The organism is Pseudomonas sp. LH1G9, assembly GCF_002949975.1.
In the GTDB taxonomy this organism is placed as follows: Bacteria; Pseudomonadota; Gammaproteobacteria; order Pseudomonadales; family Pseudomonadaceae; genus Aquipseudomonas; species Aquipseudomonas veronii.
In genome coordinates this window covers 3,257,354-3,369,668 of the sequence record NZ_CP026880.1, presented here as the reverse complement: position 1 = coordinate 3,369,668, position 112,315 = coordinate 3,257,354, and the positions used below count along the sequence as shown (strand labels likewise).

Sequence of the window (112,315 nt, the reverse complement as noted above, 5' to 3'; positions counted from 1 at the left end):
GTTTCGGACCAAAGGGGCCGAGTGTGCGGGTGAACCGTTTAAGCGTTTCAGCCAACAGGGCCGGGCACTTGAAAAATAGACCCTGGAGCCCATCTGCGCAAAGGCGGTGACGCAGTGCGGTTTATCGGTGCTTTGCGATAAAAAAAGCTCCCTTTTTCAGCTATTTCCGGTATAGTGCGCGCCGGCCTTTAACCGGGCCGCGTTTAGGTAGCGCAATTCCCCGAAGTCAGCTTCGGCTGCACGTCCGCACAGCGGACTCTTCCTTGACGAATCTTTTTCATTCATTCGTTTTCGCAAATCCCCGCCGACAAAGCAGCCAGGGCGACTCTTGAGTCTCAACACGGCATGCGCAGCTTTGGAGCATGGGTCTTTGCGGATGCACTTAGAGGCAGACCCATGACCCAGGAAACCGGCGGCTTCGCCGCTTTTAATCTTAACCCGAACATTCTTGCTGCCGTCATTGCGACTGGCTACGAAGAACCTTCGGCGATTCAGCAGCAATCGATCCCGATCATCATGGCCGGCCACGACATGATTGGCCAGGCGCAAACCGGTACCGGTAAAACCGCCGCGTTCGCCCTGCCTATCCTGCACTGCATCGATCCTGCCAAGCGCGAACCGCAAGCCCTGATCCTGGCGCCAACTCGTGAGTTGGCGCTGCAAGTAGCAACCGCTTTTGAAACCTACGCCAAGCAAATGCCAGGCGTAACCGTTGTGGCCGTCTACGGCGGCGCGCCGATGGGCCCGCAACTCAAGGCTATCCGTAATGGCGCACAGATCGTTGTCGCCACTCCGGGTCGTCTGTGCGACCACCTGCGTCGTGACGAGAAAGTCCTGTCGACCGTGAACCACCTGGTTCTGGACGAAGCTGACGAAATGTTGAAGCTGGGCTTCATGGATGACCTGGAAGTCATCTTCAAGGCACTGCCACCGACCCGTCAGACCGTGCTGTTCTCGGCCACCCTGCCGCAGTCGATCCGTGCCATTGCCGAACGCCACCTGCGCGATCCGCAACACGTGAAGATCCAGACCAAGACTCAGACCGTTACCGCGATCGAACAGGCTCACCTGTTGGTTCACGCTGACCAGAAGACCTCGGCTGTATTGAGCCTGCTGGAAGTCGAAGACTTCGACGCGCTGATCATGTTCGTGCGTACCAAGCAAGCGACCCTGGACCTGGCCAGTGCCCTCGAAGCCAAAGGCTACAAAGCCGCTGCGCTGAACGGTGACATCGCCCAGAACCAACGTGAGCGCGTGATCGACTCCCTCAAGGATGGCCGTCTGGACATCGTTGTAGCGACCGACGTAGCTGCTCGTGGCCTCGACGTTCCACGTATCACCCACGTGTTCAACGTTGACATGCCTTACGATCCAGAGTCCTACGTTCACCGTATCGGCCGTACCGGCCGTGCGGGTCGCGAAGGTCGCGCACTGCTGCTGGTGACGCCGCGTGAGCGCCGCATGCTGCAAGTGATCGAGCGTGTGACCGGTCAGAAGGTTGCCGAAGTCCGCCTGCCGGATGCCCAGGCCGTTCTCGATGCACGCATCAAGAAACTGACCAACAGCCTGTCGCCACTGGTGGCTGACGCTGAATCGACCCACGGTGACCTGCTGGACCGCCTGACCGCCGATATCGGTTGCACCCCGCGTGCCCTGGCTGCAGCCCTGCTGCGCAAAGCCACCAACGCTCAGGCCCTGACCCTGGCAGCCATCGAGAAAGAACGCCCACTGGTACCGAACAACGCGCCACGCGGTGATCGTCCAGAGCGTTCCGGCGACCGTCCTGAGCGTGGTGATCGTGAGCGTCGCGCTCCGGTGCCATTGGCTGAAGGTCGTGCTCGCTGCCGTACCGCGCTGGGCGCGCGTGATGGTATCGCGGCCAAGAACCTGCTGGGCGCTATCCTCAACGAGGGTGGCCTGGCACGTGAAGCCATCGGTCGCATCCAGGTCCGTGACAGCTTCTCCCTGGTGGAGCTGCCGGAAGACGGTCTGGAAAAACTGCTGACCAAGCTGAAAGACACACGCGTTGCCGGTAAGCAGCTCAAGCTGCGTCGCTACCGCGAAGATTGATCCGCCCCTGGGCTGATTGATCGCACCTAAAAAAATCCCCGACTGGTTCGGGGATTTTTTTTGCCCGGCAATTGGCGCGGATCGTCGTGGGGTGGTCGGCCATAACGGTCAGCTACTGATCTTATTGGGTTTAGGAAAAGTCTGAGTTTCTGAGCGGCCTTTCTGGCAGCCGGCTTTGCGTAAAGTTTTTACTATCAAGTGACGGGGGGCGGATAAACCTGAGTTGCATCGCTCAAGGGTAAAAAACGCTCTCAATCTGCTCTCGTCAGTTGTTCAAGTTGGAAAGGTTCGCTTGTAACCGTGTCGAGGGATAGGCGCCGGGCTTGACGGCTATTGATTGATTTTTCCAGAAAGGAGCTGTGGCTGTTATGCGTATTAGTAATTCACAGTTGTTTCCACAAACAATGCCTGAGCCTGCGACTTATCCTCCCAGCCAACCGCCTGTTAATCAGGCGCGAGAGCCAGCACGCGAGCACGGTTTGCCGTGGATCGAGCGCGCACTCGCTTCGGATGCTGCGGCTGCTCGTTCAAGAAGAAATACGCGATCCATGCCTGTAGCGTCTGCGACCACGACGTCAACGCTTAATAAAGTCAGCGATCCAAAACTGGAAATCAAGAAGGTAGCCACATCGCCCAATGGGCTGTATGGCCTGAGTTACTCGCTGTCCGCGCCTGGCGCTGGGTTGAGTAACATTACGTTTCCAATGAGTATCGACGAAGGCCTTCAACGAAAAGGAAGCAAGGACGCAGGGATTTATTATGCGATGCAGTTTGGCGTCAATGATGCGCAAGGTCGGCCTCTTGGCCGTGGCTATATTGGGATGCAGCCGCGCGGGGATGGCAAGGCGCTGATTGTGTTTTCTGGAAACGGTGAGCATTTCAAAGCGCCACAAGGCCGCCCCGAGTTTGATGGGGGAAAGGGCGCCAGTAACAGCACATTGGTAGATTTTAAATTTGGGAATAAATATAACCTCACGGTAGAACGAGATCCTGAGGATGCCCATAAGTTAAGGGGGTTTATTCAGGATGTTACCGATTCCGACATGCCGGGCCCCAAGCAGCATGTCAAAGATATTTATGTCGATCAGAAGTTTGCCTTGGCTGGCAGAGACAGAGGCTTCGTCGAACATTACGGCGCGAAAATAGACCGAAGTTCGCAGATCGCGCCTACTCGCGGTAGTTTCTCCGCCCCCTTTACTACAGACGATAAGGGCAATGTCAGGGTGGGTGAAATCAAGAGTGACGGGCTCTATGGCCGGTACAAGAACTCGATGGTGGGACTGCAGCGGGTGATCAGCGAAGCGGGTAAAGGTAAGGAAATACAATTCTCTTTTCAGGGCGCAGGTTATGAGAAGAAAGCCTGAAGGCGCTGATGATAGAGCCTGAGTAAGCGTTTCAACGCTACGCCTGTTGGAGTTGCGCCCCTTGAAAATGTTGGCGATGCAAAAACCCGGAAGGCCCACGCAGGTGAGGATTTCCGGGTTTTCTTCTTGGGCCGCGCTCGCTTTGTGGGCGGCCCTCAATCTGGGTTTGCCCGCGCATCGGGATGTGCGTCAGCCGAAGCGGTAGATGTCCATGCCCAGCGCGCCCATGGTGAAGCCTTGGTGCGCCACGCTGAAGTCGCCGCCGGCACCCCGCGCAAAGTAGAGCGGCAGTAAATGTTCATCGCTGGGATGGCTGCGCACGGCGTTGGGCGCCTGGCGGCGATAATCGTGCAGCGCGGCTTCGTCGTTGGCGGCAAGCTTGTCCACCATCCAGTCACGAAACGCCCGCGCCCACGGCTCGATGCTTTCGGACCCGGCGTGCCAATCCAGTTCGCCGAGGTTGTGGGTGATGCTGCCGGAGCCGATCAGCAACACGCCTTGTTCGCGCAGGCTGGCGAGGGCGTGTCCGACCCGGGTCTGCAGGGCAGGGCCCATACGGCTGGGCAAGGACACCTGCACCACCGGGATATCCGCGGCCGGGTACATCAGCGACAGCGGCACCCAGGCGCCGTGGTCGAAGGGACGGCGCTCATCGATGCGCGCATTCAAGCCATCGGCGTGCAGCAACTCGACAATGTCGCGCGCCAATTGCGGGTCGCCCGGCGCCGGGTATTGCACGGCAAACAACTCGGCCGGAAAGCCGCCGAAGTCATGCCAGGTTTCCGGTGCGGCGTTGCCGCTGACCAGCAATTCCTGACTTTCCCAATGCGCCGACACCACCACAATCGCCTTCGGCCGTGGCAGTTCAGCTGCCAGGCGCTGCAGAGCCGGGCCGCTGGCGCCGGGTTGCAGGGCGAGCATGGGCGAACCATGGGAGATAAACAGAGTGGGGAGCATTAGAAGGGCCCTCAGGGTTAACATGCCCCATCTTCAACCAGATCAATGATCTAAATCTAATATAAGTTTTAGCGCCTTTTGATCGAATTTTTAGGGTGATGTATGGATTCTCAGTTTTGGCGGGAGCGCTGGGCGCGTAATCAGATCGGTTTTCACTTGCGCGAGGTCAACCCGTATCTGCAACGGCACTGGCCGCAGTTGGCGGTCGCGCAGGGGGCAAAGGTGCTGGTGCCCTTGTGTGGCAAAAGCCTGGATCTGGTGTGGCTGGCCGGTCAAGGCTGTCGCGTGCTCGGGGTAGAACTGTCGGAGCAGGCGGTTGAGGCATTCTTCAGTGAGCAGGGGCTGACACCGCATATCAGCCAACGTGGCGTGTTCAAGGTGTACCAGGCGGATGTGATCGAGGTGTGGTGCGGTGATTTCTTCGCGCTGGACGCGCAGGCGCTGCTCGATTGCACGGCGCTTTATGATCGCGCGGCGTTGATCGCCTTGCCGCCGCTGATGCGGGCGCGCTACACCGAGCACCTCAATACGCTTCTGGGGCCGGGTTGCAAGGGGTTGCTGATTACCCTCGACTACGACCAGACGCAAAAGGCCGGCCCACCGTTTGCGGTGACCGATGATGAGGTGAAGGCGCTGCTGGGGGCGCACTGGGCCCTCGAAGTGCTTGAGGAGCAGGACGTTTTGGGTGAGAGCTGGAAGTTCGTTCAGGACGGCGTAACCCGGCTGGAAGAGCGAGTCTACCGACTCACGAAGCGCTGAGTCCTGGGCGGGCAAGGCGCCCACAAAAAAGGGGCGATCAGATCGCCCCTTTCCGTGTCGCCGCCAAGCGGTCAGCCGCGACGACGCAGTGCGTCAATCCGCTCTTCCAGCGGCGGGTGGCTCATGAACATGCGTGCCAGGCCCTGCTTGATGCCGCCGTTGATGCCAAACGCGGTCAGGCTGTCCGGCATATGCACCGGCAGGCCCTGTTCGGAGCGCAGGTGCTGCAAGGCTGCAATCATCGCCCCGGTGCCGGCCAGGCGGGCACCGGCTTCGTCCGCGCGAAATTCCCGTTTGCGCGAGAACCACATCACGATCGCGCTGGCCAGGAAGCCCAGCACCAGTTCAGCGAAGATGGTTGCCACGTAGTAGGCAATGCCGCGGCCTTCTTCGTTCTTGAAGATCACCTTGTCGACGAAGTTGCCGATGATCCGCGCGAAGAACATCACGAAGGTGTTCACCACGCCCTGGACCAGCGCCAGGGTGACCATGTCACCGTTCGCCACATGGCCGATCTCGTGGGCCAGCACCGCCTTGACTTCATCGTAGGAGAAGCGCTCCAGCATGCCCTGGCTCACCGCAACGAGCGCGTCGTTCTTGTTCCAGCCGGTGGCAAAGGCGTTGGCTTCATAGGCCGGGAAGATCCCGACCTCCGGCATCTTGATACCGGCCTCGCGGGACAACTGTTCGACGGTCTGCAGCAACCATTGCTCATGCCGGGTGCGTGGCTGAGTGATGACCTGGGTGCTGGTGCTCATCTTCGCCATCCACTTGGAGATGAACAGCGAGAACAGCGAGCCGGCAAAACCAAAGACCGCACAGAAGATCAGCAGCTGATTGAGGTTCAGATCAACCCCGTTGGCCGCCATGAACCCGTTGAAGCCGAAAAGGCTCAGGGTGATGCTGGCAATCAGCACGACCGCCAGGTTGGTGGCCAAGAACAGCAGGATGCGCATCATGGTTGTAGAGTTCTCCTCATGCTAAATATGTCGCGTACTGCGGGGTATATAAGGTGCGACATGGGGTGATTCAACCGAGCGACTATTTCAAACTGTGTCCTACAGCCTGAATGTAGAGTCTTGAAGGGAATTTCCCACCTGTATTGCCCCGCTTGATCAGCCTCCTGTTGCCTCGCGGCCCTTTGATTATAAGGGGCACGCGCTGGGAGAGGGGCAAACGCAGTGCGGAGCGGGGCAATGGGCAGAGAAGTGTTGCCAGATACTCGCTGTACGACCAGATCCCGGTCGTACAGCGTCATAGTCGTTACTGGCGATAGGACTTGAGGAAGTTGCCGATGCGACCGATGGCCATGTCCAGGTCATCCACACGCGGCAAGGTCACCACGCGGAAGTGATCCGGCCACGGCCAGTTGAACGCGGTGCCTTGCACCACCAGCAGCTTTTCCGACAGCAGCAGGTCGAGCACGAACTTCTCGTCGTTGAGGATCGGGCAGACTTTCGGGTCGATGCGTGGGAAGGCGTACAGCGCGCCCATCGGCTTCACGCAACTGACGCCGGGAATGTCGTTGAGCAATTCCCAGGTGCGGTTGCGTTGCTCCAGCAGGCGGCCCTGAGGCAGCAGCAGATCGTTGATGCTCTGGTAACCGCCCAGCGCAGTCTGGATCGCGTGCTGGCTCGGTACGTTGGCACACAGGCGCATATTGGCCAGCATGTCGATGCCTTCAATGTAGCTCTGGGCGTTGTGCTTGGGCCCGGAGATGGCGACCCAGCCGGAGCGGAAACCCGCCACGCGGTAGGACTTGGACAAGCCGTTGAAGGTCAGGCACAGCAGGTCCGGCGCGAGGGAGGCGGTGCAGATGTGGACGGCGTCGTCGTAGAGGATCTTGTCGTAGATCTCGTCGGAGAACACCACCAGGTTGTGCTGGCGCGCCAGCTCGAGCATGCCCAGCAGCACTTCCCGCGAGTACACTGCGCCGGTCGGGTTGTTCGGGTTGATGATGACCAGCGCCTTGGTGTTCGGGGTGATCTTGGCCTTGATGTCGGCCAGGTCCGGGAACCAGTCGGCGCCTTCGTCGCACAGGTAGTGTACCGGGCGGCCACCGGCCAGGGTCACCGCGGCGGTCCACAGCGGGTAGTCCGGCGCCGGCACCAGCACTTCGTCGCTATTGTTGAGCAAGGCCTGCATCGACATCACGATCAGTTCGGACACGCCGTTGCCCAGGTAGATGTCTTCGATGCCGACACCTTCGACCTGCTTCTGCTGGTAATACTGCATCACCGCCTTGCGCGCACTGAACAGGCCTTTGGAGTCGCTGTAGCCCTGGGCGGTGGGCAGGTTGCGGATCACGTCCTGGAGGATTTCGTCCGGCGCTTCGAAACCAAAGGGCGCCGGGTTGCCAATGTTCAGCTTGAGGATGCGATGGCCTTCCTCTTCCAGGCGCTTGGCGTGCTTGAGCACCGGGCCGCGAATGTCGTAGCAGACGTTGGCGAGCTTGTTCGATTTGCTGACCTGCATGGCGATGTGATCCTGAAAATGAACGATCCAGACGGTGCGAAGCCTACCGTGCTGAGAATCCTGCGTTGGTCGCACCCATAAATACGTTTGAATGCCGCTAACGCGGGTGCCAGACTGCCGGGTTGAAGAGGCGCAATCATACGTGCCGCCTGATCCCTGGAAAAGACACAGATCAGGGTTTTTCAGTTGCCGAGGTGTACTGATGGAAAAGCTGCAGAAAACCATTGAAGAATGGAAAGCGATGCTCGATCCGGAGCAATACAACGTGTGCCGCCTGAAGGGCACCGAACGGCCGTTTTCCGGCAAGTACAATGCCACCAAGACCGACGGCGTGTATCACTGCATCTGCTGCAATGAGCCACTGTTCGACTCTACCACCAAGTTCGATTCCGGCTGCGGCTGGCCCAGCTTCTACGCACCGATCGCCGACCGCGCGATGATCGAGATCCGCGATGTCAGCCACGGCATGATCCGCACCGAAGTCACCTGCGCCAAGTGCGACGCGCACCTGGGGCATGTGTTCCCGGATGGCCCGCCGCCGACCGGCCTGCGCTATTGCATCAACTCGGTGTGCCTGGACCTCGTGCCGCGCTGAGCCTGAGTCGCCCCTGCGTCTTGCGCGGGGGCGATGTATACCGGGCTATCAGTTTGATCAATTCAATTGCACGCAATTGAATTGCTCGCTATGTTTTGCCTTCTTTCTCCTGATCCGAGGCATTGCCATGAGCGACAACCTGCTGAGCATCCCTTGCACCACCATCAAGGGTGAGCAAAAGACCTTGGCCGATTTTGCCGGCAAGGCCATTCTCGTGGTCAACACTGCCAGCAAATGCGGCTTCACCCCGCAGTACAAGGGCCTGGAGCAACTCTGGCAGCAGTACAAGGACCAGGGCCTGGTGGTGCTGGGGTTTCCGTGCAACCAGTTCGGCAAACAGGAACCGGGCAACGAAGGCGCGATTGCCGAGTTCTGCGAGCTGAATTTCGGCGTCAGCTTCCCGTTGTTCAAGAAGATCGACGTCAATGGCGGCGCTGCCCACCCGCTGTTCGTGCAGTTGAAAAAGCGCGCGCCGGGCCTGCTGGGCTCCAAGGGCATCAAGTGGAATTTCACCAAGTTCCTCATCGGTCGCGACGGCCAGGTGGTCAAGCGCTTTGCGCCAACCACCAAGCCCCAGGAGTTGACCCAAGAGATCGAAGCCCTGCTCAAATGACCGACCTGCCCACCGTGTCCCTGGCGCTGGACAACCAGCTGTGTTTCAAGCTCTACGCCGCATCGCGCGCGGTGACCCGCGCCTATAAACCGATGCTTGACCAGTTGGGCCTGACCTACCCGCAATACGTGGTGATGCTGGTGTTGTGGGAATGGCACCACGCGACGCCGCCCCAGCCCACGGTCAAGGCCCTGGGCGAGCGCTTGATGCTCGATTCGGGCACGCTGACGCCGCTGCTCAAGCGCCTGGAGCAGCTTGGGTTGGTGAGGCGCCAGCGCAGCGCGCAGGATGAACGCGAAGTGCATTTGAGCCTGAGCCACGCCGGGGTGCAGTTGCGCGGCCAGGCCCATCAGTTGAAAACCCGCTTGCTGTGCGACAGCGGTGTCGACCTCAACCAGGCCGATGCCTTGCGCGAGGGGTTGGACCAATTGCTCGCGCAGATCAGAGACTTGTCGTCTTAGGCACCCACAGGTCCAGCAACGCATTGAGTTCTTCGCGGCGAAACGGCTTGGCCAGGTAGTCATTCATCCCCGCCGCCCGGCAACGCTCGCGTTCTTCCGACAGCGCGTTGGCGGTCAGGGCGACAATGGGCAGGTCCGGCCAGCGCCCGCTGCGACGAATCTGCCGACTGGCCTCGTAGCCATCCATCACCGGCATGTTGCAGTCCATCAACACCATGTCGAAGTGCTGTTCTTCGAGGAACTTGAGCGCTTCGCCACCATGGGCGGCGACGATCACTTCGCAGCCCAACTTGCTGAGCATGCCCTTGGCCACCAGTTGATTGACCGGGTTGTCCTCCACCAGCAGGATGCGTGCCCGGTGGACCAGGGGCGTGGCATCGAGTGCGATCGGGTCGAGGATCAAGTGCGCGTCGCTGCGCAGATTACGTTGCAGGATCTGGTACAGCGCGTTGCGGCTCAAAGGGCGCGCCTGTTGCTGCAACGGCGCCAGGGCCGCGACTTCCTCACTGGGCATGAAATTGCCATAGGCGGTCACCAGCAGGATCGGCGCCGTGATGGCCGGGCGCAGGCGAAACAGGCACTCCGGGCAGTCTGTGATCAGCAAGTCGGGTTTTTTCCCGCTCAAGTCCTCATCGATAGAATAGCAATGCACTGTCAGCCCCCAGTGAGGTAGCAGGGTGCTGAGCAGCTCCGCCAGGCCGCTGTCGGCACTGGTGATTGCAATGACTTCGCCCGTCAGCGGCGCGAGCCGGGGCGCAGGTAAATGGGCGGGCAGCGGCAGGTCGGCGCAGAACTGGCTGCCGAAGCCGACTTCCGAACTGATGCTCAGCCGACCGTGCATCGCCTCGCACAGGTTATGGGTCAGCGCCAGGCCCAGGCCGGTGCCGCCAAACTGGCGGGTGATGCCCGCGCCAGCCTGGGTGAACGGCTGGAAGATCTTCACCTGCGCGTCCTGGGCAATGCCGATCCCGGTGTCGCGCACTTCGATTTTTACTCGGCCATCCTGGGCGCTGAGGCGCACATCCACGCGGCCGAAGCGCGTGAACTTCAAGGCGTTGGACAGCAGGTTACTGACGATCTGCCGCACACGTGTCGGGTCGCCGAGCACCTGCGCCGGGAACTGCGGGTCGATCAGGCACGTCAGTTCGACACTCGGCGCGGCGTTCTGCGATAACAGGTTGGCGGTGTCTTCCACCAGCGCGCCGAGGTCGAACGGGATGCGCTCCAGCTCCAACTGGCCCGCGTCGAACTTGGACAGGTCGAGGATATCGTTGAGCAGTTCCACCAGCACCTTGCCGGAGTCATGGGCGATCGACAGTTGCTGGCGCTGCTCGGCGTTGAGCGGGCTGTCCAGCGACAGCGCGATCATGCCTAGCAACCCATTGAGCGGCGTGCGGATTTCGTGACTCATATTGGCCAGGAACGCCGCCCGCGCCTGAGCCATGCCCAGCGCGTTCATTCTTGCTGCTTCCAACTCATCGTTGGACTGGCTCAAGCGCTGGTTGCTGGCCTTGAGCTCCAGCGTGCGCGCCGAGACGATGTTTTCCAGTTGTCCCAGGTACTCGGTGAGGCGGTCCTCGGCGTGACGGCGCTGCTGTATCTCGGTTTCCAGGGTGTCGAATTGCTGGTTGGCCATGTTGACCAGCACGCCGATTTCATCGTGCTCGTGCCCCGGCGGGCAATCCAGGCGTGTCTGCCTGCGCGTGCTCAGCTCGCGAATGATGCGTACCAGCGGTTGGGTCAGCATCACATAGAACAGGCCCAGCAGGATCCCGGTCAGCAGCAGGCTGCGCACAAACCCGTTGATCAGGGTGACCTCGGCACGGTGCAGGAAGCGGCTACCAAAGGCGTAGGTGTCTACGTCGAGGCGCAGCACGCCAAGGGATTCATTGGGCATATGGCTGAGGAACAGCCGGTCTTCAAACTGGCGGTTGGCGCCGAACAGGAAATCGCTGACGGGCCGGTAGGGGCTTTCCTTGCGCGGCCGTCCGACGTCGGCCAGTACCACGCCGTTGTTGTCGGTCAACCGCGCCTGAATGATGGCGGGGGAGTGCAACAGGCCGAGGGTCAGCTCCTGGGCCAACTCGGCGTCGATGTTGTAGGCGATGCGCGACGCCGGGTTATGGCTGATTTCAATCAGCGAACGAATTTCACGGTTGATGGATGCGTCTTCGCTGGCATAATCAATGCCGATCTGGATCAGGCTGAGCAAGGTTCCCAAGACGAAACCGACCAGCACAGTCAATCTGGCTTGTTTATAAGACAAGCGGTGGGCGAACTTGATATCCATCGAGTGTTGAACCACTTCACGTTTCCCTTCGCCCGGCAAGCATAGCTGAACATCCACAGGTTCAGGCTTGCCCGGTACGAATCGTCAGTTTTAGAGGTGCAGCCCGGAGCGCTCGGCCGCAGGGTTGCCAATACGCCATCTTTTACAAGAACTTGCCAGAGGAATAGTCGTGGATTCTCGATTGAATGCCTTTCTTGAGCGTGCCGATGCCGTACTCGCGCGCCTGGAACCCCTGTTGCCAGCCCCGCGCCAAACCATCGACTGGAACCAATGCCTTGCGGCCCGTTGGCAGCGTGAGGGTCGCAGCGGCTTCCTGCTGCCGCTGGAGGTCAGCCTGGACATGCGTCTGTCCGACTTGATCGGTGTGGACAAGCAGCGTGAAACATTGGCGCGCAACACCCAACAGTTCCTCGACGGCCTGCCCGCCAACCATGCGCTGCTGTGGGGCTCGCGCGGCACGGGGAAATCGTCGATGGTGCGCGCCTTGCTCGCCCAGCACGCCAGCGCCGGTTTGCGCTTGATCGAAATCGAACGCGATCACCTCGCCGACCTGCCGCGTGTGGTCGAACAACTGCTCAAGCTGCCGCAGCGTTTCATTCTGTTCTGCGATGACCTGTCGTTCGAGGCCGGTGAAGGCGATTACCGCGTGCTCAAGAGCGTGCTGGACGGTTCCCTGGAACAGGCGCCGGAAAACGTGCTGCTGTATGCCACGTCCAACCGTCGTCACCTGGTGCCGGAAAACCAGAGCGACAACGATAACTGGAAACGCGTGGATGGCGAGCTGCACCCGAGTGAGGCGGTGGAAGACAAGATCGCCTTGTCCGATCGTTTTGGCCTGTGGCTGTCGTTCTACCCATTCACTCAGGAACATTTCCTGAACGTGGTGGAACACTGGATCGGCGAGCTGGCGCGCAAGGCCGGCCTGCAGTGGCAGCGTGATGAAGACCTCGATATCCTCGCCGTGCGCTGGGCCACCGGGCGTGGCAACCGCAACGGCCGTTGCGCGTATCAATTCGCCCGTTACTGGGTGGGCCTCAAATTGCTGGAGCGTCAACCATGATCGATTTGCAGCAGGCCGGCAGCGGTCTGGATGGCTATGCCATGTTGTGTGCGCAGTTGGAGTCGCTGCTGGCCGATGAGCGCGATTTCATCGCCAACAGCGCGCAGTTCTCTGCGTTTTTGTTCAATCAGTTGGATGATTTGAACTGGGCCGGTTTCTACCTCAACCGTCACGACGAGTTGGTGTTGGGGCCGTTCCAGGGGCAGATCGCGTGTGTACGCATTCCGTTCGGGCGTGGCGTGTGCGGTGCGGCGGCCGCGTCGCGCCAGACCCAGCGGGTGGAAGATGTGCATGCGTTCCCGGGGCATATCGCCTGTGACAGCGCATCGAACAGTGAACTGGTGGTGCCGCTGGTCAAGGATGGCCGACTGATTGGCGTCCTCGACCTCGACAGCCCGTCGCTGGCCCGGTTTACCGCGCAAGACCAGGTTGGTATCGAGCAGTTGGCGGCGATTTTCCTGCGCCTGACCGACTGCTGACCGACCGTTGCGGGGGCGGGCCGTGCGGCGCGCTCCTGCCTATCCTGGAGAGCCCAGGCCGTTGAGTTGCATGTGCAGCAGGCGCTCCAGTTCCAGCATGCACTTTTCCAGGGTCTTGATACCGGTTTCGATCACCGCCCGATCATCGCCGCGGGCGCAGGCCTGCTCCAGCGCTTCGCATTGCGCCGCCAGTACACTGGCCTGGACGATACGCGCAGCGCCCTTGATCTTGTGGGCCTGCTCGATGATGTCCTGCAGTGAAGCCTGCTGGGCCCACAACGTGACCAATATCTGGCGATCGTGACAACTGCTGCTCAGCAGTTCCTCAAGCAGCCGCCGAGTCAGTTGCGGATCGCCGCCCGTCAGCGCATCCAAGTGGCTGAGGTCGAGTCGCGGGCCGGACGGCTGCGGCGCGATCTGCGCCAGTTGCCGTTCCAGCGCCGTGAGGCTGATCGGTTTGAACAGGCAGTCGTTCATCCCGGCTTCGGCGCAGCGCAGCTTCTCTTCGGGCTGGGCGTTGGCGGTAAACCCCAGGACCACGCAGGGTGTCAGTTGCTCCCGCTGCTCATACTCACGGATCGAGCGGCTTAACTCATAGCCATTCATGATGGGCATGTTGCAGTCGGCGATTACCAGGTCGAAGTGCGCCTGGCGCCAGGCCTGGAACCCGGCGGCGCCATGTTGGGCTGCGGTGAACTGGTGGCCCAGGTAACCCAGTTGCTGGCACATCAGCAGGCGATTCGCCGGATGATCATCCACCACCAGCACGTTGAGCACCGGCGCCGGTGCGGGCGCAGCCGGCAGGGGTTCATCTGCGGCCTGGATGGGCTGCAGGCAGTTCATCTTCAGGCTGACATGCACCTGGGTGCCGACCATGGGCACGCTGCTCAGGCTCAGTTGCCCGCCCATCATCGCGCACAGGCTGCGGCAGATCACCAGCCCCAGGCCCGCGCCGCTGCGGGCCAATTGCCCGGAATTGTCGGCCTGGGCAAAGGGTTCGAACAGGCGCAACTGGTCGTCGCGGCTGATGCCGATCCCCGTGTCTTCGACCACCAGCTTCATTTCGACCTGCTGTGCCAATTCGGTGGCTTGCACCTGTACCTTGATCTTTACCTGCCCGCGCTCGGTGAACTTGATCGCATTGCTCACCAGGTTGGACAGCACCTGCTTGAAGCGCAGCGGGTCGATCAGCACGTCGGTGTCATCGAGCTCGGGCTTGAACTCCAGCAGCAAACTCAGGGTTTTCTGGCGTGCCAGGCCGTCGAACACCCGCACTACCGACTCGATCACTTCCCGCAGGTTCACACGCTCCGGTGCCAGGCTCAGGCGGCCGGATTCGATCCGCGCGATGTCCAGAATATCGCCGATCAGCTCCAGCAGGTCCTTGGCCGAGTGGTAGGCCACTTCGATCGCCGGGCGGTCGAGATGCCCCTGGTCGGCGCGCTTGAGGGTCAGTTCGAGCATGCCGATCACCGCGTTCATCGGGGTGCGGATTTCGTGGCTCATGGTTGCCAGAAAGGTGCTCTTGGCGCGGTTGGCTTCGTCGGCACGTTCCTTGGCGGCGCGCAGCTCATCGAACAGCTGGCGTCGTTCGCTGATGTCGATCCAGCCGCCGATGATGCCCTGGACTTCGCCGGTGGAGTCGCGGTACGGCAGTATCCAGTGGTAGATCGTCAGCTTTTTGCCATTGATGAGCAGGGTGCGATCAAGGATCAGCGGGTTGCCCTCGGCGACCACGCGCAGATAGTCGGCGTGATACTGAGCCGCTTCGGTTGCCTGGGCCGTGCTCATCTGCATCACACTTTTGCCGATGACCTCTTCGCGCTTGACGTCGAACACCTGCAGGTAGCTGTCGTTGCAGGTCTGCAACAGGCCGTTGCGGTCGCGGACATAGATCGGGTGTGGCGTTTCGTTGACCAGTGCGCGCATGAATTCGAACTGGTCGTTGAGGGCGCGTTCGGCCATCTTGCGATGCTTGATCTCCCGGCGCATGTAGGCGTTCCAGGTCAGGGAAATCAGCAGCAGCAGGCCGGTGACGAAGATGATCTGGGCAATCAGGTGGTGGTAGTTGCGCCAGTAGCTGTCGGAGGCGGCGGCGTAGCCTCGCCAACGGCTGTTGATCACCCCGAGCTCATCGGGGGCGATGCTCAGCAGCGCCTTGTCGAGGATCGCGCTCAACTCGGTGGCACCCCGTGACGTGGCCAGCGCAAAGACTGCGGGGAGGGTGCCGATGCTGCCGCTGATCTGCAGTTTGTCCTGAAACACTTGGGAGGACAGGAAATAGTTGGCGATCACCAACGAGTTCACCGCGCCTTCCACATGCCCCTGGGCCAGGAGTTCCGAGGCCTTGAAGGTGTCACTGGTTTCCACCAGGTGAATGTGCGGGAAATCCTTGCGCAGAAGGCTTTCCAGAGGGTTGCCTTGGGTAATCGCCAGGCGCTTGCCTGCCATCTGTTCAAGATTTGATGGGGCGTCGGGTTCCTTGCGCGTGAGCAATACGTAGGAGTTTTCCAGATAGGGACGACTGAAGTTCAGTTGAGCTTCGCGTTCCGTGCTGGGAATGATGGCGCCGATGAGGTCGGCTTTGCCGGTATCGACTTGCTCGATCATCGCGTTGACATCGCGTGCGCGCAGGATCTCGAAGCGCAACCCGGTGCGCAGGCGGATCAGCTCCAGGAGGTCGGCGGTGATGCCGCGGAAGTTGCCGTCGGCATCGAAAAAGGTCAATGGCGCGAAGGTTTCGTTGGCGATTACCCGGACCACCGGGTGCGCCTTCAGCCAGCGTTCCTCGCGTTGCGTCAGTTGCAGTTTTTGCGCGGTGAGCAGGATGTCGCTGCCCGCACTCCAGCGTTTGGCAATGCTCTCCTGCTCATTGGTCGGCACCGCCGCCAGCACCGCGTTGAGGATGCTCAAGAGGGTGTGCTGGTCCTGGCGCACGGCAAAGCTGAAACCATAGGCTTCGTGCTTGCCGAAGTTGGCCATGCGGATATTTTTCAGGTAGCCCTTGTTGATCATGTAATGGGTGGAAATGGTGTCGCCGAGAAACACATCCGCCTGGTCGAATGCCACCGCATTCAGGGCGTTCTGATAAGAGGGGTAGGTGTGGATGATCGCCTCGGGATACAGCTTCTCGACTTCGCCCAGCGGCAGGTAGTGATAGACCAGGCTCAGGCGCAGCCCGGCCAGGCCCTCACTGAGGCTGCGGGTTTCGCCCTCGCGTGTCACCAGCACTGGCTGGTCCACGGCATACGGTGCTGAAAGGGTGAGCAGCGGGTTGGTGGCCTCAAAGCCATTGGACGAGCCCAGCAGGTCGATTTCACCGGCTTCAAGCGCCTGAATGGAGGCTTCCCGGTTGGGGTAGCGCAGCACTCTGACGGGGAGCGCCAGCGCCTTGGCCAACAGCCCGGCGTAATCGGCCGTGAGCCCCTCATAGTCGCGTCCGCTGGCCGTGAGGTCGAAGGGCGGGTAGTCGGGAGCTGCCGCGCCGAGTACCAGTTCGCGTTTGTTCTGCAGCCACTGGCGTTGCGTCTTGTCCAGTTGAGTGTCCAGTTGAACGGCGCCTGCGCGGCTCAATAAGGTGAAGTGTTCCGGTTCCGTTTGAGCAGCGAGCACAGAGGTGCTCAAGCACACGCCTGCGCTCAATATGATCAGATAGTCCTTTATACGCCTGGGCATCCGCTTTCTCACACTAGCGCGTTTCGTTTTGCCAACTCGATAAGTTCTACCAAGGACTTGGCTTTGAGTTTTTGCATAAGCCTCTTTTTGTAGGTGCTGACGGTTTTGTTACTGAGAAACATACCTTTGGCAATTTCCTTGTTGGTGCGACCTTGTGCAAAAAGTTGCAAGACCATTAATTCGCGATCATTCACTGCCTTGAACAGTTCCAGTTCCTGGGAATTACTGTCCGGGCCGCAGGCGTTCAATGCCTGGCTGGGGAAGTAGTTGTAGCCGGATAATACAGCGCGGATGGCACTCAGCAGTTCACTCAGGTCGCCCTCTTTGCACACATAGCCATCGGCGCCCGAGCGCATGCAGCGGGTGGCGAACAGGGTTGGGCATTGGGCCGTCAGAATCAGGGTTTTCATCGAAGTATTCATTGCGTTAAATCGGCACAGCACTTCGAGGCCATCAAGTTTTGGAATACTGATATCCAGAATGATCAGATCTGGAAGGCATTCGCGAACCATTTGTATTGCATCACAACCGTTATCCGTTTCACCGACGACTTTATAGCCTTCGTGTTCCAACAACATACGAATCGCCAGCCTGATAACAGGATGGTCATCAATGATGAAAACTGTGTTCATAATCACATTCCATGCAAGTGCAAATAAAGCGGGCACATTAGCTCAGAAGGCGAGGCGGGAGCATGGAGGTGAGGGGGCGTAGATACAGAACAGGAATATTCCTACATTAAAAAAGGTATTGCCTTACGATCTATCAAGGCTTTGTGGACGTCTGTTTCAGAATTCGGTCGGCGATGCGGGTTCGGGCCTTGGCCCACCGGTTAAGCGGTTATTGTGGTAAGTTTTTCCTATATGGAGATGTTTAAATTCCTACATTTACAGCGGGCTTATCAGCGTCATTAGTTCGTCCCGGTTTAACGGTTTTGATAAATAACCAAGTAACGGCAAGTTACGTTGTAAGGCTTGAGTCTTCAGATTCGCCAGTTCGGGCAGGGGCAGGCCGCTCAGCAGGATCGCCCCTGCGATAAACCCCCGCCGACCGGCGATTTCGACTAACTCAAGCCCGGGCAGATCTGGCAGGCATTGGTCGCACAGCATGAGGTCGAAGGGCCGTTCGGACTGGGTCATCAAGCGGATCGCCTGTTCGGCGTTTTCCGCCAGGGTCAGGTGCTCGAAGCCGAAGCTGTTGAGCAGGCACTGGGTTGCCAGGAGCTGAAAGGGGTGATCCTCCACCAACAGGATGCGAAGGCAATTCTTGAACATAGGAAGGGCACACGGTGAGTCAAGCGGCGATTGGGCGGGGCGTAGGAAGGCGCCCTATGCCCTTTAAGAGCGTGCGTGATTATTCATCGGGTGTTTGTACTGATTCGATCAGGCCGCTCTGTTCCCTTCGTAGGTAGATTCTGTTCAGGCAACAGGCAGCTGGATCAGTCATCTATTGCGGGCTGGAACGCCCGGTCATTTCCCGCGCCATCTCGGTGGCGTAGCTGTCGGTCATGCCGGCGATGAAATCGATCATCCGCAGGAACGAGGCGTGCAGCGACCAGGCCGGGTCGGGGGCACTGTTGCCCAGCAGGTCGAGGATGCGCCGGTTCTTGAACGACGGCGTGCGCCCGCCGTGCTGTTCAAGCGCCGCCCCGCAGAAGGCGTTGAGGAGGATTTCCAGGGTGGTGTAGGCGCCGATTTCATGCAGGGTCTTGCGCTTGTCCTGGAAGATTTTCTTGCGCGCCATGTCCTTGGCATCCAGCACGCAGCGCTTGGCGGGGCCGTGCATATGCTCGACCAGATCACCGTGCAAGGTGCCGGCGAGCAAGGCGTCCTGTTGTTCGACGAAAGCGCGTGCGGCGGCGTTGGTCAGGTGTTCGATGGCTTTGCCGCGCAGGATCGCCAGTTTGCGCCGCCGTGAATCCTGGGCGCCCAGTTGCCGGTAGGTTTGCGGCAGGTCGTCGCCGACCAGGTCGAGCAGCAGCGACTCGACTTCGGCATATTGCAGCAAGTCCATTTCCAAGCCGTCTTCCAGGTCGATCAGCGCGTAGCAGATGTCGTCCGCGGCCTCCATCAAGTACACCAGCGGATGGCGCGCCCAGCGTTGTTCTTCCAGCTGCGGCAGGCCGAGCTTGTGGGCGATCTGCTCAAGGATCGGCAATTCGCTCTGGTAGCAGCCGAACTTGTGTTTCTTGTAGCCCAGGGAGTCGGCATGGCGGGCGGTCCACGGGTATTTCAGGTAGGTGCCCAAGGTCGCGTAGGTCAGCCGCGTGCCGCCGTCGAACTGGTGGTATTCCAGCTGGGTCAGCACCCTGAAGCCCTGGGCGTTGCCTTCGAAATTGAGGAAGTCATTGCGCTCGGCCACGCTCATGTCGTCCAGCCAGCCGCGCCCGGCGGCCTGCTGGAACCAATGGCGGATGGCGTCTTCGCCGGAGTGCCCGAAGGGCGGGTTGCCGATGTCATGGGCCAGGCAGGCCGATTGCACCACCATGCCCAGGTCGCTCGGGTCGCACCACTCGGGCAGGGCGCTGCGCAGGGTTTCGCCCACGCGCATGCCGAGGGAGCGGCCGACGCAGCTGACTTCCAGGGAGTGGGTCAGACGGGTGTGGATATGGTCGTTGCTCGACACCGGGTGGACTTGGGTCTTGCGCCCCAGGCGGCGGAACGCGCCGGAGAAAATGATGCGGTCATGGTCTTTGTGAAACGGGCTACGGCCCAATTCTTCCGGGCTGTGCAGGGGCTTTCCAAGACGTTCGCGAGTCAGCAGGGTGGGCCAATCCAAGGCGGGTACTCTCCGTGCGGTGAATGACTTGCCCAGCTTCCCGGTTCCGGGTGGGCGGGGCAAGCGAAAATCTACAGGCCGACCGCGTCGATATCGATTAACAGCAAGCGCTGACCGTTATCGAAGAATTGTCCGGCGGTCAGGCAATACTGGTTGGTGGTGGCGTCGCGGTAGGTCGAAGACAGCGTCAAGCGGCGCTCGTCCCAGCCTTCGGCCAGCAGATGATAGAAATACGGGCGCCACGACCAATTGTGGCCGAGGTAGCGGCTGTCGGCTTGCCAGGCGTCCTGGCGCCATTCGAAATTGGGGGTCAGTTGGGTGCCATGCCGGTCGCACTGGTAGAACCGCAGCAGCCAGGGATAATCCGGCAATTGCGGCAAATGGCTCAGCGGCGCCTGGCCCTGGGCCCAGGTCTGGAGGATTTTCATCAGTTCGGCCAGTTGTTGGCGCAATTGCATGATGCGTCCGCGTTCGGCGAGTTTTTTCTGCACGTAGGCGCCACGCAGTTGGGCGAAGCGCGGCACGAAAGCATCGGCGGCGAACCAGTCCAGTTGCGCCTGGGCAAACAGATAACCCTGCACATACCGCGAGCCGCATTCCAGCGCAAAACTCAACTGCGCCTCGGTCTCCACCCCTTCGGCAATGATCCAGCAGCCGGTTTTTTCCGCCATTTGCGCCAGTGCCCGCACCACTTCACTGCTGGGGCCCCCTTTGGCGGCCTCCTGAAACAGGCGCATGTCCAGCTTGAGAATGTCCGGCTGCAACGCCAGCACGCGGTCGAGCTGTGAATAGCCGGCGCCGAAGTCATCGATGGCGATGCGCGCGCCGGCCTCGCGATAGCGCGCCACCACGTCGGCCAGGCGCTGGATATCGCCGCCCAGTTCAGTGATCTCGAACACGATGCGCCGTGGATCGACGCCGTGGGCCTGCACCTGTTGCAAACTGGGCAGGGCCTGGCCGGCACGCAGGCGATTGATCCAGCGCGGTGAGATATTCAGGCTCAGAAACCAGTCCTGCGGTGCCTCGTGCAGACGGCTCAAGGCGTTGTCGCGGATCTGCCGGTCCAGGCGCCGCAAGGCCACGCCCGAGGTGCGCGGGTCGGCGAACAACGGGCCGACCGACAGCAGGCGACCGTCAGCCTGGCGCAGGCGGCCGAGAGCCTCGACGCCGGCGATGCGCCCGGTGGCGGTGTCGATGAAGGGTTGGAAGCAGGCGAGCGGTTGCCCGTCGATCACGGGGCCTCCTTAAAAACGTTGGCAACAAAGTGCCCGGCCCTCGTTGACGAGGGCCGGGCCGATTCTGTTTGCAAGAATGCAGCCAGCAAGCCTCAACCTTTGCGTGAGGCGCCCTGCATGGCTAATTTGATCAGTGGGATCAAACCGGCGCCCAGTCGCACCAGGCGGGTCAGGCTGCTGAGACTGCCGCCCTTGGCGCCCTTGCCGGTAAAGAAGCCGATCAGCGTCACTGCGGCCACGCCCCACAGCGGCGCATGCTTGATGCCCAGGCTGTCCTGCCAGTGCTGGCCCATGTTGCGCACCTTATTCAGGGGCGCCATCAGTTGCTGGGACTCGTGGCGGATTTCCTGGCGGTGCATTTCCATGCGCAGGCGGATCAATGCCTTGCGCATTTCCCGGCGCGAGTTGGTGGGTGGGATTTCAGTCAGGCTCATGGCAGCAGGCGCTCCCGGTCATTGGCCAGCTCTTCGAGGGTGGCGTGGAACGGCGTGGACTCATCGAACACCGCCGCCTTCAAGCGCACACCGCAGAATGCAGCGGCCAGGGTATAGAACACGCAGAGGCAGATGATTCCGGTCAGGCGGTAGCCGGTGTCCCACACCAGAATCATCACCAATGTCGACAACCCCACCAGCAACAGCAGGGCAAACACCAGGGCCAGCCCGGCAAACAGCAGCAGGCTGACGGTGCGCGCTTTCTGCTCCTGCAGCTCGATGCCGAACAGTTCGACATGGCTGTGCAGCAAGCCCAGTACGGCTGCGCCCAGGCGTCGGGACGTTGAACTTGGGCCCGTGGACGAGCCGGATTCGCCGATAGACATAGGATTAGCGCCTTGTAGCCAACAGACCGATCAAGAAGCCCACGCCGGCGGCAATGCCCACTGATTGCCAAGGGTTGGCCTGCACATAATCTTCGGTCGCGGTGACGGCGGCCTTGCTGCGGTCGCGCAGGGAGTCTTCGGTCAGTTGCAGGGTTTCACGGGCCTTGAGCAGGCTGTCGTGGATCTTGGCGCGCAGCTCGTCGGCCTGGTCGCCGGCCAGGATGGCGGTGTCGTCCAGCAACTTTTCAGTATCACTGACCAGCGTTTGAAAATCCGCCATCAGTATTTCTTGAGCCGTCTGTGCTGTTTTGCTGGCCATGGTTATCTCCGTGAGTGGCTGATCGGTACGTGTGGTTTCGAGTCACCGGTATCGGTGAAGGTTCATTGCAAATGTCTGGTACAGCTTTTGCTTTGCCTTGGTGCGCAGGCCCCTGGGGCTGCGCTGAATCTGGGCGGTTGGGCCGCAAACCGGTGAAAACCTTACCCTATATAACTGAAACTCGCGGAAAAACCCTGTCGGGAATGGCCGATTGTGCTGATCGCTGCGCTAAAGCGGTTCACGCCCTCAGAAGAGGGGCGGAGCCGGTGGTGCCAATTTAGTGCGCGAAACGCTGGCTTGAACCGCTTTGGTGCTTTTTGCCTTTATCGCAGGCCTGCCAACCTCCATGGAAAATCTGCAAAGCGCAGTGGACACCCTCGTCCACAGCTCCAACACCCTGTTCATTCTGATCGGTGCGGTCATGGTTTTGGCCATGCACGCCGGTTTTGCCTTCCTCGAAGTCGGCACCGTGCGTCAGAAGAACCAAGTCAACGCCCTGTCGAAAATCCTCAGTGACTTCGCGATCTCCACCCTGGCCTATTTCTTTATAGGCTATTGGATCTCTTATGGCGTTAGCTTCATGCAACCGGCGGCAGTGATCAGTGCCGATCACGGCTATGGTCTGGTGAAGTTCTTCTTCCTGCTGACCTTTGCCGCGGCGATTCCGGCGATCATTTCCGGGGGCATTGCCGAGCGTGCACGATTTGTTCCGCAACTGTGCGCTACCGCGCTGATCGTGGCGTTTATCTACCCGTTTTTCGAAGGCATGGTGTGGAACGGCAATTTCGGCGTGCAGGCCTGGTTGCTCGCGACCTTCGGTGCCAGCTTCCATGACTTCGCCGGTTCCGTGGTGGTGCATGCCATGGGCGGCTGGCTGGCGTTGGCGGCGGTGCTGTTGCTCGGGCCGCGCAACGGGCGTTATCGCGAAGGGCGCCTGGTCGCGTTTGCGCCGTCGAGCATCCCGTTCCTGGCGCTGGGCTCGTGGATTCTGATTGTCGGCTGGTTCGGCTTTAACGTGATGAGCGCACAAACCCTGAACGGCGTCAGCGGCCTGGTGGCGGTCAACTCGCTGATGGCCATGGTCGGGGGTACGGTCGCGGCGCTGGTGATTGGCCGCAATGACCCAGGCTTCCTGCACAACGGCCCGCTGGCCGGGCTGGTGGCGATTTGTGCCGGTTCCGATCTGATGCATCCGGTGGGCGCATTGGTCACGGGGGTTGTCGCCGGTGGCTTGTTTGTGTGGTGCTTCATTGCCGCCCAGGATCGCTGGAAGATCGACGATGTGCTGGGTGTCTGGCCGTTGCATGGCCTGTGTGGCGTGTGGGGTGGCATTGCCTGCGGCATCTTCGGCCAGACCGCCCTTGGCGGGTTGGGCGGGGTCAGCCTGATCAGCCAATTGATCGGCACCGCGTTGGGTGTGCTGGTGGCGTTTGCCGGCGGCCTGCTGGTGTATGGCGTGATCAAGCGCGTACACGGGCTGCGCCTGAGCCAGGAAGAGGAGTACTACGGCGCGGACCTGTCGATCCACAAGATCGGTGCGATCAGTCAGGATTGATCGGCGCCTCTTCGTCAGGGGCCGCCCGCGGGTAGAAGCCGTGCAGCAGACGGTAGCGGTTGTGCCGCACCTCATCGACCCGCGCTTGCACCTGCTGGTCCGGCAGGCCCAGCAGGATCAGGGCGTGGGAGGCGAGCATCAGGCTCGACTCCAGCAGCTCGGGCACCACTTCGCTGGCGCCCGCGGCTTTCAGTTCGGCTAATTGGCTGTCGTCGCGGGTGCGTACCAGGATCGGTACGTCGGCGTTGATCCGGCGGGCTTCCTTCAGCACCAGCAGGGCGACTTCGGTGTTATCCACGGCGATCACCACCAGCCGCGCCCGCTCCAGGCCGACTGCGCTGAGCAGGGCGCCACGGCGGCAGTCGCCGTAATGCACGCTGTTGTCTTCGGTGGCGGCTTCCTGCACCCGTTCCGGGTTGTCATCCAGGGCGATAAACGCCTGTTGTTCGTGGTGCAGAAAGCGCCCGATGGATTGCCCGACGCGGCCATAGCCGCAGATCACCGCATGGTCGCGTAACTCGGCGTTGAGCGCGGTGATGGCTTCGAGTTGCACCTGCTGGTTGGGTTTGCGGTGCAGGCGCAGGGCAATGCCCGGTGCCGCGCGCAGCAAAAGCGGGGTCAGCAGCATCGAGCAGAAGGTGGCGGCCAGCAGCAAGCCGTTGAACTCATCCGGTATCAGCCGGCTCTGTTGCATCTGCGCCATCAGCGCAAAACAGAACTCGCCGCCCTGGGCCAGGGCCAGGCCGCTGCGCCAGGCGGTTTCGCGGTCGCTGCCGCGCAGTTTGACCAGCGCCGCGACCACGCAGCCCTTGGTCAGCATCAGCGTGAAGGTCAGGCCGAGGATCAGCAGGCTGTGGCTGATGAACAGTTGCAGGTCGATGAGCATGCCGATGCTGACGAAAAACAGCCCCAGCAGAATGTCGCGAAACGGCCGGATATCCGCCTCGATCTGATGCCGGTAATGGCTTTCCCCCAGCAGCATGCCGGCCAGGAACGCACCAAGCGCCGGGGAGAGGCCCAGCAGGTGCGTGAGCCAGGCGGTCAGCAACACGATCACCAGCGCCAGCAGCACAAACAGCTCGGCCGAATGGGAGGCGGCGACTTCATGGAACAGACGCGGCAATAACCAGCGGCTGGCAAGCAACAGGCCGACGAACAACAACAATGTCTTGGCCAGCGTCAACGGTAGCGCCCAGTACCAGGCCTGCTCGCTGCCACCGGCGAACACCGGCACCAGGGTCAGCAGCAACACCGCCACTACATCCTGGAACAGCAGCACGCCAATCGCGTTCTGGCCGTGGCTGCTGAAGATTTCCCCGAGGCTGCTCAGCTCTTTGCTGACAATGGCCGTGGACGACAACGCCAGCCCCGCACCGAGCATCAAGGCGATGTTCGGCGACACGCCAAAGGCCATCAACAGGCCTCCCAGCAGCAACCCGCAGCCCAGCACTTGCAAGCTGCCCAGGCCAAATACCACGTGGCGCAGGGCGAACATCTTGCTCAGGGAGAACTCCAGGCCAAGGGAAAACAGCAGGAATACCACGCCCAACTCGGCGAGGTCGGGCAGGTTTTCGCTGTCATTCACCCAGTCGAGGGCGGTCGGCCCCACGGCCAGGCCCACGCACAGGTAGCCCAGCACGGGCGGCAATTGCAGCCGGCGAAACAGCGCAATCACCACCAGGGATGAGGCCAGAATGATCAGCAGGTTGGCGAACACAAGCATCTCCGTTGCAGGGCGAGCGGACAAAAAGCCGCGAGAATCGCTGAATCAGTTATAGGCCATGGTGATCTGGGTCAGGGTTTATCGGCTCGCCAGCGCTATAGAGTCGGCCTAAAATGGGCGCCTATTCCTGATCAGGTCCTGTCGTCATGCCTCCTGAATGCCAGTTGTTCACTACGTTGGGTTGCCATCTGTGTGAGCTCGCCGAAGCAGAAATCATGCCGTTGGTCGAACATGGGTTGCTGGTTGAGCTGGTGGATATCGCCGATTCCGAAGCCTTGTTTGAAGCCTATGGCCTAACGATTCCGGTGCTGCGCCGGGTGGATACCGGGGCTGAACTGGGTTGGCCGTTCGACACGGAGCAGGTGGTGGCCTTCCTATTCTAGCGCTTGGGCGATGGCAGCTTTCTCAATATTGGGTTACTGTATGTTTGTACAGCGATTGAATAGAGGGAACGCCCGTGGTGAATGTTGAACAACTGAAAAGCAGCGTTAATCGCATGTCCGCCGACGTCGTGCGCGATGCGGTGAACGAGCTGCGCCTCGACGGCCTGGTCACGGAAGGCAAGACGCCGTTTAACAAAGTGCATTTCAATACCTGCTTTGCCGAGATCGAAGCGCTGTTCCAGCGCGCCGGTTATCACAAGCAGTTGGATGTGGTGGGTTACCAGGGCTTGCTGTACGCGCTATATGATCCGGGCCGTTGGGAAGCGGTGGACGTGCTGCGCTGGCTCAAGGAATTTACCGAGGCCGCCAGTGCTTCGCCGATTCTGCGGGCGCAATTGGCCAAGGCCTGAGATCCGCCCTAGGCTCAATCCCGCTCCATGCGGGATAATGCCGGCCTGTTTCCCAGGCTTCGAGCATCCGCATGTCCACTTCCGGTTTTTCCGCGTCCCAGCATCAAGCCAGCACCTTGTACTTGCCGCCTGGCCCTTGGGCGACGGTGCTCGACTGCCTGTGCGAGCATTTCCCGGCGATCGGCCGCGCGCAGTGGCTGGACCGCATCGCCCGTGGCCGGGTGCTGGATCTGCAGGGTAGCCCGATCCGCCTGGACCTGGCCTACAAGGAAGGCTTGTGCATCTACTACTTCCGCGAAGTGCCGAACGAAAAAGTCATCCCGGTGCAGGAAACTATCCTGTACGCCGACGAACACTTGGTGGTGGCGGACAAACCACACTTTCTGCCCGTCACCCCGGCGGGTGAGTATGTCGAGCAAACCCTGTTGCGCCGCCTGATCCGCCGCCTGGACAACCCGTCCCTGGTGCCCCTGCACCGCATCGACCGGCATACGGCGGGGCTGGTGCTGTTCTCGGCCAACCCGCAAAGCCGCTCGGCCTATCAGCAGTTGTTTCCCACGCGTCAAATCGACAAGTTCTACGAGGCCATCGCCCCGGCCTTGCCGAACCTGACCTTCCCGCTGGTCCACAAAAGCCGTCTGGTGGATGGCGAGCCGTTCTTTCGCATGCAGGAAGGGCCAGGCGCCAGCAACACCGAAACGGCCGTGGAAGTGCGCGAAACCCACGGCGACTTATGGCGCTATGGGCTGTTCCCTGTGACCGGCAAGAAGCACCAGTTGCGTGTACACATGACGGCGCTCGGCGCGAGCATCTGCAATGACCCGTTCTACCCCGAAGTGATCAAGGATGCCGTGGACGACTACGCCAATCCCTTGAAGCTGCTCGCCCAGGGGGTGCGTTTTATCGATCCGGTCACGGGTGCAGAACGCAGTTTCCGCAGCCAGATCACGCTCGACTGGTAACCGCAGAAACGACAAGGCCCGCGCGAGGCGGGCCTTGTATGCAAGCGTTGCGGCTTACAGGTCTTTAACGGTACGCACTTGATCCTTGTTGATGCGGGTGCGCTTGCCGTCAAGCTGTTCGAATTCGTAGAAACCCGTATCTTCATTGTATTTCGGGGTATCGACAGCCTGGATTTCGCGACCGTCATTCAGGGTGATCACTGTTGGCGAGGCGCAACCGGCAAGGGTAGCGAGGCCCAGTGCAAGCATGAAAGCGGCGATGGTCCGTTGAGTCATGAGTGTGTCTCCAAGAGAATTCTTTTTGATTGCTGACTGTGTGACGCGTGGCGCGTCGACAAAGTTCCTTGTGTGGGGTTCATTCTGACACGCCAGGCTTGGTGTGTAACAGCGCAGGCGTGTTCAGGTTGGCCAGGCGCGGATCATCCGCCGGGCATTCCAGCCCGATGCCCCCCAACTGCAGGAAGATCTTGCGCGGGCTGCGCTCACCGGCTTGCCAGGCCTGTTCTACCGCGCTTTGCAGGTGGGTGGGGATGATGCAGATCAACGGTTCCCAGAATTCACCGTGGCGCACCATCACCGGCAGCCGCGGATTGCGCTGCGCCGTCTTGCGCAGGTCGGCGAGCAGTCGAGCGTCAAGATGCGGCACATCGCACGGCAAAATCAGTAAGTGCTCATGGCGGGCGGCGTTCAAGCCTGCGCGGATACCGGCCAGCGGCCCGGGGAAATCCGTACTGTCGTCACTCACCAACTGGTCGGCATACGGCGTGTAGCGGTCCGGGTTGCGGTTGCACGAGATGATCAGGTCGTCGGTCAGTGGGCGCACCAAGTGGTGCAAGTACGCGATCAATGGCTGACCCTGCCATTCCAGCAAGCCTTTGTCTTGTCCGCCCATGCGTTGGCCGCGGCCACCGGCCAACAGCAGAATCGAACAGGGCAGAGGCGAAGAATCGTCGGGCATGGGGGTTCCGCAGCGGCAGGTAAATAGGGGCCTGTGATATAACATCGGGCTGTTCCTTCGACAACCGGACCGTGCCATGAAAGCCAAGGCAGATGCGCCCTTTGTACCCCTGAATATCGCTGTACTGACTGTCAGCGACACCCGCACCCTGGACACCGACACCTCGGGCCAGGTTTTCGTCGACCGCCTGATCGCCGCCGGCCACCTCCTGGCCGAGCGCGTGCTGCTCAAGGACGACCTCTACAAGATTCGCGCGCAGGTGGCCCACTGGATCGCCGAAGACGTGGTGCAGGTCGTGCTGATCACTGGCGGCACCGGCTTCACCGGCCGTGACAGCACGCCCGAAGCGGTGAGCTGCCTGCTCGACAAACAGGTCGATGGCTTTGGCGAGCTGTTCCGCCAGATCTCCGTGGCCGACATCGGCACCTCCACCGTGCAATCCCGCGCCCTGGCCGGCCTGGCGAACGGCACCCTGGTGTGCTGCCTGCCGGGTTCGACCAACGCCGTGCGTACCGGTTGGGACGGCATCCTCGCCGAGCAACTGGACAACCGTCACCGCCCCTGCAACTTCGTACCGCACCTGAAGCAGGCCGAACCCTGTGAATCCCGTGGATAAGCCGGGCAAGACCGGCGCCTTGATGCCGGTGGAAGAAGCCCTGCAACGCTTGCTCGAGATGGCCGAGGCCGCGCCGATTCGCGAGCAGCAGGTATTGCCCCTGGCCGCGGGTGATGGCCGCGTACTGGCGCAGGATTTGATCTCCACCCTCGATCTGCCGCCGTGGCCCAACAGCGCCATGGACGGTTATGCCGTGCGCCTGGCGGACTGGACGGGCGAACCGTTGGCGGTGAGCCAGCGCATCTTCGCCGGTCAGGCCCCCGCGCCATTGGCTGCCGGCACCTGCGCGCGCATCTTCACCGGGGCGCCCGTGCCGCAAGGCGCGGACTGCGTGGAAATGCAGGAAAACGCCGTGGTCCACGCCGACGCGCGTGTGAGCTTTACCGAGCCGTTGCATATCGGTCAGAACATTCGCCCGCAAGGGCAGGAAACCACCGTCGGCGAAGTGGTGCTGACCGCGGGCACGCGCCTGGGGCCGATCGAACTCGGCCTGGCTGCGTCCCTCGGTCTCGACCAATTGGCCGTGGTGCGCCGCGTGCGGGTCGCGGTGCTGTCCACCGGCGATGAGTTGATCGAGCCCGGCCTGCCCCTCGGCCCAGGGCAGATCTACAACAGCAACCGTCGCGTGCTGTGCAGTTGGCTGGAGCGCCTGGGATGCGAAGTGATCGATGCGGGCATTCTTCCCGATGACCTGGACCAGACGCGCACGTGTCTGGCGGGCCTGGGCGCGGTTGACTTGATTCTGTCGACCGGCGGTGTGTCGGTGGGCGAGGCGGATTTTCTCGGCATTGCCCTGCGTGAAGAAGGCGAGCTGGCCTTGTGGAAGCTCGCGATCAAACCGGGCAAACCGCTGACCTTCGGCCATTTCCGTGGCGTGCCGGTGATCGGCCTGCCGGGCAATCCGGCGTCGACGCTGGTGACGTTTGCCCTGTTGGCACGCCCCTATCTGCTGCGCCGCCAAGGTGTGGCGGAGGTCGAGCCGCTGCGGTTCGAGGTACCGGCGGGGTTTGTCTGGCCCAAGCCGGGCAACCGCCGCGAATATTTGCGCGGGCGCATCGAGCAGGGCAAGGCGGTCATCTATCGCAACCAGAGCTCCGGCGTGCTGCGCAGTGCGGCGTGGGCGCAAGGGTTGGTAGAGGTGTTGGAAGGGACGACGCTGGCGATGGGCGACCGGGTGAATTTCATTCCCCTGAGCGAAGTCCTGAACTGAAGCCGATCTGAATGTGGGAGGGGGCTTGCCCCCGATGGCGGTGTATCAGCCACAGATGTGTTGACTGAAACACTGCCATCGGGGGCAAGCCCCCTCCCACATTTGGATTGTCGTTTGTCTGGGGCTACTCAGTAGTCGTCGCCACGCTCGGTGACATCACGCTCGACCGGCTCGGCGTCCGGGTCGTACCCCGCCGGAAACTTGCCCTTCAACGTCCAGGCAAACGCAATGATCTCGGCGATCGTGCGGTACAACTCTTCCGGGATACTGTCGCCCAGTTCCATGCGCGCCAGCAGCTTCACCAGCTCGGCGTTTTCATAGATGGGCACTTCGTTTTCCCGCGCCAGCTTGAGGATCGCTTCGGCCAGGGCATCGTCGCCCTTGGCGGTCAGGGTCGGCGCTTGTTGGCCGTCATACTTGAGGGCGATGGCCTGGCGCGGTGGGTTGGCGTTGTTCATGCGGTTTCGTCCACCCAGCGTTGCTCCAATCCGGTTTTCGGCCCGCGTGGCGGCGTGCCGAGGTGGCAGTCGAGGTCGCCGACATTGATGCCCGACGTCACCAGGCGCTCGCGCAAACTGCCCAAGTGACTTTCGATCAAACTGGCGGTGAACGGTCGCGTCGCCCACAGCTGGCTCGACAGTTTGCCCTGAGACAATTGCGCCTGGACCTGCAACGGCCCCAGCGGCTCCATGTCGAAAGCCAGTTCCACGCGCCAGAGCATCTGCTTGGGGTCTTTTTTGTCCTTGCGTTCGGGCTGGTCCTTGTCCTGCGCGGGCTCTTCGCGCTGGAACTTGACCTGCAGCGGCACGATGTCCTGCAGGGTCCGCATGGGAATTTCCAGCTGCCAGGTGGTTTGCAGGCGGCCGTCGGCGGTGGTGCCGGTCTGTTCCAGGCTCGACAGCTGATGGCTCTGTAACCGCGAGATGGCCCCGGCGGCCAGACGCAGCAGGTTTTCCAGGTCGCCTTCGCCTGCCAGGCGTTGCATCAGCCGTTCCGGCAATGGAAAACCGGCGGGTGCCTGGCGGGCGCTGATCTGTCCGAGGGTGTTCAGCGGGCTGCGCACGAAGTTGGGCAGTATCTGAGCCAGGGTGTTGGCGGCGAGGATGGCATTGAGGTTGGTGCTGACGGGCAAGGCGGGCAGCAGATCGGCGACCAGGCGCAACAGCGCGCCTTTCATATCCAGCGGTGGAATTTGCGGGTTTTGCCCGGCCAGCAACTTGGCTTCAAGAAACGCGCCGCTGTTCTGGATGACTTGCGCCAGCACCTTGGGATTGCTGACCTGTGCCAGGTCGGGCAATGCCGCGAGCAGCCGCGTGGCGGCCGAGCGCAGTTCGACGGACGTACTGTCGTCCTGGGGCAGGCGTTGCAACGCGGTGAACACCGCATCCAACGAGCCCTGGCGGCTTTGCTGGGTGGCGAGTTGCTGGGTCACGGCCAGTTGATCCTTGAGCCCGCTCAAGGGCACAAAGTTCAGGGTCTGCGTGTCCTGTACCACAGCGCTGAGCAGGCTGCCGACGCGTAGCGGTTGCGGGCTTTCCAGGGTCAGGGTCGTGCCGGCCAGGGTGCTGTTGAGCACCGTCACCAACGAACGGTAGATCGTCGGTTGCGTGGTGCCTTGGGGCAGCGCTTGGATGGTCAGGACCTTGGCTTGCAGCAAGGTGCCCGCCGGCATTTGTGTGGTGTCGATGCGGGTGAGGGCGGCGACGTTGGCGCTCAAGGCCTGCTGCAGGCTGAGGGTCAGGTTACCGGCGGACGTCTGGCTCACCGCCACATTGCTGCCCAGCGGCAAGGGTTGCGGGCTGCTGGCCTGCACCAGCGTCTGGCGGCCACCGTCGAGGGTCAATTTGAGCAGCAACTGAAAGGCTTCGCCGCCTTGTTTAAGTGCGATGACTTCGGCGTTCGCGGTTTTTCCCGGGTCGATCAAGCCGATCTGCGGCTCCAGCAGTTTCAGCAACTCACCGGTTGCTGGCGCCGGCGCAGGGGCCGGCCCGGCTGTCGGGGCAGGAGAAAGCGTAGGAAGGTTGATCTCACCGGTCATCGTGCGTGTCGTCTCAGGGGAAATAGCCCTCTTTAGCGTAGGGCATCGCATGTATAATGCGGCCCGTCTGCCATGAGAGCGGTAAAAACCTCACAACTATTTGATCCAGCTCTCTAAAATCGGTCGCCAAAGCCGTTATTGTGCTCCTTTCTATAACGGCCGCAGCACCGCCGACTTGAACCGTAAAGGCCCGCGATCTTTTGACCAGCCCTCTTCTTGAAGCCGTAGCGCTTGCCTGTGAACGCGACCTGCGCCTGCTGTTCGAGCACCTCGACCTGCGCCTGGCGGGCGGTGACATGGTGCAGATCAGCGGGCCCAACGGCAGCGGCAAGACCAGCCTCCTGCGTTTGCTGGCCGGGTTGATGCAGCCCACGGCGGGCGAAGTGCGGCTCAACGGCAAGCCCCTGAACGAACAACGCACCGAGCTGGCCCGCAACCTCACCTGGATCGGCCACGCCGCCGGGATCAAGGACGTGCTCAGCGCCGAGGAAAACCTCAGCTGGCTCAGCGCCCTGCATCATCCGGCCAGCCGCGAGGCGATCTGGCAGGCACTCGCCGCCGTCGGCCTCAAGGGCTTCGAAGATGTGCCCTGTCACACCTTGTCGGCCGGCCAGCAGCGCCGTGTGGCCCTGGCGCGCCTGTATCTGCCCGGCCCGGCGCTGTGGATTCTCGACGAACCCTTCACCGCCCTCGACAAACAAGGTGTCGCCCAGTTGGAAGAACATCTGGCGCGGCATTGTGAGCAGGGCGGCCTCGTCGTGCTGACGACGCACCACAGCCTGACGCGCCTGCCCGCCGGTTACCGCGAGCTGGACCTGGGGCGGTGGTCGGTATGAGTGTGTTCGCGCTGTTGGTGGCCCGCGAGGCGCGGCTGTTGTGCCGGCGCCCGGCCGAACTGGCCAATCCGCTGGTGTTCTTTGCGATTGTCATCGCGTTGTTCCCGCTGGCGGTCGGCCCCGAGACTAAACTGTTGCAAACCTTGTCTCCGGGACTGGTGTGGGTGGCGGCCCTTTTGTCCGTGCTGCTCTCGCTGGACGGGCTGTTTCGCAGTGATTTCGAGGACGGTTCCCTGGAACAGTGGGTCCTTTCGTCGCACCCCCTGCCACTTCTGGTATTGGCCAAGGTACTGGCACACTGGGCGTTTTCCGGCCTGGCGCTGGTGTTGCTCTCGCCGTTGCTGGCAATGATGCTAGGGTTGCCCAGTGAATGCCTGCCGGTATTGCTCATGTCCTTGTTGCTCGGCACGCCGGCGCTCAGCCTGTTGGGAGCGGTGGGCGCGGCGCTGACGGTGGGTTTGAAACGCGGCGGCCTGCTGCTGGCCTTGTTGATTCTGCCTTTGTATATCCCGGTGTTGATCCTCGGCAGCGGCGCTTTGCAAGCCGCGCTCATGGGCATGCCGGCGACCGGTTACCTCCTGTGGCTTGGCAGCCTGACCGCCCTGGCGGTAACCCTGACACCCTTTGCCATAGCCGCCGGCCTGAAGATCAGCGTCGGCGAATAATGAAGTCGGGTTACGCGTAACCCGTTCTTCAACATAAGAAAGACCCTACGCTTCTTGCAAACACAAGACGCAACCGTGATGGAAACAGCAATGAACTGGACCTGGTTTCACAAGCTCGGCTCGCCCAAATGGTTTTACGGCATCAGCGGCAAGCTGCTGCCGTGGTTGAGCATCGCCGCCGTAGTGCTGATCGGCCTCGGCCTGGTCTGGGGCCTGGCCTTCGCGCCGCCGGATTACCAGCAGGGCAACAGCTTTCGCATCATCTATATCCACGTGCCTACCGCAATGCTGGCCCAGTCCTGCTACGTGATGCTGGCGGTGTGCGGCATCGTCGGCCTGGTGTGGAAGATGAAACTCGCGGACGTCGCCCTGCAATGCGCCGCGCCCATCGGTGCGTGGATGACCGCCGTGTCGCTGGTCACCGGCGCCATCTGGGGCAAACCCACCTGGGGCTCGTGGTGGGTGTGGGATGCGCGACTAACGTCCATGTTGATCCTGCTGTTTCTGTACTTCGGTCTGATTGCCCTGGGCAACGCGATCAGCAATCGTGACAGCGCCGCCAAGGCCTGTGCGGTGCTGGCGATTGTCGGTGTGATCAACATCCCGATCATCAAATACTCGGTGGAGTGGTGGAACACCCTGCACCAGGGCGCCACCTTCACCCTCACCGAAAAACCGGCGATGCCCGTGGAAATGTGGGCGCCGCTGTTGCTGATGGTGCTGGGGTTCTACTGCTTCTTCGGCGCTGTGCTGCTGATGCGGATGCGCCTTGAAGTGCTCAAGCGTGAAGCCCGCGCCAGTTGGGTCAAGGCCGAAGTGCAGAGCAGCCTGGGAGCGCGTGGATGAGTTTTGCTTCTTTCAGTGATTTTCTCGCCATGGGCCACCATGGCCTGTATGTCTGGACGGCCTACGGCATCTGCCTGGCGGTACTGGCCCTCAACGTTGCCGTGCCGATCCTGGCCCGCAAGCGTTACCTGCAACAAGAGGCGCGTCGTCTGCGCCGGGAGACCGAAAAGTGAATCCGCTGCGTAGAAAGCGTCTGTTGATCATCCTTGCCATTCTGGCCGGCGTCGGTATTGCCGTGGGCCTGGCGATGAGCGCCCTGCGGGAGAACATCAACCTGTTCTACACCCCAACCCAGATCGCCAACGGCGAAGCACCGCTGGACACGCGCATCCGCGCCGGCGGCATGGTGGAGAAGGGCTCGTTGAAACGCTCCGGCGATTCTCTCGACGTCACCTTCGTAGTCACCGATTTCAACAAGGCCGTGACCATTACGTATCGCGGCATCCTCCCGGACCTGTTCCGCGAAGGCCAGGGCATCGTCGCCCTGGGCAAACTGAATGCCGATGGCGTGGTGGTGGCCGATGAAGTACTGGCCAAGCACGATGAGAAATACATGCCGCCGGAAGTCACCAAAGCGTTGAAAGACAGCGGCCAAACCGCTCCAACTCCAGCCAAGGAGGGCTAAGTGATGACGTCCGCACTGTTTATTCCGGAGCTGGGCCATTTGGCGATGATCCTCGCCCTGTGCTTCGCCATCGTCCAGGCCGTGGTGCCGTTGCTCGGCGCGTGGCGCGGCGACCGCCTGTGGATGAGCCTGGCGCAGCCGGCCGCCTGGGGCCAGTTTGCCTTCCTGGTGTTCGCGTTCGGTTGCCTGACCTACGCCTTTATGACCGACGATTTTTCCGTCGCCTATGTGGCCAGCAACTCCAACAGCGCCTTGCCCTGGTATTACAAGTTCAGCGCCGTGTGGGGCGCCCACGAAGGTTCGCTGCTGTTGTGGGCCCTGATCCTCGGCGGTTGGACCTTCGCTGTGTCGATCTTCTCCCGGCAACTGCCGCAAGTCATGCTGGCTAGGGTGCTGGCAGTGATGGGCATGATCAGCGTCGGCTTCCTGCTGTTCCTGATCATGACTTCCAACCCGTTCAGCCGCATCTTGCCGCAGATCCCGATGGACGGGCATGACCTCAACCCGCTGCTGCAGGACATCGGCCTGATCGTCCACCCGCCGATGCTCTACATGGGCTACGTGGGTTTCTCCGTGGCCTTCGCCTTCGCCATCGCCGCCTTGCTCGGCGGGCGCCTCGATGCGGCCTGGGCGCGCTGGTCGCGGCCATGGACCATCGTCGCCTGGGCCTTCCTCGGCATCGGTATCACCCTGGGTTCGTGGTGGGCCTATTATGAGCTCGGCTGGGGCGGCTGGTGGTTCTGGGACCCGGTGGAAAACGCGTCCTTCATGCCATGGCTGGTGGGTACGGCGCTGATTCACTCGCTGGCCGTCACCGAAAAACGCGGCGTGTTCAAGAGCTGGACGGTGTTGCTGGCCATCGCGGCGTTTTCCCTCAGCCTGCTCGGCACTTTCCTCGTGCGTTCGGGCGTGCTGACTTCGGTTCACGCGTTTGCGTCCGACCCTGCCCGCGGTGTGTTCATCCTGATGTTCCTGCTGTGTGTGGTCGGCGGTTCCCTGACCCTGTTTGCCCTGCGCGCGCCGGTGGTCAAGAGCCAGGTCGGCTTCAACCTGTGGTCGCGGGAAACCCTGTTGCTGGGCAACAACCTCGTGCTGGTGGTGGCCGCGTCGATGATCCTGCTCGGCACCCTGTACCCGCTGGTGCTGGATGCGCTGACCGGCGCCAAGCTGTCGGTCGGCCCGCCGTATTTCAACGCCTTGTTCATTCCGTTGATGGGCTTGTTGATGGTGGTAATGGCCGTCGGCGTGCTGGTGCGCTGGAAAGACACCCCGGTGAAATGGCTGGTGGGCATGCTGACCCCGGTGCTGCTGGGCAGCGCCGCCTTGGCCGTGATCGCCGGTATCGCTTATGGCGACTTCAACTGGGCGGTCCTCGCCACGTTCATGCTCGCCGCCTGGGTATTGCTGGCCGGCATGCGCGACATCGTCGACAAGACCCGTCACAAAGGCCTGATCAAAGGCCTGCCCACCCTGACCCGCAGCTATTGGGGCATGCAGATTGCGCACATCGGCATCGCCGTGTGTGCCCTCGGCGTGGTGCTCTCCAGCCAGAACAGCGCCGAGCGCGACCTGCGCCTGGCCCCCGGCGAGTCCATGGACCTGGCCGGTTACCACTTCATCTTCGAAGGCGCCAAGCACTTCGAAGGGCCGAACTTCACGTCCGACAAAGGCACTGTGCGCGTAGTCCGCAACGGTAAGGAAGTCGCCGTGCTGCACCCGGAAAAACGCTTGTACACTGTGCAGAGTTCGATGATGACCGAAGCCGGGATCGACGGCGGTTTCACCCGTGACCTTTACGTCGCCCTGGGTGAGCCGCTGGGCGAAGGAGCCTGGGCGGTGCGCGTGCATGTCAAACCGTTCGTGCGCTGGATCTGGTTCGGCGGTTTGCTCACCGGTCTGGGTGGTGTGCTCGCGGCGCTGGACCGGCGCTATCGGGTCAAGGTCAAGAGCCGGGTGCGTGAAGCCCTGGGCCTGCAAGGAGCGGCGGTATGAAGCGTTGGTTGATGGTCGTGCCGCTGGCATTGTTTCTGCTGGTGGCGGTGTTCCTGTATCGCGGGTTGTACCTGGACCCGGCCGAGTTGCCCTCGGCCATGATCGGCAAGCCGTTCCCGGCGTTTTCCCTGCCGACGGTGCAGGGCGACAAGACCCTGACCCAGGCCGATTTGCTGGGCAAGCCGGCGCTGGTCAACGTGTGGGGTACCTGGTGCATTTCCTGCCGCGTAGAACACCCGGTGCTGAACAAACTCGCCGAGAACGGCGTGGTGATCTACGGCATCAACTACAAGGACGACAATGCGGCGGCCTTGAAGTGGCTGGCGGAATTTCACAACCCGTACCAGCTGGATATCCGCGATGAAGACGGCAACCTGGGGTTGAATCTCGGCGTCTACGGCGCCCCGGAAACCTTCTTTATCGATGCCAAGGGCGTGATCCGCGACAAGTATGTCGGCGTCATCGATGAAGTGGTCTGGCGCGAACAACTGGCCGCCAAGTATCAGGCCCTGGTCGACGAGGCCAAGCCATGAAGCGCTGGTTAGCTGCTGCCGTATTGGCCCTGGGCCTGGCGGGCGTGGCCCACGCCGCCATCGACACCTACGAATTCGCCAACGACGCCGAGCGTGAGCGTTTTCGCGAACTGACCAAGGAACTGCGCTGCCCCAAGTGCCAGAACCAGGACATCGCCGACTCCAACGCGCCCATCGCCGCCGACCTGCGCAAAGAGATCTTCCGCATGTTGGGGGCGGGCAAGGACAACCAGCAGATCATCGACTTCATGGTCGACCGCTACGGCGATTTCGTGCGCTACAAACCGGCCCTCACCGGCAAGACCGCACTGCTCTGGTTCGGCCCCGCCGGGCTGCTGCTGGCTGGCATGGTGGTGATGGTGGTGATCGTCCGCCGTCGCCGCGCCGCCCCTACCGATGGTTCCGACGCGCTATCCCCCGACGAGCGCCAACGCCTCGACCAATTGCTGGACACCAAGACTGATGATTGATTTCTGGCTCGCAGCCGGTTTGCTGCTTCTGATTGCCCTGAGTTTCCTGTTGATCCCTGTGTTGCGCGGCCGTCGTGCCCAGCGCGAAGAGGATCGCACCGCGCTGAACGTGGCGCTGTATCAAGAACGCGTGGCCGAACTGCAAACCCAGCAGGACGAAGGCGTGCTCAACGCTACGCAACTCGACACCGGCCGCGCCGAAGCCGCGCGCGAATTGCTGGCCGACACCGAAGGCCTGGAAAAGCCCCGCGAATCGCGCCTGGGCAAGCCGCTGCCGTTGCTCGCAGCGGTTTTGGTGCCCGTGCTGGGCATTGGCTTGTATCTGCATTTCGGTGCCAGCGACAAGGTCGAACTGACCCGCGAATTCTCCCAGCCACCGGTGTCCATGGAAGACATGACCCACCGCCTGGAACGCGCCGCCGCCGCCCAGCCGGATTCGGCAGAAGGCTTGTACTTCCTCGGTCGCGCCTACATGGCCCAGGACCGCTCCGCCGATGCCGCCAAGGTCTTCGAGCGCACCGTGGCCCTGGCCGGGCGCCAGCCGGAGCTGTTGGGCCAGTGGGCCCAGGCCCAGTACTTCGCCGACAACAAGCAGTGGTCGCCCAAGGTCCAGGCCCTGACCGACGAAGCCCTCAAGCTCGACCCGCGAGAAGTCACCAGCCTCGGTCTGCTTGGCATCGCGGCCTTTGAAGGCCAGCGCTACCAGGAGGCGATCGATTACTGGAGCCGCCTGCTGGCGCAACTGCCGCCCGAAGACAACTCCCGCGTCGCCCTGCAAGGCGGGATCGACCGCGCGGCAGAGCGGCTGAAAGCGAGCGGTGGCACCGTCGCCCAAAAAGCCGTGATGAAAGTGCGCGTGGACCTCTCCGCCGACATCAAGGCTAAGGCCCTGCCAAGCGACAGCGTGTTCATCTTCGCCCGCGCTGTCTCCGGCCCGCCGGCGCCGCTGGCGGCCAAGCGTGTGACCGTCGCTGACCTGCCGGTCACCGTCGAACTGGGCGATGCCGACGCAATGATGCCGCAGTTGAAACTGTCCAACTTCCCTGAAGTCCAACTGGTTGCGCGCATATCCCGGGCCGGTCAACCGACCACTGGCGAGTGGATCGGCCGCAGCCAACCCCTGGCCAGCACCACCACTGCGCTGCAGCAGCTGACCATCGACAGTCCGGACAAGTAATTCGAGGAAACGCCTATGACCGCCCTTGCACGCATCACCCTGCTCAGCCTGGTATTGGGCTTGAGCGCTTGTGCGGTCCACCGCCCACCTCCGGCACCCACCGGCCCGACCATTCCCCCATCGGGCCCCTCGACCAAGCCAGCCACCAGGCCCTCCAGCCCGGTCACCGCACCCGCGAAAGCGCCACCGAGCAAGTCGCCGACCTTCGCCCCGCCACCCGGCGCGGCCAGCCACTGGGACGGCAAGATGCAGGTGTATGTGCTGGAAGACCAGCCCGACACCTTCTACCGCCAGCGCACCTACTACCGCTGGAGCAACGGCTGGAGCCGCTCCATCAGCCCGGACGGGCCGTGGGAAGAGACCGACGTGCATGGCGTACCGCCAGGGTTGAGCAAGCAGTACGCGCAGTGACAGAAGGCGACCTTTGGGTCGCCTTTTTCATGCCTGCAGTGTGGTCCTTCAAGCGCTGGAGATCCAATGCCGGGGCCGGACTTGTCCGAGATAGAGGTCTGTCAGATAAAAATGATTTCCGAACTTAGCGCCATGAGTCCGTCATAGGCTGATGGCGTCATTCGGCGGATCTTCATCCTTACTCTCAACAAGTGCCGTTCGATAAAAGATTGTGCTGTCTTCGCACTTTCCACACGGACTGCCGCCATTCGCCCCTAGACGGACAGTTTGGGTGAAAAAATCGGCTCGACACCTACAAGCGGCTGACGCGGCGTTGCTGCTTTCTTCGCCTTGTAGGACGGACCCTGTAGCGAGCAGGTAGGTATGAATGCCACCTCTGCGGACACGTACTTGGTGACCAGGGAATTGAGTTTCAGGCAAGGCGAAAACTACTGCGATGGCATGGCGGAAAACCGAGCCTGTACTGCTGAAGGGCTGGGTCACATTGATTTCGTGATACTCGCACTTGAACTCCGCAGGATGGCGATCTGCGACACGCCCGCAATATCCGTATTGATTGAGACGGCGTCTGGTCAGCGAGCCGAGGAGGCCTGCGCGCCACAGTACGCCTACCGTAAAGGTAGGGCGAGATGAGCGAGGGGTAACTGCAAACCTGTAATTATGCTGCCCGGTAGCTCATAAGTTGAAGTTTGAAATTGCCCGTCAGGGGATGGTTGATGCGGTGTTGGGGATGTAACTCCATTAAATGAGAGGTTTCACTCAATAAAAAAGGAAGTTTCTATGTGTTGCCTACTTTTGTTGGAGTAGGAAGGAGGTTTTTTTTAAACTTGGCGGTTGGCTCATAGTTGGTTCGTAGCGGATGGCAAGGCTCTAAGTCGCATGTTTCATAGGTTTGTTGGAAATAATTGATTTGTGGATTGACATGTGTGGCGTGATGCTAATAATTTTGTGTGCAATGCCTTTTTAAAGGCGGGTTGAAATTCATTTGTTATAAAAACAAGGATAATTATATGAGTGTTCAGAATCCGATCGGCGCGGGATCAAATGAAAGATCTACTCGTGGTGAAATATATAAAGTGTGCGAGGCTGGTTATAATGAAATCGCAAATGCGATAGTGCGGCACTCTGCCCTACGTGAGCTTGAGTCGTTTGGGAAAATTATTTCCGATAAGCCACTAAATCATCCAGAAAGGGCTCTATTTTTTGCAACTATTTGGGCTTTCTTCAAGGATGTTCCGGCTGGAATCGTCGCATTGGCTGCGCGCGTTACGGATGAATGGATTAAAGAAGATATGTGGCACGGCACGGCTAAAGCCGCGCATATTCTTTACGCATCCGTGGATGAATACGGTCTACATCAACATAGCAAGCATATGTTGCCAACCCATCATCAAATGTTCAAACAACTGACCACTCACCTGGGACTTTCCGATGCTGAGCTGTTCAATCCTCACTACATTCTTCCTGAGGGCACCGCCATGGGTAATAATACCCATCGAATGTACCGTTCTGAGTTTTTAGGTGAGGCATTGGGTTTTCATTTGGCGTCAGAAATGACTTCCTCACGAGAGTTTCAGTTTTTCCTGAAAGGATTTCAAAAATATGCCGGCGAATATGGTCTGGTCGACGAAGATGACCCCGTTTTGGCATTCTTTGCGATTCATTGTGAGGTTGAACCTATGCATGTCGCGACCGGGCGCGAAATCATGATTTCGTACTTGGAGAAAAATCCAACTATTGCCCCGCATGCAATGCGCGGGGCGATGGCATTTATGGATGGGTTCGAGCAAATGTTTGCCGCTTTGAATCGGCGGCTGGCCTGAAAATCGAACATCTGATAGTGAAGGACATTATTATGAGTCGGTCTTATGAGTGCCAGATTTGCCACTACGTTTATTCAGAGTCTTCAGGCGAGGCTCTAGTCGATATAGAACCCGGCACGACTTGGGATGAGATTGGGGAGGCGTTTCAATGCCCGCACTGCCAAGCGAAGAAAAAGCTGTTTATTGAGGTTCTGAGTTAGATGCAGGGTTTTCTGAGTTCGATGGTATTCGCCACAATGCTTTCCATAGGTTTTGGACCGATAGCCTTGATCATCCTGAGGCAGTCCATCGCCTGCGGCTTTCGCGGCGCACTACCTGGGGCTCTAGGTGCGGCAGTTGCAGATGCGGTTTTTGCGGCTGTCGCATTTTATGGTTTGCAGACAATCAAGGAATTTTGGCTAGCCAACAACCGTCTGTTGACCTGGGTGGCAATTGCTTACCTGTTTTATCTGGGGGGCATTACATTTGCAAAACATACAGCTGTGGCACAAGTAAAAACGACAGCAGGATTTATCCCGGTCTTTTTACTGACGCTAATGAACCCACTCACTATCGTAGCGATCTCCTCCTATGTGATTGCCAGCGGCACGCTGTTTGAGGGGCTCGGGCTCTACCTGAGTCTGGCGGGTTTTCTGGTGGGTTCATTTTTAGGCCAGATATTATATGCGCTGGGTGGCAGCCTCATCAGGACTGCGCTGATCGATAATCCTGATCTTGATGTGATCAATCGCATCAGCGGTAGATTATTGATTGGCTTTGCGGTGTGGCAATGCGCGCGCGTTTTGTCTGGAGGCTGACCCTCTGCCTTCCGGGAAACCGTGCACAGTTCCTGCACCCGAACATGAAAGCGCCTACGCGCACGCCTGACCGAGTGCGTAGCGCGTCGCAATCCGATACTGTGGCCGCCGCCGTGAAACGTAGTCGGTCATGCAACAAATCTGCAGACAAGCGAAGAGGGTGTATTGATGGCGGGCAGGTTGATCTATCTCATCGGGCCATCGGGTTCGGGCAAGGACAGCCTGTTGGACGCTGCACGACCACGTTTGGCCGAACGTGGCTGCCGCATTGTGCGTCGGGTGATTACGCGCTCGGCGGAAGCGGTGGGCGAGGCGGCACAGGGGGTGAGCGCTGAGCAGTTTGTCGCGATGCAAGCCGAGGGCGCGTTTGCGTTGAGTTGGCAGGCCAATGGGTTGTCCTATGGCATACCCACGGACATCGACGCATGGCTGGCGGCGGGGGAGGATGTGCTGGTCAACGGCTCCCGTGCCCACCTGGCGCAGGCCCGCGAGCGTTACCCGGCGTTGCTGGTGGTGTTGCTGAGTGTCGATCAGGCGGCGCTGCGCCAGCGCTTGCTGGCGCGGGGGCGTGAGTCGGTGGCGGATATCGATGCGCGCCTGGCGCGTAATGCACGGTTTACGGCGCAGTTGCTGGCCGGCATGGGGGCGGGGTTGCTCGTGCTGGATAACTCCGGCCCGCTGGAACATACGGTCGAGTGTTTGCTGCGCTACCTGGTCCCGTCAGCGCGTTGACAACCGTTCCACATACTCCACAAACGCCCGCGCCTTGGCACTCGCCATTCGCCCTGTCGGAAACACGGCCCATAAGTCCCGCGCCGGCAAATGCCAGTCGGTCAACACCGGCTTCACCGCGCCACTGGCCAGTTCCGGCGCGAACATCCAGGCCGATGCCAGGGTCAGGCCCAAGTGGTTCAGCACAGCCGCACGTACCCCTTCCGCCGCTGTGATGTGCAAGCGGCCATGGACGACGATCGGGTATTCGCGGGCGTCTCGGGTAAATGTCCAGCGCGCGCCCTCGCCCTGGGTGTAGATGACCGCCTGGTGTCGCAGCAGATCGGCTGGCGTGGCGGGTTCGCCGAAGCGTTCGAAGTAGGCCGGGGTGCCCAGGATATGGCAGGGCGACGCCCCGATCTTGCGTGCGGTCAGCCCCGAATCGCTCAGGTTGCCCATGCGCAGGGCGACGTCGATGCCTTCTTCCACTAGGTTGAGGCTGTGGTCGTCGAGTACCACATCGATGTTCAACCCAGGGTACTGCTCCAGGAACGGCCCCAGGTGCGGAAGGATATGCAGGCTGGCGAAGGTCACGGCGGCGCTGATGCGCAAGTTACCCGACAGCCCGGCGCCAGCGCTGCGGGCAGCGTCGTCGGCCTCGTTGGCCCCATCGATGGCGCGCTTGGCTTTTTCGAAATACGCCAGGCCCGCTTCGGTCGGCGTCAGGCCCCTGGTTGAGCGCAGTACCAAGCGCACCGCCAGGCGCGCTTCCAACTGCGCGACGCTCTTCGACACCGCGGGCTGGCCGATGCCCAGGCGTTTGGCGGCGGCGGAGAACGAGCCGGTTTCGACAACGTGGACGAAGGTTTCCATGGCGGTCAGGCGGTCCATCGGGTGTCCCTTGCTTGTGATTGAGCGCATCGCGACGCAGTACGGCGCAAAGCCTACGGGGAATGGCCATGGCTTGTCACCCGCTCCCAGGCGGGGTTTATCGCAGTGAAGAAGCTTAAGTGGATATGTCTTTGTCTGGGGGGAATTGAAGTAAGCCAGTGACGGGTATTTGTTTAGAATTTGTTTTTTTATTGTAAAAGCAACCCGGTATTGGTGAGTCGGTTGTGTGGTTGGATGTTTAAATTGCAAATAAAATCCTGGTTGTCTGACTGCATGTTACGCGGCGTGTGGTTGTTTCAGCTGAAACTAAAATAGTGTTGGTCCGCTATTTTTCACTGTGCGAGATTATCGGCGATAACGATGAGCCTGGTTTAACGCGGCTCGCGGTTATTGATACTTAATCTCCGGATCGATTCGATTCGGTGTTCTTGTGTATTCATTAATAATACGAGTGCCGCACAATGAATGGACCTGATCTGTTTTCTGTAACTTCCCGCATGGGGTTTCCGATATCGGACCCCGGCCCGTTTGGTGCCGGGGCCTCGAAGAAACCGTCGTTTACGACGGACCAGGCGGCCAAACAAATCACGCGGGAAAATCATCGTTTCCGTGACCGTAACGGCGATCAGAAGATCGACTTGCACTACACGGTCGACGCGAGTTTCACCGCCCAGCAGAAACAGCGCGTGCACCAGGCAGTGCAAGCCTGGCAGGATGTGGCCAATATCAATTTCCGCGAGCAGTCAAACGGTACGGACGGAGCGCTCAGTATCCACAACAACCCTCGCGGCGACCGGGGGGTTGCCGACTTGCCTCATGGTTCCACGAATCGGACAGCGGCCACGATCGGCACCCGGGGCGGGGCGGCTTCGCCTGCGCTGGGCAGTCACTTTTCGGTCACGGCTATTCATGAAATCGGTCACGCCATTGGCCTGCAACATCCGGGACGCTATAACGGCGACGGTGCCAACTACCAAAACGGCGCGGTCTATGCGCAGGACACCAAGGCACGCACCGTGATGAGTTACTGGTCGGAACGCCATCAATCCGGTCATGACTTCAGATCGCTCAATCCGTCTGCCCCGATGATGGACGATATCGCCGCGGCGCAACGCTTGTATGGCGCCAACCACCAGACCCGCAAGACCGACACCGTCTATGGTTTCAACTCCAATACCGAGCGCGAAGTGATGAGCCTTACCAGCGCCAGGGACAAACCGGTGTTCTGTGTGTGGGATGGTGGCGGTGTGGATACGCTGGATTTTTCCGGGTTTTCCCAGGATCAGAAGGTCGATCTGAATGCGGAGTCGTTCTCTGACGTGGGCGGCTTGAAGGGCAATGTGTCCGTCGCCAAGGGATGTGTTATTGAAAACGCGATCGGCGGTGCCGGTCGTGATGCCTTGATCGGCAATGATGCGGCCAACCGCCTCAAGGGCGGTGCCGGCGCCGACACGTTGAGGGGCGGCGGCGGCGCGGATACGTTTGTCTACGATAACGTCAGCGACTCCGCCGCACAGAGCCCAGACCTGATTGAGGACTTCACCAGCGGTACCGATAAGATCGACGTCTCGGGTGCGTTAAAAGCGGCAGGTGTGCGCGCCCTGGTGTTTACCGATCGGTTCAGCGGCCGCGCCGGTGAAGCGGTGCTCAAACACGATGCCAGTACGGGGGGGGCGAGCCTGGCCATTGATTTGAAGGGGACGGGCAACGCGGACATGGTGATCAACAGCAAGGGGCAGATCAAGCCTGGCGATGTACGGTGGGATGGGTCGCAGCCTGACGTTCAGTCTGTGCCGACGCCAGCCCCGGCTCCGGCTCCGGCTCCGACTCCAACCCCAACCCCAACCCCAACCCCGCCGCCGGGTGAAACCCCAAACGGGCCGTCCGCACTGATCGAAATGCTTGCCAAGACACTGTCAGCGTTCGTGTTACAGCTGCTGCAGATTATCGCCCCGTCGTCCAGTGGCAGGCCGCGCTCGTAACCCCACCCACGATCCCGAGGCATCATGCCGTCAGGCAGTGACCGCCGAAGTGTGGCGCGAAGCACTGAGAAAGCGCAGCAGCGCCACCAGCGGGAACGCACTGCCCACCAGCATCACGCCCAGCCAGCCGCCGTGTTCGTACACGCTGCTGGCAATCGCCGAGCCGAAGGCACCGCCGATGAAGATGCTGGTCATGTACAGCGCGTTCAGGCGGCTGCGGCTGTTGGCGTCGAGGGCGTAGATGGCGCGTTGGCCGAGGACCATGTTCATCTGCACGCAGAAGTCGAGGACCACGCCGGTCACCGCCAGGCCGATCACGCTGTACAGCGGGTGTACGAAGGCCGGCAGGAAGCTCAACACCGCAAACACCATGGCCAGCAGTGACGCGCGGTGGGTGTGGCCGGCATCGGCCAGGCGCCCGGCGATGGGCGCGGCGATGGCACCGATGGCACCGACCAGGGCGAAGATCGCGATCTGGGTCTGGCTCAGGCCATGATTGCGCACCAACTCCAGCGGCGCAGCGGTCCAGAACAGGCTGAAGGTGGCAAACATGCAACCTTGATAAAAGGCGCGCTGGCGCAACAGCGGTTGTTCACGCAGCAGGGTGCCGAGGGAACGCAGCAATTGGCCATAGCTGGCGCTGTGGTCGGGCTGGCGCTTGGGAATGGTCATCAGCAAGACCACGCTGATAACGGCCATCAACGCGGCCGCGGCCATGAACATCGCGCGCCAGCCGAAATGGTCGGCGACCACACTGGACACCGGCCGCGCCAGCAGGATGCCCAGCAACAGGCCGCCCATGATGCTGCCGACCACGCGGCCACGGGACTCGGCAGGTGCCAGGTGCGCCGCCAGTGGGATCAGGATCTGCACCGACACCGAACTGAAACCGATCAACAACGACACCAGCAGGAACAGGTTCGGTTGCTCGGTAAACGCCGCACCCAGCAGGCTGGCGATGGCGATCACGGTGGTGCTGATCATCAGCTTGCGGTTTTCCAGCAAGTCACCCAGGGGCACCAGGAAGAACAGGCCCAGGGCGTAGCCGATTTGCGTCAGCGATACGATCAGGCTGGCCATGGCGGGCGTCAGGCCGATGTCCGGCGCGATCAGCTCGATGATCGGTTGCGCGTAGTAGATGTTGGCGACGATGGCGCCGCAGCAAAACGCAAACAGCATTACCATCCCGCGGGTCATGGTGCTCGTAGCGTGGGGAGTAGCGTTCATGGTGTTCTCATAAAAGCGAAGGAAGATGGCGAGCGAGAGTAAAGACAAGACACTGCGGCGAGTAGGCTGTTGGCGGTGATAACACTCATGCCGTGAAATGATGACTGAAGCCTTGGCGTTGGCTTCGAGCGCCCATGATACATGCAGACGCACCGGCCGAAACAGGCGACCCGGCGGCCTGACAATCATGCTTGGCATCAAACGAATGTGGGAGCGGGCTTGCCTGCAATGCGGACACCCCGGTGTATCGGACACACCCGGGCGACGCTATCGCAGGCAAGCCAGCCCCCACATTGGCTCGCGTTTCTTCAGTGCGAGCGGCTTACTGCTCGTTGTAGATCTGGTCGAACACCCCGCCATCGTTGAAGTGGGTTTTCTGCACGGTGCGCCAGTCGCCAAAGGTCTTCTCGACCGACAGGAAGTCGACTTTCGGGAAACGATCGGTGTACTTGGCCAGCACTTTCGGATCACGCGGGCGCAGGTAGTTGTTGGCCGCGATTTCCTGGCCTTCCGGCGACCACAGGTACTTCAGGTAGTCTTCGGCGACCGCGCGCGTGCCTTTCTTCTCGACCACTTTGTCCACCACCGTGACCGGCGGCTCGGCTTCGGCGGAGACGCTTGGGTAGACCACTTCGAACTGATCGCGGCCGAATTCGCGGGCGATCATTTCCGCTTCGTTTTCAAAGGTCACCAGCACATCGCCGATCTGGTTGGTCATGAACGTCGTGGTCGCGGCACGGCCACCGGTGTCCAGCACGGGCGCTTGCTTGAACAGCTTGCCGACAAAGGCCTTGGCTTTGTCTTCGTCACCGCCGTTCTTCAGCACGTAGCCCCAGGCCGACAGGTAGGTGTAGCGACCGTTACCCGAGGTCTTCGGGTTGGGCACGACCACTTGCACACCATCCTTGAGCAGGTCCGGCCAGTCTTTCAGGGCTTTCGGGTTGCCCTTGCGCACGATAAACACGGTGGCCGAAGTGAACGGCGCGCTGTTGTTCGGCAGGCGGGTAGCCCAGTTGTCCGGCACCAGTTTGCCGTTGTCGACCAGGGCGTTGATGTCGGTGGCCATGTTCATGGTGATCACATCAGCCGGCAGGCCGTCGATCACCGAGCGCGCTTGTTTGCTGGAGCCGCCGAAGGACATCTGCAAGGTCAGCTTGTCGTTCGGGTGCTCGGCTTCCCAGTGTTTCTGGAAGGCGGCGTTGTAGTCCTTGTAGAAATCGCGCATCACGTCGTAGGACACATTGAGCAGGGTGGTCGGTGCGGCCTGGACGACACCGGCCAATGCAAGGCCGGCGGCCAGGAGAGAGGCGCTAACGAGTTTTTTCACTGCTCATTCCTTGTTGTTCGAGAGTAGAGAGAAGCACTTTGCCAGCGACTATAGCCGGGGCTGTATATTCGCTTAAAGATTAAAAAGATCTTTGCTTATTCCAGCTTGTTAAACAATGCGTTGCCACACCGCGAACAAAACGCCGCGTTCGCGTCATGGGTGTTTTTCTTGCACACCGGGCAGTCCGTTTGCAACTGTTCACCGCGCATGGCGTTGGCCAGTTCGGCGGTGAAGATCCCGGTGGGCACGGCGATGATCGAGTAACCGGTGATCATCACCAGGGACGAAATCACCTGGCCCAGCGGGGTCTTGGGCACGATATCGCCGAAGCCCACGGTGGTCAGGGTCACGATCGCCCAGTAGATGCCCTTGGGGATGCTGGTGAAGCCGTTCCCAGGCCCTTCGATCACATACATCAAGGTGCCGAACACCGTCACCAGGGTGCAGACGCTGAGCAGGAACACCACGATCTTCTGCTTGCTGCCGCGCAACGCCGACATCAGGTAGTTGGCCTGCTTGAGGTACGGCCCGAGCTTGAGCACCCGGAAGATGCGCAGCATGCGGATGATGCGGATGATCAACAGGTACTGGGCATCGCTGTAATACAGCGCGAGGATGCCGGGCACGATGGCGAGCAAATCCACCAGGCCGTAGAAACTGAAGGCATAGCGCAACGGCTTGGGCGAGCAGTACAAGCGCAGGCCATACTCGATGGCGAAGATGACGGTGAAGCCCCACTCGATGTAGGCCAGCACGGCGGCGTAATTGTCGTGGACTTCCTGGATGCTGTCGAGGATCACCACCACCAGGCTGGCGAGAATGATCAGCAGCAGGGTGCTGTCAAAACGCCGCCCGGCCGGCGTGTCACTCTGGAAAACCATGACATAGAGACGCTGACGCCAGTCGTTGTTGCTGTCCATAACGTTCGCCCCTATCGAATATCGGGCAAGCCTAGGGGGATTCGAACGGGCTGTCCACGCGGGCTTTCGCTGCAGGACAATCTGGCTGAAGCCGTTGAGCAGCGCTTCGGCCCAGTCGGGGCAGGAGACCCTGACCGGCGCTAGATCAACGTCTGATCGACCCCGGTTGCGCAACCCGCAGTTTCGGCCCTTGCAGGTCCATCGGGATGCTGAAGGGGGCATTCAACAGGGTGGGCAGCCTCGAGAATCAGAATGGCGCGAAAGTCGTTGACGTTGGTGCGGGTCGGTTCGGTGATGATCAGATCGTCGAGGGCGGCGAAATAGCCGTAGCCATTGTTGTTGTCCAGCTCGTCGCAGGCCGACAGCCCCAGCGCTTCGGCGCGGGCGTAGCTGGTGGGGGTCATGAGCGCGCCGGCGTTGTCTTCCGAACCGTCGATGCCGTCGGTATCGCCGGCCAGGGCATAGACGCCGGGCAGGCCCTTGAGGCTGTCGGTGAGGCTCAGCAGGAATTCGGCGTTGCGCCCGCCACGGCCAGTGCCGCGCACGGTCACGGTGGTTTCCCCGCCGGACAGGATCACGCATGGCGCCGCCAACGGCTGGCCGTGCTGCACGATCTGCCGGGTGATCCCGGCGTGGACCTTGGCCACGTCCCGCGCTTCGCCTTCGAGGTCGCCGAGGATCAGCGGGCTGAACCCGGCCTGGCGGACTTTCACCGCGACCGCTTCCAACGACTGTTGTGGGCGGGCGATCAATTGGAAATGGCTGCGGGCGAGCAGCGGGTCGCCGGGTTTGACGGTTTCCGAGGCCGGGTTCTGCAACCAGCTGCGCACGGACGCCGGCGCGTCGATGCCATAGCGCTTGAGAATGGCCAGGGCCTGTTGCGAAGTGCTCGGGTCGCCGACCGTGGGGCCGGAAGCGATCACCGTGGCCAGGTCGCCCGGCACATCGGAAATCGCGTAGGTATAGACCGTCGCCGGCCATGCCGTCCTGGCCAGTCGGCCGCCCTTGATCGCCGAGAGGTGCTTGCGCACGCAATTCATCTCGCCGATGGTGGCGCCGGATTTGAGCAGGGCTTTGTTGATGGCCTGTTTGTCGGCCAGGCTGATGCCTTCGGCGGGCAGGGCGAGCAACGCCGAGCCACCGCCGGAGAGCAGGAAGATCACCCGGTCGTCTTCGCTCAGTTGGCTGATCAGCGCCAGCACGCGCTGCGCCACTTTGATGCCGGCGGCATCCGGGACCGGGTGGGCGGCTTCGACCACTTCGATTTTCTGGCACGGCGCGCCATGGCCGTAGCGGGTGACCACCAGCCCCGTGACTTCACCGTGCCAGGCGTTTTCCACGACCAGCGCCATGGCAGCCGCGGCTTTGCCGGCGCCGATCACAATCACCCGGCCGCTGCGGTCGGCGGGCAGGTAGGGTTCGAGGACTTGCCGGGGATGGGCGGCGTCAATGGCGGTGGCAAACAGCTCGCGAAGCAGGTGTTGCGGATCGACCGACATAAGCGGGCTCCCGGGGATTTTTTTGTTATTAGAGATGCAGCAATTGCGGCTATTGAAATGCGATCAACCTGTGGGAGGGGGCGTGCTCCCTCCCACATTTGACGGCATTTCAAAAAGGGCAGCGGTGTGGGTTATTTGTCGCGAATCGAGAAGTTCGCCATATGCTCCAAGCCCTTGATCAACGCCGAGTGGTCCCAGTTGCCGCCCCCGATCGCGGTGCAGGTGCTGAACACCTGTTGGGTGCCAGCGGTGTTCGGCAGGTTGATCCCCAGCTCCTTGGCCCCGGCCAGCGCGAGGTTGAGGTCCTTCTGGTGCAGGTTGATGCGAAAGCCCGGATCGAAGGTGCCCTTGATCATGCGTTCGCCGTGTACTTCAAGGATCTTCGACGAGGCGAAGCCGCCCATCAGCGCTTCACGCACCTTGGCCGGGTCGGCGCCGTTTTTGGCCGCGAACAGCAGCGCTTCAGCCACCGCCTGGATGTTCAGCGCGACGATAATCTGATTCGCCACTTTGGCTGTCTGGCCGTCGCCGTTGCCGCCGACCAGAGTGATGTTCTTGCCCATACTCTGGAACAGCGGCAAGGCACGCTCGAAGGTCTGCGGCTCACCGCCGACCATGATGCTCAAGGTGCCGGCCTTGGCTCCGACTTCACCGCCGGACACCGGCGCATCGAGGTACTGCGCGCCGGTCTGGTTGATCCTGGCGGCAAAGGCCTTGGTGGCGGTGGGGGAGATCGAGCTCATGTCGATCACCACTTTGTTCGGCGACAGACCGGCGGCCACGCCATCGGCGCGGAACAGCACGTCATCGACCTGCGGGGTGTCGGGCACCATGACGATGATGAATTCGGCTTCCTGGGCGACGTGCTGCGGGGTGGCCAGCGCGATGGCGCCGGCGGCGATCAACTCGGCTGGCGCCTTGCCGTGATGCTCGGACAGGAACAGTTGGTGACCGGCTTTTTGCAGGTTGTCGGCCATGGGTTGGCCCATGATGCCGGTGCCGATGAATCCGATTTTAGCCATGAAGAAATCCTCTTTTTATTCGATAGAGCGCGGTCTGCCAAACACATGGGGTCCAAATGTGGGAGGGGCTTGCTCCCACAGGTTGGTTGCGTGTTGTGCCTGTCAGAGGGCGTTATGGGTCTTGAGCCAACCCAAACCCGCTTCGGTGGTGGTCAACGGCTTGTATTCACAGCCGACCCAACCCTGATAACCGATACGGTCCAAATGCTCGAACAGGAACCGATAGTTGATCTCCCCGGTCCCGGGCTCGTTGCGACCCGGGTTATCCGCCAGTTGGATGTGGTTGATCTCACCCAGGTGCGCGGCCAGGGTGCGGGCCAGATCGCCTTCCATGATTTGCATGTGGTAGATGTCGTATTGCAGGAACAGATTGGCGCTGCCCACCTGTTCGCGAATCGCCAGGGCCTGCGCGGTGTTGTTCAGGTAGAACCCAGGGATATCGCGGGTGTTGATCGCTTCCATCACCAGCTTGATACCCGCCGCTTGCAGCGTGTCGGCGGCGTATTTGAGGTTGGCGACAAAGGTCTTTTCTACAATGGCATCGTCCACGCCCTGCGGCCGGATGCCCGCCAGGCAGTTGACCTGGGTGTTGCCCAGCACCTGGGCGTAAGCGATGGCCAGGTCGACCCCGGCGCGGAACTCCGCGACCCGATCCGGATGGCACGCCAGGCCCCGTTCGCCCTTGGCCCAATCGCCGGCCGGCAGGTTGAACAGCACCTGGGTCAAGCCATTGGCATCCAACTGCGCCTTGATTTCGGCAGAGCTGAATTCGTAGGGGAACAGGTATTCGACGCCTGCAAAGCCCGCATCGGCGGCCGCTTTGAAGCGAGCGAGAAACGCCTGTTCGGTGAACAGCATGGACAGGTTGGCGGCAAAGCGCGGCATAGGGTTCTCCTTAATCGAGCAGGGAAATGGCAGTCGGCGCATCGTTGCCGACCAGGGCCAGATCTTCGAATTCGTTGACGGCGTTGATCTCGGTGCCCATGGAAATATTGGTCACGCGCTCCAGAATAATCTCAACGATCACCGGAACCTTGAATTCTTCGAGCATTTCCTGGGCGCGGCGCAGTGCCGGCTGGATCTGGCCGGGCTCGAACACGCGCAGGGCCTTGCACCCCAGGCCTTCGGCGACGGCGACGTGGTCGACGCCATAGCCGTTGAGTTCCGGGGCGTTGAGGTTGTCGAAAGACAACTGCACGCAGTAGTCCATTTCGAACCCGCGCTGGGCCTGGCGGATCAGCCCCAGGTAGGAGTTGTTCACCACTACGTGGATATACGGCAGCTTGAACTGCGCGCCCACGGCCAGTTCTTCGATCATGAACTGGAAGTCATAGTCGCCGGACAGCGCCACCACCTTGCGGCTCGGGTCGGCCTTGACCACGCCGAGCGCCGCCGGGATGGTCCAGCCCAACGGGCCGGCCTGGCCGCAGTTGATCCAGTGACGCGGCTTGTAGACATGCAGGAATTGCGCGCCGGCAATCTGCGACAGGCCGATGGTGCTGACGTAGCAGGTGTCTTTGCCGAACACCTGGTTCATCTCTTCGTACACCCGTTGCGGCTTGACCGGCACGTTGTCGAAGTGGGTCTTGCGCTGCAGGGTGGCCTTGCGCTGCTGGCAGTCATGCAGCCAGGCGCTGCGGTCCTTGAGTTTGCCTGCGGCTTTCCACTCGCGGGCGACTTCGATGAACATCGTCAGTGCGGCCCCGGCGTCGGAAACGATGCCGAGGTCCGGGGTGAATACGCGGCCGATTTGCGTCGGTTCAATGTCGACGTGAATGAACGTGCGCCCCTCGGTGTACACCGCCACTGAACCGGTGTGGCGGTTGGCCCAGCGGTTGCCGATGCCGAGCACCACGTCGGCTTTCAGCAGCGTCGCGTTGCCATAACGGTGCGACGTTTGCAGGCCGACCATGCCTACCATCTGCGGGTGATCGTCGGGGATGGTGCCCCAGCCCATCAAGGTCGGGATCACCGGGATGCCGGTCAACTCGGCGAACTCCACCAGCAGGTCGCTGGCATCGGCATTGATCACGCCGCCACCGCTCACCAGCAGCGGGCGTTCGGCCTGGTCGAGCAGGGCCAGGGCTTTTTCCACCTGGATGCGCGTGGCCAGCGGTTTGGCCAGGGGTAGCGGCTGGTAGGCGTCGATGTCGAATTCGATCTCGGCCATCTGCACGTCGAACGGCAGGTCGATCAGCACCGGGCCAGGGCGGCCGGAGCGCATTTCATAAAAGGCCTTCTGGAACGCATACGGCACCTGGCCGGGTTCGAGGACCGTGGTCGCCCACTTGGTCACCGGCTTGACGATGCTGGTGATGTCCACGGCCTGGAAATCTTCCTTGTGCATCCGCGCCCGGGGGGCCTGGCCGGTGATGCACAGGATCGGAATCGAGTCGGCCGAGGCGCTGTACAGGCCGGTGACCATGTCGGTGCCCGCCGGGCCCGATGTGCCGATGCACACGCCGATATTGCCGGCCTTGGTGCGGGTGTAGCCCTCGGCCATGTGCGAGGCGCCTTCAACATGGCGAGCAAGGACGTGATCGATGCCACCGACCTTCTGCAAGGCCGAATACAGCGGGTTGATCGCGGCGCCTGGGATACCGAAGGCGGTGTCTACCCCTTCACGACGCATCACCAGAACGGCGGCTTCGATTGCTCTCATTTTGCTCATTGTTTTGGTGCCTCTTGCGTTTTGTAATTGTATACAAGTGGTGTTTGGTCGAAGTGTATTCACGGCGAGCGCCACAGGTCAATGCATTTTATTCAGTAGCCTTTGCGTTCGTCGGAAGGTCTTTGTAGGGCATTTTTTCGACATTTGGTAGGTTTGCGCGAAAATATTGTATACAAAAAATAACTCTATTGTGTTCTATTTGTCGCATCCGGTATCTGTTCCAACAGAGCCCACGGCTTTCCCATAACAAGATAAGGACGGCACCCATGAGCGCTTTAACCTTGAAAGTCGCAGTCAACCTGGCCGGCCAGGCCCTCGCCGCAGGCCGCGCCATTGCCTCGGCACCGCTGACCATTGCCGTGCTGGACGGCGGCGGTCACCTGATCACCCTGCAACGGGACGACGGCGCCAGCCTGCTGCGCCCGCAGATCGCCATCGGCAAGGCCTGGGGTGCGATTGCCCTGGGCAAAGGCTCACGCTTGCTCGCGCTGGATGCGCAGCAACGCCCGGCGTTTATCGCCGCATTGAACAGCTTGGGGCAGGGCAGCGTGGTGCCGGCGCCGGGCGGGGTGTTGATTCGGGATCAGGAAGGGCTGGTGCTGGGGGCGATCGGGATCAGCGGGGACACGTCGGATATTGATGAGCAGTGTGCGATCACGGCGATTGAAGCGCTGGGTTTGTGGGCGGATGCGGGGGGGTCAGCCTGATTTTTGGATGACTGTCAGGGCCTCATCGGGAGCAAGCTCCCTCCCACTTTTGACTGTGTTCACACATTTCTATTTGTGAATACCGTCAAATGTGGGAGGGAGCTTGCTCCCGATTGCCACAGGCGCCTCGGTATCTCAGTCCGGCGCACAGCCTTTGAGCACCAACCGAATAATCGTCTGCGCCGCCGCCTCGTAATCCGCTTCATCCAATTTGGCCTTGCCGGTCACCGCCGAAATCTGCCAATCAAAATCCGCATACGTCTGGGTCGCGGCCCAGATGCTGAACATCAAGTGATTGGGATCGATCGGCGCAATCAACCCACGGTCCACCCAATGCTGGATGCACTGGATATTGTGCTTGGCCTGGGCGTTGAGTTGCTCGACCTGTTCGGCGCTCAGGTGCGGGGCGCCGTGCATGATTTCGCTGGCGAACACCTTGGAGGCGAAGGGCAGGTCGCGGGAGATGCGGATTTTCGAGCGGATGTAGTTGCTCAGTACCGCCGCAGGCTCACCCTCCGGGTTGAACGGCGTCGAGGCTGCCAGGATCGGCTCGATGATGCTCTCGAGCACTTCGCGGTAGAGGTTGTCCTTGGACTTGAAGTAGTAGTAGACGTTGGGCTTGGGCAGCCCGGCCTTGGCGGCGATGTCGCTGGTTTTGGTCGCGGCGAAGCCCTTGTCGGCAAACTCCTCGCTCGCCGCCCGCAGGATCTTTTCTTTGTTGCGCTCGCGAATGCTGCTCATAAACCAGAGGGTTCCTTGCCATGACAGGCGGTTGCGCATGGTAGCACCGGCCATCCGCGAGCCTCAACAATGTGCCCGCGACACTCTTGGGGTCGATCGTGCATCCCGGTTTTGGCCTACAAAAAACTCGGAAATAGACTATCTGTAAAATATAGACGAATTGTTTAGGTTGGCGTAGTGTCCGCTGGGTCAGTGACTGAGCCTGCGTCAATCACCCGTGTTCCTTCGGGTTAGCCAGGCCTCAGGCACTACGCAGAATAAAAATAATTCGGTAGGTGCCTTCATGAAACAGGTCAAACAGACGCTCTATGCCGTAACGATCACCCTCGGGCTGTTGTCGGTGGCCCATGCGCAGCCGCTGCGTTTCGCCACCGAGGGTGCTTATCCGCCTTTCAACTATGTGGACTCGAATAACCAACTGCGTGGTTTTGACGTCGATATGGCGAACGCCCTGTGCGCCAGGCTCGGCGTCGAATGCACGATTGTTGCCCAGGACTGGGAAGGCATCATCCCGGGCCTGCTCGCGAAAAAGTACGACGCAATCATCGCCTCGATGGCCATCACCGAAGAGCGCCAGAAGACCGTCAGCTTCACCCAGCCCTACAACCGCACGCGCATGGTTCTGGCAGTGCCCAGGGGCAGCGACATTCAGGACGCCGCGCCGGCCACGTTGGCCGGCAAGACGGTCGGCGCTCAGTCGTCGTCCACCCAGGGTATCTACAACCAGGATGTCTATGGCGCCAATGGGGCGCGGGTCAAGTTGTACGTCGGCCAGGACGAGGCCAACAGCGACCTGCTCAACGGCCGCCTGGATGCGGTGGTCAACGACAGCGCGCCAATGCAGGAGTGGTTGAAGAGCACCGCCCCGCAGTGTTGTCGGGTGCTGGCTATCCCCGGTACGCAAAGCGACGCCGGTATTGCCGTGCGCAAGGCCGATGAGGCGTTGCGCGCCAGGCTGAACCAGGCCATCGCGGACGTGATCGCCGACGGCACCTATCGACAGCTCAAGTTGGCCCATGGCCTTGAGGATGATTAAGCGCGGGGGCGTCTTCCATGTTCGAGTCATTAGGGTTGTTGTCGTTGGGCGCCGGTGGGTGGGGCGGCGCGCTGCTGGCGGGCGCAGGGGTCACGATGGCGCTGGCATTGGCGTGTGTGCCGCTGGGGTTGCCATTGGGGTTGTTGGTGGCGCTGTGCAGCAGATCGGCAAACACCACGGTGAGGGCGATGGCTGCGCTGTTCTCCACCTGTTTTCGTGGCCTGCCGGAGTTGCTGACGTTATTGATCGTGTATTACGGCATCCAGATCGCGCTGCAGAAGTTCCAGGCGTATTGGGGCGGTTCGGCCGAGTTTGGCATCAACGCGTTCGTGGCGGCGGTGATCGCGTTCAGCCTGGTGCTGGCGGCCTTTTCCAGCGAGGTGTGGCTGGGGGCGTTGAAGACCGTGGCGCGCGGCCAGTACGAAGGCGCCCAGGCACTGGGCTTGAGCCGCAGGCACACGTTTTTCAAGGTGGTGCTGCCGCAGGTGATGAGGATCGCCTTGCCGGGGCTTTCGAACAACTGGTTGAGCCTGCTCAAGGACACGGCGTTGGTGTCGACCATTTCCCTGGTGGACCTGATGCGCCAGACCAGCCTGGCGGTGAACGCCACCAAGGAACCGATGCTGTTTTATCTGGCGGCGTGTGGCCTGTACCTGCTGCTGTCGTCGATGTCGGGGTTTTGCATCGCGCAGCTTGAAAAGCACTACGGCCAGGGTCGGGAGCGTGCCTCATGATGGGGGGCGAGCGTTTTGCCGAGTGGCTCGGGCTTGAACTGCTTCAGCGCTACGGTGCGCAGTTGTTCGATGGCTTGTTGCTGACCCTGCAATTGGTGGCGATATCCAGCAGCGCCGGGATGGTGCTTGGCGTGCTGTTGGCGTTGGGCAGGACTTCACGCTGGCGTTTATTGCAGTACGGGTGCAGGGCCTATCTCTACTTTTTCAGGGGCTCTCCGTTGTTGGCGCAGTTGTTCCTGATCTATTACGGCTTGGGTTCCTTCCACGGTTTCTGGCGCGACCTTGGCCTGTGGGGCTGGTTCGGCGACCCGTGGTTTTGCGCCGTGCTGGCGTTCACCTTGAATACGGCGGCCTATCAGGCCGAGATCTTTCGCGGCGGGTTGCTCTCCGTGCCCCGTGCCCACTATGAAGCCGCGACGGTGTTGGGGTTGAGCCGCACCACCACGTTTTTCAAGGTGACCTTGCCGCAGGTGCTCATCGTGACAGTGGGGCCACTGGGCAATGAACTGATTTTGATCATCAAGGCCAGCGCGATTGTGTCGCTGGTGACCTTGCTGGATTTGATGGGCGTGGCCAAGTTGGCGTTCTCACGCACTTTTGATTTCCAGGTGTATGTGTGGGTGGCGCTGGTCTACCTGCTGGTGGTCGAGTGTGTCCGGCGAGGGGTGAACCGGATCAATCGTCGACTCACCCGCCACATGCGGCCAACTGACGAATGATAAGGAAGGGTGGATACATGGGGTCATCAGGGGAGTTTGAGCGGTCGATCTGCGCGCCTGCGCCGGTGGTGATCGATGTCGAAGGGCTGAGTAAATGGTACGGCCCATACCAGGTGCTGCACGGTATCGACCTGCGTGTGGTGCAGGGCGAGCGGATTGTGCTGTGCGGCACCTCGGGCTCCGGCAAGTCCACGTTGATCCGTTGCCTCAATCGTCTGGAACCGGCGCAGCAGGGCCGAATCCAGGTGCTGGGCGCCGACTTGAGCACTTCGCCGACGCTCTGCCGCGCGGCCTTGCGTGAGGTCGGCATGGTGTTTCAGGGCTTCAACCTGTTTCCGCACCTGACCGTCTTGCAAAACTGCATGCTGGCGCCGATGTCCGTGCGCGGCATGCCCCGCGACAGCGCGCAGGACCAGGCGATGGCGCTGCTGAAAAAAGTCGGGATCGATCAACACTGGAAAAAATACCCGGCGCAATTGTCGGGCGGCCAACAGCAGCGGGTCGCGATAGCCAGGGCATTGTGCATGACCCCGAAAATCATGCTGTTCGATGAGCCGACGTCGGCACTGGACCCGGAGGCTGTCGGCGAGGTGCTGGACGTGATGGTCATGCTCGCCGAAAGTGGCATGACCTTGCTCTGCGTCACCCACGAAATGGGCTTTGCCCGGCAAGTCGCCGGGCGTGTGCTGTTTCTCGATGGCGGGCGGATCATCGAAGACCAGCCGCCGGAGGCGTTTTTCACTGCGCCACGCACACCTCGCGCGCAAGCGTTTCTGGCGCAGGTGCTGGGGTAGGCGGCTGGTATCGAGCAGGCAAAAAAGCCATTCGAGCGCGTCGAATGGCTTTTTTACCGCGCGCCGCGCTTATTCGGCAATCTGCAACTTGCGCGATTCCGTATAGATGTAGCGCACCTTTTCGTACTCGAACGGCGAGTTCAACTGACCGTAGCGGAAGCTGGTCTGGTAACGCTTGTCGACCACGCGCAGGGCCCAGATCTCCGGATGGTTGGAGCTGACTTCGGAGACGTTCAGGAAGTTGATCTGCGATTCGGCGCTGTAGTCGACCACCAGGCCGCTGGTATCGCGCAGGTTCGATGGGCCCAGGATCGGCAGCACCAGATAGGCGCCGCCAGGCACGCCATAGAAGCCCAGGGTCTGGCCGAAGTCTTCGCTCTGGCGCGGCAGGCCCATGGCGGTAGCCGGGTCCCACAGCCCGGCGACGCCGATGGTGGTGTTGAGCAGCAGGCGCCCGGTGGTTTCCAGGGAGCGGTGACCCTTGAGTTGCAACAGGCTGTTCAACAGATTGGGCACATCGCCCAGGTTGTTGAAGAAATTGCTTACGCCGGTACGCAGGAAGCTCGGCGTGACGTAGCGGTAACCGTCGACCACCGGCAGGAACACCCATTGGTCGAAGCGGTAGTTGAAGTGGTAAACGCGACGGTTCCACGATTCCAGCGGGTCGTACACGTTGAGGGCGGTCAGTGACGAACGTTCGAATTCGCGCTGGTCCAGGCCCGGGTTGAACTTGAGCTTGCTCAGCGGCTCCTTGAAGCCGTCGGCACCCACGACGGTGGGCGCGTGAGCCTTGCTGTTGTCGGCATTGGCCACGCTTGCGCACATCAGGGCGGCAAGCAGCAGAAGATATTTAGCCACGGAAAAACTCCAGCATGGCGTCGGCGTTGACGCGGTAGTTGAGGTTGCCGCAATGGCCGCCCAGCGGGTAGACAGTCAAGCGATCGCCGAAGGTTTGACGCAGGAAGCCGAGGTCGCCCGGGCCGAGGATCAAGTCGTCGGCGTTATGCATGACGGCGATTTTCGGGCTGGTGTGCAGGTAGTCCTTGAGGGCGTACAGGCTGACCTGATCGACCAATTGCAACAGGCTGCCGCCATCGGAACGGGCGCGCCACATCGGGATGACCTGTTCGGTGAGGTAGCAATCGAAGTCACATTGCAGCGCGCGCTTGAGGAACGGCGTGAGGCTGGTGCCTTCGGTGATCGGGTACTTCGGCGGGATGATCAGGCCGCGGCGGTTGATCAGGTCTGAGGTGAACGCGATGTCGGCCGCCGAAAAACGGAACGTGGTGCCGATCAGCATGGCCATCTGTTCGTTGGTCAGGTGCTGCTTGGAGTTCTGGAAGTCGTAGAGCAGGGCGTCGTTAAGGTCGATGTAGCCCTTTTGCTGGAAGTAGCGCGTCAGCTTGTTCAACACCAGTTCATAAAAGGTCGTGGTGTTGTTGATGCCCTTGACCTCGGTCTGCACCAGCTTGTCGAGGTTGGTGATCGAGGTGTACAGGTTGACCGGCGGGTTGAGCAGCAGCACTTTCTTGAAGTTGAAGCTGCGGCGGGTTTCGTCGAGCTTGCTGACAAAGGCCGCATCCAGCGCACCGAGGCTGTAGCCGCTGAGGTAAAAGTCGGTGACCGGCAGTGAGGCGTTCTGCGCGCGCACTGCTTGCATCACGCGGTACATGTCTTTGGCGTCTTCCTGGGTGATACCCGGCGTGGCGAAGCGCGAGGCGGCGCTCATGAAGTCGAAGCTGGTCGGCGATGACAGTTGCACGACGTGGTAGCCGGCCTGGTAGTACAGTTTTTTCAGGTATTCGTTGATGCTGCTGTCGAACCGCGCACCGGTGCCCGAGATCAGGAAGATCAGCGGCGCGGCGCGGTCTTGCTTGGCGATGCGGTAGGTGAGTTTCTTCACTGCCCAGAAGTTGTCGGGCAGGCTGAATTCGCGCTCGGGACGCATGTTCAGGGTGTAGTCGGACTGGTTGATTTCGTCGTCGCTCGGCAAGCTGGGCCGAAGGTCAGGCGGCGTGGTGGCGATGGTCGCTTCGAACGGGTTGGTCAAAGGGAAGCCATAGCTGGCCTGGTCGATGTCGACGGCCAGTGCTGACGCACTCAAAAAAAGGCTGCCCAGCAAGGCAGCGCAGCGCAAGGAACGGAGCATGACTTAATCCCTAAGAGGAAACGTGCTGAATGAAGTTCGCAGGCTATGACCACCGCGTTGCCACCGAAGTGCCAGCCATCGGCACGAAAAGTCGGATAAAAAACGTCGGAGTCGGGGTAATAGTAGGCAGAAGATACACTTTGCCGCGTATTGATGGACACTTATCTGCGTACACATCTTGCTAACGGCCACCGGGGGATTAAGCTGAGCGCCGTTTTTGCCTATCGGAGTGTTCCATGTCCCGCCGCTTGCCGCTGACCCTACTGCTCATTGCCTTGCCGTTATGGCTGGCCGCCAGTTATGCCGCGCGTTACGGCTTCATGGAGGATGGTCGGTGGGTCGGCATTTGCGTGGATGAAGCCAGCCGTTGGGAATGCCAGGTGCGTTCGAACCTGGGCTTGATGATTCACTTCCAGGTGATGGGCTGGGCTGCACTGATCGCGTCGGTGCTGGCGTTTTTCGTGCCGGGCCGTGCGGGGTGGGGGTTGGCGGTGCTGGGGCTGGTGTTCGGGTTGCCGGCGTTGGCGTTGTACAACACCACATTTGCGGTGTTTGCGGTGGTGATTGCCGGGTTGCGCTTGGTCCGCAAGCCACGGGCGGCCTGATAGGGCCAATCGGGGGCAAGTCGAATCGTCGCACCGCCCCTTCCACATGGGAACGCGTTCCAAATGTGGGAGGGGCTTGCCCCCGATGGCATCTTAAGCCTTGCGCATCCGCAAGCACCGCCACAAAGCCACAACCATCAACCCACTGACCAGCGCCCAACCCCATGCCTGCTGGTTCAACAGACCTTCGCGGAACAGCTGCGGCGCAATGCCGGCACCGATGATAAAGGCCAGTAGGGCAATTTCCCGACGTGGCCCGGTCACCGGGCGAATCAGATAGACCAGGGCAGGCAGCACCAGTGCCGCACTTGGGAAGCTGCGGTAACGCGGGTCAAACACCAGCGCCAGCATCATCACCGCGCCAGCGAACCCGGCGATTGCCACCAGCCAGCCCGCGCGCGGCTCCAGCCAGTTGAACGCCCGCTCGCGCCAACCTTCGCGGCTGCTCAAGGCCAGGGCCGCATGTGCCAGTACCAGCAGGTTCAACGCGACCAGCAGCCCCGCCCACACCCATTCATCATTGAAGCGTGCGGTTACGCGGGTCAGTTCGGCCCAGGTGCCGATGGAACAGGCGGCGACGGCCCCGAGCAGCGGCAGCAGCCAGGCGGCGCGCACGCTGCGCACCCGCCCGCCGAGCGCCAGGGTGCCCAGCAGGATGAGTCCACCGACTCCCAGCCACAGTGGCCAGTACGGCACGTTGGTCACCGGGCCGGCGAGGATGCCTTTGTCCTGGCGATCGGCATCGAACAAGCCCCAGTAACCGCCGACAGCGCCTTCACTGGCACGCTTCCACGGCTGGTCGAAGGCTTCGATCAGGTTGTAGTGCCAGCCATTGGCTTCGGCCATGGCCACGAAACCGCGCATGAACTTGGCCTCATTGACCCGGCTCGGCACCGCGGTTTCGCGCTGGCGGCCTTCGCTGGGCCAGCCGGTCTCGCCGATCATTACGTCCTTGGGCGCGAATTTATTGCCGAAGGTCTGGCGCACATCACCGACATGCTTGAGCGCCTGGTCGATTCCCGAGGGGGCGTCTTCCCAGTACGGCAGCAAGTGGATGGTCAGGAAATCCACCGCCGGGGCAATTTCCGGGTGTTGCAGCCAGAACTCCCAGACGTCGGCATACGTGACCGGCTGCTTGATCTGGCTTTTGACCTTATGGATCAGCTTCACCAACTGTGCGGCCGTGACTTCCTTGCGCAGCAGGGTTTCGTTACCGACGATCACCGAAGTCACCACGTCGGCGTTGGCGTTGGCCGAGGCGATCAAGGCGTCGACTTCTTTTTCGGTGTCGACCGGGTTGCCGTTGACCCAGGCGCCGATCATCAGTTTCAGCCCGTGCTTGCGCGCCAGGTCCGGCAAGGCTTCCAGGCCGGTCATGGAGTAGGTGCGGATGCATTCGAAGCGGGTGGCCAGCAGGGCCAGGTCGGCGTCCATGCGCTCGGGGCGCAGCTTGAACGGCTGGTCGAACGGTGATTGGTCCTTGTCGAACGGTGTGTAGGAGGCGCATTGCAGTTTGTGGCTGGCGCTGGCCACGTCCGGCAGCACCACTGGCCGGCCGAGGCCATACCAGTATCCGACCAGCGCAAGCAGGCCGAGGATCAAGGCGAATAAATAGGGCAGGGCAGGGAAGTGGGCAGTTGCGGGCATGGTCGGCTTATCTGGGGAGCAAAGGCGCGCATCTTACCCGGATTTGTCGCGTCCCAGTGGGGCTGCATGATTTAGACATGCAAAGTTCGGGCGGGGTATGAGGTGAGCGTCCCATAACAGCGATAGCTGGCGATGTGATGTCGTTTCTTGCTTACCTGAGGTCGCTGACAGAGCAGGACGCGGGCCCCGGCAGGTTGATGATCGAAGTATCAGCACTCCACTGATGTCGTTGCCGCCGGATCGATGCGCGTGAAGGGGGCGTGGCGCACCACATAACAACAGGTTGACGTCGCTCGACATCCGTCGGGCGCAGCACTTTCGGGGAAGTACGATGAAGATGCGACGACTCTTGGGCGCAGTTGCCACTCTGGTAGTTGCGATGAGCTCCACACTGGCCAGCGCCGACAGCAAAACCCTGAGCATCGGCTACGTGGACGGTTGGTCCGACAGCGTTGCCACCACTCATGTGGCGGCAGAGGTGATCAAGGCAAAGCTCGGTTATGACGTCAAGTTGCAAGCGGTCGCCACCGGGATCATGTGGCAGGGTGTTGCCACCGGCAAGCTCGACGCCATGCTCTCTGCCTGGCTACCCGTGACCCACGGTGAATACTGGGCCAAGAACAAGGACAAGGTGGTCGACTACGGCCCCAACTTCAAGGATGCGAAGATCGGCCTGATCGTGCCGGAGTACGTCAAGGCCAAGTCCATCGAAGACCTCAAGACCGACACCACCTTCAAGAACAAGATCGTCGGTATCGACGCCGGTTCAGGCGTGATGCTCAAGACCGACGAAGCGATCAAGGCCTATGGCCTGGACTACAAGCTGCAAGCCAGCTCCGGTGCCGCGATGATCGCCGAACTGACCCGCGCCGAAGACAAGCAGGAATCCATCGCAGTCACCGGGTGGGTGCCGCACTGGATGTTCGCCAAGTGGAAACTGCGGTTCCTGGACGATCCAAAAGGGATCTATGGCGCTGCTGAAACCGTCAACAGCATCGGTAGCAAGGGCCTGGAGAAGAAAGCCCCGGAAGTCGCGGCGTTCCTGAAGAAATTCCAATGGGCTTCCAAGGACGAAATCGGTGAAGTCATGCTCGCCATCCAGGAGGGCGCCAAGCCCGATGCAGCCGCCAAGGACTGGGTTGCCAAGCACCCTGAGCGGGTTGCCGAGTGGCTCGCCAAGTAACCCCCCTTTGATGTAACCCTCTGTGGGAGGGGGCTTGCCCCCGATAGCGATGGATCAGTCAGATCATCAGCGACTGACACACCGCAATCGGGGGCAAGCCCCCTCCCACATTATTTTCGCCGCCCGCAAATGTTTCTGCGCCCTCGCAAACCCTCGCTACACTCCCTCTAATACTAAGGTCGTCTGGAACCTGCCCCGTAGCCGCATACAGTGGCTATTGTTTCAATAATAACAAAGCTGTGCTGCGAGGATAAAAACAATGAACGACAGCATTTACCTCTCGATTCAAAACAGCCCGCGCTTCAAGGAGCTGGTTAGAAAAAGGGAAAGGTTCGCCTGGATTCTCTCGGCGATCATGCTAGGGCTTTACTCCGGATTCATCCTGTTGATCGCCTACGGGCCACAATTGCTGGGGGCTAAGATCAGCTCCACTTCGTCCATCACCTGGGGAATCCCTATCGGTGTCGGGCTGATTCTATCGGCCTTTGTCCTCACTGCGATCTACGTGCGACGCGCCAACGGCGAATTCGACGATCTGAACAATGCGATTCTCAAGGAGGCTGCGCAATGATCCGTCGTCTATTGGCTGTACTGGGTGCTTCGGTCTTCGCGCCTGCTATATGGGCGGGGGAGGCGTTGACCGGTGAAGTGCAAAAACAACCGCTGAATATTCCAGCGATCCTGATGTTCGTGGTCTTTGTCGGCGCGACGTTGTGCATTACCTACTGGGCGTCCAAGCGCAACAACTCGGCGGCCGACTATTATGCGGCCGGCGGCAAGATCACCGGCTTCCAGAACGGCCTGGCGATTGCCGGCGACTATATGTCGGCCGCGTCCTTCCTGGGTATTTCCGCACTGGTATACACCTCCGGCTACGACGGCCTGATCTACTCGATCGGCTTCCTGGTGGGCTGGCCGATCATTCTGTTCCTGATCGCCGAGCGCCTGCGTAACCTGGGCAAATACACCTTTGCCGACGTGGCGTCCTACCGCCTCGGGCAAACCCAGATCCGCAGCCTGTCGGCTTGCGGTTCGCTGGTAGTGGTGGCGTTCTACCTGATCGCGCAGATGGTTGGCGCGGGCAAGTTGATCCAGCTGCTGTTCGGCCTTGATTACCATGTAGCGGTGATCATGGTGGGTGTCCTGATGTGCCTGTACGTGCTGTTCGGCGGCATGCTGGCGACCACCTGGGTGCAGATCATCAAGGCAGTGTTGCTGCTGTCCGGCGCCACATTCATGGCAGTCATGGTGATGAAGCACGTCAACTTCGACTTCAGCACGCTGTTTTCCGAGGCGATCAAGGTTCACCCTAAAGGTGAAGCGATCATGAGCCCTGGCGGTCTGGTGAAAGATCCGATCTCCGCGTTCTCCCTGGCTCTGGCACTGATGTTCGGTACCGCCGGCCTGCCGCACATCCTGATGCGCTTCTTCACCGTGAGCGACGCCAAGGAAGCGCGCAAGAGCGTGTTGTACGCCACTGGTTTCATCGGCTACTTCTACATCCTGACCTTCATCATCGGTTTCGGCGCGATCCTGCTGGTCAGCACCAACCCGGCGTTCAAGGATGCTGCAGGCGCCTTGCTCGGTGGTAACAACATGGCGGCGGTTCACCTGGCCAACGCGGTGGGTGGCAGTATCTTCCTGGGCTTCATCTCGGCTGTGGCGTTTGCCACCATCCTCGCGGTGGTTGCGGGCTTGACCCTGGCCGGTGCTTCGGCGGTGTCCCATGACCTGTATGCCAGCGTGATCAAGAAAGGCAAGGCCAACGACAAAGAGGAGATTCGCGTCTCGAAGATCACCACTATCGCCTTGGCGGTGCTGGCAATCGGTCTGGGTATCCTGTTTGAAAGCCAGAACATTGCGTTCATGGTCGGCCTGGCGTTCTCTATCGCTGCCAGCTGTAACTTCCCGGTGTTGCTGCTTTCCATGTACTGGAAAAACCTCACCACCCGTGGCGCAATGATTGGCGGCTGGCTCGGGTTGGTCAGTGCTGTGGGCCTGATGGTCCTGGGGCCGACCATCTGGGTGTCGATCCTGCATCACGAAAAAGCCATCTTCCCGTATGAGTACCCTGCGCTGTTCTCGATGTTCATCGCGTTCGTCAGCATCTGGTTCTTCTCCATCACCGACAAGTCGGCGGCGGCAGTCAAGGAACGGGCGCTGTACTTCCCGCAGTTTGTGCGTTCGCAGACTGGCCTGGGGGCGAGTGGGGCGGTTTCTCACTAAGGTTGTAGCTCAATAGGAAATGCCCCGGTCGATAGGCTGGGGCATTTTTTTTGGCTGGAGTTTTGTGGTGGCTGGGCCATTGCTATCGGGGGCAAGCCCCCTCCCACAGTTGGTTGCATTTCAAGGTGGGTAGTCGGTCAGGTTTTGGGGGGGTAATAGGAAATGCCCCGGTCGATAGGCTGGGGCATTTTTTTTGGCTGGAGTTTTGTGGTGGCTGGGCCATTGCTATCGGGGGCAAGCCCCCTCCCACAGTTGATTGCATTCCAAGGTGGGTAATTGGTCAGGTTTGGGGGCTTAATAGGACGTGTCCCGGTCGATAGGCTGGGGGCTTGCTCCCGATAGCTGAATTTCAGACAAAACAGTTTCTTGGTTCTTGCACAAATAAAAACGGCCTCCATGAAGGAGGCCGCTTTTTTATTGCGCGTCAGTCAGATGCTTACTTGCGATCTTCCAACTTGGTAATGTCACGCGACTCGTAGCCGGTGTACAGCTGGCGCGGGCGGCCAATCTTGTACGGGCTGGAGAGCATTTCTTTCCAGTGGGAGATCCAGCCCACGGTCCGCGCCAGGGCGAAGATCACGGTGAACATGCTGGTTGGAATGCCGATCGCCTTGAGGATGATCCCCGAGTAGAAGTCGACGTTCGGGTACAGCGAGCGTTCGATGAAGTACGGGTCGGTCAGAGCGATCTCTTCCAGGCGCATGGCCAGTTCGAGTTGCGGATCGTTCTTGATGCCCAGTTCCCTCAACACTTCGTCGCAGGTCTTCTTCATGACGGTGGCGCGCGGGTCGCGGTTCTTGTAGACCCGGTGACCGAAGCCCATCAACTTGAACGGATCGTTCTTGTCCTTGGCCTTGGCGATGTATTTGTCGATGTTCGAGACATCGCCGATTTCATCGAGCATGGTCAATACGGCTTCGTTCGCACCGCCGTGGGCAGGGCCCCACAGCGCGGCGATACCGGCGGCGATACAGGCGAACGGGTTGGCACCCGAAGAGCCGGCCAGACGCACGGTAGAGGTGGAGGCGTTCTGCTCGTGGTCGGCATGGAGGATGAAGATCCGGTCCATTGCCTTGGCGAGCACCGGGCTGATCGGTTTGATCTCGCACGGGGTGTTGAACATCATGTGCAGGAAGTTTTCCGCGTAAGTCAGGTCGTTGCGCGGGTACATCATGGGTTGCCCCATGGAGTACTTGTAAACCATTGCGGCCAGGGTCGGCATCTTGGCAACCAGGCGGATCGCGGAAATTTCGCGATGCTGCGGGTTATTGATGTCGAGGGAGTCGTGATAGAAGGCCGACAGGGCGCCGACCACGCCGCACATGACGGCCATCGGGTGGGCGTCGCGACGGAAGCCGTTGAAGAACGTCTTCAACTGCTCGTGAACCATGGTGTGGTTCTTTACAGTACTGACAAACTGGGCTTTCTGCTCGGCGGTTGGCAACTCGCCATTTAGTAGCAGATAGCAGGTTTCCAGGTAGTCCGATTTCTCAGCCAGTTGCTCGATCGGGTAGCCCCGATGCAGCAAAATGCCATTATCGCCATCAATATAGGTAATCTTCGACTCGCATGAGGCGGTCGACATGAAACCTGGGTCGAAAGTGAAACGGCCCGTGGCCGTCAGGCCCCGTACGTCGATAACATCAGGACCAACGGTGCCGGTTAAAATGGGCAGCTCGACGGGGGCTGCGCCCTCGATGATCAACTGCGCTTTTTTGTCAGCCATGTGGCCTCCTATTTATGCTTCAAATCATCAGACAGACCCCCCACGCAGGGCCCGCACCACTATAGTGAGATAAATTCAGATGTCAATTTGCCTAAAGTCTTGCCCCAGAAGGCTTTAACCGGACTTTTTCCTCGAAATTTACCGCCATTTACGCCTTTTATCCTGCCAACGCAATGCGCTATTAGGGTGAGGTCAGCGCGTTGTCATTAGTAACCTAACTGTCTATACTCGGCCACCGACCGCCAAGGGCTTTTGGGCTTGCTTTCATTGGGGGTCGCACTCCCTGGGTGGTGTTACCTGACCAGTCCGCTCCCCAACAACTTTGCCCTGATTGTTAGGGGCTCTTCAGTGTGAAAAAAAGCCGTGAATAGCCAACGACCTGTAAACCTAGACCTAAGGACCATCAAACTCCCCATCACCGGCGTTACGTCGTTCCTGCACCGTGTTTCCGGCATCATCCTCTTCCTGGGCCTGGGCTTCATGCTTTATGCATTGAGCAAATCCCTGGGTTCCGAGGAAGGTTATGCCGAGGTGAAGGCATGCTTGACCAGTCCGCTGGCCAAGTTCGTAGCATGGGGCCTCTTGTCCGCTCTGCTGTATCACTTGGTAGCCGGCGTGCGCCACTTGATCATGGATATGGGCATCGGTGAGACGCTGGAAGGCGGCCGCCTGGGCTCGAAAATCGTCATCGCCGTTTCCGTGGCGCTGATCGTTCTGGCAGGAGTTTGGATATGGTAACCAGCGTAACGAATCTGTCGCGTTCGGGCCTCTATGACTGGATGGCACAGCGTGTGTCTGCGGTCGTTCTCGCGGCTTATTTCATTTTCCTGATCGGATACCTCGTCGCCAATCCGGGCATCGGCTATGAGCAATGGCATGGCCTGTTTTCCCACAATGCGATGCGAATCTTCAGTCTGCTGGCCCTTGTAGCCCTGGGCGCTCACGCCTGGGTCGGCATGTGGACCATTTCGACCGACTACCTGACGCCGATGGCGCTGGGCAAGTCTGCGACAGCAGTACGGTTTCTCTTCCAGGCAGTATGCGGCGTCGCGATGTTCGCTTACTTCGTCTGGGGTGTGCAGATTCTTTGGGGTATCTGATCCATGGCTAACATTCCAACTATTTCCTTCGACGCCATCATCATTGGTGGCGGCGGCGCCGGCATGCGCGCAGCGCTGCAACTGGCTCAGGGCGGTCACAAGACTGCCGTGATCACCAAGGTGTTCCCGACGCGTTCCCACACAGTATCGGCCCAGGGTGGCATCACCTGCGCCATCGCCTCCGCCGACCCGAACGATGACTGGCGCTGGCACATGTACGATACCGTCAAGGGTTCCGACTATATCGGTGACCAGGACGCTATCGAATACATGTGTCAGGAAGGCCCGGCCGCCGTGTTCGAGCTGGACCACATGGGTCTGCCGTTCTCGCGTACCGAGCAAGGTCGTATCTACCAGCGTCCATTCGGCGGTCAGTCGAAGGATTACGGTAAAGGCGGCCAGGCTGCCCGTACTTGCGCCGCGTCCGACCGTACCGGTCACGCGCTGCTGCATACCCTGTATCAGGGCAACCTGAAAGCCGGCACCACGTTCCTGAACGAGTACTACGCGGTTGACCTGGTAAAAAACCAGGACGGCGCATTCGTCGGCGTGATCGCTATCTGCATCGAAACCGGTGAAACCACCTACATCCGCGCCAAGGCTACCGTTCTGGCGACCGGCGGTGCAGGTCGTATCTACGCCTCGACCACCAACGCACTGATCAACACCGGCGACGGCGTTGGCATGGCGCTGCGTGCCGGCGTGCCGGTGCAAGACATTGAAATGTGGCAGTTCCACCCGACCGGCATCGCCGGCGCCGGTGTACTCGTCACCGAAGGTTGCCGTGGTGAAGGTGGTTACCTGATCAACAAGCACGGTGAGCGTTTCATGGAGCGTTATGCTCCGAACGCGAAAGACCTTGCCGGTCGTGACGTTGTAGCCCGTTCCATGGTCAAGGAAATCATCGCCGGCAACGGCTGTGGCCCGAACGGCGACCACGTGCTGCTCAAGCTCGATCACCTCGGCGAGGAAGTGCTGCACAGCCGCCTGCCAGGTATCTGCGAACTGTCCAAGACCTTCGCGCACGTTGACCCGGTGGTTGCTCCGGTTCCGGTTGTTCCGACTTGCCACTACATGATGGGCGGCGTGCCGACCAACATCCATGGCCAGGCAATCACCCAGAACGCCGACGGCGTGGACGAGATCATCCATGGTCTGTTCGCGGTGGGCGAAGTGGCTTGCGTATCGGTACACGGCGCCAACCGTCTGGGCGGCAACTCGCTGCTCGACCTGGTGGTCTTCGGCCGCGCTGCCGGCCTGCACCTGGAAAAGGCGCTGACCGACGGCATCGAATACGATGACGCTACCGACGCCAACATCGAAGCTGCCCTGGCGCGTCTGTCCGCTCTGAACGAGCGTACCGAAGGCGAAGACGTGGCTACCCTGCGTCGCGAGCTGCAAAGCTGCATGCAGAACTACTTCGGTGTATTCCGTACCGGCGAATACATGCAGAAGGGTATTGCCCTGCTGGCTGACCTGCGCAAGCGCATCGCCAACGTCAAGATCAACGATAAGAGCCAGGCGTTCAACACCGCTCGTATCGAAGCCCTTGAGCTGCAAAACCTGTTGGAAGTGGCTGAAGCGACTGCGATTGCCGCCGAGGTTCGTAAAGAGTCCCGCGGTGCTCACGCTCGTGAAGACTACGAAGACCGTGACGATGAAAACTGGCTGTGCCACACCCTCTACTTCCCGGGTGAAAAGCGCGTCACCAAGCGTGCCGTTAACTTCTCGCCGAAGACGGTTCCGATGTTTGAACCGAAAATTCGGACTTACTAAGGGTGGCTGCCATGTTGAAAGTCAGTGTGTATCGCTACAACCCTGATCGGGACGCTGCGCCGTTCATGCAGGAATTCCAGGTCAATACCGGTGGTAAAGACTTGATGGTGCTGGATGTGCTGGCCCTGATCAAAGAGCAGGACGAAGGGTTCTCCTATCGTCGCTCTTGCCGTGAAGGTGTTTGCGGCTCCGACGGCATGAACATCAACGGCAAGAACGGCCTGGCGTGCATCACGCCGCTGTCCGCCGTGGTCAAAGGCAACAAGCTGATCATTCGTCCTCTGCCAGGTTTGCCGGTTATCCGTGACCTGGTCGTCGATATGAGCATCTTCTACAAGCAATACGAGAAGGTTAAGCCATTCCTGCAGAACGATACGCCGGCTCCGGCCATCGAGCGTCTGCAGTCCCCGGAAGAGCGCGAGAAGCTCGACGGCCTGTACGAGTGCATCCTGTGCGCTTGCTGCTCGACGTCGTGCCCATCCTTCTGGTGGAACCCGGACAAATTCCTGGGCCCGGCTGCTCTGCTGCAAGCATATCGCTTCCTGGCAGACAGCCGTGACACCCAGACCTCCGAGCGTCTGGCTTCACTGGATGACCCGTTCAGCGTATTCCGCTGCCGCGGGATCATGAACTGCGTCAACGTATGTCCTAAAGGCCTGAACCCGACTAAGGCCATTGGTCACATCCGTAACATGCTGCTGCAAAGCGGCGTGTAATTGACGTTGTAGCAAAGCAGGACCGTTGTGCCCGTAAATGCTACGGCGCAGGCTTCAACCGGCGCCGTAGTCTTAACTTGAGCAGCGACTTACAAAGCCGCGGCTCTTATTTTGAAGAAATGAGACAAGCAGGGGCATTCGGGTTGGTACCCGAACTATCAGCGTGATCCTAAGTGGCTTGTTTTGGTCGCTGCACTTGGCCTTTTGCAAGCAAACTCGGTGTCGCCGCCGGTGGTGTCCCCAAATCGAGGGTGACCAAGCATGCAAGAAAGCGTGATGCAGCGCATGTGGAACAGCGGCTATCTTTCAGGTGGTAACGCTGCCTATGTGGAAGAGCTTTATGAGCTCTACCTGCACGACCCTAACGCTGTGCCAGAAGAATGGCGCACCAAATTTCAGACGTTGTCTTCAGACGGCAACGCTGCCACCGATGTATCGCACGCAACAATTCGCGATCAGTTCGTGCTGCTGGCAAAGAACCAGCGCCGCGCCCAACCGGTTTCAGCCGGAAGCGTGAGCAGTGAGCATGAGAAGAAGCAAGTTGAAGTACTGCGACTGATCCAGGCCTACCGTATGCGCGGCCACCAGGCGGCCCAGCTCGACCCGCTGGGGCTCTGGAAGCGTCCTGCACCTGCAGACCTGTCGATCAATCATTACGGCTTGACCAATGCCGATCTTGATACGACCTTCCGTGCCGGAGACCTGTTCATCGGCAAAGAGGAAGCGAGCCTACGCGAAATTCACGAAGCGTTGCAGCAGACATATTGCCGCACCATTGGCGCTGAGTTCACGCACATCACCGACTCCGAACAGCGTCACTGGTTCCAGCATCGCCTGGAAGGCGTGCGTGGCCGTCCGGTGTTGTCTGCCGATGTGCGCAGCCACCTGCTTGAGCGCGTGACCGCAGCCGAAGGTCTCGAAAAATACCTGGGCACCAAATACCCGGGCACCAAGCGTTTCGGCCTGGAAGGCGGCGAGAGCCTGATTCCGATGCTCGACGAGCTGATTCAGCGTTCCGGCTCCTACGGCACCAAGGAAATCGTGATCGGCATGGCCCACCGTGGCCGTCTCAACGTGCTGGTCAACACCTTCGGCAAGAACCCGCGCGACTTGTTCGACGAGTTCGAAGGCAAGAAAAAGGTCGAGCTGGGTTCCGGTGACGTTAAATACCACCAGGGCTTCTCGTCCAACGTGATGACCACCGGCGGTGAAGTTCACCTGGCCATGGCCTTCAACCCGTCCCACCTGGAAATCGTTTCTCCAGTGGTCGAGGGTTCGGTGCGGGCTCGCCAGGATCGTCGTAACGACGCGACCGGTGAGAAGGTTCTGCCGATTTCCATCCACGGCGACGCGGCATTCGCCGGTCAAGGCGTGGTCCTGGAAACCTTCCAGATGTCGCAGACCCGCGGCTTCAAGACCGGCGGTACCGTTCACATCGTCATCAACAACCAGGTGGGCTTCACCATCAGCAACCCGTTGGACGCGCGTTCCACCGAGTACGCCACCGACGTTGCCAAGATGATCCAGGCGCCGATCCTCCATGTGAATGGTGATGATCCGGAAGCCGTGCTGTTCGTGACCCAACTGGCTGTCGACTACCGCATGCAGTTCAAGCGTGACGTGGTGATCGACCTGGTTTGCTACCGCCGTCGCGGTCACAACGAAGCGGACGAACCAAGCGGCACCCAGCCGTTGATGTACCAGCAGATCACCAAGCAGCGCACCACCCGTGAGCTGTACGCCGAAAGCCTGACCAAGGCCGGTGTGATTGACGAAGCGCGTGTTCAGGCGAAAGTCGACGAATACCGCAACGCGTTGGACAACGGTCTGCATGTTGTAAAAAGCCTGGTCAAAGAGCCGAACAAAGAGCTGTTCGTCGACTGGCGTCCGTACCTGGGCCACGCCTGGACTGCGCGTCACGATACGTCGTTCGATCTGAAGACTCTGCAGGAACTGTCTGCCAAGCTGCTGGAAATTCCTGACGGCTTCGTCGTACAGCGCCAGGTCGCGAAGATCTACGAAGACCGTCAGAAGATGCAAGCCGGCGGCCTGCCGATCAACTGGGGTTACGCCGAAACCATGGCGTATGCGACCCTGGCGTTCGAAGGTCACCCGATCCGCATGACCGGCCAGGACATCGGCCGTGGTACGTTCTCGCACCGTCACGCGGTTCTGCACAACCAGAAAGACGCAGGCACCTACATCCCGCTGCAACACCTGTACGAAGGCCAGCCACGTTTCGACCTGTACGATTCGTTCCTGTCCGAAGAAGCCGTACTGGCGTTCGAATACGGTTACTCGACCACCACGCCTAACGCGCTGGTGATCTGGGAAGCCCAGTTCGGCGACTTCGCCAACGGTGCCCAGGTGGTTATCGACCAGTTCATCACCAGCGGCGAGCACAAGTGGGGCCGTCTGTGCGGTCTGACCATGCTGCTGCCACACGGTTATGAAGGTCAGGGTCCGGAGCACTCCTCGGCCCGTCTGGAGCGTTACCTGCAGCTGTGCGCCGAGCACAACATCCAGGTGTGCGTGCCGACTACCCCGGCCCAGATCTACCACTTGCTGCGTCGCCAGGTCATTCGCCCACTGCGCAAGCCGCTGGTAGTGCTGACGCCGAAATCGCTGTTGCGTCATAAATTGGCCATCTCGACCCTGGAAGATCTGGCGGAAGGCTCGTTCCAGACCGTTATTCCAGAAATCGATACACTGGACGCGGCCAAGGTCACTCGCCTGATCCTGTGCAGCGGCAAGGTCTACTACGATTTGCTGGAAAAACGCCGTGCCGAAGGCCGCGAAGACATCGCCATCGTGCGTATCGAGCAGCTTTACCCGTTCCCGGAAGATGACCTCATGGAGATCATCGCGCCTTACACCAACCTCACTCATGTAGTGTGGTGTCAGGAAGAACCGATGAACCAGGGCGCCTGGTACAGCAGCCAGCATCATCTGCGTCGCAGCATTGGTAACCACAACAAGGCCCTGGGCCTGGAATACGCCGGTCGCGATGCTTCTGCCGCGCCTGCCTGTGGTTATGCATCGATGCACGCCGAGCAGCAGGAAAAACTCCTGCAAGATGCTTTCACTGTTTAACGCCTTCGCGCTGACTGAAACCGAATTTTAAGGACCCACAGATAATGGCTATCGAAATCAAAGCCCCGACATTCCCGGAATCGGTTGCCGATGGCACCATTGCCACTTGGCACAAGAAACCAGGCGAGGCTGTAAAGCGTGACGAACTGATCGTCGACATCGAGACCGACAAAGTCGTTCTGGAAGTGTTGGCTGAAGCTGACGGCGTGTTGGGCGCGATCATTGCCAACGAAGGCGATACCGTCCTGTCCAACCAGGTACTGGGCTCGATCGAAGCGGGCAGCGCTGCTGCCGCTCCGGCTGCCGCTGCACCGGCTGTTGCTGCTTCTGCTCCAGCTGCCGCTCCGGCGGCGGGTGGCGAAGATCCAATCGCCGCACCGGCTGCTCGTCAGCTGGCCGAAGAGAACGGCATCAACCTGGCTTCCATCAAAGGCACCGGCAAAGACGGCCGTGTGACCAAGGAAGACGTGGTTGCTGCCGTTGAAGCCAAGAAAAACGCTCCAGCTGCCGCACCCGCCAAGGCTGCAGCACCTGCTGCCGCTGCTCCTGTGTTCGCCGCTGGCGACCGCACCGAGAAGCGCGTGCCGATGACCCGCGTGCGTGCCACCGTGGCCAAGCGTCTGGTTGAAGCACAGTCGAACATGGCGATGCTGACCACCTTCAACGAAGTCGACATGACCGAAGTCATGGCCCTGCGTTCGAAGTACAAGGACCTGTTCGAGAAGAGCCACAACGGCGTGCGCCTGGGCTTCATGTCGTTCTTCGTGAAAGCGGCCACCGAAGCGCTGAAACGCTTCCCGGCAGTCAACGCTTCCATCGACGGCAGCGACATCGTTTACCATGGTTATGCAGACGTCGGCGTTGCCGTGTCCAGCGACCGCGGCCTGGTGGTTCCGGTTCTGCGTAACGCCGAGCTGATGAGCCTGGCTGAAATCGAAGGCGGCATCGCCGGCTTCGGCAAGAAAGCCCGTGACGGCAAGCTGACCATCGACGAGATGACCGGCGGCACCTTCACCATCACCAACGGTGGTACCTTCGGTTCGATGATGTCGACTCCGATCGTCAACCCGCCGCAAGCTGCGATCCTGGGCATGCACAACATCATCCAGCGTCCGATGGCCATCAACGGCCAAGTCGTGATCCGTCCGATGATGTACCTGGCGCTGTCTTACGATCACCGCCTGATCGATGGTAAAGAAGCCGTGACTTTCCTGGTGACCATCAAGAACCTGCTGGAAGACCCAGCTCGTCTGCTGCTGGATATCTGATAGAAGCAGCTGCGGGCCTCAAGTGACAGGCTGCCGGATACGGCAGTCGGGCTTGGGGCCTGCGGCTTGACAGCTTGCTGCTAAATAGAGGAACTATTTTCATGTCGCAGAAATTTGACGTTGTAGTGATTGGTGCAGGTCCTGGCGGCTATGTTGCCGCTATCAAGGCCGCACAACTGGGCCTCTCGACTGCTTGCATCGAAAAATACACCGACAAGGAAGGCAAACTGGCACTGGGCGGTACCTGCCTGAACGTTGGTTGCATTCCTTCCAAGGCGCTGCTGGACAGCTCCTGGAAATTCCACGAAGCGCAAAGCGGTTTTGCCATCCACGGCATCCACCACGCTGGCGTGACCATGGACGTACCCGCGATGGTCGGCCGTAAAGCCAACATCGTCAAAGGCCTGACCTCCGGCGTTGCCACCCTGTTCAAGGCCAACGGCGTAACTTCCCTGCAAGGCCACGGCAAACTGCTGGCCGGCAAGAAAGTTGAAATCACCAAGCCGGACGGTTCGGTCGAAATCATCGAAGCCGAAAACGTGATCCTGGCTCCAGGTTCGCGTCCGATCGACATTCCACCAGCACCTGTTGACCAGAAAGTCATCGTTGATTCGACCGGCGCCCTGGAATTCCAAGCAGTTCCCAAGCGTCTGGGCGTGATCGGCGCCGGCGTGATCGGCCTGGAACTGGGTTCGGTCTGGTCCCGCCTGGGTTCCCAGGTCACTGTGCTCGAAGCCCTGGACACGTTCCTGCTGGCTGCTGACACCGCAGTGTCCAAGGAAGCCCTGAAAACCCTGACCAAACAGGGTCTGGACATCAAGCTGGGCGCTCGCGTGACCGGCTCGAAGGTCAACGGCGAAGAAGTAGTCGTGACCTACACCGACAAGGATGGCGAACAGACCATCACCTTCGACAAGCTGATCGTAGCCGTTGGTCGCCGTCCAGTGACCACCGACCTGCTGGCAGCCGACAGCGGCGTGAACATCGACGAGCGTGGTTTCATCCACGTTGACGATCACTGCGCTACCACCGTTCCTGGCGTCTACGCCATTGGCGACGTGGTTCGCGGCATGATGCTGGCGCACAAGGCTTCCGAAGAAGGCATCATGGTTGTCGAGCGCATCAAGGGCCACAAAACCCAGATGAACTACGACCTGGTCCCATCGGTTATCTACACCCACCCGGAAATTGCATGGGTCGGCAAGAACGAACAGCAGTTGAAAGCTGAAGGCGTTGAAGTTAACGTCGGCACCTTCCCGTTCGCTGCTTCTGGTCGTGCCATGGCAGCCAACGACACCGGTGGTTTTGTCAAAGTCATCGCTGATGCCAAGACTGACCGCGTATTGGGCGTCCATGTGATTGGCCCAGGCGCAGCAGAACTGGTCCAGCAGGGCGCAATCGGTATGGAATTCGGCACCAGTGCCGAGGACATCGGCATGATGGTTTTCTCCCATCCGACCCTGTCCGAAGCATTGCACGAAGCCGCGCTGGCAGTGAATGGTCATGCCATTCACATCGCGAACAAGAAGAAGCGCTAAAACGAGATAATAAGAAACCACGGCGGTTGCCCGTCGTGAGCCTTGCGCGCAAGACTCACCGCGGAATATCCGCTGGACGCAGTCTTGCGCAGCTTGACCGGGCTTGAGTCCGGCAAGTTGCGCAAGCAGCAGTCACAGGTGGCGCGGCACTCATAATGAGCGCAGCGCCGAATGCGCAGTACCTAACGAAGACGGTAAAAAGCATGAATCTTCACGAGTATCAGGGTAAGCAGCTGTTCGCTGAATACGGCCTGCCAGTATCCCAGGGCTACGCAGTAGACACCCCGGAAGCAGCAGCAGAAGCTTGCGATAAAATCGGCGGGACCGAATGGGTTGTAAAAGCCCAGGTTCACGCAGGTGGTCGCGGTAAAGCGGGCGGCGTTAAGCTGGTTCGCAGCAAAGAAGACGCCAAGGCCTTCGCACAGCAGTGGCTGGGCAAGCGTCTGGTGACTTACCAGACTGATGCCAATGGCCAGCCAGTCACCAAGATCCTGGTTGAATCGTGCACTGATATCGCTAAAGAGCTGTACCTGGGCGCTGTCGTTGACCGTTCTAGCCGTCGCATCGTGTTCATGGCTTCCACCGAAGGTGGCGTGGACATCGAGAAGATCGCTCACGATACCCCTGAAAAAATTCTGAAAGCCACTATCGATCCACTGGTTGGCGCTCAGCCATTCCAGGGTCGCGAGCTGGCTTTCCAGCTGGGCCTGGAAGGCAAGCAAGTTGCCCAGTTCGCCAAGATCTTCGTAGGTCTGGCCAAACTGTTCCAGGATCACGATCTGGCCCTGCTGGAAGTGAACCCGCTGGTGATCAAGGCTGACGGCGATCTGCATTGCCTCGACGCCAAGATCAACATCGACGCCAACGCCATGTACCGTCAGCCTAAGCTGAAGACTTTCCACGATCCGTCGCAAGACGATCCGCGCGAAGCGCACGCTGCCAAGTTCGAACTGAACTACGTAGCCCTGGAAGGTAACATCGGCTGCATGGTCAACGGTGCCGGCCTGGCCATGGGTACCATGGACATCGTCAACCTGCATGGCGGCAAACCAGCCAACTTCCTCGACGTGGGTGGTGGTGCTACCAAAGAACGCGTAACCGAAGCCTTCAAGATCATCCTGTCCGACTCCAACGTCGCTGCAGTACTGGTCAACATCTTCGGCGGCATCGTTCGTTGCGACATGATTGCCGAAGGCATCATCGGTGCAGTGAAAGAAGTCGGCGTGAAAATCCCGGTTGTTGTTCGCCTTGAAGGTAACAACGCTGAACTGGGCGCTAAAGTACTGGCAGAAAGCGGTTTGAACATCATCGCGGCTACCAGCCTGACCGACGCTGCTCAACAAGTTGTCAAAGCTGCGGAGGGCAAATAATGAGCGTCCTGATCAATAAAGACACCAAAGTTATCTGCCAGGGTATTACCGGTTCGCAAGGTAGCTTCCACACCCAGCAAGCCATCGAATACGGCACCAAGATGGTTGGTGGTGTAACGCCGGGCAAAGGCGGCACCGAGCACCTGGGCCTGCCAGTGTTCAACACCGTTAAAGACGCAGTAGCTGCCACTGGCGCGACCGCCAGCGTGATCTACGTTCCGGCTCCTTTCTGCAAAGACTCGATCCTGGAAGCGGCGTTCGGCGGCATCAAGCTGATCGTGTGCATCACCGAAGGCATTCCTACCCTGGATATGCTGGACGCCAAGGTCAAGTGCGACGAGCTGGGTGTGGTCCTGATCGGCCCTAACTGCCCAGGCGTGATCACTCCAGGCGAATGCAAGATCGGCATCATGCCTGGTCACATTCACTTGCCAGGTAAAGTCGGTATCGTTTCCCGTTCCGGCACCCTGACCTACGAAGCTGTGAAGCAGACCACTGACGCCGGTTTCGGTCAGTCGACTTGCGTCGGCATCGGCGGTGACCCGATCCCAGGCTCGAACTTCATCGACATCCTGAAGCTGTTCCAGGAAGACCCGAAGACCGAAGCGATCGTCATGATCGGTGAGATCGGCGGTTCGGCTGAAGAAGAAGCGGCTGCCTACATCAAGGCCCACGTGACCAAGCCGGTTGTTTCCTACATCGCTGGTGTGACTGCCCCTGCTGGCAAGCGCATGGGCCATGCTGGCGCAATCATCTCTGGCGGCAAAGGCACTGCAGACGAGAAATTCGCTGCACTGCAAGACGCAGGCGTAAAAACCGTGCGTTCGCTGGCAGACATCGGCAAGGCCTTGGCCGAGCTGACGGGTTGGGCAGTCAAGTAAGCCTCGCGCTTAACTGACGCTTCACCAGCAAAGGCCACCTTCGGGTGGCCTTTGTGCGTTCTGGGCGGTCCATTTATTGAAATGTACTTGGTCCCATGTGGGAGGGGGCTAGCTCCCGATGACAATGGCTCAGTCACTGATGATGTGATTGAACCTCCGCTATCGGGAGCAAACCCCCTCCCACATTTTTTGTCTGTATTGCCACATTAAGTATGAAAACACGACATTCCAATGTCGCTTATCGGACAGTTCGCCCTGCAACAGTGCGTTTATCGGCCAAATTCTGTAACCTTGCCGCCTCTTTAAGTGCTCGCATCCCAAAAGGAAGCCGCGCGCTAGACCGGTCGGTGCCCACAAGGGCCGGCAGCATTTCCCTCATCCATAGGGAAGCCCTCTCTAAATTCCGATTCAGTAGTGTGGTATTTCCTCAAATGAAAGTGTTGAAAAGCCAGGACATCCTGGCGTTGGGCTTCATGACTTTTGCCCTGTTCGTGGGGGCCGGCAACATCATCTTCCCGCCTATCGTTGGTTTGCAGTCCGGGCCCCATGTCTGGATGGCGGCGTTGGGTTTCCTGATCACCGCAGTCGGGCTCCCGGTGGTCACCGTGATCGCCCTGGCCAAGGTCGGTGGTGGTATGGATGCGTTGAGCAGCCCGATCGGCAAGATCGCCGGTGGCCTGCTGGCGGCGGCAGCGTATCTGGCGGTAGGGCCGCTGTTCGCCACCCCGCGTACCGCGACCGTGTCCTTTGAAGTGGGCCTGGCGCCGTTGACCGGTGAAAGCCCGCTGGCGCTGTTCCTCTACAGCGCGGTGTACTTTCTGGTGGTGTTTTTCGTCTCCCTGTACCCGGGCCGTCTGTTGGACACCGTGGGCCGTTTCCTGGCACCGCTGAAAATCATCGCGCTGTCCATCCTTGGTATCGCCGCGTTTGCCTTGCCGGCCGGTGACGTGGGCGTCGCCAACCCGGAATACGTGGCCGCGCCGTTCTCCCAAGGCTTTATCTATGGTTACCTGACCATGGATACCCTGGGCGCGCTGGTGTTCGGTATCGTGATCGTCAACGCGATCCGTTCTCGTGGTGTCGAATCGCCTAAATTGATCACCCGCTACGCGATCATTGCCGGGCTGATTGCCGGCGTCGGCCTGGCGTTGGTGTATGTCAGCCTGTTCCGCCTCGGGGCGGGCAGCCATGAGATCGCCGCCGGTGCCGCCAATGGCGCCGCCGTCCTGCACGCCTACGTGCAACACACCTTTGGCTCCCTGGGCAGCGGCTTCCTGGCCGTACTGATCTCCCTGGCCTGCCTGGTCACCGCCGTCGGCCTGACCTGTGCCTGCGCCGAGTACTTCAGCCGGATCCTGCCGCTGTCCTACAAGACCCTGGTGGTGATCCTGGCGCTGTTCTCGCTGTTCGTGTCCAACCTGGGCCTGACCAAACTGATCGCGTTTTCGATCCCGGTACTCACTGCGATCTACCCGCCATGCATCGTGCTGGTGGCTTTGAGCTTCTGCAAAGACTTCTGGCAGGAGCAGAGCCGCATCGTTGGCCCGGTGATGTTGGTGTCGTTCATCTTCGGCTGCATCGATGCGCTCAAGGGCGCCGGCCTGGCGGGCTGGATGCCGTCGCAATTGGCCAACCTGCCGTTGAGCGAGCAGGGCCTGGCGTGGCTGGTGCCATCGGTGATGATGCTGGTGGCCGCGGTGGTGGTTGACCGCATGCTGGGCAAGCGCAGCGAAGCGGTCGCGTAACCCCCGGCTTCACGCTGTATTGAAATGCCCCGTATCGATTGATACGGGGCATTTTTTATGGGCGGCGGGCAGTGCCTTTTTCCGTGGGCTAACGTCGAAGGAGTAACGCAAAGCTCAAGCTGGAACCCGGCGCCCACACTTAACCGGGTTCATGAAATCTGTCGTGTATAAGGACCCGCATGCCGTTTATCGAAGCCAACCTGATCCACTTGCTTGCCGCCCTCTGGTTCGTCCTCTGTTGGGGCGGCTACACCCGTTATGCCACCTGGAAAGCCCGCGACACTGCCTGTCTGGCCAGCGTGCTGCACCTGTATCGCGAAGATTGGATGCGTCGCATGCTGCTGCGTGACAACCGCATCGCCGACGCCAGTGTGATTGGCAATCTTGAGCGCAACGCCTCGTTCTTCGCCTCCAGCACCTTGATCATCCTTGCGGGCATTCTCACCGTGTTGGGCGCCTCGGAGCGGGCAGTTTCATTGCTGGCCGATATTCCGCTGGTGCAGCAGGCATCCCAGGGCATGTCGGAGATCAAGCTGCTGTGCCTGGCACTGGTGTTCGTCTACGCGTTCTTCACCTTCAGCTGGTGCATGCGCCAGTACAACTTTGCCGCGGTGCTGGTGGGGTCGGCGCCGATGATCGGTGAGCGGCACGTGTCGGAGCAGGAGCGCAAGGCGTTTGCCCTGCGGGCGGCGCGGGTGATTTCGATGGCGGCCAACCAGTTCAACTTTGGCTTGCGCGCTTATTACTTCGGGATGACCATGCTGGCATGGTTTGTCAGCCCCTGGCTGTTCATGTCGATGAGCGCCGGGGTGGTGTTGGTGCTGTATCGCCGAGAGTTTCATTCCGACGTACTGCAAGTGATGGTGTATACGCAGACCGATACGTCGCTGCCGGACGTGGCCAAAGACCCGGTGGCGTAAAGCGCTGCAGGCATAGCGCCGGTTTATCGCACTCCGCGCCAACAGCAGACAAAGTAAAGCCCGCTATCTAAGCGGGCTTTCTTTTTGCAGCCAAGCTATTTCAAGCCCCGGTATCAAGAACCGGTTGCTGGAGTAGCAGGTGCTGCTTCTTGTGCTGCGGCTTTGTTCGATTCGGCCTGAGCTTTGGCAGCATCGCCGTTTTCTTTTGCAGCTTCGTTCACTTTATCCTGTGCTGCAGCCATATCTTTCTGAGCTTGCTCAGAGTGCGCGGCGGCATCTTGGGCCTTGTTTTCGGATTTCTTGTCGCAGGCAGCGAGACCGAGGGCAGCGGCCAGCATCATGGAAATAGCTAAAGTCTTGCGCATTGGGTGTTTCTCCTTAGTGAAGATATCTACTGGCCTTTCGAGCACATGGGGCCAGCATTAGTTCCTTATATCCCACAGATATATAAAGCATTTTCCCAAGGAACTTTTTCCGACGGTCCATACTGCGCCGGCCCCACATTCATCAGAGTCTGAACCGAATGACCGAAAATCCCTTGTTAGAGCGTGCCAAGCGCTTTATTTCAGCGTTGCGCCATTGCCAAGTGCTGGGCATTACCGTTCATCAAGCCAGCGAGGAGGGGATTACCCTGGTTCTGCCCTACAGCCCGATGATCGTGGGTGATCCCCAGACGGGCGTGATCCATGGTGGCGCATTGACCTCGCTGATGGACACCGCCTGCGGCATGGCCACCCTGTGCGTGTTGCCGGAGTTCGAGGTGTGCCCGACCCTCGACCTGCGCATCGACTACATGCATCCCGCCGAACCGCACAAGCCGGTGTATGGTTTTGCCCAGTGCTACCGGGTGACCACCGACGTGATTTTCACCCGTGGTTTCGCTTATCAGGACGACCCGCAACAACCCGTCGCCCACACGGTGGGGACGTTCATGCGTATGGGCAAGCGCCTCAAGGGTGCGCAGGGGCTGGGCAGTACAGTCACGGGAGAACAGGCATGACACATCACTTCAAGACACGTCTGGAGCAGGCCCATGAGCACGGCAACTACAAGGCGCTGCTCGATCTGATCCCCTACGCCAAGCTGATCGGCATCGAATGCACGCGGATAGGCGATGAGCTGCTGTTCCGCCTGCCGGCCAACAAGGACAACATTGGTAACCCGATATTACCGGCGCTGCACGGCGGTGTGATTGCAGGCTTTATGGAACTCTGCGCCGCGTTGCACCTGCTGGTGTTCACCGGCGCACCGGGCCTGCCGAAAATCATCGACTTTTCCCTGGATTACCTGCGTGCCGGCCAGTTTCGCGACACTTACGCCAAGTGCCAGGTCTGGCGCCAGGGTCGACGGGTGGCGAACGTGTCGATCACCGCCTGGCAAAGCACCGCGGCCGAACCCATCGCCACCGCCCGCGCGCATTTCAAGATCGGAGAAGTGTCCCGCCCTTGAAATCCTGGTCTTAGCCCCCAACTTTGATGACAACCCGCCGCCAACCCTTCAGGGCGCGGCCACTGCCATCCAATTGGAGTTTGATGACCATGAGTGTGGAAACTCAAAAGGAAACCCTGGGCTTCCAGACCGAGGTGAAGCAACTGCTGCACCTCATGATCCATTCGCTGTATTCCAACAAGGAAATTTTCCTTCGCGAGTTGATCTCGAACGCCTCTGACGCTGTCGACAAATTACGTTTCGAAGCCCTGTCCAAGCCGGAGTTGCTGGAAGGCGGCGCCGAACTGAAAATCCGCGTGAGCTTCGACAAAGACGCCAAGACCGTCACCCTCGAAGACAACGGTATCGGCATGAGCCGTGAGGATGCGATCACCCACCTGGGGACCATCGCCAAATCCGGCACTGCCGATTTCATGAAGCACCTTTCGGGCGACCAGAAGAAAGATTCGCACCTGATCGGTCAGTTCGGCGTGGGCTTCTACTCGGCCTTCATCGTCGCCGACAAGGTTGAAGTGTTCAGCCGCCGTGCCGGTCTTGACGCCAGCGAAGGCGTGCATTGGTCTTCGAAAGGCGAGGGCGAGTTTGAAGTCGCTACCCTCGACAAGGCTGATCGCGGTACGCGCATCGTGCTGCATCTGAAACCCGGTGAAGACGAATTCGCCGATGGCTGGCGCCTGCGCAACATCATCAAGAAGTATTCCGACCACATCGCCCTGCCGATCGAATTGCCGAAAGAGCAGGCCGCCGCCGAAGGCGAAGAAGCACCGGCCGTTGAGTGGGAAACCGTCAACCGCGCCAGCGCCCTGTGGACCCGTCCGCGTACCGAGATCAAGGACGAGGAATACCAGGAGTTCTACAAGCACATCGGGCACGACTACGAAAACCCGCTGAGCTGGAGCCACAACAAGGTCGAAGGCAAGCTGGAATACAGCTCGCTGCTCTACGTACCGGCCCGCGCGCCGTTCGACCTGTACCAGCGCGAAGCGCCAAAGGGCCTGAAGCTCTACGTGCAGCGCGTGTTCGTGATGGACCAGGCGGAATCGTTCCTGCCGCTGTACCTGCGCTTTATCAAAGGCGTGGTCGACTCCAACGACCTGTCGCTGAACGTGTCGCGGGAAATCCTGCAGAAAGACCCGATCATCGACTCCATGAAGTCGGCGCTGACCAAGCGCGTCCTCGACATGCTGGAAAAACTGGCGAAGAACGAGCCTGAGCAATACAAAGGCTTCTGGAAGAACTTCGGCCAGGTCATGAAAGAAGGCCCGGCGGAAGATTTCGCCAACAAGGAAAAAATCGCCGGCCTGCTGCGTTTTGCCTCCACCCAGGGCGAAGACGGCGAGCAGGTGGTGTCCCTGGCCGAGTACCTGGCACGCGCCAAGGAAGGTCAGGACAAGATCTACTACCTGACCGGCGAGACCTATGCTCAGGTCAAGAACAGCCCGCACCTGGAAGTCTTCCGCAAGAAAGGCATCGAAGTGCTGCTGCTGACCGACCGTATCGATGAGTGGCTGATGAGCTACCTCAGCGAATTCGACGGTAAGACCTTTGTCGACGTGGCGCGTGGCGACCTGGACCTGGGCAACCTGGATTCCGAAGAAGACAAAAAAGCCGCTGAAGAAGTGGCCAAGTCCAAGGAAGGCCTGGTTGAGCGGATCAAGGCCTCCCTGGGCGACGCCGTCAGCGAAGTGCGGGTTTCCCACCGTCTGACCGACTCCCCGGCGATCCTGGCCATCGGCGAGCAGGACCTGGGCATGCAGATGCGTCAGATCCTCGAAGCCAGCGGTCAGAAGGTGCCGGACTCCAAGCCGATCTTCGAATTCAACCCGGCTCACCCGCTGATCGAGAAACTCGACGGCGAACAGAGCGAAGAGCGTTTTGGCGACCTGTCGCACATCCTCTTCGACCAGGCAGCCCTGGCTGCCGGCGACAGCCTGAAAGACCCGGCCGCCTATGTGCGCCGACTGAACAAGCTGTTGGTTGAACTGTCGGTTTAACCCCGTTGTAGAAAAACCCGCTTCGGCGGGTTTTTTCGTTCTTGTGCAACCTCAACTGGAGTAAATGATGAGCCAAGTCACTGTGCGTTCCGTGGTCTATCAGATTGATGGCCAGTCTTATGAAAGCCGCCTGGCCTTCGATGCCAGCCAAACCGGTCCGCTGCCGGGCCTGTTGATGGCGCCGAACTGGATGGGCGTGAGTGCAGGGGCCGAAGAGATTGCCAAGCGCGTCGCCAGCAAAGGCTACGTGGTGCTGATCGCCGACCTGTACGGGCAAACCGTGCGCCCGTCGAATAACGATGAAGCCGGTGCGGCGATGATGCCGTTGAAGAATGACCGCCCGTTGCTGAACAAGCGCATGCAGGCCGCGTTAGCGCAACTGCAAGGCCAGAGCGAAGCTGCGGTGGATACGTCCAGGTTGGCCACCTTCGGTTTCTGCTTCGGCGGTTGCTGTGCGTTGGAGCTGGCGCGCACCGGCGCACCATTGAAGGCTGCGGTGTCGTTCCACGGCACCCTCGACACGCCAAACCCGGCGGATGCGAAGAACATCAAGGGTTCCGTGCTGGTGTTGCATGGTGCTTCCGACCCGCTGGTGCCGAAAGCACAACTGCCGGCGTTCGAAGATGAGATGAACGCGGCCGGTGTGGATTGGCAACTGCTGAGCTATGGCGGTGCGGTGCATTCCTTCACCGACCCGCACGCCAACGTGCCGGGCATGATGATGTACGACGCGAAGACCGCTGCGCGGGCGTTCCAGTCGATGCATAACTTGTTGGATGAAGTGTTCAAGGGCTAAGTCTCTGGCCTCTGTCCTGGCCTCATCGCGAGCAAGCCAGCTCCCACATTCGAGCGCATTCCTACAGGGTAAACGCGGTTAAATGTGGGAGCAGGCGGCTATCTCACCGGCAACTCAATTCTTTCGGTTTCACCGGGCACCGTTGGCCAATCCCCAGCCGCCCAACGCTGCCGGGCCTGCTCGATCACGGCCGGGTCGCTCGCGACAAAATTCCAGTTGATCCGGCGTGGCCCATCCAGCGGCGCGCCACCGAACACCACCAGGTGACAATCGCTGTCGGCAGACAGGGTCATCGCCTGTCCGCTCGGCAACACCACCAGGCTGTGTGCCTCAAGCGGCTCACCGTCCAACTGCACGTCACCCTCCAGCACATACACCGCGCGTTCTTCATGCTCGTCGGGGATCAGCAGGGTGGTGGCCGTCTGCATCTGCACATCGGCGTACAGCGTGGGCGACAGCACCGGCACCGGTGATTTGAGGCAGAAGCCATTGCCGGCGATCAGGCGGACCTGCACGCCCAGGTTGTCGCTGACCGGTAGGTCAGCCGCTGGATGGTGGCTGTAATGCCCCGGCCCGCTCTCGTGGTCCTTGGGGGAGGCGAGCCACACTTGCAGCCCATGCAGGCTGAACCCCTTGCTCTTGATTGCTTCGGGCGTGCGCTCGACGTGGGCAATCGCGCTGCCGGCGGTCATCCAGCTCACATCGCCGGCCTGCACCATTTGGTCCGAACCGAGGCTGTCCTTGTGCTGCAAGGTGCCTTCGAACAGGTAGGTGAGGGTCGACAGGCCGATGTGCGGATGCTGGCGGATATTCATGCCGCTGCCCGGTGCATAGCGGGTCGCCAGCATATGGTCGAAAAACACGAACGGCCCGACGCTACGGCATTCTCGCGATGGCAGCGGGCGCAGGATGGGCTGGCCTTCGACATCTTCGAGGCGAGGGCGGATCACGGTGAGGGTGGTCATGGTGCGTCCCTGTCGGAGCGGGTTGGATAGCCCTGAGCATAACCCGCTCGACCGGAGGTTGCCGCTATTGGCTGAAGGCACCTTCCGACAATTTCGTCTCGATACTCACCTCGGCGGTGGTCATCAGCTTGTGTATCGGGCAGCGGTCGGCGATGCGGTGCAGTTCGTCGCGTTGCTGATCGGTGAGCACGCCCTTGAGTGTCAGCTTGACGTTGAGGTGGTACTTGCCCTTTTGCTCTTCGCTGTCGTCGCGGGTGACTTCCACGGTTACGCCGGTCAGCGGGATGCCCTTTCTCTGCGCATACAGCTTCAGGGTCAGGGCCTTGCACGACGCCAGGGCTGCGTCGAAATAGTCGTGGGGCGAGGGCGCGGTGTCGTCACCGCCCAGGCTTTTGGGCAGATCGGTGAACAACTCGTGGTTATCGATGTTGAGGCTGTGGCGGAAGTTGTCGGCATTCAGGGCGTTGACGGTAACAGGCATGGCGAACCTCTCAAGCGTGGCAGGAAGAAAGTCATGCAGTTATAGAACATGCTGGCACTCAAGTGTTCCAGGATTTTTTCCAGATGGCGGGGGGCAGGATTCCCCGCATCAGTTCGAGGCAGCGGAGCAACACCCGCGTACAGGCGAGGCGACCCCGAATTCAAGCGCGAAAAAAACGCCCCGAACCAGTCGGGGCGTTTTCATCTGATCAAGCTGCGGGGCTTACTTGCCCTGCCAGCGTTTCAGCACCAGGGTGGCGTTAGTGCCACCGAAGCCGAAGCTGTTGCTCATCACGGTGTCGACTTTTACGTTTTCGACGGTCTTGGTCAGGATCGGCATATCGGCTACGACCGGGTCCATCTCTTCGATGTTGGCCGAGCCGGCCATGAAGTTGCCTTCCATCATCAGCAGGCAGTAGATCGTTTCGTGAACGCCGGCGGCGCCCAGGGAGTGACCCGACAGGCTCTTGGTGGAGCTGATGGCCGGTGCCTTGTCGCCGAATACCGCGCGCACGCCTTCCATTTCCTTGGCGTCGCCGACCGGAGTCGAGGTGCCGTGGGTGTTCAGGTAGTCGATCGGGGTATCCACGGTGGACATGGCCATCTGCATGCAGCGGATGGCGCCTTCACCGCTTGGCGCAACCATGTCGTAGCCGTCGGAAGTGGCGCCGTAGCCGACGATTTCCGCGTAGATCTTCGCGCCACGGGCCAGAGCGTGTTCCAGCTCCTCGACCACCACCATGCCGCCGCCGCCGGCGATGACGAAACCGTCACGCTTGGCGTCGTAGGCGCGGGAGGCCTTTTCCGGGGTGTCGTTGTACTGGGTGGACAGCGCGCCCATGGCGTCGAACAGGAACGATTGGCTCCAATGTTCTTCTTCGCCGCCGCCGGCGAACACGATGTCCTGCTTGCCCAACTGGATCTGCTCAACCGCGTTACCGATGCAGTGAGCACTGGTGGCGCAGGCGGAGGAGATCGAGTAGTTCACGCCCTTGATCTGGAACGGCGTGGCCAGGCAGGCGGAAACGGTGCTGCCCATGGTCCGCGTGACACGGTACGGGCCAACGCGCTTCACGCCTTTCTCGCGCAGGATGTCCAGCGCTTCCATCTGGTTCAGGGTGGACGCGCCGCCGGAACCGGCGATCAGGCCGGTACGCACGTTCGAGACCTGATCGTGGCTCAGGCCGGAATCGGCGATGGCGTCCTTCATGGCCAGGTAGGCATAGGCGGCAGCGTGGCCGACGAAGCGATAGATCTTGCGATCGATCAACTCTTCGAGGGGCAGGTCGATGGAGCCGGAAACCTGGCTACGCAGACCCATTTCGGCATATTCCGGGTTGAAGCGGATGCCAGGGCGACTTGCACGCAGGTTAGCGGTGACGGTCTCTTTGTCATTGCCCAGGCAAGAAACGATGCCCAGACCAGTGATAACGACGCGGCGCATGCGGATAACCCTTAAAAGTTGTCAGTGGAAGTGAATACGCCGACCCGAAGGCCTTCGGCAGTATAGATCTCGCGACCGTCGACAGTCACCGAACCGTCGGCGATCGCCAGGTTCAGCTTGCCCTTGAGGACGCGCTTGATTTGAATGTTGTAGGTGACTTTCTTGGCACTCGGCAGAACCTGGCCAAAAAACTTCACTTCGCCCGAACCCAGGGCGCGACCGCGGCCCGGCAAGCCTTGCCAGCCGAGGTAGAAACCGACCAGTTGCCACATGGCGTCGAGGCCCAGGCAGCCCGGCATGACAGGGTCGCCTTCGAAATGGCAGGCGAAGAACCACAGGTCCGGGGTGATATCCAGCTCGGCGACCAATTCACCTTTGCCGTACTTGCCACCCTCTTCACTGATATGGGTGATGCGATCCACCATCAGCATGTTCGGGGCGGGCAGTTGCGCGTTACCTGGGCCGAACAGCTCACCGCGACTGCAGCGCAGCAGGTCTTCCCGAGTAAAGGCGTTTTGTTTGGTCATGCGAGCTCCTCAATAATCCCATGCGGCAGGGTAGGGCAAATCTTCCCGAACCGACTGAAGCGTTCATGCCTCACATCGGCAGCCTACACATAGACTATTGCGTTGTAGTGAAAGTCACAGCGTCAAGGCACTGAATGTACACTTGTTCACTGAAATTTTAAACCGGGCCTGTTTATCGGTCCGTTCGGGTGCCTAAGACTGCCGCACTTTCGTCTTTCACGCCAGTCGCAGTTGGCTGATGGCGCGGCGCTATTGCACCCAACGCTGCAGGATTTGCTGCAAATCCGTGCGTTTGAACGGCTTGGCCAGGTAATCGTTCATTCCGGCGGCCAGGCAGAGTTCCCGATCGCCCTGCAAGGCGTTGGCGGTGAGGGCGATGATCGGCAGCTCGGCGCAGCCCGGCAGTTGGCGAATCTGGCGGGTGGCTTCGTAGCCGTCGATCAGCGGTAGCCGGCAATCCATCAGGATCGCGGTGAAAATCAGGCTCTCGGCGCTGCGGATCGCTTCGGCGCCGTCGGTGGCCAGGCTGACCTCAAAGCCCAGACTGCGCAGCATGGCTTCGACCACGGTGCGGTTGACCGGGTTGTCTTCCACCAGCAGCACATGGCGGCCGTCGCCCGCGCTGGCTTTGCCTTCGGCGTTGGCGGCGATGGCCGGCACGCTGTGCTGGTCGATGGCCAGCGGGATTTCCAGGGTGAACACCGAACCGCGACCTTCTTCGCTCTGCGCGCGCAGGGTGCCGCCCATGCGTTCGGCCAGGGTGCGGGCGATGGGCAGGCCCAGGCCGGTGCCGCCGTAACGTCTTGAAATGGAACTGTCGGCCTGCTGGAACGCATCGAACATCAGTTCCAGGCGCTCGGCGGAAATGCCAATGCCGCTGTCGCGCACGGTACAGGTGAACCACACCAGTTCGTGGTCGAGGGGTTGCCAATGGGGCTCGACGCTGACGCTGCCGTGCTCGGTGAACTTGAGCGCGTTGCCGATCAGGTTCACCAGAATCTGGCGGATACGCGTCGGGTCGCCCTGCACGCGCAACGTGTCCAAGCCCGGCGGGATCGGCAGTTCGAGGCTCAGCCCGCGCTGCTGGGCGCTGTGCTGGAAGGCCTGGGCGCAGTTGTTGATCAGGTCCGCGAGGTTGAACGGAATGTGTTCCAGCTCCAGGGCCGCGCGTTCGATGCGCGAGAAGTCGAGGATGTCATTGATGACCTTGAGCAAATGTTCCGTGGACTCGGAGGCCAGCGCCGCATATTCGGTCTGCTCTTCGGTCATCTCGGTGGTTTCCAGCAACTGCAGCATGCCCAGCACGCCGTTCATCGGCGTGCGCAGCTCGTGGCTCATCATCGCCAGGAAGTCCGACTTGGCGTTGTTCGCCCGTTCGGCTTCCTCGCGGGTCTGGATCAGTTGCGCCATGGCCTGCTGCTGTTCGCGGCTGGCCTGGTTGAGGCCTTCGGCAAGGTTGTTGATGTGCCGCGAGAGGTCGCCCAGTTCGGAGTCATCGACAATCGGCAGCGGGGTCTTGTAGTCGCCTTGCTGGATCGCCTTGACTGCATTGCCCATCGCGCTGATCGGCTGCGACAGGCTGGCGGCCAGGCGCCGCGCGAGCAAAAAGGTGAACAGCAGGGCAAACAGCGCGAGCACGCCGGCCTTGAACAGAATCTCCTGTTGGCGCTGGCTGAAGGCATCGTTGGACATGCCGACGATCACCCGGCCCAGGTAGTCGGCACGCGGCGCCTTGGGTTCGTTGAGGTTGTCCTGGAAAAAGTCATTGCCCAATTGGATATGTTGCAGGCGGATCGGGGCCTGGAACACTTTGACCGACAGCGAGCGGTCGTGGTTTTCCGAAGGTTGCTCGACGTACACCAGGATGTTCTCGGCGCTGTCCTGGATCTCCAGGAAGCGCACATGGGGCGTGGCCAGCGTCGCGCGCAGCAGGCTGTCGAGCACGTCGTTGTTGCCGGAGATCACTCCGTATTCGGTGGCCGGGGCCAATTGGTTGGCGATCAACTGGCCGGTGTGGTCGAGTTCCTGGCGCAGGTCCTGGATACGCACGAAGGTGAAGAAGCTGATCAACAGCAACGTCAGCAACAGCGCCGGCCCCAGGGTGATGAGCTGGGTGCGGGTGTTGATGTCCCAACGACGACGTAAGGTCATGGGCGTTGTTCTCCTTCGGCCAGGCGGGCGGCGACGTTGGCTTCGTCGACCTGTTCGATGCCCAGTGAGCGTGCGACTTGCGGGTTGCCCACGACTTTGAAGCGCTCCGGGTACATGGCGCGCGGCCAGCCGGCCGGCGGGTGATCGAGCAGGCGGTCGAGTACGGCCAGCCAGTCGGTCTGGTCGCTGTAAGTACTGGCCAGGCTGCCGGCCTTGACGAAGCCGGCATTGGGCCCCACCAGCGGCAGTTGCCGGGCATAACTGCTGAGCAGCAGGTTTTTCGCGGTTTTCGGGTTGTATAACTGCGGGTCGTCAAGGCCGAGCAGCACATCGCTGTTTCTGAACAAATGCTGCAGCGGGCGACTGTCGTTAATGTCGTCCCAGCGCTGGGGCACGATCTCCAGGCCCATCGGCGCGGCGTACTGGCGCAACTCGCGGAGCAGGAATTCACTGTCGGCGCCGTAGAGCACGCCGATGCGGCGGGCCTGGGGCAGGATTGTGGCGATCAGCCGCAGTTGGCGCTCCAGCGGCGGGTCACTCCACAGCAGGCTGATTTTGCCCGGCACGCCCTGGCCCAGGCGCTGGTGGGCCTGCAGGCGGCTGATGCGCAACACCAGGGTCGACGGCCCCTGGGTATCCTGCAGGCGCCAGTCGAGGCTGGGCAGGTCCAACAGGATCAGGCGCGTATTGGCCGGTAGGCGGCTGGGCACGGGCAGGTTGGCGAGGGGGGTGAAGGTTACGCGGTCGTCGGGGCGCTGCTGGGTGAGCGCCTGGACGAAGGCCTGCACCCCGGCGCCTTCTTCGGCGGCGGTCAGCAGGATATTGGCGCTCCAGGCCGGTACGCTGAGCAGCAGGCACAGCAGCAGCAGGCCGCGTTGCCAGCGTCTGGGGAGAGAGAGGAGGGTCATCCGTGACTGAGCGCCCATGTCAGAACTCTAACTCCGCGCTGAAGTAGAGCACTTGGCGATGGTCGTAGTTGTTGTCGGCCCAGGTGGTGGGCTGGTTGTCCAGGCGTTGTTGCAACATGCCGGCCAGTTCCACGTTGGCGTTGCCCAGGGCCATGCGCTTGGCGACCCGCAGGTCGACCCGTTCGAAGCGATAGCGGTTAAGGGCATCGTCGCCATAGTAGAACAGGGCGCTGGACCAGCCTTGCCCCCATTCGCGCAACCAGCCGGCCGAACCGCTGTTGCGTGCGGTTTGCGCCTTGTCCAGCGGGTTGCTGGTGCTGGCGTCGACGTAAGCGTAGGTCAGCCGCAGGCGGTCGGCGTTGCTCATGCGCCAGTCGAATTGGGATTCTGCGCCGGTAAAGCGCGAGCTGTTGGCGTTGCTGGCAATGTACTGATTGTTGCGCAGCGGCGAACTGATCATGTCGGTGATTTCGTCGTAGAACAGTTTCACGTCCATGTTCAGCCCGATGTCGGCAAAAAAGCCGTTATAGCCCAATTCACGGGATTTCATCAGTTCTTTGTCGAGATTGCCCGGGCCGCGCGTGACCACGAAGTACTGCCCGGAATTCTGCCCGTAGGCCGGCGAGTCGAGGTTGGTGACGCGATAGCTCCAGTTGACGTTGTTCTCGAACATGTCCGGCGAACGGATCGCCTCGGAGTACACCGCGCGCAGGCCGTGGCGCGGGTTGATCAGGTAGTTGACTGCCACCCGCGGCGTCAGCGAGTTGCCGCTCAGGTGGGTGTCTTCGTACATGGTGCCGCCCTGCAGCAACCAGTGCTCGCTGGCGCGCCATTCAAGCTGGCCGAACAGGCGCCAGGTGGTGTCATCCAGAGTGCCGTTGAAATAGGTGTCGGAGTCGGCGCGGTCATAGCGATAGTTCATACCGCTGACCAGGCGCAGGCTGTCGGACAGGCTCAGGGTGTCCTGGATCTCCAGGTCGTAGCGGCTTTCGCGGGTGCTTTGGTCGATGTCGCCGCATACGCTCTGGCTGGCGCCGTTGCGCCATTGGTCCAATACTTGGTTGCCCAGTGCTTGTTCGTCGGCGCTGCCGGGAGGCGCAACACCTTGGCTGTAGGTGTCCATATGCCGGGCCAATCGCTCGGCATAATTGGGGTTGAGCTGCCACAGCCGGGTCAATTCCGGGCTGAACGACACCTTGGCGTCACAGGCTTTCCAGATCTGCCGGCGGTCCCATTGTTGGGCCGAGCCCTGGATATACAGGCTGTGTTCGGGATTGAAATCGAAATTCCAGCGCAGGGAGCCGGAATAGTCCTTGGCGGTAACGTCGGAATTGTTGCCGCCCTCGGTAATCCCGGCGAATACCGGCGTGTAGGTATAAGGACGCTGGTTGGTCCCTTCCTTGGCATTCAGTTGCCAGTCGATGCTCTGTTGCGTGTTCAGCGTCTGGCTCACCGCCAGGCTGAAGCGGTTGAGACGCCGGCCGTCACGACGGTCGGCGCCCACCGCGTTGCTGTCAAAGCCATCGTCCTGCTGCCCGGACATCGACAGGCGCAGGTCGCCGGTTTCCCAGCCCACGCCCTGGCTGGCATAGAAGTCGTTGATCCCGCGTTCGCCGCGTACCACTTTTACCCTTGAACCGTGGCTGTCGGCCGGTGAGCGTGTGAGGATATTCACCACAGCCATCAACGCATTGGCGCCGTAGCTGACGGTGTTGGGCCCGCGGAACACTTCGATGCGCTCGATGTCTTCCATGGCCACCGGAATATCGCTCCAGTCCACCGTGGCCAGGCCTGCGCGGTACACCGAGCGGCCGTCGATCAAGACCTGCATGCGTCGCGCATCGCTGGCATTGGTGCCGTGGTAGTTCACCGCCGCCTGGTTGCCGCTGGTGTAGCCGACCATCATGCCCGGCACCAGCCGCAGCAACTCAGCGATGTCTCGCGCGCCGCTGGCCTTGATCAGTTCGCTGTCGATCACGGTCATGCTGCCGGGCACGGCGGCGGCCGATTGTTTGAGGCGAGTGGCAGTCAGCACCTGCGGCAGCGGTTGGTTGTCGAGGAACAGGTCGTCGGCGAACACCGCGCCGCTGCACAACAGCATCAACCACAACGATGAACGGGGAGGAGGGCCCAAATACACGGCACGGCCTTGATAATTACGGATAGCCGACCATGTTAACCGAGGCGGGGCCATTTGCCAGTCGTCGCCTTTGCAATTACCCCGCGTCGCTATGGCATTTTCCGACAGGCGTGTGAATTGATACGGGGGCTGGCCGCAAGCGGGGGGCTCCGTATAATGCGGCCATCGCCACTGGTATGGATTAACGGATTGCATATGACTGAACAGCGCCCTATTGCGGTCCTGGGAGGCGGAAGTTTTGGTACCGCCGTGGCTAACCTGCTGGCTGAGAACGGTCATGCGGTGCGCCAGTGGATGCGCGATCCCGAACAGGCCGAGGCCATTCGCGTCCATCGAGAAAATCCTCGTTACCTTAAAGGCATCAAGATTCATCCGGCCGTCGAGCCGGTCACCGACTTGCAGGCGACCCTGGAGGCCTGCGAGCTGTGTTTCGTCGCGCTGCCTTCGAGTGCCTTGCGCTCGGTGCTCGCGCCTCACGCCGAACGCCTGGCGGGCAAGCTGCTGGTCAGCTTGACCAAGGGCATCGAGGCGCACACCTTCAAGCTGATGAGCGAAATCCTCGAAGAGATCGCCCCGCAGGCGCGCATCGGCGTGCTGTCCGGGCCGAACCTGGCGCGGGAAGTGGCCGAACATGCGCTGACTGCCACCGTGATCGCCAGTGAAGATGAAGCACTGTGTGAGCGGGTCCAGGCCGTGCTGCATGGGCGCACCTTCCGCGTGTACGCCAGTGGCGATCGCTTCGGCGTCGAGCTGGGCGGTGCGCTGAAAAACGTCTACGCGATCATTGCCGGGATGGCGGTGGCGCTCGGCATGGGCGAGAACACCAAGAGCATGCTGATCACCCGCGCGCTGGCAGAAATGACCCGCTTCGCGGTGAGCCAGGGCGCCAACCCGATGACGTTCCTGGGCCTGGCGGGCGTGGGCGACCTGATCGTCACCTGCTCGTCGCCGAAAAGCCGTAACTATCAGGTCGGTTTCGCCCTCGGCCAGGGCCTGAGCCTGGAAGACGCCGTGGCGCGCCTGGGCGAAGTGGCCGAAGGGGTCAATACCCTCAAGGTGCTCAAGGCCAAGGCCCAGGAGGCCGGCGTGTACATGCCGCTGGTCGCCGGGTTGCACGCGATCCTGTTTGAAGGGCGCACCCTGAATCAGGTCATCGAGTTGCTGATGCGCGCCGAGCCGAAAACCGATGTCGACTTTATTTCCACCAGTGGTTTCAACTGAGGAACGCGTCATGAACGATCCGAAAGCAGCTCCCAAGTACGAGTCCATCGCCCTGCGCATCTTGTGGATGCTGGTGTTTGCCCTGGTGTGGCAAGTGGCGCAATTCCTGCTCGGTGCGTTGGTGGTGGTGCAACTGATTTACCGGCTGGTCTACGGCGCGCCGAACCTGGGCCTGATGAATTTTGGCGACAGCCTGAGCCAGTTCCTCGCGCAGATCGGCCGCTTCGGCAGTTTCCACACCGAGCAAAAGCCCTGGCCATTCGCCGACTGGCCGACGCCGCGTGCGCCGGAAGGCGAAGCCGCCCACAGCGTGCCGCCAGCACCGCACCCGGTGCGCGATGAAGAGCCAAAACTGTGAAACTGTGGATTTTGCGGCACGGTGAAGCCCAAGCGCATGCCCGCACCGATGCCGAGCGCGAGCTGACCGAGCATGGCCGCGCCGAAGTCTTGCGCAGCGCGGCGCACCTGATCGGCCAGCCCATCAGCGCGATCATTGCCAGCCCGTATGTACGGGCGCAGCAGACCGCGCAGCTGGTGCGTGAAGCGCTGGGCTTCGTGCCGGACATCCGCACCGTGCCCTGGCTGACACCGGACGGCAATCCGCAGCAGGTGCTGGAAAAGCTCGACACGGATGAGAATGTGCTGCTGGTCAGCCATCAGCCGCTGGTCGGCAGCCTGACCAGCTTTTTGCAGCATGGCCATCAGCGTCAACCGCTGCCGATGTACACCGCCAGCCTGGCGGAGTTGGAGGGGGAATGCCCGCTGGCGGGGCTGATGAGCCTGGTCAGTGTGAAACATCCGTAGGCGCTTTCACTGCTTTGTGTGTGCTATATAGTCAGCCGAGCAAGTGCTTGGTTGGCTATCATCGGACCACAAAGGAGCGCGTCCCATGCCCGTCGCTTTTCGTTTGCCGTTGCAGGTCTTCTTCGAACGTGAAGCGCGGCATCCGCGCAAACCCTTCCTGGTGCAGCCCGTCGGCGGCGACGAGGTACAGACCCTCACTTGGGCCGAGGTCGGCCACCAGGCCCGCTGCGCCGCGCATTGGCTGCGTGCGAGGGAACTGCCCCAGGGGTCGCACGTAGCCCTGATCTCGAAAAATTGCGCGCACTGGATCATCGCCGACCTGGCCATCTGGATGGCCGGGCATGTCTCGGTGCCGCTCTATCCCAACCTCACCGCCGATTCCGTCGCCCATGTGCTGAAGCACTCCGAGGCGGCGCTGGTGTTCATCGGCAAGCTCGATGACTGGCCCGCCATGGCGCCCGGGGTTCCGGCCGACGTGCCCACCATCGGCCTGCCGCTGTGTCCGGCGGGTGACTTGGATTTCAGCTGGACCGAGCTGCAAGCCTGTTCACCGATCCAGGATCAGCCGCTACCTGCCGCGTCGGATCTGGCCACCATCATCTACACCTCCGGCACCACCGGCCTGCCCAAGGGCGTGATGCACAGCTTCGGCGCCCTGGGCTTTGCCGCCACCGGTGGCACCGAATTGTTCGGCCTGGGGGAGGGTGACCGGCTGCTGTCGTACCTGCCCTTGTGCCATGTGGCGGAGCGGATGTTTGTGGAATTGGCGGCGATCTATACCGGGCAAACCGTGTATTTCGCCGAAAGCCTTGAGACTTTTCTGAGGGACCTGCGTCGGGCACGGCCGACGGCGCTGTTCGGGGTGCCGCGTATCTGGACCAAATTCCAGATGGGCGTCTATGGCAAGATCCCGGCGACGCGCCTGGAGCGCCTGTTGCGGCTGCCCTTTATCGGCAAACGCGTGGGCCGCAAGGTGCTGGCCGGCCTGGGCCTGGACGCGTTACGCATTGCGCTGTCCGGCGCGGCGCCGGTGCCCGAAGCCTTGTTGCGCTGGTATCAACGCCTGGGCCTGGATGTGCTGGAGGTGTACGGCATGACCGAGAGTTGCGGCTATTCCCATGTGTGTCGCCCCGGCCAGCAGACAATCGGCTGGATCGGCCTGCCGTGCCCGGGCGTTGAAGTGCGTATCGACCCGCTCGGTGAAGTGCAGGTGCGCAGTGGCGCGACCATGCTCGGTTACTTCAAGGACCCGGAAAAAACCGCCGAAACCCTCACCCCGGACGGCTTCCTGCGCACCGGCGACAAGGGCGAGCAGGACGCCGAGGGCCGTCTGCGCCTGACCGGGCGTCTCAAGGAAATCTTCAAGACCAGCAAGGGCAAGTACGTGGCCCCGGCGCCGATCGAAAACCGTCTGGCCGAACATGCACGGATCGAACAGGTGTGTGTGGTCGGCGACGGCCTGCCTGCGCCGATGGGCCTGTGCGTGCTGTCGGCGGCGGGCCCGGCGGATGCGCGCCAGGCCTTGCACGGCAGCCTTGAACGCTGGCTGGAGCAGGTCAACGCGGCGTTGGACAAGCATGAGCGCCTGCGTCAATTGGTGGTGGTGAAAGACAGTTGGGCGGTGGAAAACGGCTTCCTGACACCGACCTTGAAGATCAGGCGCAATGTCATCGAATCGACCTACGGCCCACAGTTTCAGGTGTGGAGCGAGCGCACCGAAGTCATTCTGTGGCAGGATTAGGGCCATCATAAAACCAATAGGGACAACGGTATGAGCCTGTGGCGCACCCAACCCAATATCGAGCAACTCAACGCTCTGCAGAAAAACACCATCGGTGAAGTGCTGGATATTCGCTTCGAAAGTTTCGACGAAGAATCCCTGACCGCCAGCATGGTGGTCGATCAGCGTACCCATCAGCCCTACGGCCTGCTGCACGGCGGCGCGTCGGTCGTGCTGGCCGAAAGCGTCGGCTCCATGGCGGCCTACCTGTGCATCGATGCGAGCAAGTTCTATTGCGTCGGCCTCGAGGTCAATGCCAACCACCTGCGCGGGGTGCGCAGCGGGCGGGTGACGGCGGTGGCGAGGGCGATTCATATCGGCCGCACCACCCAGGTGTGGGACATCCGCCTGACCAACGATGATGGCAAGTCCAGCTGCGTCTCGCGCCTGACCATGGCCGTAGTGCCCCTGGGCGAGAACCCGCCGGCGCGATAGGCGTGGCGTGAGTGTCATCATTCCTGGCGGTTACGGTCATTGCCGTAACGGTCGGGCGTGGTGACAATCAATGTCTGTTTTTATAGATGGAACCGGTATGTCGCAGCACGTGTTTTTTGCCCACGCCAATGGCTTCCCTTCGGCTACCTACGGCAAGTTGTTTGCCGGCCTGGCCCCGGAATATACCGTCGCGCACCTGCCGCAGCACGGCCACGATCCAAGGTTTCCGGTGGACGACAACTGGCAGAACCTGGTGGACGAACTGATCCACCATCTGCAACAGCAGCCCGAGCCGGTGTGGGGCGTGGGCCATTCCCTGGGCGGCGTGTTGCATTTGCACGCGGCCATGCGCTGCCCGCAGTTGTATCGCGGCGTGGTGATGCTCGACTCGCCGGTGCTGACCCGTGCCGACCGCTGGGTGATCCGCGCCGCCAAGCGCTTTGGTTTTATCGACCGCCTCACCCCGGCCGGGCGCACCCTGGGCCGCCGTGAAGAATTCGCCGACCTGGACGCCGCGCGCAGTTACTTCGCCGGCAAGACCCTGTTTCGCGGCTTCGACCCGGAATGCTTCGACGCTTACCTGCAACATGGCCTGTATCAGGTCGGCGATCGCCTGCGCCTGCGTTTCGATCCGGCCACTGAAATCAGTATCTACCGGGGCGTGCCCCACACCAGCCCGGGCCAGGTGCGCCAGTTGAAAGTGCCGCTGGCGGTGGTGCGCGGGCGCCAGAGCCGGGTGGTGATGCGCCACCACGCCAGCGGCGTCGGGCGCCTGCCCATGGGAGAAATGCTCACCATGCCCGGCGGCCACATGTTCCCCCTCGAACGCCCCCAGGACACCGCGACCTTGCTCAAGCAGCTGTTCGCCCGTTGGGAAGCCCGCGAGCGCAGTTGCGCATGAGTACGCCGGTCGAAGAAGTGCGCCTGAGCCTGCCGCATATCGAATTGGCCGCGCATCTGTTCGGTCCCGAAGACGGTCTGCCGGTGATCGCCTTGCATGGCTGGCTGGACAACGCCAACAGCTTCGCGCGGTTGGCGCCGAAACTGCAGGGCATGCGTATCGTCGCCCTCGACATGGCCGGCCACGGGCATTCGGCGCATCGTCCGACGGGGGCCGGTTATGCCCTGTGGGATTACGTCCACGATGTGCTGCAGGTCGCCGAACAACTGGGCTGGAAACGTTTTGCATTACTTGGCCATTCCCTCGGCGCCATCGTCTCCCTGGTATTGGCCGGTGCCTTGCCGGAGCGGGTGACGCACCTGGGCTTGATCGACGGTGTGATCCCGCCGACCGCCACTGGCGAGAACGCCGCCGAGCGCTTGGGCATGGCGTTGCAGGCGCAATTGAACCTGCAGGGCAAGCGCAAGCCGGTCTACGGCAACCTTGATCGCGCCGTCGAAGCGCGGATGAAAGGGCTGGTGGCCGTGAGCCGCGAAGCCGCTGAACTGCTGGCCCAGCGCGGGTTGATGCCGGTGCCGGGCGGTTACACCTGGCGAACGGACAGCCGCTTGACCCTGGCATCGCCGATGCGTCTGACCGACGAGCAAGCCATGGCTTTCGTGCGCCGCGTAGGTTGCCCTACTCAACTGGTGGTCGCCGCTGACGGCATGCTGGCGAGACATCCCGAATTGCTTTCCCAGCTACCGTTTACCGTGACGACCCTGCCCGGTGGCCATCATTTGCACTTGAATGACGAGGCGGGCGCGGTCCTTGTTGCAGACTGTTTCAATCGGTTCTTCTCTGCACCTTGACTTGGCGCGGTCAACTGCCGAGGCTGGGCGGATTGAAAGGGAGTCAACCATGAACGATCTCAACACCGATCTTGAAACTGCTGCGACCTCCGATGGCCAGGGCTCAACTATCCGATGAGCGTGCGTAAAGGCTGTATCCGTGCCCTCGGGCTGTGTGTGTTCAGCCCGTTGGTGTTCGCCGCCGATGTGCCGGGTAGCCAGGACTTGCCCGCCGTGGCCCGTCAGGTCGACGCGCAAATCATCGATTATCGTCCCGCCGAAGAAAAAGAGCGCATCTACCCCATGGGCGCGATCCGCAAGATCAGCGGCCAGTTGCGTTACGAAGCCCAGGCCACCGCGCGCGGCCAGGCCACCGCCATCACCTATGAACTGCCCGCCGAGCACACCTCCAGCGCTGCGTTCACCGCCACGCGCGAAGCGCTGCAGCAGCAGGGCGCGCAGCTGTTGTTCTGGTGCCAGGCCCGTGACTGCGGTGAAAGCAGCCTGTGGGCCAATGAAGTGTTCGGTAATGCCAAGTTGGTCGGCGCCGATGGCCAGCAGGAATACCTGCTGTTGCGTCTGGCCGCCCCGCAGGACAATTCCCTGGTGGCGTTGTACGGCATCACCCGCGGCAATCGCCGGGCTTACCTGCATGTCGAACAGATCGATGCCGGCACCCCGCTTGGGGAGCTGCTGCCGACCTCCGCCACGCTGTTGCGCGAACTCAAAAGCACTGGCGAGCTGGATTTCCCGGCTTTGGGAACGGACCCCGATGCCACCTGGTTGACCCTGATTTCCCGCGGTTTGAACCTCGACACCACCCTGCGTGTCAGTTTGACCGGCCCCCATGCCGAAGCGTGGCGCCAGGCCCTGATTGACAAGGGCGTGCGGGCCGCACGCCTGGAAACCGGTACCGAGCCAGCCAAAGGCCTGCACCTGCATCTGATACGCTGACCGAAACAGGGCGAACGGACCCGCGCCGTTCGCCTAAACTGACTGCCTTCAGCCTTTTCCTAGAGAAACTCCATGCTCAATAACGATCGCCTGCTGGTGCAAATCCTGCTGCTGGTGCTGTTCGGTGCCAGCTTCTGGGTGATGGCGCCGTTCTGGTCGGCGCTGTTCTGGGGGGCGGTGCTGGCGTTTGCCAGTTGGCCGCTGATGGTGTTGCTGACCCGCTGGCTGGGCGGCCGCGAATCCCTGGCCGCTGGCATCCTGACCTTGGGCTGGATGCTGCTGGTGGCGGTGCCGCTGGTATGGCTGGGGTTCAACCTCGCGGACCATGTGCGCGACGCGGTGGCGTTGATCAAGGATATTCAGGTCGACGGTTTGCCGGCGGCGCCGGCCTGGTTGGGGTCGATTCCCTTTGTCGGAGAACGGCTGGTGGCGATGTGGGACAGCATCGACCAGCAAGGCGCGGCGCTGATGGTCAGCCTCAAGCCGTACCTGGGGCAGGTGGGCAACTGGCTGCTGGCGCGCAGCGCGCAGATCGGCGGCGGCATCCTGGAGCTGACCCTCAGCCTGGTGTTCGTGTTCTTTTTCTACCGTGACGGGCCGCGCCTGGCGATGTTCGTCCACCGCCTGCTGGAGCGCTTGATCGGCGAACGTGCCGGTTACTACATCGAACTGGTGGCCGGCACCGTGCAACGCGTGGTCAATGGTGTGATCGGTACGGCGGCCGCCCAGGCCGTGCTCGCGCTGATCGGCTTCCTGATCGCCGGGGTGCCGGGCGCGCTGGTGCTGGGTATCGTCACGTTCCTGCTCAGCCTGATCCCCATGGGGCCGCCGCTGGTGTGGATTCCGGCCACGGCCTGGCTGGCGTGGAAGGGCGATTACACCTACGCAGTGTTCCTCGGCGTGTGGGGCACGTTCATCATCAGCGGCGTGGACAACGTGCTCAAGCCGTACCTGATCAGCCGTGGTGGCAACCTGCCGCTGGTGATCGTGTTGCTCGGGGTATTCGGCGGCCTGATCGCGTTTGGCTTCATCGGCCTGTTTATCGGCCCGACCTTGCTCGCCGTGGCGTACAGCCTGCTGATGGATTGGAGCGCGACCCAGGCCCAGAGCCGCCGCGAAGACGAACCGCTGTAGCTGAGTGGCCAAGATTTATGGGGGAGCTGGCGGGCGTTGGCCGTCAGGCGCGGGGCAACCACATCACGGCGGTTAACCCGCCGCCCGGGGTTTCCTCCAGGCTCAACCGCCCGCCCAGGCGCTCCACCGCGTCCTTGGCGATGGTCATGCCCAGGCCCACGCCGCCGGAGTTGCGGTTACGCGAGCCTTCGAGCCGATAGAACGGTTCGAACACCGCCTCGCGCTTGTCGGCGGCAATCCCGGGGCCGTGGTCGATTACGCGGATGGTCAGGGCCTCGCGGCTGTCCTCCAGCTCCACGCGCGCGCTGCCGGCGTAGCGCAAGGCGTTGTCGATCAGGTTGTTGAGGCATGAGCGCAACGCCATCGGCTGCACCTGCAAAGGCGCACAGGTGCCGGCACATTGCACATTGGAACCTTGGTCCTGGGCGTTCTCACTGATCGACTCCACCAGCGCCTGCACATCCAGCCAGTGCCGGCTTTCGCTGGTGCGTTGTTCGTGCAGGTAGCTCAAGGTGGCGTCGAGCATGCCGATCATGTCGTTCAGGTCCTGGCGCATCTGGCCTTGCAGCTTGGCGTCTTCGATCTGCTCCAGGCGCAGCTTGAGGCGCGACAGCGGGGTGCGCAGGTCATGGGAGACCGCGCCGAGCATGCGCGCGCGCTGGCCGACTTGTTCGCGAATACGTTTTTGCATCAGGTTGAAGGTTGACGCGGCCTGCTGGGCTTCGCGGGGGCCGGACTCGTCGAGAGGCGGGCTGTCGAGGTCCAGGCTCAAGCGCTCGGCGGCCTCACTCAGGCGCTGGATCGGCCGGCTCAACAATTTGGCGCCATACCAGGCGGCGATGATCAACGAGAAAAACTGAAACGTCAGCGGCACCACCGGGCCGCCAAACCATGGGCGAGGGCGTTTAGGCAGGGGCCTCATCGTGCCGTCCGGTTGCTCGACAAAGGTGGCCTTTGGCGGCGGCGGAGGCGGGTCATAGTGGTGGAACCAGAAAAATGCCAACGCATGGGCCAGTACAATCGCCAGCAGCAACACACCGAACAACCGGCCGAACAGTGTGTTGAGGGCGTTACGCATCAGCCGATATCCCGTGCGTCGAACAGATAGCCTTCACCGCGCACGGTCTTGATCAACTGCGGTGCTTTGGGGTCATCGCCCAGCTTCTGACGCAGGCGCGAGACCAGCAGGTCAATGCTGCGATCGAAGGCCTCGATGGAACGACCGCGGGCCGCATCCAGCAACTGTTCGCGGCTCAACACCCGGCGCGGCCGCTCGATAAACACCCACAGCAGGCGGAACTCGGCGTTGGACAGCGGTACCACCAGGCCATCGTCGGCCACCAATTGGCGCAACACGCTGTTGAGACGCCAGTTATCGAAGCGGATATTGGCGCGCTGCTCGGTGCGGTCGTCGCGCACCCGGCGCAGGATGGTCTGGATGCGCGCTACCAATTCACGCGGCTCGAACGGCTTGGACATGTAGTCGTCGGCGCCCAGTTCCAGGCCGATGATGCGGTCGGTGGGTTCGCAGCGGGCGGTGAGCATCAGGATCGGAATGTCCGACTCGGCGCGCAGCCAGCGGCACAGTGACAGGCCGTCTTCGCCCGGCAGCATCAGGTCGAGCACCACCACATCAAAGGTTTCGGCTTGCATCGCCACGCGCATCGCGGCGCCGTCGGTGACGCCGGTGGCGAGAATGTTAAAGCGCGCCAGGTAGTCGATCAGCAGTTCGCGGATCGGCACATCGTCGTCGACAATCAGCGCGCGGGTGTTCCAGCGCTTTTCATCGGCGCTCACCGCGTTTTTTTGCTCGTCGTTCAGCGGGACGGAAGTATGCATAGTGCGATCATCTGCCTGGTGGTAGCGGTCAGCATAGGCGCCCAGCCCCATGGCTGGTAGTGCTGGTCGGTGGGTCGTGCGGGCGAGGCTAGCGGTAGGGCGTGTTGAGGGCATGTCGTGAATGTATCTGATTTGATACAAATGGCCGAAAGGTCCGCCTGAGTGCGCTTGGTCAGTATTTACCGATCATCGGATCCCGCAACGGCGTCGCTTGCGCTACAATCCGCGCCGATTTCGACTTGCCTGAGAGCCCATTCCAATGTCCGTCTGCCAGACTCCTATCATCGTCGCCCTGGATTACCCCACCCGTGACGCCGCACTGAAGCTGGCTGACCAGTTGGACCCGAAGCTGTGTCGGGTCAAGGTCGGCAAGGAACTGTTCACCAGTTGCGCCGCGGACATCGTCGGCACCCTGCGTGACAAAGGTTTCGAGGTGTTCCTCGACCTGAAATTCCACGACATCCCCAACACCACCGCGATGGCGGTCAAGGCTGCCGCCGAAATGGGCGTGTGGATGGTCAATGTACACTGCTCCGGCGGCCTGCGCATGATGGCCGCCTGCCGTGAAGTGTTGGAACAGCGCAGCGGCCCTAAACCCTTGCTGATCGGTGTGACCGTGCTGACCAGCATGGAGCGCGAAGACCTGGCCGCGATCGGCCTGGATATCGAACCTCAGGAGCAAGTGCTGCGCCTGGCGGCCCTGGCGCAAAAAGCCGGCCTCGATGGCCTGGTCTGTTCGGCGCTGGAAGCCCGGGCGCTCAAGACCGCCCACCCGTCGCTGCAATTGGTCACCCCGGGGATTCGCCCGGCGGGCAGCGCCCAGGATGACCAGCGCCGTATCCTCACGCCGCGTCAGGCGCTGGACGCCGGCTCGGACTACCTGGTGATCGGCCGCCCGATCAGCCAGGCGGCGGACCCGGCCAAGGCATTGGCGGCGGTGGTCGCCGAAATCGCCTGATCGATCACCGATCAACCATGTGGGAGGGGGCAAGCCCCCTCCCACATTGACATCTGCTGTGTATCAGCTGACTTTGAGCACCAGCTTGCCGAAGTTCTCCCCGTTGAACAGCTTCATCAGCGTCTCCGGGAACGTCTCCAGTCCTTCCACAATGTCTTCCTTGCTCTTGAGCTTGCCCTGCGCCATCCAGCCGGCCATTTCCTGCCCGGCGGCGGCAAAGTTCGCCGCGTGATCCATCACCACGAAGCCTTCCATGCGTGCGCGATTGACCAGTAATGACAGGTAGTTGGCCGGGCCTTTTACCGCGTCCTCGTTGTTGTACTGGCTGATCGCACCGCAGATCACCACGCGGGCTTTGAATGCCAGGCGGCTGAGCACGGCGTCGAGAATATCGCCGCCGACGTTATCGAAATACACATCCACGCCCTTGGGGCACTCGCGCTTGAGCGCGGCGGGCAGGTCTTCGTGTTTGTAATCGATGGCGGCGTCGAAGCCCAGTTCATCCACCAGGAACTTGCACTTGTCGGCGCCACCGGCAATGCCCACCACACGGCAGCCTTTGATCTTGGCGATCTGCCCGGCAATGCTGCCCACCGCACCGGCCGCGCCGGAGATCACCACGGTTTCGCCGGCCTTGGGTGCGCCGGTCTCGAGCAGGGCGAAGTAGGCGGTCATGCCGGTCATGCCCAGCGCCGACAGGTAGCGCGGCAGGGGCGCAAGCGTGGGGTCGACCTTGTAGAAACCACGCGGCTCGCCGAGGAAGTAATCCTGCACCCCCAGGGCGCCGTTCACGTAGTCCCCGACGGCGAATTTAGGGGTGTTCGAGGCGATTACCTTGCCTACGCCCAGCGCCCGCATCACTTCGCCGATGCCGACGGGCGGAATGTAGGATTTGCCCTCATTCATCCAGCCGCGCATGGCCGGGTCGAGGGACAGGTATTCGTTGCGCACCAGCACCTGCCCGTCCTGTGGCGTGCCCACCGGCACTTCCTGGTAGGTGAAGGTCTCCCGCGTGGCCGCGCCGACCGGGCGTTTGGCGAGCAGGAACTGGCGGTTGGTCTGGGCAGTCATGGCAAGGACTCTTGAGAAATGAAGCCTGATTGATAGACCCATAATGGCCTGCGGGCAAGGTCGGCCGAGGGCTGCGAATGCTTGGCGATAGGCTTCGATGATAGTCGGCCGGGCGGTCTTATCATTGTGATTCATGCAGCGCTAACCGGCCTTCTGATAGTGCTGACGCGCCCGTGTCGGGCTTGGCTAGACTCGGCCCACGGCTATTTCTCCCATAGGACATCCCCCATGAGCATGACGTTTTCCGGCCAGGTCGCCCTGGTCACCGGCGCCGCTGCCGGTATTGGCCGCGCCACCGCGCTGGCGTTTGCCGCCGAAGGTTTGAAGGTAGTGGTTGCCGACCTCGACGTAGCGGGCGGCGAAGGCACTGTCGCGCTGATCCGCGAGGCCGGTGGCGAGGCGCAGTTCGTGCGCTGCAACGTCACCCTGGAAGCCGACGTGCAGCAATTGATGGCGCAGACCATCGCCGCGTATGGCCGCCTGGACTACGCCTTTAACAACGCCGGGATCGAGATCGAGAAAGGCAAGTTGGCGGACGGCACCCTCGATGAGTTCGACGCGATCATGGGCGTCAACGTCAAGGGCGTGTGGTTGTGCATGAAGTACCAATTGCCGTTGCTGCTGGCCCAGGGCGCTGGTGCGATCGTCAACACCGCGTCGGTGGCAGGGCTGGGCGCCGCGCCGAAGATGAGCATCTATGCCGCGTCCAAGCACGCGGTGATCGGCCTGACCAAATCGGCGGCCATCGAGTACGCGAAAAAGAACATCCGCGTCAACGCGGTATGCCCGGCCGTGATCGACACCGACATGTTCCGCCGTGCCTATGAAGCTGACCCGCGCAAAGCCGAATTCGCCGCGGCCATGCACCCGGTCGGGCGCATCGGCAAGGTCGAGGAAATCGCCAGTGCGGTGTTGTACCTGTGCAGTGACGGTGCGGCGTTCACCACCGGCCACGCCCTGGCGGTGGACGGCGGCGCCACCGCGATCTAGGACTCCAAGCCGCACCTCATTCGAAAAAGTTTGAGGTGCTGTGGGGCGTTTCCATAGCTGGCAAAATGCCGTGATCCAATGTGTATCAGGAGGTAAATAAGTCAATAAAATCAATACTTTAGTTACTGTTGGCGACCGGTTGGAGTGGGCTTCTGTGCTTAACTGTTTTGGGTTGAATAACAGATAGTTAAGTGAGTGGCTCATGGATTTAGGGATCGATCGACAAGCCCTTGTACCGGTGGTGCAGCAAATCGTCAGCGCGGTGGCGGAATGGATTCGCAAGAGCGGGGTCAGCCCCGGTACACGCTTGCCGTCCATCCGCCAACTGGCCCTCGACAACCTGCTCAGCCAGTCCAACGTGATCGAGGCATTCGAGCGCATGGAGGCCCAGGGCCTGCTGACCTCGAAGCAGGGCTCCGGGTTTGTGGTGGCGCAGCCGCCGGTGGCTCAGGAACGCCACTGGTATGAAGGCGCGGAGCGAGAGTGGGGCGCTTTCACCGACAGCCCGTTGGGCGAGTTGAAACTCGGCTGCGGTTGGCTGCCGGACGCCTGGCGCGAAAGCGATGACATCAGCTACGCGATCCGCGAAGTCAGCCGCATCGATACCGGCGGCCTGTTCAACTACAGCACGCCACTGGGGCTGCCGGCGCTGCGCGAGCAACTGCTCAAGCGCCTGACCCAGATTCACGTGGTCACCAGCCTCGACCGCATTCTCACCACCCATGGCGCCAGCCATGCTCAAGACCTGCTGATCCGCACCTTGCTCAAGGCCGGCGACACGGTGGTTGTGGAAACCCCCGGTTATGGCAACCTCTTTCGTCAGTTGGCCTTCCACGGCGTCACGCTGCTGGAAGTGCCGCGTACCCAGGGCGGCCCGGACGTCCCGGCGCTGGAAGCCCTGCTGCGTGGCCATCGTCCCAAGTGCCTGTTTATCAACAGCCTGTATCACAACCCCACCGGCACCAGCCTGTGCCGCAAGGTGGCCGAGCGTTTGCTGGCGCTGGCGCACAGCGAAGACTTCCTGATCATCGAAGAAGATGTCTACGCCGACCTGCAACACGCCAGTTGCACGCGGCTCTCGGCGCTGCCCCATGATGACCGGGTGATCTATGTCTCGAGTTTTTCCAAGACCCTCAGCAGTGCCCTGCGCGTCGGCTACCTCAGCGCCAGTTCGCCGATCATTGCGCAATTGGTACACCTCAAGACACTCACCGGCATCGGCACCTCGCGTTTTGCCGAAGCGGTGATGGCCACGTTGCTGGCCAACGGCACCTATCGCAAATGGGTGCAGCGCCTGCGCAAACGCCTGAACGCGCAAATGGCCGCGACCTTGCAGGTGCTGGAGGATGAGGAGTGGCAGGTGTTCGCCGTGCCCGCCGGCGGCATGTTTGTCTGGGCGCGGCCTCGCATGGCCGACCGTTCACGCTTGCAGGCGTGTGCGCGGCAACTCGGCGTGTTGATGTCGCCGGGGGCGCTGTTCAGCCCCACGGGTGAACACAGCGAGTGGCAGCGCATCAATGTGGCCTATGCTGCTGATCAGCGGGCCCTGGCGTTGTTCCGCGCCGCGGGGCCCGCCAGATCGACCTCGACCATTCTGAAAACGACGAGTGTGTAGCTTTTTGCCATTATTGTGGCGCCAACGACTTGTGTTCAGGGCCTTGGGGTTGCGAATCTCGCTACTGGGAAACCGGACTTGATGGCATCCGCCATTGCAAGAGGATTCAAGTGCAATGATTTCGGCCGTGCAACGACGTTTCGCCAACCTCGGTATGGCGAAAAAACTGGGTTTGGGCTTCAGCCTGGTGCTGCTGTTGACTGCGTTGGTCGCAGCGATTGGCGTGTGGTCCCTGCAAACCGTTGGCCTGCGTTTCGAGGGCCTCAAGAGCATGTCTTCGCTCAACAGCGGGCTGCTCAAGGTGCGTTTGATCGAGCAGGACTACGCGCTGCACGCCGACCCCAAGTCCGTCGACGCCCTGCATGAGCAAGTCGACGCCTTGGCCGCCCTGGCCGCCAGCCTCAAGGCCGAGTCTGCGACCAACGTGCCGCTGATGACCGAGGTCGAACAGGCCCTGGCGGCTTACCGCAAGGCGTTCGATGAGTTCGTCGAACTGACCCAGACCAAGGACCTGGCACTGGAAATGGCCAGTTGGTCGGTGTCCAGCGTGGCCAATAACCTCGATGTGTTGCAGGCCGGCCTGGCCGACGATGGCGCCTATGGCCTCAAGGAAAGCCAGGGCAAGGAGGGCGCCGAGTTTATCGAGCAGGCGGGGCAGGTCAGCCAGGTTTCGCGGTTGATGCTGCAAGCCATGAACGAGGCCCATGTGCGCCTCGATCAGAGCCGCAAAGGGCAGGAAGACAGCGCCGAACAAGGCAAGATCGAACAGGCGGAGCAGGCGCTGGCCCAGGTCGAGTTACTGAAGACCTCGGTCAAGGACGCCGGTTACCAGACGGTGCTCAATGAGGTCGGCGGGCATATCGCTGCGTTCAATGAAAAGCTCGGCGAATACACCGGCCTGCTGGCCCAGGAAAAAGTGGTCTACAAACAATTGCATGATCGCGCCGATCAAGTGGTCAGCCGCGTCGACCAGGCGTATGCCGCCGAAGATCAGTCGATGCAGGCGCAGTTGAAGAAAAGCGCGCTGCTGATCATCGGCTCCTCGGCCCTGGCGCTGTTGATGGGCTTGATTGCGGCCTGGGTGATTACCCGGTTGATCGTCGCGCCGCTGCGCCGGGTGATCGCGGTGGCCCAGCAGATCGCAGCCGGCGATTTGAGTGGGCGCATGGACGTCAGCCGCCGCGATGAAATCGGCCAGTTGATGCAGGCGATGCAACAGATGGGCAGCGGCTTGAGCGATATGGTCAGCAGGCTGCAAGCGGGCATCGAGCAATTGGCCAGTTCGGCGCATTCGCTGTCCAGCGTCACCGAGCAGACCAACATCGAGGTCAGCAGCCAGAAGGAAGAAACCGAGCAGGTCGCCACGGCGATGAACCAGATGACCGCCACGGTCCACGATGTGGCGCGCAACGCCGAAGAGGCCGCACAGGCTGCGCAGACCGCCGATGACAAAGTCGACAGCGGCCAGCAGGTGGTGCGCCAGAGTTTGCAGCGCATCGAACAGCTGGCCACGTCCAGCACCAGCGCGAGCGCCAGCATCGACAGCCTCAGCAGCGAAATCCAGAACATCGGCAGCGTGTTGAGCGTGATCAAAAGCGTGGCCGAACAGACCAACCTGCTGGCGCTCAACGCAGCCATCGAGGCCGCGCGCGCCGGTGAGCAAGGCCGTGGTTTTGCGGTGGTGGCCGATGAGGTGCGGGCGCTGGCCAAGCGCACCCAGCAATCGACCGAGGAGATCGAGCGCCTGGTCGGCACCTTGCGCAGCTCGGCGCAAGCGTCGGTGCAGCAGATCCAGCAGAGCGGCGAGTTGGTGAAGCTGGCCGTCAGCGATGCGCTGGAAACCGAAAGCGCGCTGGGCAGCATCGCGGTCGCGGTGTCATTGATCCAACAAATGAATCAGCAGATTGCCGCAGCGGCCGAGCAACAGAGTTCGGTGGCCGAAGAGATCAACCGCAGCGTCACCAGCATTCGCGCGAGTGCCGATCAATCGGCGTTGAGCATGCAAGGCAATGCCGCGTCGAGTAT

At 61.0% G+C, this 112,315-nt stretch carries 107 protein-coding genes and 1 pseudogene (1 of these 108 only partly in view); 67 read left to right on the top strand and 41 right to left on the bottom strand.

Going from position 1 to position 112,315, the window contains the following annotated elements; all coding sequences use genetic code 11:
- The first annotated feature begins 396 nt into the window (after positions 1–396).
- Positions 397–2,070: a DEAD/DEAH box helicase gene (locus tag C5F70_RS15505; protein WP_017849506.1), complete on the top strand. Its 1,674-nt coding sequence runs from the start codon at positions 397–399 to the stop codon at positions 2,068–2,070.
- Between the two features lie 368 nt (positions 2,071–2,438).
- On the top strand, positions 2,439–3,434 hold the full coding sequence (locus C5F70_RS15500) for a hypothetical protein (protein ID WP_256588287.1): 996 nt from the start codon (positions 2,439–2,441) through the stop codon (positions 3,432–3,434).
- A gap of 189 nt (positions 3,435–3,623) precedes the next feature.
- Here the strand turns inward: C5F70_RS15500 and C5F70_RS15495 are convergent, their stop codons facing one another.
- Complete coding sequence (locus tag C5F70_RS15495; protein WP_104903642.1) at positions 3,624–4,391, bottom strand: class III extradiol ring-cleavage dioxygenase; 768 nt, start codon at positions 4,389–4,391, stop codon at positions 3,624–3,626.
- Between the two features lie 102 nt (positions 4,392–4,493).
- Between C5F70_RS15495 and C5F70_RS15490 the strand changes: the two genes are divergently transcribed.
- On the top strand, positions 4,494–5,150 hold the full coding sequence (locus C5F70_RS15490) for a thiopurine S-methyltransferase (protein WP_046486434.1): 657 nt from the start codon (positions 4,494–4,496) through the stop codon (positions 5,148–5,150).
- Positions 5,151–5,221: 71 nt separating this feature from the next.
- Here C5F70_RS15490 and htpX read toward each other — a convergent pair whose 3' ends face one another.
- On the bottom strand, positions 5,222–6,109 hold the full coding sequence (gene htpX / locus C5F70_RS15485) for a protease HtpX (protein ID WP_017849408.1): 888 nt from the start codon (positions 6,107–6,109) through the stop codon (positions 5,222–5,224).
- Between the two features lie 304 nt (positions 6,110–6,413).
- Positions 6,414–7,625, bottom strand: a complete 1,212-nt coding sequence (locus C5F70_RS15480; protein WP_017849409.1) for a pyridoxal phosphate-dependent aminotransferase — start codon at positions 7,623–7,625, stop codon at positions 6,414–6,416.
- A 202-nt stretch (positions 7,626–7,827) separates the two neighbouring features.
- Here C5F70_RS15480 and msrB point away from each other — a divergent pair, with 202 nt between their 5' ends.
- The 3 genes from msrB (at position 7,828) to C5F70_RS15465 (ending at position 9,294) form a co-directional block, all read left to right on the top strand.
- Positions 7,828–8,220, top strand: a complete 393-nt coding sequence (gene msrB / locus C5F70_RS15475; protein WP_104903641.1) for a peptide-methionine (R)-S-oxide reductase MsrB — start codon at positions 7,828–7,830, stop codon at positions 8,218–8,220.
- Between the two features lie 127 nt (positions 8,221–8,347).
- Positions 8,348–8,833 carry a glutathione peroxidase gene (locus C5F70_RS15470; RefSeq protein WP_017849411.1) on the top strand — a complete coding sequence of 162 codons (486 nt, stop codon included), beginning with the start codon at positions 8,348–8,350 and terminating at the stop codon, positions 8,831–8,833.
- A complete protein-coding gene (locus C5F70_RS15465; RefSeq protein WP_046384229.1) occupies positions 8,830–9,294 on the top strand; it encodes a MarR family winged helix-turn-helix transcriptional regulator in 465 nt (154 codons plus the stop codon). The genes C5F70_RS15470 and C5F70_RS15465 overlap by 4 nt, the downstream gene beginning before the upstream one ends.
- On the opposite strand, the gene C5F70_RS15460 is transcribed toward C5F70_RS15465, so the two are convergent.
- Positions 9,275–11,584, bottom strand: a complete 2,310-nt coding sequence (locus C5F70_RS15460) for a response regulator (RefSeq protein ID WP_104903640.1) — start codon at positions 11,582–11,584, stop codon at positions 9,275–9,277. The two genes, C5F70_RS15465 and C5F70_RS15460, sit on opposite strands and share 20 nt — an antisense overlap.
- A 169-nt stretch (positions 11,585–11,753) precedes the next feature.
- Between C5F70_RS15460 and C5F70_RS15455 the strand changes: the two genes are divergently transcribed.
- Positions 11,754–12,644 carry an ATP-binding protein gene (locus C5F70_RS15455; RefSeq protein WP_026140337.1) on the top strand — a complete coding sequence of 297 codons (891 nt, stop codon included), beginning with the start codon at positions 11,754–11,756 and terminating at the stop codon, positions 12,642–12,644.
- Positions 12,641–13,123, top strand: coding sequence for a GAF domain-containing protein (locus C5F70_RS15450; protein ID WP_046486427.1), 483 nt, complete (start codon positions 12,641–12,643; stop codon positions 13,121–13,123). Before C5F70_RS15455 ends, C5F70_RS15450 begins: the two co-directional genes overlap by 4 nt.
- A 39-nt stretch (positions 13,124–13,162) precedes the next feature.
- Here the strand turns inward: C5F70_RS15450 and C5F70_RS15445 are convergent, their stop codons facing one another.
- From C5F70_RS15445 to C5F70_RS15410, 8 genes are all read right to left on the bottom strand, one after another.
- Positions 13,163–16,798 carry a transporter substrate-binding domain-containing protein gene (locus C5F70_RS15445; protein ID WP_104903639.1) on the bottom strand — a complete coding sequence of 1,212 codons (3,636 nt, stop codon included), beginning with the start codon at positions 16,796–16,798 and terminating at the stop codon, positions 13,163–13,165.
- A gap of 8 nt (positions 16,799–16,806) precedes the next feature.
- A complete protein-coding gene (locus C5F70_RS15440) occupies positions 16,807–17,430 on the bottom strand; it encodes a response regulator transcription factor (RefSeq protein WP_017849417.1) in 624 nt (207 codons plus the stop codon).
- A 255-nt stretch (positions 17,431–17,685) separates the two neighbouring features.
- Complete coding sequence (locus tag C5F70_RS15435) at positions 17,686–18,072, bottom strand: response regulator (RefSeq protein ID WP_017849418.1); 387 nt, start codon at positions 18,070–18,072, stop codon at positions 17,686–17,688.
- A gap of 172 nt (positions 18,073–18,244) precedes the next feature.
- Entirely contained in the window at positions 18,245–19,576 is a 1,332-nt protein-coding gene (locus tag C5F70_RS15430) for a deoxyguanosinetriphosphate triphosphohydrolase (protein ID WP_017849419.1), read from the bottom strand.
- Between the two features lie 71 nt (positions 19,577–19,647).
- Positions 19,648–20,811 (bottom strand): EAL domain-containing protein, encoded by a 1,164-nt coding sequence (locus C5F70_RS15425; RefSeq protein ID WP_046486414.1) that lies wholly within the window; start codon positions 20,809–20,811, stop codon positions 19,648–19,650.
- A gap of 92 nt (positions 20,812–20,903) precedes the next feature.
- The gene (locus tag C5F70_RS15420; RefSeq protein WP_017849421.1) at positions 20,904–21,245 is read right to left on the bottom strand and encodes a hypothetical protein; all 342 of its coding nucleotides are present in this window, start codon (positions 21,243–21,245) and stop codon (positions 20,904–20,906) included.
- On the bottom strand, positions 21,242–21,631 hold the full coding sequence (locus C5F70_RS15415) for a phage holin family protein (RefSeq protein WP_017849422.1): 390 nt from the start codon (positions 21,629–21,631) through the stop codon (positions 21,242–21,244). Before C5F70_RS15415 ends, C5F70_RS15420 begins: the two co-directional genes overlap by 4 nt.
- Positions 21,632–21,635: 4 nt before the next feature.
- A complete protein-coding gene (locus tag C5F70_RS15410; protein WP_017849423.1) occupies positions 21,636–21,950 on the bottom strand; it encodes a YqjD family protein in 315 nt (104 codons plus the stop codon).
- Between the two features lie 346 nt (positions 21,951–22,296).
- On the opposite strand from C5F70_RS15410, the gene C5F70_RS15405 reads away from it, so the two are divergent.
- On the top strand, positions 22,297–23,505 hold the full coding sequence (locus tag C5F70_RS15405; protein WP_026140339.1) for an ammonium transporter: 1,209 nt from the start codon (positions 22,297–22,299) through the stop codon (positions 23,503–23,505).
- On the opposite strand, the gene C5F70_RS15400 is transcribed toward C5F70_RS15405, so the two are convergent.
- Positions 23,492–25,222 carry a monovalent cation:proton antiporter-2 (CPA2) family protein gene (locus C5F70_RS15400; protein ID WP_046385334.1) on the bottom strand — a complete coding sequence of 577 codons (1,731 nt, stop codon included), beginning with the start codon at positions 25,220–25,222 and terminating at the stop codon, positions 23,492–23,494. The two genes, C5F70_RS15405 and C5F70_RS15400, sit on opposite strands and share 14 nt — an antisense overlap.
- A gap of 152 nt (positions 25,223–25,374) precedes the next feature.
- Here C5F70_RS15400 and C5F70_RS15395 point away from each other — a divergent pair, with 152 nt between their 5' ends.
- The 3 genes from C5F70_RS15395 to C5F70_RS15385 all read left to right on the top strand — a co-directional run bounded on the left by C5F70_RS15395 (position 25,375) and on the right by C5F70_RS15385 (position 26,983).
- Entirely contained in the window at positions 25,375–25,611 is a 237-nt protein-coding gene (locus tag C5F70_RS15395; RefSeq protein WP_017849426.1) for a glutaredoxin family protein, read from the top strand.
- Positions 25,612–25,685: 74 nt separating this feature from the next.
- Positions 25,686–26,021 (top strand): hypothetical protein, encoded by a 336-nt coding sequence (locus C5F70_RS15390; RefSeq protein ID WP_017529348.1) that lies wholly within the window; start codon positions 25,686–25,688, stop codon positions 26,019–26,021.
- 71 nt (positions 26,022–26,092) lie between these two features.
- Positions 26,093–26,983: a pseudouridine synthase gene (locus C5F70_RS15385; RefSeq protein ID WP_046486412.1), complete on the top strand. Its 891-nt coding sequence runs from the start codon at positions 26,093–26,095 to the stop codon at positions 26,981–26,983.
- A gap of 54 nt (positions 26,984–27,037) precedes the next feature.
- On the opposite strand, the gene C5F70_RS15380 is transcribed toward C5F70_RS15385, so the two are convergent.
- Complete coding sequence (locus tag C5F70_RS15380) at positions 27,038–27,259, bottom strand: YgdI/YgdR family lipoprotein (protein WP_017849428.1); 222 nt, start codon at positions 27,257–27,259, stop codon at positions 27,038–27,040.
- 79 nt (positions 27,260–27,338) lie between these two features.
- Entirely contained in the window at positions 27,339–27,941 is a 603-nt protein-coding gene (gene mobA, locus C5F70_RS15375) for a molybdenum cofactor guanylyltransferase MobA (protein WP_104903638.1), read from the bottom strand.
- Positions 27,942–28,017: 76 nt separating this feature from the next.
- On the opposite strand from mobA, the gene moaB reads away from it, so the two are divergent.
- Together moaB and glp are read left to right on the top strand one after the other, a co-directional pair.
- A complete protein-coding gene (gene moaB / locus C5F70_RS15370) occupies positions 28,018–28,557 on the top strand; it encodes a molybdenum cofactor biosynthesis protein B (protein WP_017849430.1) in 540 nt (179 codons plus the stop codon).
- Positions 28,541–29,767, top strand: coding sequence for a gephyrin-like molybdotransferase Glp (glp, locus tag C5F70_RS15365; RefSeq protein WP_046486411.1), 1,227 nt, complete (start codon positions 28,541–28,543; stop codon positions 29,765–29,767). Before moaB ends, glp begins: the two co-directional genes overlap by 17 nt.
- A 128-nt stretch (positions 29,768–29,895) precedes the next feature.
- Here glp and C5F70_RS15360 read toward each other — a convergent pair whose 3' ends face one another.
- Together C5F70_RS15360 and C5F70_RS15355 are read right to left on the bottom strand one after the other, a co-directional pair.
- On the bottom strand, positions 29,896–30,225 hold the full coding sequence (locus tag C5F70_RS15360) for an EscU/YscU/HrcU family type III secretion system export apparatus switch protein (protein ID WP_017849432.1): 330 nt from the start codon (positions 30,223–30,225) through the stop codon (positions 29,896–29,898).
- Positions 30,222–31,805, bottom strand: coding sequence for a flagellar hook-length control protein FliK (locus C5F70_RS15355; RefSeq protein WP_104903637.1), 1,584 nt, complete (start codon positions 31,803–31,805; stop codon positions 30,222–30,224). Before C5F70_RS15355 ends, C5F70_RS15360 begins: the two co-directional genes overlap by 4 nt.
- A 200-nt stretch (positions 31,806–32,005) precedes the next feature.
- Here C5F70_RS15355 and ccmA point away from each other — a divergent pair, with 200 nt between their 5' ends.
- The 14 genes from ccmA (at position 32,006) to phnN (ending at position 42,712) form a co-directional block, all read left to right on the top strand.
- Positions 32,006–32,641: a cytochrome c biogenesis heme-transporting ATPase CcmA gene (gene ccmA, locus C5F70_RS15350; protein ID WP_046486408.1), complete on the top strand. Its 636-nt coding sequence runs from the start codon at positions 32,006–32,008 to the stop codon at positions 32,639–32,641.
- Positions 32,638–33,306: a heme exporter protein CcmB gene (gene ccmB, locus C5F70_RS15345; protein ID WP_017849435.1), complete on the top strand. Its 669-nt coding sequence runs from the start codon at positions 32,638–32,640 to the stop codon at positions 33,304–33,306. The genes ccmA and ccmB overlap by 4 nt, the downstream gene beginning before the upstream one ends.
- Before the next feature lie 90 nt (positions 33,307–33,396).
- Positions 33,397–34,152 carry a heme ABC transporter permease gene (locus C5F70_RS15340; protein ID WP_017849436.1) on the top strand — a complete coding sequence of 252 codons (756 nt, stop codon included), beginning with the start codon at positions 33,397–33,399 and terminating at the stop codon, positions 34,150–34,152.
- Positions 34,149–34,325, top strand: coding sequence for a heme exporter protein CcmD (gene ccmD / locus C5F70_RS15335; protein WP_017849437.1), 177 nt, complete (start codon positions 34,149–34,151; stop codon positions 34,323–34,325). Before C5F70_RS15340 ends, ccmD begins: the two co-directional genes overlap by 4 nt.
- Positions 34,322–34,777: a cytochrome c maturation protein CcmE gene (ccmE, locus tag C5F70_RS15330; RefSeq protein WP_017849438.1), complete on the top strand. Its 456-nt coding sequence runs from the start codon at positions 34,322–34,324 to the stop codon at positions 34,775–34,777. The genes ccmD and ccmE overlap by 4 nt, the downstream gene beginning before the upstream one ends.
- Positions 34,778–34,780: 3 nt before the next feature.
- On the top strand, positions 34,781–36,769 hold the full coding sequence (locus tag C5F70_RS15325) for a heme lyase CcmF/NrfE family subunit (RefSeq protein WP_104903636.1): 1,989 nt from the start codon (positions 34,781–34,783) through the stop codon (positions 36,767–36,769).
- Complete coding sequence (locus tag C5F70_RS15320; protein ID WP_017849440.1) at positions 36,766–37,302, top strand: DsbE family thiol:disulfide interchange protein; 537 nt, start codon at positions 36,766–36,768, stop codon at positions 37,300–37,302. The genes C5F70_RS15325 and C5F70_RS15320 overlap by 4 nt, the downstream gene beginning before the upstream one ends.
- Positions 37,299–37,772 carry a cytochrome c-type biogenesis protein gene (locus tag C5F70_RS15315; RefSeq protein ID WP_104903635.1) on the top strand — a complete coding sequence of 158 codons (474 nt, stop codon included), beginning with the start codon at positions 37,299–37,301 and terminating at the stop codon, positions 37,770–37,772. The genes C5F70_RS15320 and C5F70_RS15315 overlap by 4 nt, the downstream gene beginning before the upstream one ends.
- Positions 37,765–38,949 carry a c-type cytochrome biogenesis protein CcmI gene (gene ccmI / locus C5F70_RS15310; RefSeq protein ID WP_017849442.1) on the top strand — a complete coding sequence of 395 codons (1,185 nt, stop codon included), beginning with the start codon at positions 37,765–37,767 and terminating at the stop codon, positions 38,947–38,949. Before C5F70_RS15315 ends, ccmI begins: the two co-directional genes overlap by 8 nt.
- Positions 38,950–38,964: 15 nt before the next feature.
- Positions 38,965–39,360, top strand: coding sequence for a hypothetical protein (locus tag C5F70_RS15305; protein WP_017849443.1), 396 nt, complete (start codon positions 38,965–38,967; stop codon positions 39,358–39,360).
- A gap of 1,010 nt (positions 39,361–40,370) precedes the next feature.
- The gene (locus C5F70_RS15295; protein WP_104903634.1) at positions 40,371–41,183 is read left to right on the top strand and encodes an iron-containing redox enzyme family protein; all 813 of its coding nucleotides are present in this window, start codon (positions 40,371–40,373) and stop codon (positions 41,181–41,183) included.
- 32 nt (positions 41,184–41,215) lie between these two features.
- The gene (locus C5F70_RS31565; RefSeq protein ID WP_017849446.1) at positions 41,216–41,383 is read left to right on the top strand and encodes a rubredoxin; all 168 of its coding nucleotides are present in this window, start codon (positions 41,216–41,218) and stop codon (positions 41,381–41,383) included.
- Positions 41,384–41,980, top strand: coding sequence for a LysE family translocator (locus C5F70_RS15285; protein WP_104903633.1), 597 nt, complete (start codon positions 41,384–41,386; stop codon positions 41,978–41,980). It begins immediately after the preceding gene.
- A 168-nt stretch (positions 41,981–42,148) separates the two neighbouring features.
- A complete protein-coding gene (gene phnN / locus C5F70_RS15280) occupies positions 42,149–42,712 on the top strand; it encodes a phosphonate metabolism protein/1,5-bisphosphokinase (PRPP-forming) PhnN (protein ID WP_104903632.1) in 564 nt (187 codons plus the stop codon).
- Here the strand turns inward: phnN and C5F70_RS15275 are convergent.
- Entirely contained in the window at positions 42,701–43,582 is an 882-nt protein-coding gene (locus C5F70_RS15275; RefSeq protein WP_104903631.1) for a LysR family transcriptional regulator, read from the bottom strand. The two genes, phnN and C5F70_RS15275, sit on opposite strands and share 12 nt — an antisense overlap.
- A 461-nt stretch (positions 43,583–44,043) precedes the next feature.
- Between C5F70_RS15275 and C5F70_RS15270 the strand changes: the two genes are divergently transcribed.
- Positions 44,044–45,564, top strand: coding sequence for a M10 family metallopeptidase C-terminal domain-containing protein (locus tag C5F70_RS15270; protein ID WP_256588286.1), 1,521 nt, complete (start codon positions 44,044–44,046; stop codon positions 45,562–45,564).
- Positions 45,565–45,594: 30 nt separating this feature from the next.
- Here the strand turns inward: C5F70_RS15270 and C5F70_RS15265 are convergent, their stop codons facing one another.
- From C5F70_RS15265 to gcl, 7 genes are all read right to left on the bottom strand, one after another.
- Complete coding sequence (locus tag C5F70_RS15265) at positions 45,595–46,791, bottom strand: MFS transporter (protein WP_026140344.1); 1,197 nt, start codon at positions 46,789–46,791, stop codon at positions 45,595–45,597.
- A gap of 322 nt (positions 46,792–47,113) precedes the next feature.
- The gene (locus C5F70_RS15260; RefSeq protein WP_017849453.1) at positions 47,114–48,118 is read right to left on the bottom strand and encodes a sulfate ABC transporter substrate-binding protein; all 1,005 of its coding nucleotides are present in this window, start codon (positions 48,116–48,118) and stop codon (positions 47,114–47,116) included.
- Positions 48,119–48,213: 95 nt separating this feature from the next.
- Positions 48,214–49,038, bottom strand: a complete 825-nt coding sequence (locus C5F70_RS15255; RefSeq protein WP_102618948.1) for an ion transporter — start codon at positions 49,036–49,038, stop codon at positions 48,214–48,216.
- Positions 49,039–49,178: 140 nt separating this feature from the next.
- Positions 49,179–50,537 carry a glycerate kinase gene (locus tag C5F70_RS15250; protein WP_104903629.1) on the bottom strand — a complete coding sequence of 453 codons (1,359 nt, stop codon included), beginning with the start codon at positions 50,535–50,537 and terminating at the stop codon, positions 49,179–49,181.
- A 131-nt stretch (positions 50,538–50,668) separates the two neighbouring features.
- On the bottom strand, positions 50,669–51,559 hold the full coding sequence (locus tag C5F70_RS15245) for a 2-hydroxy-3-oxopropionate reductase (RefSeq protein WP_104903628.1): 891 nt from the start codon (positions 51,557–51,559) through the stop codon (positions 50,669–50,671).
- A gap of 102 nt (positions 51,560–51,661) precedes the next feature.
- Positions 51,662–52,444: a hydroxypyruvate isomerase gene (gene hyi, locus C5F70_RS15240; RefSeq protein WP_104903627.1), complete on the bottom strand. Its 783-nt coding sequence runs from the start codon at positions 52,442–52,444 to the stop codon at positions 51,662–51,664.
- A gap of 10 nt (positions 52,445–52,454) precedes the next feature.
- Positions 52,455–54,230: a glyoxylate carboligase gene (gene gcl, locus C5F70_RS15235; protein ID WP_102618952.1), complete on the bottom strand. Its 1,776-nt coding sequence runs from the start codon at positions 54,228–54,230 to the stop codon at positions 52,455–52,457.
- Positions 54,231–54,496: 266 nt separating this feature from the next.
- On the opposite strand from gcl, the gene C5F70_RS15230 reads away from it, so the two are divergent.
- Positions 54,497–54,937, top strand: coding sequence for a heme-binding protein (locus C5F70_RS15230; RefSeq protein WP_104903626.1), 441 nt, complete (start codon positions 54,497–54,499; stop codon positions 54,935–54,937).
- Positions 54,938–55,072: 135 nt separating this feature from the next.
- Here C5F70_RS15230 and C5F70_RS15225 read toward each other — a convergent pair whose 3' ends face one another.
- Positions 55,073–55,678: a TetR/AcrR family transcriptional regulator gene (locus C5F70_RS15225; RefSeq protein ID WP_017849460.1), complete on the bottom strand. Its 606-nt coding sequence runs from the start codon at positions 55,676–55,678 to the stop codon at positions 55,073–55,075.
- A gap of 283 nt (positions 55,679–55,961) precedes the next feature.
- Between C5F70_RS15225 and C5F70_RS15220 the strand changes: the two genes are divergently transcribed.
- The 4 genes from C5F70_RS15220 to C5F70_RS15205 are packed head-to-tail and all read left to right on the top strand — an operon-like array spanning position 55,962 to position 58,961.
- On the top strand, positions 55,962–56,714 hold the full coding sequence (locus C5F70_RS15220) for a transporter substrate-binding domain-containing protein (RefSeq protein WP_046486387.1): 753 nt from the start codon (positions 55,962–55,964) through the stop codon (positions 56,712–56,714).
- A gap of 17 nt (positions 56,715–56,731) precedes the next feature.
- Positions 56,732–57,448: an ABC transporter permease gene (locus tag C5F70_RS15215; RefSeq protein ID WP_057003708.1), complete on the top strand. Its 717-nt coding sequence runs from the start codon at positions 56,732–56,734 to the stop codon at positions 57,446–57,448.
- Positions 57,445–58,167, top strand: coding sequence for an ABC transporter permease (locus C5F70_RS15210; protein ID WP_046384203.1), 723 nt, complete (start codon positions 57,445–57,447; stop codon positions 58,165–58,167). Before C5F70_RS15215 ends, C5F70_RS15210 begins: the two co-directional genes overlap by 4 nt.
- A 17-nt stretch (positions 58,168–58,184) precedes the next feature.
- Positions 58,185–58,961 (top strand): amino acid ABC transporter ATP-binding protein, encoded by a 777-nt coding sequence (locus C5F70_RS15205; RefSeq protein WP_017849464.1) that lies wholly within the window; start codon positions 58,185–58,187, stop codon positions 58,959–58,961.
- Positions 58,962–59,030: 69 nt separating this feature from the next.
- Here C5F70_RS15205 and C5F70_RS15200 read toward each other — a convergent pair whose 3' ends face one another.
- Both C5F70_RS15200 and C5F70_RS15195 read right to left on the bottom strand, forming a co-directional pair.
- Positions 59,031–59,819 (bottom strand): VacJ family lipoprotein, encoded by a 789-nt coding sequence (locus C5F70_RS15200; RefSeq protein ID WP_046384201.1) that lies wholly within the window; start codon positions 59,817–59,819, stop codon positions 59,031–59,033.
- The gene (locus tag C5F70_RS15195; protein WP_017846756.1) at positions 59,812–61,110 is read right to left on the bottom strand and encodes a serine protein kinase PrkA; all 1,299 of its coding nucleotides are present in this window, start codon (positions 61,108–61,110) and stop codon (positions 59,812–59,814) included. Before C5F70_RS15195 ends, C5F70_RS15200 begins: the two co-directional genes overlap by 8 nt.
- Positions 61,111–61,346: 236 nt before the next feature.
- Here C5F70_RS15195 and C5F70_RS15190 point away from each other — a divergent pair, with 236 nt between their 5' ends.
- A complete protein-coding gene (locus C5F70_RS15190) occupies positions 61,347–61,715 on the top strand; it encodes a hypothetical protein (protein WP_104903625.1) in 369 nt (122 codons plus the stop codon).
- Between the two features lie 93 nt (positions 61,716–61,808).
- On the opposite strand, the gene C5F70_RS15185 is transcribed toward C5F70_RS15190, so the two are convergent.
- On the bottom strand, positions 61,809–63,362 hold the full coding sequence (locus tag C5F70_RS15185) for a glycosyl hydrolase family 17 protein (RefSeq protein WP_104903624.1): 1,554 nt from the start codon (positions 63,360–63,362) through the stop codon (positions 61,809–61,811).
- Positions 63,363–63,693: 331 nt separating this feature from the next.
- Between C5F70_RS15185 and C5F70_RS15180 the strand changes: the two genes are divergently transcribed.
- The 3 genes from C5F70_RS15180 (at position 63,694) to C5F70_RS15170 (ending at position 66,771) form a co-directional block, all read left to right on the top strand.
- Complete coding sequence (locus C5F70_RS15180) at positions 63,694–64,545, top strand: glycine betaine ABC transporter substrate-binding protein (RefSeq protein WP_057003706.1); 852 nt, start codon at positions 63,694–63,696, stop codon at positions 64,543–64,545.
- Positions 64,546–64,804: 259 nt separating this feature from the next.
- Complete coding sequence (locus C5F70_RS15175; protein WP_017846760.1) at positions 64,805–65,116, top strand: DUF485 domain-containing protein; 312 nt, start codon at positions 64,805–64,807, stop codon at positions 65,114–65,116.
- Positions 65,113–66,771, top strand: coding sequence for a cation acetate symporter (locus tag C5F70_RS15170; protein WP_104903623.1), 1,659 nt, complete (start codon positions 65,113–65,115; stop codon positions 66,769–66,771). Before C5F70_RS15175 ends, C5F70_RS15170 begins: the two co-directional genes overlap by 4 nt.
- Positions 66,772–67,207: 436 nt before the next feature.
- Here C5F70_RS15170 and gltA read toward each other — a convergent pair whose 3' ends face one another.
- Positions 67,208–68,497, bottom strand: coding sequence for a citrate synthase (gene gltA, locus C5F70_RS15160; RefSeq protein ID WP_017846762.1), 1,290 nt, complete (start codon positions 68,495–68,497; stop codon positions 67,208–67,210).
- A gap of 363 nt (positions 68,498–68,860) precedes the next feature.
- Here gltA and sdhC point away from each other — a divergent pair, with 363 nt between their 5' ends.
- The 11 genes from sdhC (at position 68,861) to C5F70_RS15105 (ending at position 82,904) form a co-directional block, all read left to right on the top strand.
- Positions 68,861–69,235, top strand: a complete 375-nt coding sequence (sdhC, locus tag C5F70_RS15155; RefSeq protein WP_017846763.1) for a succinate dehydrogenase, cytochrome b556 subunit — start codon at positions 68,861–68,863, stop codon at positions 69,233–69,235.
- Positions 69,229–69,597, top strand: coding sequence for a succinate dehydrogenase, hydrophobic membrane anchor protein (sdhD, locus tag C5F70_RS15150; RefSeq protein WP_017846764.1), 369 nt, complete (start codon positions 69,229–69,231; stop codon positions 69,595–69,597). Before sdhC ends, sdhD begins: the two co-directional genes overlap by 7 nt.
- 3 nt (positions 69,598–69,600) lie before the next feature.
- Positions 69,601–71,373, top strand: a complete 1,773-nt coding sequence (sdhA, locus tag C5F70_RS15145; protein ID WP_017846765.1) for a succinate dehydrogenase flavoprotein subunit — start codon at positions 69,601–69,603, stop codon at positions 71,371–71,373.
- An 11-nt stretch (positions 71,374–71,384) separates the two neighbouring features.
- On the top strand, positions 71,385–72,089 hold the full coding sequence (locus C5F70_RS15140; protein WP_017846766.1) for a succinate dehydrogenase iron-sulfur subunit: 705 nt from the start codon (positions 71,385–71,387) through the stop codon (positions 72,087–72,089).
- Between the two features lie 261 nt (positions 72,090–72,350).
- Positions 72,351–75,182, top strand: a complete 2,832-nt coding sequence (locus C5F70_RS15135; RefSeq protein ID WP_017846767.1) for a 2-oxoglutarate dehydrogenase E1 component — start codon at positions 72,351–72,353, stop codon at positions 75,180–75,182.
- Between the two features lie 44 nt (positions 75,183–75,226).
- Positions 75,227–76,450 (top strand): 2-oxoglutarate dehydrogenase complex dihydrolipoyllysine-residue succinyltransferase, encoded by a 1,224-nt coding sequence (gene odhB, locus C5F70_RS15130; protein WP_017846768.1) that lies wholly within the window; start codon positions 75,227–75,229, stop codon positions 76,448–76,450.
- Between the two features lie 101 nt (positions 76,451–76,551).
- A complete protein-coding gene (lpdA, locus tag C5F70_RS15125; RefSeq protein ID WP_017846769.1) occupies positions 76,552–77,988 on the top strand; it encodes a dihydrolipoyl dehydrogenase in 1,437 nt (478 codons plus the stop codon).
- Positions 77,989–78,191: 203 nt separating this feature from the next.
- Positions 78,192–79,358, top strand: a complete 1,167-nt coding sequence (gene sucC, locus C5F70_RS15120) for an ADP-forming succinate--CoA ligase subunit beta (RefSeq protein ID WP_017846770.1) — start codon at positions 78,192–78,194, stop codon at positions 79,356–79,358.
- Positions 79,358–80,239: a succinate--CoA ligase subunit alpha gene (sucD, locus tag C5F70_RS15115; protein ID WP_003172813.1), complete on the top strand. Its 882-nt coding sequence runs from the start codon at positions 79,358–79,360 to the stop codon at positions 80,237–80,239. The genes sucC and sucD overlap by 1 nt, the downstream gene beginning before the upstream one ends.
- Positions 80,240–80,670: 431 nt before the next feature.
- Positions 80,671–81,984 (top strand): branched-chain amino acid transport system II carrier protein, encoded by a 1,314-nt coding sequence (gene brnQ / locus C5F70_RS15110; RefSeq protein ID WP_079443179.1) that lies wholly within the window; start codon positions 80,671–80,673, stop codon positions 81,982–81,984.
- A gap of 179 nt (positions 81,985–82,163) precedes the next feature.
- A complete protein-coding gene (locus C5F70_RS15105; RefSeq protein ID WP_017846772.1) occupies positions 82,164–82,904 on the top strand; it encodes a DUF599 domain-containing protein in 741 nt (246 codons plus the stop codon).
- A 113-nt stretch (positions 82,905–83,017) separates the two neighbouring features.
- On the opposite strand, the gene C5F70_RS15100 is transcribed toward C5F70_RS15105, so the two are convergent.
- Positions 83,018–83,269, bottom strand: coding sequence for a hypothetical protein (locus C5F70_RS15100; RefSeq protein WP_017846773.1), 252 nt, complete (start codon positions 83,267–83,269; stop codon positions 83,018–83,020).
- Positions 83,270–83,427: 158 nt separating this feature from the next.
- Between C5F70_RS15100 and C5F70_RS15095 the strand changes: the two genes are divergently transcribed.
- The 4 genes from C5F70_RS15095 (at position 83,428) to C5F70_RS15080 (ending at position 87,143) form a co-directional block, all read left to right on the top strand.
- On the top strand, positions 83,428–83,904 hold the full coding sequence (locus C5F70_RS15095; protein WP_017846774.1) for a PaaI family thioesterase: 477 nt from the start codon (positions 83,428–83,430) through the stop codon (positions 83,902–83,904).
- Positions 83,901–84,353 carry a PaaI family thioesterase gene (locus tag C5F70_RS15090; RefSeq protein WP_017846775.1) on the top strand — a complete coding sequence of 151 codons (453 nt, stop codon included), beginning with the start codon at positions 83,901–83,903 and terminating at the stop codon, positions 84,351–84,353. Before C5F70_RS15095 ends, C5F70_RS15090 begins: the two co-directional genes overlap by 4 nt.
- 89 nt (positions 84,354–84,442) lie before the next feature.
- On the top strand, positions 84,443–86,347 hold the full coding sequence (htpG, locus tag C5F70_RS15085) for a molecular chaperone HtpG (RefSeq protein ID WP_017846776.1): 1,905 nt from the start codon (positions 84,443–84,445) through the stop codon (positions 86,345–86,347).
- 67 nt (positions 86,348–86,414) lie between these two features.
- Positions 86,415–87,143 (top strand): dienelactone hydrolase family protein, encoded by a 729-nt coding sequence (locus tag C5F70_RS15080; RefSeq protein ID WP_017846777.1) that lies wholly within the window; start codon positions 86,415–86,417, stop codon positions 87,141–87,143.
- 98 nt (positions 87,144–87,241) lie between these two features.
- On the opposite strand, the gene C5F70_RS15075 is transcribed toward C5F70_RS15080, so the two are convergent.
- From C5F70_RS15075 to C5F70_RS15045, 7 genes are all read right to left on the bottom strand, one after another.
- Positions 87,242–88,108, bottom strand: a complete 867-nt coding sequence (locus C5F70_RS15075; RefSeq protein ID WP_102618156.1) for a pirin family protein — start codon at positions 88,106–88,108, stop codon at positions 87,242–87,244.
- A gap of 64 nt (positions 88,109–88,172) precedes the next feature.
- Entirely contained in the window at positions 88,173–88,589 is a 417-nt protein-coding gene (locus C5F70_RS15070) for an OsmC family protein (RefSeq protein WP_104903621.1), read from the bottom strand.
- Positions 88,590–88,811: 222 nt separating this feature from the next.
- Entirely contained in the window at positions 88,812–90,032 is a 1,221-nt protein-coding gene (fabB, locus tag C5F70_RS15065; RefSeq protein ID WP_017846780.1) for a beta-ketoacyl-ACP synthase I, read from the bottom strand.
- 11 nt (positions 90,033–90,043) lie between these two features.
- On the bottom strand, positions 90,044–90,559 hold the full coding sequence (fabA, locus tag C5F70_RS15060; protein WP_003190035.1) for a 3-hydroxyacyl-[acyl-carrier-protein] dehydratase FabA: 516 nt from the start codon (positions 90,557–90,559) through the stop codon (positions 90,044–90,046).
- A 249-nt stretch (positions 90,560–90,808) separates the two neighbouring features.
- Positions 90,809–92,710 (bottom strand): ATP-binding protein, encoded by a 1,902-nt coding sequence (locus C5F70_RS15055; protein ID WP_104903620.1) that lies wholly within the window; start codon positions 92,708–92,710, stop codon positions 90,809–90,811.
- Entirely contained in the window at positions 92,707–93,636 is a 930-nt protein-coding gene (locus C5F70_RS15050; RefSeq protein ID WP_104903619.1) for an ABC transporter substrate-binding protein, read from the bottom strand. Before C5F70_RS15050 ends, C5F70_RS15055 begins: the two co-directional genes overlap by 4 nt.
- Position 93,637: 1 nt before the next feature.
- On the bottom strand, positions 93,638–95,758 hold the full coding sequence (locus C5F70_RS15045; RefSeq protein ID WP_371920067.1) for a TonB-dependent receptor plug domain-containing protein: 2,121 nt from the start codon (positions 95,756–95,758) through the stop codon (positions 93,638–93,640).
- Positions 95,759–95,953: 195 nt separating this feature from the next.
- Between C5F70_RS15045 and C5F70_RS15040 the strand changes: the two genes are divergently transcribed.
- The 9 genes from C5F70_RS15040 (at position 95,954) to C5F70_RS15000 (ending at position 103,817) form a co-directional block, all read left to right on the top strand.
- Complete coding sequence (locus tag C5F70_RS15040; protein ID WP_017846784.1) at positions 95,954–96,979, top strand: NAD(P)H-dependent glycerol-3-phosphate dehydrogenase; 1,026 nt, start codon at positions 95,954–95,956, stop codon at positions 96,977–96,979.
- 10 nt (positions 96,980–96,989) lie between these two features.
- Positions 96,990–97,337, top strand: a complete 348-nt coding sequence (locus C5F70_RS15035) for a DUF4389 domain-containing protein (protein ID WP_017846785.1) — start codon at positions 96,990–96,992, stop codon at positions 97,335–97,337.
- Positions 97,334–97,783 carry a phosphohistidine phosphatase SixA gene (gene sixA, locus C5F70_RS15030; RefSeq protein WP_017846786.1) on the top strand — a complete coding sequence of 150 codons (450 nt, stop codon included), beginning with the start codon at positions 97,334–97,336 and terminating at the stop codon, positions 97,781–97,783. Before C5F70_RS15035 ends, sixA begins: the two co-directional genes overlap by 4 nt.
- An 85-nt stretch (positions 97,784–97,868) precedes the next feature.
- On the top strand, positions 97,869–99,524 hold the full coding sequence (locus C5F70_RS15025) for an AMP-binding protein (RefSeq protein WP_046384186.1): 1,656 nt from the start codon (positions 97,869–97,871) through the stop codon (positions 99,522–99,524).
- A gap of 30 nt (positions 99,525–99,554) precedes the next feature.
- Positions 99,555–99,998: a hotdog fold thioesterase gene (locus tag C5F70_RS15020; protein WP_017846788.1), complete on the top strand. Its 444-nt coding sequence runs from the start codon at positions 99,555–99,557 to the stop codon at positions 99,996–99,998.
- 97 nt (positions 99,999–100,095) lie between these two features.
- Positions 100,096–100,899, top strand: a complete 804-nt coding sequence (locus C5F70_RS15015) for an alpha/beta fold hydrolase (protein WP_017846789.1) — start codon at positions 100,096–100,098, stop codon at positions 100,897–100,899.
- Complete coding sequence (locus C5F70_RS15010; RefSeq protein WP_017846790.1) at positions 100,896–101,750, top strand: alpha/beta hydrolase; 855 nt, start codon at positions 100,896–100,898, stop codon at positions 101,748–101,750. Before C5F70_RS15015 ends, C5F70_RS15010 begins: the two co-directional genes overlap by 4 nt.
- A gap of 114 nt (positions 101,751–101,864) precedes the next feature.
- A complete protein-coding gene (locus tag C5F70_RS15005) occupies positions 101,865–102,683 on the top strand; it encodes a DUF4892 domain-containing protein (RefSeq protein ID WP_017846791.1) in 819 nt (272 codons plus the stop codon).
- A 72-nt stretch (positions 102,684–102,755) separates the two neighbouring features.
- Complete coding sequence (locus tag C5F70_RS15000) at positions 102,756–103,817, top strand: AI-2E family transporter (protein WP_017846792.1); 1,062 nt, start codon at positions 102,756–102,758, stop codon at positions 103,815–103,817.
- Positions 103,818–103,860: 43 nt separating this feature from the next.
- On the opposite strand, the gene C5F70_RS14995 is transcribed toward C5F70_RS15000, so the two are convergent.
- Both C5F70_RS14995 and C5F70_RS14990 read right to left on the bottom strand, forming a co-directional pair.
- Positions 103,861–104,895, bottom strand: coding sequence for a HAMP domain-containing sensor histidine kinase (locus tag C5F70_RS14995; protein ID WP_046486360.1), 1,035 nt, complete (start codon positions 104,893–104,895; stop codon positions 103,861–103,863).
- Positions 104,895–105,656 carry a response regulator gene (locus tag C5F70_RS14990; protein WP_032804413.1) on the bottom strand — a complete coding sequence of 254 codons (762 nt, stop codon included), beginning with the start codon at positions 105,654–105,656 and terminating at the stop codon, positions 104,895–104,897. Before C5F70_RS14990 ends, C5F70_RS14995 begins: the two co-directional genes overlap by 1 nt.
- 259 nt (positions 105,657–105,915) lie before the next feature.
- On the opposite strand from C5F70_RS14990, the gene pyrF reads away from it, so the two are divergent.
- Complete coding sequence (pyrF, locus tag C5F70_RS14985; RefSeq protein WP_017846795.1) at positions 105,916–106,614, top strand: orotidine-5'-phosphate decarboxylase; 699 nt, start codon at positions 105,916–105,918, stop codon at positions 106,612–106,614.
- A gap of 63 nt (positions 106,615–106,677) precedes the next feature.
- Here the strand turns inward: pyrF and C5F70_RS14980 are convergent, their stop codons facing one another.
- Positions 106,678–107,685: an NADP-dependent oxidoreductase gene (locus tag C5F70_RS14980; RefSeq protein ID WP_017846796.1), complete on the bottom strand. Its 1,008-nt coding sequence runs from the start codon at positions 107,683–107,685 to the stop codon at positions 106,678–106,680.
- Between the two features lie 228 nt (positions 107,686–107,913).
- Between C5F70_RS14980 and C5F70_RS14975 the strand changes: the two genes are divergently transcribed.
- The 4 genes and pseudogenes from C5F70_RS14975 to C5F70_RS31555 all read left to right on the top strand — a co-directional run.
- Complete coding sequence (locus C5F70_RS14975) at positions 107,914–108,675, top strand: SDR family oxidoreductase (RefSeq protein ID WP_046384180.1); 762 nt, start codon at positions 107,914–107,916, stop codon at positions 108,673–108,675.
- 202 nt (positions 108,676–108,877) lie between these two features.
- Positions 108,878–110,290 carry a PLP-dependent aminotransferase family protein gene (locus C5F70_RS14970; RefSeq protein ID WP_104903617.1) on the top strand — a complete coding sequence of 471 codons (1,413 nt, stop codon included), beginning with the start codon at positions 108,878–108,880 and terminating at the stop codon, positions 110,288–110,290.
- Positions 110,291–110,405: 115 nt separating this feature from the next.
- Positions 110,406–111,464: pseudogene (locus tag C5F70_RS31560) on the top strand (HAMP domain-containing protein); the annotation flags it as partial.
- A protein-coding gene (locus C5F70_RS31555) for a methyl-accepting chemotaxis protein (protein ID WP_371920075.1) crosses the window boundary here: on the top strand, positions 111,456–112,315 show its 5' portion. Its footprint extends 58 nt past the window's final position; 860 of the gene's 918 nt are visible here — the first part of the coding sequence; the start codon lies at positions 111,456–111,458; the stop codon falls past the right edge of the window. The pseudogene C5F70_RS31560 and the gene C5F70_RS31555, both read left to right, overlap by 9 nt.

Coding starts and splice junctions, on each gene's coding strand:
- htpG (WP_017846776.1), top strand. CDS start 84,443: ATGAGTGTGGAAACTCAAAAGGAAACCCTGGGCTTCCAGACCGAGGTG.
- C5F70_RS15190 (WP_104903625.1), top strand. CDS start 61,347: ATGTCCCGCCGCTTGCCGCTGACCCTACTGCTCATTGCCTTGCCGTTA.
- C5F70_RS15050 (WP_104903619.1), bottom strand. CDS start 93,636: ATGGGCGCTCAGTCACGGATGACCCTCCTCTCTCTCCCCAGACGCTGG.
- C5F70_RS15195 (WP_017846756.1), bottom strand. CDS start 61,110: ATGCTCCGTTCCTTGCGCTGCGCTGCCTTGCTGGGCAGCCTTTTTTTG.
- C5F70_RS15075 (WP_102618156.1), bottom strand. CDS start 88,108: ATGACCACCCTCACCGTGATCCGCCCTCGCCTCGAAGATGTCGAAGGC.
- C5F70_RS15445 (WP_104903639.1), bottom strand. CDS start 16,798: ATGCCCAGGCGTATAAAGGACTATCTGATCATATTGAGCGCAGGCGTG.
- C5F70_RS15295 (WP_104903634.1), top strand. CDS start 40,371: ATGAGTGTTCAGAATCCGATCGGCGCGGGATCAAATGAAAGATCTACT.
- C5F70_RS15325 (WP_104903636.1), top strand. CDS start 34,781: ATGACGTCCGCACTGTTTATTCCGGAGCTGGGCCATTTGGCGATGATC.
- C5F70_RS15180 (WP_057003706.1), top strand. CDS start 63,694: ATGAAGATGCGACGACTCTTGGGCGCAGTTGCCACTCTGGTAGTTGCG.
- C5F70_RS14995 (WP_046486360.1), bottom strand. CDS start 104,895: ATGCGTAACGCCCTCAACACACTGTTCGGCCGGTTGTTCGGTGTGTTG.
- C5F70_RS15470 (WP_017849411.1), top strand. CDS start 8,348: ATGAGCGACAACCTGCTGAGCATCCCTTGCACCACCATCAAGGGTGAG.
- fabA (WP_003190035.1), bottom strand. CDS start 90,559: ATGACCAAACAAAACGCCTTTACTCGGGAAGACCTGCTGCGCTGCAGT.
- C5F70_RS15175 (WP_017846760.1), top strand. CDS start 64,805: ATGAACGACAGCATTTACCTCTCGATTCAAAACAGCCCGCGCTTCAAG.
- C5F70_RS15450 (WP_046486427.1), top strand. CDS start 12,641: ATGATCGATTTGCAGCAGGCCGGCAGCGGTCTGGATGGCTATGCCATG.
- C5F70_RS15405 (WP_026140339.1), top strand. CDS start 22,297: ATGGAAAATCTGCAAAGCGCAGTGGACACCCTCGTCCACAGCTCCAAC.
- C5F70_RS15420 (WP_017849421.1), bottom strand. CDS start 21,245: ATGAGCCTGACTGAAATCCCACCCACCAACTCGCGCCGGGAAATGCGC.
- C5F70_RS15490 (WP_046486434.1), top strand. CDS start 4,494: ATGGATTCTCAGTTTTGGCGGGAGCGCTGGGCGCGTAATCAGATCGGT.
- C5F70_RS15275 (WP_104903631.1), bottom strand. CDS start 43,582: ATGGACCGCCTGACCGCCATGGAAACCTTCGTCCACGTTGTCGAAACC.
- C5F70_RS15385 (WP_046486412.1), top strand. CDS start 26,093: ATGTCCACTTCCGGTTTTTCCGCGTCCCAGCATCAAGCCAGCACCTTG.
- C5F70_RS15070 (WP_104903621.1), bottom strand. CDS start 88,589: ATGCCTGTTACCGTCAACGCCCTGAATGCCGACAACTTCCGCCACAGC.
- C5F70_RS15205 (WP_017849464.1), top strand. CDS start 58,185: ATGGGGTCATCAGGGGAGTTTGAGCGGTCGATCTGCGCGCCTGCGCCG.
- brnQ (WP_079443179.1), top strand. CDS start 80,671: ATGAAAGTGTTGAAAAGCCAGGACATCCTGGCGTTGGGCTTCATGACT.
- C5F70_RS15220 (WP_046486387.1), top strand. CDS start 55,962: ATGAAACAGGTCAAACAGACGCTCTATGCCGTAACGATCACCCTCGGG.
- C5F70_RS15095 (WP_017846774.1), top strand. CDS start 83,428: ATGACCGAAAATCCCTTGTTAGAGCGTGCCAAGCGCTTTATTTCAGCG.
- C5F70_RS15230 (WP_104903626.1), top strand. CDS start 54,497: ATGAGCGCTTTAACCTTGAAAGTCGCAGTCAACCTGGCCGGCCAGGCC.
- C5F70_RS15020 (WP_017846788.1), top strand. CDS start 99,555: ATGAGCCTGTGGCGCACCCAACCCAATATCGAGCAACTCAACGCTCTG.
- C5F70_RS15465 (WP_046384229.1), top strand. CDS start 8,830: ATGACCGACCTGCCCACCGTGTCCCTGGCGCTGGACAACCAGCTGTGT.
- htpX (WP_017849408.1), bottom strand. CDS start 6,109: ATGATGCGCATCCTGCTGTTCTTGGCCACCAACCTGGCGGTCGTGCTG.
- C5F70_RS15500 (WP_256588287.1), top strand. CDS start 2,439: ATGCGTATTAGTAATTCACAGTTGTTTCCACAAACAATGCCTGAGCCT.
- C5F70_RS15355 (WP_104903637.1), bottom strand. CDS start 31,805: ATGACCGGTGAGATCAACCTTCCTACGCTTTCTCCTGCCCCGACAGCC.
- gltA (WP_017846762.1), bottom strand. CDS start 68,497: ATGGCTGACAAAAAAGCGCAGTTGATCATCGAGGGCGCAGCCCCCGTC.
- C5F70_RS15215 (WP_057003708.1), top strand. CDS start 56,732: ATGTTCGAGTCATTAGGGTTGTTGTCGTTGGGCGCCGGTGGGTGGGGC.
- C5F70_RS15015 (WP_017846789.1), top strand. CDS start 100,096: ATGTCGCAGCACGTGTTTTTTGCCCACGCCAATGGCTTCCCTTCGGCT.
- mobA (WP_104903638.1), bottom strand. CDS start 27,941: ATGCCCGACGATTCTTCGCCTCTGCCCTGTTCGATTCTGCTGTTGGCC.
- C5F70_RS15340 (WP_017849436.1), top strand. CDS start 33,397: ATGAACTGGACCTGGTTTCACAAGCTCGGCTCGCCCAAATGGTTTTAC.
- C5F70_RS15380 (WP_017849428.1), bottom strand. CDS start 27,259: ATGACTCAACGGACCATCGCCGCTTTCATGCTTGCACTGGGCCTCGCT.
- msrB (WP_104903641.1), top strand. CDS start 7,828: ATGGAAAAGCTGCAGAAAACCATTGAAGAATGGAAAGCGATGCTCGAT.
- hyi (WP_104903627.1), bottom strand. CDS start 52,444: ATGCCGCGCTTTGCCGCCAACCTGTCCATGCTGTTCACCGAACAGGCG.
- ccmD (WP_017849437.1), top strand. CDS start 34,149: ATGAGTTTTGCTTCTTTCAGTGATTTTCTCGCCATGGGCCACCATGGC.
- C5F70_RS15225 (WP_017849460.1), bottom strand. CDS start 55,678: ATGAGCAGCATTCGCGAGCGCAACAAAGAAAAGATCCTGCGGGCGGCG.
- C5F70_RS15040 (WP_017846784.1), top strand. CDS start 95,954: ATGACTGAACAGCGCCCTATTGCGGTCCTGGGAGGCGGAAGTTTTGGT.
- C5F70_RS14970 (WP_104903617.1), top strand. CDS start 108,878: ATGGATTTAGGGATCGATCGACAAGCCCTTGTACCGGTGGTGCAGCAA.
- C5F70_RS14990 (WP_032804413.1), bottom strand. CDS start 105,656: ATGCATACTTCCGTCCCGCTGAACGACGAGCAAAAAAACGCGGTGAGC.
- C5F70_RS15080 (WP_017846777.1), top strand. CDS start 86,415: ATGAGCCAAGTCACTGTGCGTTCCGTGGTCTATCAGATTGATGGCCAG.
- C5F70_RS15265 (WP_026140344.1), bottom strand. CDS start 46,791: ATGAACGCTACTCCCCACGCTACGAGCACCATGACCCGCGGGATGGTA.
- fabB (WP_017846780.1), bottom strand. CDS start 90,032: ATGCGCCGCGTCGTTATCACTGGTCTGGGCATCGTTTCTTGCCTGGGC.
- C5F70_RS15410 (WP_017849423.1), bottom strand. CDS start 21,950: ATGGCCAGCAAAACAGCACAGACGGCTCAAGAAATACTGATGGCGGAT.
- C5F70_RS15170 (WP_104903623.1), top strand. CDS start 65,113: ATGATCCGTCGTCTATTGGCTGTACTGGGTGCTTCGGTCTTCGCGCCT.
- moaB (WP_017849430.1), top strand. CDS start 28,018: ATGAAAGCCAAGGCAGATGCGCCCTTTGTACCCCTGAATATCGCTGTA.
- C5F70_RS15210 (WP_046384203.1), top strand. CDS start 57,445: ATGATGGGGGGCGAGCGTTTTGCCGAGTGGCTCGGGCTTGAACTGCTT.
- C5F70_RS15255 (WP_102618948.1), bottom strand. CDS start 49,038: ATGGACAGCAACAACGACTGGCGTCAGCGTCTCTATGTCATGGTTTTC.
- C5F70_RS15435 (WP_017849418.1), bottom strand. CDS start 18,072: ATGTTCAAGAATTGCCTTCGCATCCTGTTGGTGGAGGATCACCCCTTT.
- sucC (WP_017846770.1), top strand. CDS start 78,192: ATGAATCTTCACGAGTATCAGGGTAAGCAGCTGTTCGCTGAATACGGC.
- C5F70_RS15005 (WP_017846791.1), top strand. CDS start 101,865: ATGAGCGTGCGTAAAGGCTGTATCCGTGCCCTCGGGCTGTGTGTGTTC.
- C5F70_RS15105 (WP_017846772.1), top strand. CDS start 82,164: ATGCCGTTTATCGAAGCCAACCTGATCCACTTGCTTGCCGCCCTCTGG.
- C5F70_RS15360 (WP_017849432.1), bottom strand. CDS start 30,225: ATGAACAACGCCAACCCACCGCGCCAGGCCATCGCCCTCAAGTATGAC.
- sdhD (WP_017846764.1), top strand. CDS start 69,229: ATGGTAACCAGCGTAACGAATCTGTCGCGTTCGGGCCTCTATGACTGG.
- gcl (WP_102618952.1), bottom strand. CDS start 54,230: ATGAGCAAAATGAGAGCAATCGAAGCCGCCGTTCTGGTGATGCGTCGT.
- C5F70_RS15100 (WP_017846773.1), bottom strand. CDS start 83,269: ATGCGCAAGACTTTAGCTATTTCCATGATGCTGGCCGCTGCCCTCGGT.
- C5F70_RS15505 (WP_017849506.1), top strand. CDS start 397: ATGACCCAGGAAACCGGCGGCTTCGCCGCTTTTAATCTTAACCCGAAC.
- C5F70_RS15140 (WP_017846766.1), top strand. CDS start 71,385: ATGTTGAAAGTCAGTGTGTATCGCTACAACCCTGATCGGGACGCTGCG.
- pyrF (WP_017846795.1), top strand. CDS start 105,916: ATGTCCGTCTGCCAGACTCCTATCATCGTCGCCCTGGATTACCCCACC.
- C5F70_RS15185 (WP_104903624.1), bottom strand. CDS start 63,362: ATGCCCGCAACTGCCCACTTCCCTGCCCTGCCCTATTTATTCGCCTTG.
- C5F70_RS15090 (WP_017846775.1), top strand. CDS start 83,901: ATGACACATCACTTCAAGACACGTCTGGAGCAGGCCCATGAGCACGGC.
- C5F70_RS15305 (WP_017849443.1), top strand. CDS start 38,965: ATGACCGCCCTTGCACGCATCACCCTGCTCAGCCTGGTATTGGGCTTG.
- phnN (WP_104903632.1), top strand. CDS start 42,149: ATGGCGGGCAGGTTGATCTATCTCATCGGGCCATCGGGTTCGGGCAAG.
- sucD (WP_003172813.1), top strand. CDS start 79,358: ATGAGCGTCCTGATCAATAAAGACACCAAAGTTATCTGCCAGGGTATT.
- C5F70_RS15270 (WP_256588286.1), top strand. CDS start 44,044: ATGAATGGACCTGATCTGTTTTCTGTAACTTCCCGCATGGGGTTTCCG.
- C5F70_RS15035 (WP_017846785.1), top strand. CDS start 96,990: ATGAACGATCCGAAAGCAGCTCCCAAGTACGAGTCCATCGCCCTGCGC.
- lpdA (WP_017846769.1), top strand. CDS start 76,552: ATGTCGCAGAAATTTGACGTTGTAGTGATTGGTGCAGGTCCTGGCGGC.
- C5F70_RS31565 (WP_017849446.1), top strand. CDS start 41,216: ATGAGTCGGTCTTATGAGTGCCAGATTTGCCACTACGTTTATTCAGAG.
- odhB (WP_017846768.1), top strand. CDS start 75,227: ATGGCTATCGAAATCAAAGCCCCGACATTCCCGGAATCGGTTGCCGAT.
- C5F70_RS15315 (WP_104903635.1), top strand. CDS start 37,299: ATGAAGCGCTGGTTAGCTGCTGCCGTATTGGCCCTGGGCCTGGCGGGC.
- C5F70_RS15135 (WP_017846767.1), top strand. CDS start 72,351: ATGCAAGAAAGCGTGATGCAGCGCATGTGGAACAGCGGCTATCTTTCA.
- C5F70_RS15055 (WP_104903620.1), bottom strand. CDS start 92,710: ATGACCTTACGTCGTCGTTGGGACATCAACACCCGCACCCAGCTCATC.
- sdhA (WP_017846765.1), top strand. CDS start 69,601: ATGGCTAACATTCCAACTATTTCCTTCGACGCCATCATCATTGGTGGC.
- C5F70_RS14975 (WP_046384180.1), top strand. CDS start 107,914: ATGAGCATGACGTTTTCCGGCCAGGTCGCCCTGGTCACCGGCGCCGCT.
- ccmI (WP_017849442.1), top strand. CDS start 37,765: ATGATTGATTTCTGGCTCGCAGCCGGTTTGCTGCTTCTGATTGCCCTG.
- C5F70_RS15440 (WP_017849417.1), bottom strand. CDS start 17,430: ATGAACACAGTTTTCATCATTGATGACCATCCTGTTATCAGGCTGGCG.
- C5F70_RS15250 (WP_104903629.1), bottom strand. CDS start 50,537: ATGTCGGTCGATCCGCAACACCTGCTTCGCGAGCTGTTTGCCACCGCC.
- C5F70_RS15460 (WP_104903640.1), bottom strand. CDS start 11,584: ATGGATATCAAGTTCGCCCACCGCTTGTCTTATAAACAAGCCAGATTG.
- C5F70_RS15285 (WP_104903633.1), top strand. CDS start 41,384: ATGCAGGGTTTTCTGAGTTCGATGGTATTCGCCACAATGCTTTCCATA.
- C5F70_RS15245 (WP_104903628.1), bottom strand. CDS start 51,559: ATGGCTAAAATCGGATTCATCGGCACCGGCATCATGGGCCAACCCATG.
- C5F70_RS14980 (WP_017846796.1), bottom strand. CDS start 107,685: ATGACTGCCCAGACCAACCGCCAGTTCCTGCTCGCCAAACGCCCGGTC.
- ccmB (WP_017849435.1), top strand. CDS start 32,638: ATGAGTGTGTTCGCGCTGTTGGTGGCCCGCGAGGCGCGGCTGTTGTGC.
- C5F70_RS15025 (WP_046384186.1), top strand. CDS start 97,869: ATGCCCGTCGCTTTTCGTTTGCCGTTGCAGGTCTTCTTCGAACGTGAA.
- C5F70_RS15010 (WP_017846790.1), top strand. CDS start 100,896: ATGAGTACGCCGGTCGAAGAAGTGCGCCTGAGCCTGCCGCATATCGAA.
- C5F70_RS15320 (WP_017849440.1), top strand. CDS start 36,766: ATGAAGCGTTGGTTGATGGTCGTGCCGCTGGCATTGTTTCTGCTGGTG.
- C5F70_RS15480 (WP_017849409.1), bottom strand. CDS start 7,625: ATGCAGGTCAGCAAATCGAACAAGCTCGCCAACGTCTGCTACGACATT.
- C5F70_RS15495 (WP_104903642.1), bottom strand. CDS start 4,391: ATGCTCCCCACTCTGTTTATCTCCCATGGTTCGCCCATGCTCGCCCTG.
- C5F70_RS15415 (WP_017849422.1), bottom strand. CDS start 21,631: ATGTCTATCGGCGAATCCGGCTCGTCCACGGGCCCAAGTTCAACGTCC.
- C5F70_RS15395 (WP_017849426.1), top strand. CDS start 25,375: ATGCCTCCTGAATGCCAGTTGTTCACTACGTTGGGTTGCCATCTGTGT.
- C5F70_RS15000 (WP_017846792.1), top strand. CDS start 102,756: ATGCTCAATAACGATCGCCTGCTGGTGCAAATCCTGCTGCTGGTGCTG.